This is a genomic window from Xenorhabdus littoralis (genome assembly GCF_033949345.1).
In the GTDB taxonomy this organism is placed as follows: domain Bacteria; phylum Pseudomonadota; class Gammaproteobacteria; order Enterobacterales; family Enterobacteriaceae; genus Xenorhabdus; species Xenorhabdus littoralis.
Genome location: NZ_VCDP01000025.1, coordinates 1 through 115,343 on the forward strand (window position 1 = coordinate 1; position 115,343 = coordinate 115,343).

The following is a 115,343-nucleotide window of genomic DNA, read 5'->3' on the forward strand; positions in this document are numbered from 1 at the left end:
TGCGGGTGGTTCTGATTTATAAATCGTATATTAATCTTACCTATTTTATTAAGAATAGTTTTCATCTATCCATTTAATAGGTATTTTCTATTGTGTTAATTTGATTGAAAAATGAATGGGAGCAATTAATTTAATAAATTTAAAATTACCTCCCGCAAGTAATAAGTATGATTGATAATTAGCGTAATAATTGTATGGATTGGATAAAAATTTTGTTTTTATTTTGTGGAAACCTATATTGTTGATAATAAAATCTAAATATTATGATTATGACAAAATAATAAATTAATGATTTCTTTTGAAAAAATAAAAAATTAATGATTTCTTTTGAAAAAATAAAATAGAACAATAAAGCAACGCCAATTAAGATGCTAAATTACTAAACATTGCTCGATATAATTAAGTGGAATAATCTAAAATTAAAAAATTATTAGTAAAACATACTACTCATTACGCGTACTTTTTTACAAAAACTCATATTTCATATGATGTTAAAGCACATGGGCAGTTTTATCGGCTGAAATTTGACTTAGGTTCTATTATGTAGAATGATATTTGCAGTTTGGTCCATTTTGACAACTTATGAATTCCGTCAAAAAAACTAAATAACCTCTAGCTTGAGTGTCAGGAATTAATTCCTGAGCTTAGGCTCCCTTTTGGCTATTAGTATCTATTCTATAATTAAAGGCATAAGTTAAATTATGAAACTTAACAAATTGGCGATGGTTTTGGGTTTTGGTGTGGCTTTAACTGCTGGCGCAGCAAGTGCTGCTAACCAAGGTAGTGGCACAGTTAAATTCACTGGTTCTATTATTGATGCAGCTTGCTCAATTAAAAACACCAATGTTGAAGTTGATATGGGCGCTGTTTCTAGCCATGTTCTGAAAGATGGCGGTCGTTCAGAATCTAAGCCTTTCAAAATTGAATTAGAAGGTTGTACAGCTGAGACTCAAAAAGGTGTGAAAACCACCTTTACTGGCGAAAGCAAAAATGAGAAAGGTTTGCTGGATATCGAAGGTACAGCGCAAGGTGCTGTAATCGCAATCACTAACCATGGCAATACTGTCATTCCTCTGGGCACAGAATCAGAGAGCATGTCTTTGCATGAAGGCAGCAATGATTTGAACTTTGCAGCTCATCTGAAAGGTCTGAAAGGCACAGAGGGTAGCGATATTGTGAAACCAGGTACCTTTACTGCTATCGCAAACTTTACTTTAAACTACCTGTAATATTGCAAGTTAGCGAATAACTTTTAGTGGCTGAGTATCAGGAAGCTCACCTTAAATCATTTGTTTTGAGTTTCCTGATAGCATACCTAGGGTATTTCCGGGATATAACGCGCTAGCAGAACTTGGATACAATATTCTGTAACGAGATCTGTTTTATTGATGTAGGTCAATATTATTGGCAATTGAATCAGAAGAGTTTGCCATTAATAGAATTATCCCTATAGAGGCAGATTGAAATACCCTCTTTTGTTTCTTTAGTTTACGGTGTTCTCTATTGACTGTATTCGGAAAATAAATATTTTTTGCCATTCAAAGATGATTTTTAATGGCATTACTGATGGTGACATGTTTCCTCCACTTCTCGCAGTACGGTAAAACCAGTAAAGCATAAACAGAGAACGTAACATATTACGGATAAGTAGGACATGTGGCTATCTCTGCACCCCAGTATCGGTCAGGGTCCTCAATTTAGATCGATGAACTTTAATGATGCCATGTATTAGGTAAGAAGCCCTATATGCTTACAGGCTTGGCAGTGTCAGACAGCGGCTAAATTCAAATTGGATTATTAACGATTCATTGTTCAGAGGATGCTATGGCTTTGTTTTCAGATTCTATTAATCATGATTTTTCATCTACTAATAGAAAAGCAAACAGTAATAGAAAAAACATCTTTAATAAAAAGAAAGTGGTTAATAAAAAAAAGATAGCTAATAAAATAAAAACAGGACGCGTAATAGCCGGAATTAAACCGCTTTCAGCCTTAATACTGTTTGCATTATCCGGCATTCAGGCCGCTCATTCTAAGCCCCCGATGGAATTCAATATTGGTGCACTGGATGTCAGTGAACGTTCCAATATTGATTTGGATAAGTTTGCACGTGCAGGCTATATCATGCCGGGTAACTATGTGATGGGCGTCAGGATGAATAAGACTGAATTTTCGGATACCTATTCCATCGATTTCATTGCACCACCTGATGATCCAAAAGGCAGTGACGCCTGTATATCTCCCGAATTAGTGAAGCAAATAGCACTGAAATCGGAATGGGTAGAAAAATTAGGTTGGCAGAATGATGGAAAATGTCTTGATCCCAATACCCTGCCTGGCATGTCAGCCAGAGGCGATCTGGCCACTTACACACTGTATTTAATCGTCCCTAAAATCTATCTGGAATATGACTTACCGGACTGGGATCCCCCTTCTCGCTGGGATAATGGGATACCCGGATTGTTGTTTGACTATAACCTTAATGCACAAACATCCAAGCCTGCTCATGGCAGCAACAACCAGCAGCTCAGTGCTAATGGAACGGCGGGCATGAATGCTGGAGCGTGGCGTTTTCGAGCTGATTGGCAGGCCAGATATAATCGTTCCAAAACCAAGGATGATGAGTTGGGGCATTCTGGTGAAAGAGAACGTGATTGGGATTGGAGCCGTTACTACATGTATCGTGCCATCCCTCGTTTAGAAGCAAAATTGACATTGGGAGAGGATTACCTTAACTCCAGTATTTTCGATAGCTTCCGCTATACGGGCGTCAGTTTGGTGACTGAGGAAAATATGTTGCCGCCGAACTTACGTGGTTATGCGCCTGAAGTTACAGGTGTCGCGAGAACGAATGCCAAGGTAACGGTCAGTCAGCAGGGACGAGTATTGTATGAAACCCAAGTCGCTTCTGGTCCATTCCGAATTCAGGATCTCAGCGATGCCGTGGCGGGAACACTGGATGTCAGAGTTGAAGAGCAGGACGGGGGAGTACAGACATTTCAGGTCAATACCGCCACTATTCCTTATCTGACACGCCCCGGACGTGTGCAGTATAAACTTATTGGTGGTCAATCCACCAATGACAAGCATCGTCGTGAAGGGCCGGCGTTTGGTATGGGAGAATTCTCTTGGGGGATTAACAACGGCTGGTCATTGTACGGCGGTTTTTTGGGAGCTGGGGACTACAACGCTTTATCTCTGGGAATCGGTCGTGACTTGATGATGTTTGGTGCGCTGTCATTTGACGTGACGGAATCAAGGGCAAGATTGCCGAAAGAGAACAAAACGTTGACGGGCGGTTCTTATCGTCTCAGTTATTCGAAACGTTTTGATCAATATAACAGCCAAGTGACATTTGCCGGATACCGCTTCTCCGAGCGTGATTTTATGAATATGGGGCAATATATCGATCGCCGTTATCGCAGTGTTTCTTCTGATAGCGGAAAAGAGCTGTATACCATTATTTTTAGTAAACAATTTATCGATATTGGTCTTAATGCCCATCTCAACTATAGCCATCAGACCTATTGGAACCGGCCAACAAACGATCGCTATAACGTTTCTCTGTCCAAGTACCTGGATATTGGACGTTATAAAAATATGAACGTCAGCTTATCAGCCTACCGCAACAATTTTGACAATAAAAAAGATGATGGCATGTATCTGAACCTTTCCGTTCCGTGGGGGGAAAGTGGCACTCTCAGTTATAACGGAATGGTTAATCGCCAGGGGAATGCTCATACAGTGGGCTATTTTGACCGCATTGATGATCGCAATAACTATCGTATTTCAGCGGGTACAAATATGGCTGGCAAGGCGTCAGCCAATGGTTATTACACCCATTATGGTGACAAAGCATTGCTGACTGCCAGCGCCAGTTATCAGGATGGCGGTAATACCACCGCGGCACTTGGCCTACAGGGCGGGATAACCGTGACAGCAAAAGGAGCGGCATTGCACCGTACCAATATGACTGGGGCGGCTCGCCTGATGGTCGATACGGAAGGTGTCAGTAATGTCCCCATCCGGGGATTCGGTTCGGCGGTGCATACCAACTACTTTGGTAAAGCCGTGCTGGCAGATGTGAACAGCTATTATCGCAACAAGGCAAATATTGATTTAGATAACTTACCGGATAATGTGGAGGCCCTGCGTTCCGTACAGCAGGCAACATTGACGGAAGGAGCAATTGGCTATCGTAAATTTCAGGTTATGTCAGGATTCAAAGCAATGACCATTATCCGTTTGCCTGATGGTTCATTCCCACCCTTTGGTGCCTCTGTTGTGAACGCAGCTCAACGAGAAATCGGAATTTTGGGAGATGATGGATATACCTACCTGAGCGGGATGAACAAAGGTGAAAAACTGAATGTGCATTGGGATGGAAATGCCCAATGTGAAATTACAGTATCAGATGAAGTTACAGAAGAATCTTTAACTTCGCTTTTGCTTCCTTGCCAGTTTTTAGAAGGCGGGTTAGGTAAATTGTAATGAAACGATCCAAAAAGTTGTTTTTAAATAGCGTATTATGTCTATTTGTTTGACATGAAAAGTACAGCTGTTAGCGAGTACAGCAATATAAACATAAGTCTCTTTTGAGCATGAGCAAATGACACTATGAAACTGAAAAAAATTCTAATGATAACTGCCATAACGGTAACTGGCTTGATGACAGCCCATCAGGCAATGGCGGCGATAGCGTTGGATCGTACCCGGGTGATTTTTAACGGAAACACAAAATCCGTCAGCTTGAATATTGAGAATCAGCATCTTGATTTGCCTTATTTGGCACAATCATGGATTGAAGATGACAAGGGAAATAAGATCAATGGCCCACTTGTGGTTGTTCCTCCGGTACAGCGTGTTGAAGCCGGAGCGAAAAGTCAGGTCAAAATTCAAACACTACCAGCGATAGCTCAATTACCACAAGATCAAGAAAGCCTGTTCTATTTCAACATTCGCGAAATTCCACCTCGCAGTGAGAAACCGAATGTCATGCAAATTGCCTTACAGACACGCGTCAAACTGTTCTACCGTCCAGAAGCTGTGATTGCTCGTCGTGTCGATCTTGATAACCCGTGGCAGGAAAAGCTCACCTTAGCCCGTCAGGGAAATCAATATGTAGTGAATAACCCGACACCTTATTACGTCACTATTTCAGAAGCATCGAACAAGGTGAATGGTAAGAGTGTAGAGGGTTTTAAGCCTTTGATGTTGGCACCGAAAAGCAGTGAAAAGCTGGAAGGATCAACCAATTCATTGGGTAATACACCAGTACTGACCTACGTCAATGACTATGGTGGACGACCACAGTTAACATTTAACTGTAGTGGCAATACTTGCACCGTGGCAAAAGTCGTGACTGAAGGAAGTTAATTGAGTCGTATCGATGGTATCCCATCAATAATTATTTTGGAGGGATATCAACGCCGAACCAGTCAATTCATAACGACTTTCTTTGGATAAATAGTTAGGTAAATGGTTGGGTAAATGATAATGAATCCGTTAAGCATCAAACTATCCAAATATGTATTGTCGACACTGTTTCTTTTTGGCATTGGCAGCCAGCAAGGCGCATATGCAACAGATAATCTGCGTCAAAATGTCAGGATTACGCTCACTGTACTTGCACCAACTTGCTCTATTAAGACAGAAGATCAAAGGATGGAAGTGGATTTCGGGAATATTCTGAACAGTGATCTTTACCTGAGACATCGCACGGCAGGCCAGCCATTTTATCTTCATTTAGAGAACTGTGATCCTCGGATCACAAAAAATTTAAAAATTAAATTCTTAGGGGATGAAAGTAGAGAGTTGCCGGGATTATTGGCATTCAGTTCTGGTAGCCAAGCTTATGGCGCTGCTATTGGCATGGAAAAGGCTGATGGTACGCCGATACCGTTTAATAAAACCAGTGAGTTCCCGTTATTAGCTAATAGCAGAAATAATGTAATTCCGTTTCAGGCTTATGTGCAGGCCGAACCTCGCGCTCTTCAGCAAAAGAAGATTGGTTCCGGTCAATTCAGTGCGATTGCGACTTTTGAAGTTAATTACGACTAGTCATGCTGACTGGTTTTTCATCTACGATATTTAGCAGAATTTGATGCTATTTGGAAAATAAGTTATGCGCCATATTAAGAAATCGTTGTTGAAACTAGCGGCCTTGTTGTTTTTATTCAGTGCTACGCAGGTCTATGGTGGCGCTTATGTTATGCCGGTGAATACGATCCCAAAAGGTGATCAAGCTACCACGACCATGGAAATTATTGAATGGACAGAGGAAGAGGGGATCCCAAATCCTTGTTATGGAACAGATCAATGCTATGTTGGTCCCGATGTTCAATATCGTGAATTTCAGCCGGGTATGTATGGCTCTTGTATGGTTGCAGGGGTATGCCTGACAGATGCACATAGATATCCGACAACGGCTGGTGTAATGCGAGCTTATAAAAAGAGGTTTGGAATTCCTAAACGGGTTACGTTTGATATTATCACCGCAGATTCGGAATGTGTGGGTTTGTTTTATACATATAGTCAACATATAAGGACAGGGGCGGGTTCAGCTCAAAGATTCCCGAATTCCACTTGCAATAAAATGCCGCCCCCGAATCAATATTGTGAAATCTATGTGCCTTCTGAAATTGCATATGGTGAGCTGATTGCTTCAGAAGTGAATAATACCAGCCAAACAGTTAATGGTTATTTTAAATGTGCTCTTGCCAGCGGCGAAATACAGTTGCACGCTAAATCAATCGATGGTGAGTCTAAAGTCTATTTTGATGCTAATAGACAAATGTATGCGACATTGCAAATTAATGACAAAGACGCAACAGGTGGCGTTAATGTCATTGCTAACGGAAAGAATGAGAGCACGTCTTTCACCTTAAAATCAACATTGCACACACTAACACCACCGAAAGCCGGCAAATATGAAGGCACTGCAATAGTTTATTTAACTTATCTATAAACTGAGAGTAAAAACATCATGCAAGTCAGTATGCTGGTAGGAAAAAGAATCCAAATGAAAAGAAGAGAAATTGGAGTGACAGCAGCAGAGCTGGCGGACAGAATTGGAGTAAGCCACCAGCAGTTATCACGCTATGAACGTGGAACCAATAGAATTAGTCTGGAGCATTTGGTTTCTATTTCTATTGCCTTGAAGACCCCCGCAGACTGGTTTTTGGCGGATTGTTTTAACTCCCCTAAGGCTCCTATGAATAATCAATATGCCTGTGTAGCGGAAACAGTTTTAGGTTTATAAAATCGGATATATTGATTTGATTTCAGAAAGAAATAACTCAGATATAAAATTTCTAAGCCATTCCTTTTCAGGAATGGCTTTTTTTAATCCAATCTCCATTGGATAACATAAGATAACAGCATCCGAATGGTTAACATTTAGTACCAAACTGTTAACCCAAGATGATCAGTCTTAGATTAATTATTATTTTGGTTTATTACTCCGACATGATAGATAGTTTTAATTTATATGGCTTTCGATATCGAACAATCTAAATTTTTATTCAACGAGATAGTAAAAGAGGAAAATTCTGATGAGGAAAATACAAGGTATGCCATTTAGGTAGGTGGAATTTTTTTTACAAATGAATCAAGTAGTTGATTTGATTTCTAACAGCAAAAGGAAGGTAAACGGAGCGGAAAATTCGGGATGATTTACTGGTTAACAGTTTGGTACTAATTGTTGACAATTTTCGTTTCCCTTTTTCTTGCCATATCGTTTCGAAGCGACCCGCATTACTCGCGGTGTAACGGACGGTATGACGAATATTCCTATGGCCTAAATAGTCTTGAATCAAGCGGGTATCCACACCATTGTCCGCCAGTGCATAGCCACAAGAATGCCGTAACATGTGCGGATTCGCGCAAACCGCTAAATTTGCCTTTAAACTGGTCTGTCGAATGATTTTATAAAACTGTTGGCGCGACATTCGTGTACCGGTTCGCGACAAGAATAACCAATCATTCTGATCACTGTTTTTGTAGCGTTGGCGCAGGGAAAGCCATTTCCGTATGAGTTGAATTTCTCGTGCTACCATGGGATGAATTGTGGAAAAACCATTTTTCAGGCGTTGCACCCGTAGTTTTTTATCCTCCAAATCGACATCAGACAGCTTCAACCCAAGCAATTCAGACACTCGGAAACCATGAATGAATCCCATAAATATCATGCAGATATTGCGGTCAGAATGCGGGTGCTTCTCCAATTCTTTCAGTAAGACTTCAATTTCAGAATGGGTTAAATATTTACGCTTTAACATGATGTTTGACACAGTATTCGACTCCCTATGATTATCAAAAATGCCTACTATGATTGTTGCTGATTATTCACAGACTGCAATATTAAGCATCATTAATAAACAAAATACTCAATAAAACGGCTTCCTTAACGTTGGAAATCCAACAAGTAAGGAAGCCGTTTTTCGGGAGAATACGGTCAAACAAGACCGTATCTTATTGTGTCGATTTATTTGGTAATTCTGGCATGCATTTCTTGTACAGAAATAACCTGCTCAGTAGGATCTGCACTGAGTGCCATGGTGGTTGCAAAACCGCCGTTCAGGGTTGTGTCATAGTGCACTTTGTATTGCAGTGCACTGCGACGCAGCAGTTTTGAATCTTCAATTGCCTGACGACCAGCGGTAGTATTGACAATATAGTCATACTCACCGTTTTTGATTCTGTCCTGAATGTGAGGACGGCCTTCGTGAACTTTATTGACCAAACGTGGGTTGATCCCCGCTTCACCCAGTACAATCGCTGTACCGTGAGTCGCATCCAGTTCAAAGCCGTGTTTAAGCAATTTGGCTGCCAAATCGACAACGCGTTCTTTATCTTCCTCGCGTACAGAAAGCAGTGCCCGGCCTTGCTTGCGCATGGTGGAGTTGCTGCCCAGCATTGCTTTTGAGAACGCTTCGGCAAAGGTTCGGCCAACGCCCATAACTTCACCGGTAGAGCGCATTTCAGGCCCCAGAATCGGGTCAACCCCCGGGAACTTGTTGAACGGCAAGACCACTTCTTTCACGGAATAGTAAGGTGGAATGATCTCTTCAATGGTGCCTTGCTCCAGCAGAGATTGACCCGCCATCACGCGAGCAGCGACTTTTGCCAGTGGCAGGCCGGTTGCTTTGGAAACAAATGGTACGGTACGCGCTGCACGAGGGTTTACTTCAATCAGGTAAACTTCGTTATTTTTCACCGCAAACTGGACGTTCATCAGACCACGGACTCGCAGTTCAAAGGCCAGTTTTTCAACTTGCTGGCGCATAACATCCTGAATTTCTTTGCTCAAGGTATAAGCTGGCAGAGAACAGGCAGAATCACCGGAGTGAACGCCGGCTTGTTCGATATGCTCCATGATGCCGCCGATCAAGACACGCTCACCATCACAGATAGCGTCGACGTCAACTTCTACCGCATCATCAAGGAAGCGATCCAGAAGGACTGGAGCATCGTTGGATACGCTGGCCGCAGTCTGGAAGTAACGGCGCAGGTCAGATTCGTCATATACGATCTCCATTGCGCGTCCACCCAGTACGTAGGATGGGCGGACTACCAGCGGATAGCCAATCAGGTTACCTTTTTCAACCGCCTGTTCGATAGTAGTAACAGTGGCGTTTGCCGGCTGTTTCAGTCCAAGGCGATTAACGGCTTGTTGGAAACGCTCACGGTCTTCTGCGCGGTCAATGGCATCAGGACTGGTGCCGATAATGGGTACACCCGCAGCTTCCAGCTCACGAGCCAGTTTCAGGGGCGTCTGGCCGCCATATTGCACGATAACGCCTTTTGGCTGTTCAACACGCACGATTTCCAGTACGTCTTCCAGTGTGACAGGTTCAAAATAAAGACGGTCGGAAGTGTCGTAATCGGTTGAAACCGTTTCTGGATTACAGTTCACCATGATGGTTTCAAAACCATCTTCACGCAGAGCCAGTGAAGCATGTACACAGCAGTAATCGAACTCAATGCCTTGCCCGATACGATTCGGGCCACCGCCCAATACCATGATTTTCGGTTTGTTATTGTTCGGATTGGCTTCACATTCGTCTTCGTATGTGGAGTACATATAAGCCGTGTCGGTGGAAAATTCTGCTGCACAGGTATCAACGCGCTTATATACCGGATACAGCTTGTAATCATGACGCAGTTTACGGATCTCTTTATCCGAGATACCCACGAGTTTAGCCAAACTCGCATCGGCAAAACCTTTACGCTTGAGATGACGCAGAAAATCAAAGGTCAGACTGTTAACGCCTTGTTCTGCAACTTGCTCTTCCAAACGAACCAATTCTTCAATCTGTACTAAGAACCAGCGGTCGATGTTGGTCAGGTTAAAGATACCGTCAACAGACATACCCGCACGGAAAGCATCGGCGACATACCAGATACGCTCTGCACCTGCACTCTTCAGTTCACTGCGGATTTTGGTCAGAGATTGTGGGTCATCAAGACTGACTTTAGGATCGAATCCGGTTACGCCGACTTCCAGACCACGCAGCGCTTTCTGCAAGGATTCCTGGAAGGTACGGCCAATCGCCATCACTTCACCGACAGATTTCATCTGAGTTGTCAGGCGATCATTGCTGCCCGCAAATTTCTCGAAGTTGAAGCGAGGAATTTTCGTCACAACATAGTCGATGGAAGGCTCGAAAGAAGCAGGAGTACGTCCGCCCGTGATGTCATTCATCAATTCATCAAGGGTATAGCCGACAGCCAGTTTTGCCGCGATTTTTGCGATTGGGAAGCCAGTTGCTTTGGAAGCCAGTGCCGATGAACGGGATACACGTGGATTCATCTCAATAACAATCAGACGGCCATTTTTCGGATTCACCGCAAACTGAACGTTCGAACCTCCGGTTTCTACGCCGATTTCACGCAATACCGCCATCGAGGCGTTACGCATGATTTGGTATTCTTTGTCGGTCAGTGTTTGTGCAGGCGCTACGGTGATGGAGTCACCAGTGTGAATGCCCATAGGATCGAAATTTTCAATGGAGCAGACGATGATGCAGTTATCGTTTTTATCCCGCACCACTTCCATTTCATACTCTTTCCAGCCAATCAGGGATTCATCGATCAGCAGTTCATTAGTCGGGGAAAGGTCTAAACCGCGCTCACAAATTTCTTCAAATTCTTCACGGTTGTAGGCAATGCCGCCACCTGTTCCGCCCATGGTGAAAGAAGGGCGGATAATACAAGGGAAGCCAACGTCTTCAGCGACAGCCAGTGCTTCTTCCATCGTGTGGGCGATGCCTGAACGTGCTGTATCCAAACCGATTTTTTTCATCGCCTTGTCAAAACGCTGGCGATCTTCTGCTTTATCAATTGCATCAGCAGTTGCACCGATCATGGTCACACCAAACTCGGCCAGTACGCCCTGATGTTCCAGTTCCAATGCGCAGTTAAGAGCAGTTTGTCCGCCCATAGTTGGCAAGACGGCATCCGGGCGCTCTTTTTCAATGATTTTGCGTACAACTTCCCAGTGTATCGGCTCGATATAAGTCGCGTCCGCCATTTCTGGATCGGTCATGATGGTTGCCGGATTCGAGTTCACCAGAATGACACGATAGCCTTCTTCTCGCAGGGCTTTACAAGCCTGCGCACCGGAGTAGTCGAATTCACAAGCCTGACCGATAACAATCGGGCCAGCACCTAAGATCAGGATACTTTTAATATCAGTACGTTTTGCCATTTTTCTTCTTCTCCTGATTATTTGGTGTTCTGGGCGTTGGTCTGGCGATACTGCTCAATTAACTCGATGAAATGATCAAACAGTGAAGCGGCTTCATGCGGGCCAGGGCTGGCTTCAGGGTGTCCCTGAAAACTGAATGCCGGTTTATCTGTGCGATGAATGCCTTGTAATGTGCCATCAAACAGTGACTTATGCGTGATGCGCAGGTTAGCTGGCAGTGAGCTTTCATCAACCGCGAAACCGTGGTTCTGTGCGGTGATCATGACAACATCGTGATCCAGATCTTTTACCGGATGGTTGCCACCGTGATGACCAAATTTCATTTTCACGGTTTTCGCCCCACTGGCCAGAGCCAGCAATTGGTGTCCCAGACAGATACCGAATACAGGGATTTCAGTCGTCAGGAATGTTTTGATTGCTTCGATAGCATAATCACATGGCTCTGGATCGCCGGGACCATTGGACAGGAAGATGCCATCCGGTGCCATTTTCAGCACTTCATCTGCGGAGGTTTTTGCAGGTACAACAGTAACACGGCAGCCGCGATCTACCAGCATACGCAGGATATTGCGTTTAACACCAAAATCATAGGCAACAATGTGGTAAGGTAATTCTTGTTCTTTCTGCGCTTCTGGCAACTCGTCTGCTAATGTCCAGCTTCCCTGTACCCATTGATAAGACTGCGCAGTAGTCACTTCTTTTGCCAGATCCATACCTTTCAAGCCGGGAAATGCTTTGGCTTTTTCCAGTGCAACTTGGGCATCTGCCTCATTACCCGCGATGATACAACCATTCTGAGCCCCTTTTTCTCTTAATAGGCGGGTCAGTTTACGTGTATCGATATCAGCGATAGCAACAATATTGTGACGTTTCAGGTAATCAGACAGATTTTCTTCACTGCGGAAGTTGCTGGTCACTAAGGGTAAATCGCGAATGACCAGGCCTTGGGCTTGAATGGTTGGGGATTCTTCATCAGCGGCATTGATGCCGACATTACCAATATGGGGATAAGTAAGAGTAACGATTTGGCGGGAATAGGAAGGGTCAGTAAGTATTTCTTGATATCCGGTCATTGAGGTATTGAAGACGACTTCTCCAATAGCCACACCTTCTGCACCGATGGCGCGACCATGAAATTGGGTTCCGTCTTCCAGAACCAATATAGCTGATTTAATCAAAACGCCCTCCAAAATGAATAATCAGTCGAATCTTATGCATATTAATTCATGATTAGTGCTTAAAATCAATGTTAATCATGATTTTTGTCGAAATTTTGGCAAATTGCGCGCATTCTAATGATGAGAGGGAGTCTTGTCTACAAAAAATGGCATTTTTATTGGCTTTTTTACACTCTCAGCCTTGCATGGGGCGAATATGGCTGGAAAACATAAAGAAAGTAGGGAAGATAATCGATTACTGTGAGAGAAAACTTTAAAACAGAAAAAAAATGTGTGTTTTTTCACGCTTATAGAAAAAAGGTGATAAAAAGAACATGTTTTATTGTTAAAACAAGAAGTAATCTGCTTAATTATTATTATTTTTTCATAATGCGTGTAATTACGCAATTACCTATAAAAAATCACGTAATTACAGCATAGTGTGTTTGTTGATAATTAAATATTATCCAGATTTAATACATCTTTCATGTTATAAAGCCCGCTGTTTTTATCTGTTAACCAGATTGCAGCCTTAATCGCGCCATTAGCAAAAGTCATTCGGCTTGAAGCCTTGTGGCTTATCTCTACACGCTCCCCAATATCTGCAAAAATTGCCGTGTGCTCTCCAACGATATCGCCGGCTCGTAGAGAGGCAAATCCGATGCTTTTTGGATCGCGTTCTCCGGTATGGCCTTCACGGGCATACACCGCACAGGTTTTTAGATCACGGCCTAAAGTATTGGCGATTGACTCCCCCATTGCGAGGGCAGTGCCTGATGGGGCATCGACTTTATGGCGATGGTGAGCCTCAATAATTTCAATGTCGGTATATTCCCCCATGACTGCGGCCGCTTTTTCCAGTAATTTCAGGACCAGATTGACACCGACACTAAAATTCGCTGCAAAAACAATAGGGATTTCACGGGAGGCTTCTTCAATGGCTTGTTTACCTGAATCGTCAAAGCCTGTTGTACCAATGACCATCGATTTTCGATATTGCCGACAAATGGCGAGATACGTCAAAGTACCTTCTGGACGGGTAAAATCGACCAGTACATCAAAGTGGTCAATAACATGGTGCAGATCATCACTAATGATCACTCCATTCTTCCCGCTACCGGCCAATTCTCCGGCATCTGCCCCTACCAATGAAGAACCGGAACGTTCTAAAGCTGCGCCAAGTGTAACGCCATCCAACTGCTGGACAGCCTGAATAAGATTGCGTCCCATGCGCCCACTCGCGCCTACGATAGCAATGCGGATATCTGTATCGGCCATAAGATTCTCTCTGTAGATCATTTTTAGTTGAGGTAACCGTTGAGGTAACAAAGGAAATTGTTTTACAGCTTAACTGTCAGGGGATGGCTGTACCAGACTTATAGTCTGACAATTAGAAAAACAGGGATTTGGCAGACAATTATAAAAATAGCTAAACAGCTAAGTCTCAACAAGGTGAACTGTACTCATTGGATTTCGGGTCGAGATCTATAAAACTACAGTTTGAAATCCATTGAGTATCTCTATTTATAAGATGCGGAGCGTTATAAGATACGGAGCGCTACTCTCCCGCCTCCGGCAATTCGTAGTGATTGGCGGAATGGTCTTTAGCCATTATTTTATTCGAGGCGACTTCTTTACGGAGGCATTTGGCCAGGTACTCAATGAACACCCTGAGTTTTGGCGGTAGATGCCGTGTTGGAGGATAGAGTATCCAAAGCTCACCTGTGTAGTTGGCTTTAAAGTTCCAATCGGGCAGAACTTGAACCAGCTGTCCCTGCTGCAAAGCGTGCTTAGCGGTAAAATAAGGTAAACTGCCAATGCCGATATGTTGCAGCACCGCATCAAGTCTTACTCCTGTATGATTGGCAGCATAACGTCCATGAATATTGACGGTGGCAATTTTGTTGCCCTGACTAAATTTCCAACGCGAATCACTGGGTTCTTCCCCAAGATAAATGCAACTGTGATTTTTTAGATCATGGGGATGTTGTGGAGTGCCGTGTTCTGCAAGATATTCAGGTGTTGCACATAACATATGCCAAATATTCAATAAGCGTCGTCCCATAAGACCCGGGGGAGGCTGATCGGTAATTCGTATAGCGAGATCAATCTGGTCGTCGATCAAATCAACATACCGATCATCAAGCCGTAAATTCACATCTATTTTGGGATACTGAGCAAGGAAAGCCGGAATATTGGGGTGAACGACAAAACGTCCTACCGCTTTAGGAACACTGACTCTTATTGTTCCTTGCGGTTCATGGCTAAAATTCCCTGATACAGACATAACTTCCTGAGCCGCGTTTACCATGTTCAAACAATGCTCGTACACTTCTTGACCACTTTCGCTCAAGCGCAGTTTACGAGTTGTTCTTTGTAAGAGGCGAGTGCCGAGTTCTTTTTCCAGTCTGGCTACTGAGCGACTAATGGCGGAAGGAGTGGCAGCAAGCTGACGAGCTGCTTCAGAGAAGCTGCCCGCCTCAACCACTTTCGCGAAAATAGCCATCTCCCGCATTAAATTTATCGTGTTATTTGTGCTCATGAATCAAAAGTTATTTGAGTTTTCGATGGATTATCGCAATTGAGTTTATTTAATACAATCAGGGGAAATTTGCGAATGCCTGAGAATATTAATTATGTCTGAACGTCTTTATTTATCCAACTCTGCACTGACAACGGAAGTTGAAATTCTGGATTGTACTTTCTGTGATGATGAAAGCTGTGATGATGAAAGTTATGCGATCCAATTAAAAGCAACACCATTTCATCCCCAAGGAGGCGGGCAGCCCAGTGATACTGGTTGGCTGAATGATGTGGAAGTAACCCATGTCACGTTAGAAAATGACAGAATAATCCATTACACAACACATCCAGTAAATGCAGGAATTGCTTTTGCCCGTGTTGATGAGAAACGCCGACAATTACATTCACAATTGCATTCTGCGGGACACCTTATCGGTCACATTGTTGAATCTTTTGGTTGGAAACCGATTAAGGCACACCATTGGCCCGGAGAAAGCAAGATTACCTTTAAAGCAGAATCTTATGCACAAGCCTTTTCAATTGAAGAGCTGCAAGAAAAATGTGATCAACTTATCGGTGAAGACTTACCTTGCCAAATTATTATGCATAATGATGGGTATAGGGAAATCGGATTTGGCGAATTCAGGTCTTATCCCTGCGGTGGAACACATGTGTCGTCATTAGGGCAAATTAACGGGCTTGGAATACAGGCTGTACAAGAAAAGAAAGGCAAGTTATCGGTGAAATATGATTTAGTGTTTTCATCGTAATCTGATTATGATCATAAATCTATTTTTATCTTTTTTAAGCTTAGATTTTAATAAATGAATTAAATTTTATTTTATATGTGCTTTTTGTAATGTTTATGAATATTAACCTATATTAAATAATGCCGATCCCGAGGATTAATAAAACCATTCCTATGGCTTAGCAAAATAAAAACAGTATTGAGATTATATTAGATTCCGTTTCATCCTTTCTGCTTTTGGTAGAGTAATCAACCTGAGCGAAAATGAGATCGAAAAAATACCGGAGTTGCTGAATGTGAATAGAATTCTGAATGCATGCGCGGTGCTGTGTCTTACGGTCATTCCAGTTGCCGCAGTTAAGGCTGATATTACCGTGCCGATTGTTTACCTTAAGTATGTAACTCCTTCGGTTTCACTCAATATCAATGGCAAAGAGGTCAAGAGGCTTGGCATTGATACAGGGGCATCTAATGCCTTTTATCTCCCTCAGCCTGTTTTTGATTCAATTTTTCCGCAACGGGATCGTCGTGCAACTGAAAGTTCCGTTGATGTTTTTGGTGTTGAGAAATTTACGTTAGAGGCAAGAGCAGACCATATTACTGTTAACGGTGAACGCTTTTCTGATGTTGATGTTGAACTCTTTAAACCGTGGGGTAATGGTATGTTCGATGAAAATGGACAACTTATCATAGATGGGATATTAGGGTTGGGCGTTGCCAAAAATAAAACACTGATTATCGACTATGCATCAAAGATGCTGACGATATCTGATAACCCTAAAGCACTTCCCGATGGTTACCGTTGGCAATCTCTCCCGTTTACCCGCACACGTAATGGAATAGAAATCAGTGTGTCATCTGGTAATGAGAAGATACGCCGTATGGTTATTGATACTGGTGCAAGCCACACAATGCTTTTCACCCGATCAAAGGAGGGATGTGCTAAGTTATCACAGCACTGCCCGAAGAAAACCATTGTGACACCTGACGGCGTTAAGCTCTCTGCGATGGTCTTCCGGCTTTCTGATGACAAGATAACTCCCGATAAACGGATAGATTTTGATGGTCTATTGGGTGATGATTTTCTTTCAAACAGGGTTCTCGTTATATCGAATGATCGATTACTGATTAGTTTACCTCATAACAGTTAAAAATTAGAGGCTAAATATCGGGTACGCCGAATCGCGGTTATCCCTGGAAGGTCGGCTCGGCACAAACCGCTGACGAGGAACGAAGTGTACGCAGTCCCAAAAGCACGATCACCACCATGACCAACCCGGAGGCAATGGCTACACCGAACCCTGCCCGCGCGCCATAGACGTCGATGACCAGGCCCGCAAGTACGGCACCGAGTGCTACGCCGATGCTGATGCCAGTAGTCATCCACGTGAGTCCTTCGGTGATCCTGGACGGTGGAACAATGAACGTACCTAGATTCATGACGACGACCATCGTTGGGGCAAATGACATACCTGCTATAAAAAGCATTCCAGAAAGAATGTAGACATCCGGTGAGAAAATGGGCAATACGGCTGTGACTGCCGTTACCAGTACCCCAACGAAAAACTGTTTTTCAATCGGTAAGGAAATCTTTAACGCCCCAAACGTTAGACCCGCGACCATTGAGCCGAGCGCATAAGCTGCCAGGATGAAGCTGGCAGACGCTGGCCAGCCCTGTGCATTAGCGAAGGCAACCACAGCCACATCGATTGATCCACCAATTACACCCATCGCCAGGAGCGCCAGAACGATGGTACGAACGCCGGGGATAAGTAAGGTCGAGCTTGCGTTCCTCCTAATGCCCACGACGACCTTCGGTTCTGTTTGCCGCTGCAGAAGAAATGCCGTCACGCCGATGACCAGCAGCAAAACGGCAACAAGAGGTCCGGCTTCGGCGAAGAAACTGGTGCTCAGACCGATGGCGAGTGGTGGGCCGATAATAAAAACGAGTTCAGTTAGAACAGTGTCTAGGGAGAAGGCCGTGTGTAATTGCGACTTGCCACGGAAAAGTTGCGTCCAGCGTGCTCTTATCATGGCGGGCATGCTTGGCATCGTGCCCGCCAATGACGCAAGAATAAAAAGCAACAGGGTCGGAGCCCTCATATAGACAGCAATTATCAGCGCCAGCAACATACCAATACTGAAGGTGGTTACAAAGGGTAGAACCCGACTCTGGCCCCGCTGATCAACGAGTTTCGATACTTGTGGGCTGATAAGTGCATTCGCCAAGGTAAATGTGCCGGCGACAGAGCCAGCCAGCCAATAAAGACCTGTCTGCTGTACCAACATGGTAATGATGCCGATGCCGATCATTGCCTGTGGCAGACGGGCAATGGAACTCGCGATCACTAATCCCATGACGCCGGGGGTTGTGAGAAGTTCGCGGTAGGGATTAGCCATGGTTTCTCCGGTTTATAATTTGACGCTGATGAGTACCCGCTGCACGCGATACAAACTTTTGGGGGTGGTTTACCAGCGACTGAATGGTGCATTTAAGCGAGCAAGTGAGGTAGTTACAGCATTTGTAACAACCCCACTTGCATGTAGATGAGCGTAACACTCAATCATCGCCTCTTACAAAAGCGCTTGATTGAATGCTTCAGCCAAGTGCTTTCGGTTACTAACGTCCTCCATCATAGATACATGCCTGCTTGGAATAGAAACAGAACTAATCACCAAATCAGGTAATATATCCAATTAACTTGAAGATGCAGGTTTTAAAATTTGAAAATTATCATTTAACCGGTGAACAAGTTTGCCCGTTGTTTATCCGTATTGAATTTATGAGGAAAGCCTTTGGCCTTCTTGTAACTGAACCCTTGCCGATGAAGCCATTTAGTTATCCCGAGAAGCGTGAACATTATCTGCCAACTCGCCCGGACATAATCTACAATCTGGCGCGAAGTGTGCAACAAATTCTCCGTCAGATAATCAATGAGTTCGGTGGATTGTTCGGCAGACAAATGACTTTCAGAGCCGCCATTTTTAGGTGCCAGATTTTTCTGACTAAAATAATCCGCGAGATGACTATTCACCGTGGTTTCGTGAATACGCAGCGCTTGAGCAATCATCTGAGCAGTCCAGCCTTCAGAGGCCAAAAGGACAGCTTTGATGCGATCACGAACTCGTCCGTCACGAGTGGTATCATGCAACAATTCAAGGGATTCTTTTTGGGTTGAAGTCAGATGAATTTTCATGTTCGTTAGCATGATGAGATTTAACCGATAAATCAAGCATCTTCAATGACGAGAGGTATATACCCAATGAATTCCAAAATGTTGGGTATATCAGATTTGATTGTTCAATATTATTATATGTATCGTTAAATTCCAGAACTTGACAATAAATTATAAAATACGTTTACTTAAATCGGACGAGCAATTTTATACAAAAATAGGGAACTGTTTTACCAAGGGCCACTCAAGATAAGAAATAAATTTCAATTTATAATTAGGTGGTTATTTATGGCTCAGCAGGAAAATATAAAAGAAAGTACTCACTTTTTTCATCTGAAAGAATTTAATGGGCTGGAGATGCTCAAGGCAAGATACTGTAATCAAGTATTTTCCCGTCATGTTCATGAAGCCTTTTGCATCGGTGTGATAGAAGAAGGAGCCCAGCGTTTTCATCGGACAGGAACAGAGCATATCGCTCCTAAAGGCGATATTATTCTAGTCAATGCAGATGAAATTCATACAGGCTCTTCAGCCGTACAAACGGGGTGGTCGTATCAGGCAATATACCCATCACCTGAATTACTGCGCTCGTTGTCACGAGATTTTCAATATGCAAACGGCTCAATCCCTTGGTTTCCCTCTGCTGTTGTGCATGATCCGGGGTTATCCGAGCAACTGCGCATGACGTTTAATCTCTTGGCTCAGAATGGCAATGCCTTGTTTAAAGAAACTATGCTGTTCTCTTCACTTGCTTGGCTGATAAGGCGATATGGTCAAACCTATATTCCTGAGCAAGAGCTGTCTAATGCTGAAAAACAGATATTTCTGACTAAAGAATATATTGATTCCTATCCTGAAAATGATATATCCCTCAATCAGTTAGCTGACATGGTACAATTGAGTCCATGGCACTTTTTGCGACAATTCAAAAAAACTGTAGGTGTGACTCCTCATGTTTATTTGATTTTAGCTCGTTTACGTATGGCTCGAAGGTTATTAACTGAGGGAAATTCCATATTGAATGTTGCCATTCGTTGCGGTTTCTCCGATCAGAGTAACTTCAATCGCCATTTTAAAAATGCTTTAGGTATTACACCTGGTGTGTTTGTACGCTCCTTACGAAAATCTTATTAACTCCTTTAAAACATTTCTCTACTAAATATTTTTATTAGGAAATCAATAAACTATTTCACCGCAATTTTATTCAATACTCTGACATAACCTATCCGTAAGCTAATTCCACAATGATTATCTTTCACCTTATTGATGTAGATTGAGTTATGGAAAAATCGTTCTCCGATTCGAATGCTGATATTCAACCAATGGCTTCTCCTTGGAAAGGGTTTTGGTCTGGTGTGTATAATATGTTGCCACTCTGCTTATCAGTTATCCCTTGGGGAATATTAGCGGGTTCTGTAGCGGTGCAATCAGGACTGACTATAGGCCAGAGTATTGGTATGTCTGCCATCCTATTTGCAGGAGCAGCACAATTAGTCATACTGGGATTATTGGCATCTGGAGCGAGTGTATTTACCATTATTATTTCGGTTTTTTTTATCACTGTGCAACATTTTCTATATGGGTTAACTTTGCGTGAATATGTGTCTGTATTAAAAGTTCGTTATCGATTGCCAATCGGATTTTTACTAACAGATGAATTATTTGCTCTCAGTTGTGCTAAGGAAAAAAAACAGACTTTAACGCCCGGTTATTTGATTGGGGCTGGGTTATATTTTTATATATGCTGGAATTTTTTTAGTTTGTTGGGAATTTTTATGGCTTCTTCTATTCCCGATCTTGCAAAATATCATCTGGATTTTTCTATTGTAGCGACTTTCATAACTATTGTTGTGCCTATGATTAAGAAGCTTAGCGTGCTTTTGGGAGTCTGTTTTTCATTAGCTTTATCTATGTTGTTATCTTATTTTCATGTTGAAGGGGCTGTTATTATTGCAGGGGTTAGTGGAATGTTCTTCTCTGTATTTATTGCCAGATTAGCCAAGGAGTCAACATGAGTTGGACATTGATTTTTATTTTAGCCGGTATTGTGTTTTTTAATAGATATGTTTTTTTGGAACCTAGAATGCCGGTAAAATTACCAAATGTATTAAATGAATCACTTAACTATTCCGCACCTTGCTTACTTATCGCAATATGCGGACCTATTATATTAATGGAGCAAGGAGAATTAAGAGAGCTATCCAATAATCCATATTTATGGGGAGCATTACTCACTACTGTATTTGCTTTTTTTATTCGTAATATTGTTGTTTGCGTTATTGTTAGTCTAATGGGTTTTTATATCTTATCTATTTATTTATAGATAGAGATAAAGGTTGATTTAATGAAGTAATTTAATAACAAATTATATTTTATTTATTTGGAGTTAAATATGAAAGTAAAAATAGAAATGACTAGATACGAAATTGAAAAATATATCCAACCTATAAAAAATACATCTGATGAAATGATAGCATGTTGGGTCACTGACGGTATGGTAACCATTTTAGAAGAAGCAAAATTCCCAGAGTCAGAAATAGAAATTTTTATCATAAATTGAATTTTCATAGATATTGACTAAAGGCGGGTGAATTACTCTCCCGCCTCCGGCAATTCATAATGATTGGAGGAATGGTCTTTAGCCATTATTTTATTCGAGGCGGCTTCTTTACGGAGGCATTTGGCCAGGTACTCAATGAACACCCTGAGTTTTGGTGGTAGATGCCGTGTTGGAGGATAGAGTATCTAAAGCTCACCTGTGTAGTTGGCTTTAAAGTTCCAATCGATGAATATTGACGGTGGCAATTTTGCTGCCCTGACTAAATTTCCAACGTGAATCACTGGGTTCTTCCCCAAGGTAAATGCAACTGTGATTTTTTAGAGCATGGGGATGTTGCGGAGTAACGTGTTCTGCAAGGTATTCATGAATCAAAAGTTATTTGAGTTTTCGATGGGTTATCGCAATTGAGTTTATTTAATACAATCAGGGGGAATTTTCGAATACCTGAGAATATTAATTCAACTAAATTGGAATAATAGATATGATTCCTCATCTAATATTTTTAAATGTACATTGAATTACGCGAAATTCTATAATGAACAAAACTCAGAAGAAAAGTGTCTGTTTTTAGTTGCTTATTTCCGAGGTGTTCCTGTAGGAGCTTTACAGCTTCATTCTAAAAAGAAATCTTATCCTCAATGACCTTACGTCGATTCTGTGGTAACTCATAGTGGTATTCGAAGTTGTTGTGTTTTATTAATAGAATGTGCGATAAATAAATTATATCGTAGTGTACTCGGCTTTTTGGTGTGACTCGTGTCAGGATTGAAGACTTACACCTGTCAATCTGAAAAAGCCGAGCGTGAATCTAGATTATTTGAAAACTGCTGCTTTAAGTTTTTCTGAAGTTAATTAATCTCTTTCACTTCAACCCGCAACTCTTTCGGTACTTCGAAAACAATATTTTCTTCGCGACCATGCAGTTCGTTAACTGTTTTTGCACCAAACGTTTTCAGGCGCTCAATCACTTGCTGTACCAAAATATCCGGTGCTGATGCACCCGCCGTTACACCGATGGCACTCATATCTTTAATCCACTCTTCTTGGATATCATCCGCAGAATCAATTAAATAAGCAGGTTTCCCTACGCGCTGTGCCAGTTCAGCCAAGCGATTTGAGTTTGATGAATTTTTAGAACCAACGACTAAAACCACGTCAGCTCCTGCAGCTAAATCACGAACGGCTTCCTGACGGTTGGTGGTGGCATAGCAAATATCATCTTTACGCGGACCGACAATTTTTGGAAAACGGGCATTGAGCGCATCGATCACTGCTGATGTGTCATCAACAGAAAGTGTTGTCTGAGTCATGAAGCAGAGATTGCTTTCATCTTTTACTTGCAGTTTCCACACATCTTCTGGTGATTCCACCAAATACATGCCGCCTTCAGGGTTATTGTATTGCCCCATTGTACCTTCCACTTCGGGATGACCAGCGTGACCAATCAGAATGGCTTCTTTACCTTTTCGGCTTGCCCTTGCTACTTCCATATGGACTTTAGTCACCAGCGGGCAGGTAGCATCAAACAGCATGGTTAAATCACGGCTGCGGGCTTCCGCACGAATGGCTTGGGAAACACCGTGCGCAGAAAAAATCAGAATAGCACCATCAGGGACTTCAGCGATTTCTTCAATGAAAATAGCGCCACGTTCTCTCAGATTATCGACTACATAGCGGTTATGCACGACTTCATGACGAACATAGATGGGAGCACCGTACAATTCTAATGCACGTTCTACAATACTGATGGCACGATCGACACCAGCACAGAAACCACGAGGGTTAGCCAGCAATATTTGCATGGATTTCCTCCAACTGAGGGTCAATTTCCAACACTTCAATATCAAAAGTGATGTTTTGTTCAGCCAGTGGATGGTTAAAATCAACAGTGATGGAGCCTTCGGCGACTTCTTTGACCAATCCGGGCATTTCACTGCCGTTTATGGCTGTAAATAACATGATAGTTCCTACTTCCGGAGTCCCGGCATCGGCGAAATCACGTGGAGTAAAGTACTGCACTAAATCAGGATTGTGTTTGCCGAAAATAGTTTCTCCAGCCAGCGTGAATTGATGTTTATCTCCGACTTTCAATCCAAGAAGTTGCTGTTCCAGTGGGGTTGAGAGACTACCATCACCAAGGCGGAATAATGCCGGTTTGCCTTGACTGTAAGTCGAGTCCGCTGTTGAGCCATCATCCAGCTTTAATGTGAAGTGTAATAAAACAGCACTATGCGCTTGCACCTGCATCGACATGTTGCTCAGACCTTTTGCTTAAAAATGATTGCACGTATACCCGTTATCTTGAAATCTATTGGGCATAGATGAAATTATCAGCCCCGGCAGGTTCAGTAGGTTATGACTAACCGGGGCTGGTTTATTATCATTCTTTGAATGACTGTTTTTTTGGCACAGTTATGTTTTCAGTACGTCTTTTTTATCATTCGGGCTGATGAAACTCTCTATGATAATAAGAGCTGCCCCGATGCAGATCGCTGAATCTGCGATATTAAAGATTGGCCAGTGCCATTCCCCGACGTAAAAATCGATGAAATCGACAACAAAACCATGTACCAGCCGATCGAACAAGTTTCCCAATGCCCCACCAATCACTAAAGCGTAGGCGATATTACTCAGTTTTTGCTTGGCGCTGGAGCGATACATCATCACCAGAAGTACAACGGTGATAATAGTTGCAACCAGTGCAAAGAACCAACGCTGCCAGCCACCTTTATCTGCCAGAAAGCTGAAAGCAGCCCCCAGGTTCTGGGCATAAGTCAGATTGAAATAAGGTATCAACGGGATGGATTCGTACAGCGAGAAGTTCTGCAATACTAAGTACTTGCTGCCTAAATCCAATATTAATACCACGACAACCAGCCAAAGCCAGCGAAGTCCGGTGGAACAAATGGGTTTATTCATCAGGCAAATTTACGCTCTTCACCGTTACCGGCAACGTTAATCACACAGCGGCCGCAAAGTTCTGCATGTTCCGCCACCAGACCCACATTTTTAGCATAGTGCCAGCAACGCGGACATTTCTCTCCGTCTGCTTTGCGGAAGGAAATTTTCAGGCCAGCAATCTCGCTTTGTTGCGCATCGTCACCCGCAGTTGCATACGCAGCTACGTCGGCCTGAGAGGTCAACAGGACAAACCGCAATTCGTCAGACAGTTTGTTGAGTTTTTCTGCCAGTGCTTCATCTGTATAGAGTGTGACAGCGGCTTCCAGTGAACTACGGATATGTTTATCAGTACGGGCCTGTTCCAGAACTTTGTTGACTTCACCACGTACTGCCAGCAGATCAGCCCAGAAAGTATCGTTCATATCTTCGCCATCTGCCAGACCAAACAGTCCTTCATACCACTCTTCGGTAAAGACATATTTAGCACGTTCACCCGGCAGTTCATTCCAGATTTCGTCCGCAGTGAACGACAGGATTGGAGCCATCCAACGAACTAGCGCTTCTGCGATATGGAATAACGCAGTCTGGCAGCTACGGCGGGCAAGACTGTCACCTTTTGCGGTGTACTGGCGATCTTTGATGATATCCAGATAGAAAGAACCCATCTCCACGGAACAGAATTGCATTAAACGCTGAACCACAGAGTGGAAATCATATTCGTCATAGAATTTGAGGATATCCGCTTGTGCCGCCTGAGCACGACCCACTGCCCAGCGATCCAGAGTCACCATGTCTTCTGCTTTTACCCTATGCTGTTCTGGGTTGAAACCATTCAGGTTTGCCAGCAGGAAGCGAGCAGTGTTACGGATACGGCGGTAAGCATCAGCGGAGCGTTTCAGGATCTCGTCAGAAACCGCGATTTCACCACTATAATCAGTGGAAGCGACCCATAAACGCAGAATATCCGCACCCAGCTTGTTCATGACATCCTGTGGGCTGACGGTGTTGCCGATGGACTTGGACATTTTACGACCTTGTTCATCAACGGTGAAACCATGAGTCAGCACTTGGCGATAAGGTGCTTTACCTTTGATTGCGGTAGACAGCATCAGTGAGGACATGAACCAACCACGATGCTGGTCAGAACCTTCCATATAGATATCGGCAGAATTGCCGTGGAATTCCGGGCGGGCGTCGACAACGGAAGAATGGGTACTTCCTGAATCAAACCAGACGTCCAGTGTATCTGGTGCTTTAACGTAATCGGCTGCTTCATCGCCCAGCAGTTCGGTTGCGTCCAGATCCCACCATGCCTGAATGCCATCGGCTTCAACTCGCTTAGCGACTTCTTCGATCAATTCGACAGTGCGTGGATGTGGCTCTTGTGTCTCTTTATGAATAAACAGAGACATCGGTACGCCCCATGTACGCTGGCGGGAAATACACCAGTCAGGACGGTTTTCTACCATTGATTCAATACGGGCTTGTCCCCAACCCGGTATCCACTGAACATCTTTGATCTCTTTCAGGGACTGTTCACGCAGACCATTTTTATCCATGCTGATGAACCACTGAGGTGTTGCACGGAAAATGATTGGTTTTTTGTGGCGCCAGCAGCAAGGATAGCTGTGCTGGATCTTGTGCAGACTCAGCAGTGCACTTTTTTCTTTCAACAGCTCAACAATGATATCGTTCGCTTTGAAAACAAACTGACCATCCAGTGAAGGATATGTACCAGAGATGAAGCAGCCATTCGGGCCAACTGGATTAGCGATTTCAAGGCCGTATTTCAGACTGATGGAGTAATCGTCCGGGCCATGACCGCCAGCGGTATGCACTGCGCCTGTACCTGCTTCAAGTGTAACGTGATCACCGAGGATGGCAGGAATGTCGTAGCCCATAAATGGATGGTTGAAACGCATCAGTTCCAGATCGGCACCGGTACAATCACTCACGACTGCCCATGACGTGATACCTGCACGTTGCATCACCTGCTCGACCAGTTCAGCCGCCAGAATCAGGCATTCATTGTCAATTTTAACCAATTGGTAGGTGATTTCTGCCCCTAACGCAATTGCACGGTTGGCAGGCAATGTCCACGGGGTGGTTGTCCAGATAACCAGAGAAACCGGCAGTCCTTGTGGCTGTACATCAAATTTAGCGTACACGGCGTCTGCATCAACGGCAGCGAAGCTCACGTCAATGGAAGGGGAGGCCTTGTCGTAATATTCCACCTCCGCTTCTGCGAGGGAGGAGCCACAGTCAGTACACCAGTGAACGGGTTTCACGCCTTTCAGTAAATGACCATTATTGATAATGCGGCCCAGAGCACGAATGATGTCTGCTTCTGTTTTGAAATCCATCGTCAGATAAGGTTTGTCCCAATCGCCCAGTACACCCAGACGTTTGAAACCCGCTTTCTGTGTTTCGACTTGAGTCATCGCATATTTGCGACACTCAGCACGGAATTCAGCGGCGGAAAATTTTTCCCCCGGCTTACCGATAATCTGCTCAACTTTGAGCTCAATTGGCAAACCGTGGCAGTCCCAACCGGGAATATAAGGCGAATCGTAGCCTGATAACCCTTTGGACTTAACAACAATATCTTTGAGAATTTTATTAACTGAGTGACCAATATGAATATCGCCGTTCGCATAAGGGGGGCCATCATGCAAAATAAACGTTTTCTTGCCAGATTTTGCTTTTCTAATTGCCTGATACAAACCTTCCTTGTACCAACGTTTCAACATATCTGGTTCGCGCTTGGCTAAATCCCCGCGCATGGGGAACCCTGTTTCCGGTAAATTCAGGGTGTCTTTGTAGTCACTCATTATAGATTCTCAGTTCCAATTTTCCGCTATATCCTTCATCTTTCAAGTTGCAGCTTTGTTGGCTGCGCTGCAATTTAAAATTTGTTGGATATCAGATATATGACTCGGATCGCAGCAAGAGATAATTTCTTGCGGCAACCACATCATTTGCGATTTGCTGTTTAAGCGCATCAAGCGAAGCAAATCGCTGCTCATCACGCAATTTTTTGCGTAACACCACATCAATATGACGCCCATACAGATCCATTTGGGCATCAATCAAATGCACTTCAAGTTGCTGGCCTTGACCAGCAACAGTAGGGCGGTTGCCTATATTCGCAACCCCCGGCAAGGGTTTATCGCCCAATCCGTGGACTTCAACAGCATAAACACCCTTAACAGGTGTAACCAGACGTTTCAACGGTAAGTTGGCTGTGGGAAACCCGATGGTGCGTCCCAATTGATTCCCGTGAACGACTCTGCCGCTTATGCTGTAGGGATGCCCCAGTAATATTTCTGCCAGAGCCAGATCATCACTTTGCAATGCCTGACGAATGGCTGTACTGCTGATCCGAAGACCACTGTCACAAAAGCTGTCTGTGCTGGCGACATCAAAATTGTATTGCTTACCTGCTTGTTGCAAATAGTGGAAATCTCCGAGGCGATTTTTGCCAAAACGGAAATCATCCCCTATTGCCAGAAACTTAACACCCAGTTTTTCAACGAGCAACTGTGAAACAAAGGCTTCAGGTGAGTTGGCTGAAAAATACTTATCAAATTTCACACACAACAGATAATCAACGTCATTTCGGGCCAGATATTTTATTTTATCTCTTAGCCGTGTCAGGCGGGCTGGCGCTTTATCGGCAACAAATACTTCCAGAGGCTGCGGTTCGAAAATCATGACCATCGTCGGTAATCCGAGACGCAGCCCTTCTTGCTTCAAATGTTTTAATAAAGCCTGATGCCCGCGATGGACACCATCAAAATTACCAATCGTCAGCACGCAACCATGGTGACGCGCCCGGATATTGTGTATACCGCGAATTAGCTCCATAGCTGGCTCAATACCGTGAAAATTGCCGGATTATACCTTGTACAACGCACAAGGTTAACCCACGATCACAAAGGGTTTTAATTAATAACCTGATTCATACAATAAAAATAGGCTATATGCCCGAAAAATATTTAATTTATCGCATTTCTCTGTGATTCATTCAGTTTTTTATTGCGAAAGACTGTATTCCCTTTCAGTAAGCTGATAAAATCCTGCCCCATCACAACGTAAACAGCGTCGTCGTACAGCGGCGCTTATTTGCACAAATCCATTGACAAAAGAAGGCTGAACAGGCATATTTCTCGGCCTTTGAATTGTCCTCGATAGAATATATTTGGGAGTTGGACCTTGGCTAATATCAAATCAGCTAAGAAACGCGCCGTACAGTCTGAGAAACGTCGTCAGCACAACGCAAGCCGTCGTTCTATGGTGCGTACTTTTATCAAGAAAGTATACATGGCTATCGCTTCTGGCGATAAAGAAGCAGCACAGAAAGCATTCAATGACCTGCAACCAATTGTTGATCGTCAAGCCTGCAAGGGTCTGATCCACAAGAATAAAGCAGCACGTCATAAATCTGCTCTGGCAGCACAAATCAAAGCAATGTAATTATTTGTTTTGGTTATGCTGAAAAAAACCGGCTTTAAGCCGGTTTTTTTGTATCTGAATCTTTTATAAGCCGACGAGCTTAACCTCATTGTTTTAACTCGAGTTTTAACACGAGTTTTAACGTGATTTTTCAGGGCTGCTTTTGGACGGTGCGCTGAATAAAGCAGAAAAATCCTTGTTGCACACTCTTTGAACCGCCGGATGTTGGATCATTCGCTCTGCAAAGATGACGTAATATTCTTCCTGTACGGCATCTAATCGGCCTATTTCAACAATATCGGTATCAGCAAAAATGTCATTGGCATAGAAAGAAGGCGCGATGAAAATGGCATTGTGATACATACCAAAGGCTTTCATCAAAGCGGCATCATCAAACTCCCCAAGCACTTCAACCTGAAGATTTTTATTGTGTATCCATGTCAGCAGTTTTCTGCCCAGCATTGAACGGCGACCCGGGATCAGCAAACGGCGTTCTTCTAAACATTCAGGAAACGGCTTTTCGGGGATAGGCTGGCGACAGTAAAAACTGATGTTGCATTCGCCCAGTTTCACTGAGAACAACCCTTCTTGTTGTGAAGAATCGACCGGACAATCGGACAGGATCATATCCAGTTTATGCTGGCTGAGTTGCTCAAGCAGCATTTCATGCGTTGATTCAAAACAGCGCAAATGGATTTTTTCATGTTCCACAACAGTCGTTTCCAGCACTTTGCTGACTAAACTTTTGGACAGGGCATCAGCGACGCCTACATCAAACAACAGGTTTGATTCCCGGCTATAGGTGACGATATCCAACATTTCCTGACTGAGGGTAAACATTTTATCTGCATAACGAAAAATAAGTTGTCCCAACTCAGAGGGCACTAAGCCCCTGCCTTTCCGCTTGAATAATTTTCCATCCAGACGTTCTTCCAGTGCCTTAATTTGTCCGGTAATAGTCTGTGGCGTCAGGTATAGCGCTTCTGCTGCACCTACAACAGAGCCTTCTTTGCAAACATGCCAAAAATAATAAAGGTGGTTAAAGTTTAAATGTGAAACCCGCATATTTTAATCCTTGTCTTGCCACATAACATATCGGTATAAAAATAGCTGTGACCATATATTTCAGGCCGCCAGATTGTGGCGTTCTCCTAATTTTTTATTGATATAAAATTTCGTGGCACAACCGTTATAGATGTTGTACCACAAATACTAAGGGGGTGAATTAATTCGGAAATTACTTATGATTCTGTGCTTAAATTAATCTATTCATTTGCGTTTGGCTACGTTTTTTCTTCGGTAATAGTATGCTTAATAATCCATAACCGACGATAGCGGCAGTTGTAGAGCCAATTAATATGCCCAAGCGGGAATAAGTACCGAAAGCGTCATCCAGACCTTCAAATGCCAGACCAGAGATAAAGATAGACATGGTAAAACCGATCCCACAGAGTACGGAAACGGCGAAGATTTGTTTCATGCTAATTTTTTCCGGTAACTTAGCGATTCCCAGTTTCACCGAAATCCAGCTAAACAAGAAAATACCCAGAGGCTTGCCAATAAACAGGCCAAGTGCAATGCCTACAGGCAATAAACCTGTTAAGCCATCCAATGTGACACCTTGCAATGAGACACCCGCATTGGCGAAAGCAAATAATGGCAGAATCAAATATGCTACCCACGGATGAAGTTCATGTTCCAACGCTTCTGAAGGTGAATTCCCCTTTTTGTCGCGTAAAGGGATCAAAAACCCGACGATCACGCCCGCCAGTGTGGCATGAACACCAGATTTTAAGATACAAATCCACAAAACAGCACCAACAGCCAGATAAGCGGATGTTTTGGCTATCCCTTTCCAGTTCATCCAAACCAGAAGTGCGATCATGGCTGCGGCGAGGCCAAGTGCTCCCAAAGAAACTGTTTTGGTGTAGAACAAGGCGATAATGACAATTACACCTAAGTCATCAATGATTGCCAACGCAAGCAAAAATACTTTTAATGCGGTGGGAACGCGTTTTCCCAATAAAGCCATAATCCCAAGCGCAAAGGCGATATCCGTTGCTGCGGGAATTGCCCAGCCTTGCCGCGTGATATCATCACTGCCATTAAACAGCAAATAGACCAGTGCAGGAGCCAGCATTCCTCCAAGCGCAGCAATGGCAGGAAAAACTGCTTTGTCACGACCTGCAAGTGAGCCTTCCATGAGTTCACGTTTCACTTCCAGCCCGACAATCAGGAAAAACACGGCCATTAATCCGTCATTTATCCATAGCAATAATGGTTTATTGATTTCCAGTGCTGCGAATTGCACTGCAACAGGAAGATTGAGAAATTGATGATAAATACCTTGTAATGGTGTGTTCGCCATAATCAGCGCAGTAATGGCTGCAATGATGAGAAGAATTCCACCTGCTGCCTCTAATTTCAAAAATTGGCGAATGATTGCAGTCATGAATAGATAACCTATGATATTGATCGAAGTACTGATGTTATGACAATTATGATATCGGAAAAATCAGGTTATATGTGCTGTTTTTGTCGTTATTTTCGAATTATTTCATTTTGAAAGCAATATGTTGAGATATTGATAAATTGCATTGCGTAACAGAAGATGATTTTATAACCAACTCCCTAACGATGTGAGTAGAATATCTTGTGACGACCTTAATTTTCTTGTCCGTTCTTGGTGCAGCTATATTGCATGCGAGTTGGAATGCTTTAGTAAAAATTAGTGCTGATCGGTTCTTGGGTATTTCGATTATCGTCTTTTTTGCCGGAGTGATTGCAACTTCAGGATTATTCTGGGTTGGGTTGCCAACTTTTTCCTCTCTGCCGTGGTTAATATTATCTGCTATTTTGCATACAGGTTATTGTCTGTTTTTAAGCCGCTCATATGCTACGGGAGACTTAAGTCAGGTGTATCCGATTGCCAGAGGATGTGCGCCATTAATCACTGCTTTATTGAGTTGGTTAATCTTGCAGGAAATGTTGCCGCCTTTCGCAATTCTGGGAGTGGGATTAATTATTGCAGGGATTATTCTGATTGCTTTTCCATATGGAAAAAAATCCATTCGGCTGGATCGCAAAACATTGATTGCGGCAATCACAACATCGGTATTTACTGCCTGTTATACCTTGTCTGATGGTGCAGGCTCCCGTATCAGTGATAATGCGTTAACTTATATTTTTTGGCTGTTTGCGATTAATGGCTGGGTAATGGGTGTGATCATGTATTTTAAGTATCGAAATACTGCCGGAAAAAGCATTCGCCAATATTGGAAACAAGGGTTTTTAGGCGGGCTAATGCAATTTTTAAGTTATGGCATTGTTATTTGGGCAATGAGCCATGCGCCCATCGTGCTGGTGGCGACATTGCGTGAAACCAGCGTGTTATTTGCGATGTTATTATCAGTTGTTATTTTGCGAGAGCCTTTTAGTAAAATGCGATTATTAGCGTGTGTTGTGATTGTGTTAGGGGTCATTGGTACGAAATTAGGGTAATATTCTGTTGGAGAAATAATGTATGATACTTCAATATTACTGTATTATCTGCATTATTCCATTAGGTTGTATCACAGCCATATAATTCACTCTTTTTTTGCTGCGGGTTATAGCGTGAAGGTTACGTGGTCTTAATGGAGATGGATAATCAAGAGTCTGTTCCGGTTGATATATGGAAGTTGTTTTTTCTACTAAATCCCATCTCAACATCTTAATTTTCCATCGGGTAATATACTCTTCAGATGCGCAAGCTATGTTGGCCCATGAGTCACATACCCAAGAATTATCGGGTAATGTATTATATACCTTATTTATATCGGGAATATGATGCATTTGTTCAGGTTGAGTGATAACAGCAATACAATGATCATAAGGATCATCGAACATAAGAAAAAGTATATAAACGGGTCTCGTTATATTACTTTCATCCCGTTTACCATTCTGATTAAACCATCTTAAAATATCATGGGATCGAGTGTTAGCTAAGTAATTGAATACTGCTATTGTTAATTCACCACAATTTCCCACTAATTCTTTACCAGAATTAAATCTAGATAAGGCATATTGGTATCTATCAGTAATATGTTCTATATTTGATAATCCCTCTGAAAATTCATCCTGCCTATCCTCCCTGTTTCTGATACTTTCTGGTGTATACCTTTCCTTTTTATGTTGATGCAATTTCGTAATATCACGATACATTTTATTTGATGATTTTCCTCGAAAAATAGTCCGAGAATGTTTAATTGCATCTTGTAAAATACTTTCAATCATAATTCTAACCTCATAATAGTTTATAATTAGGACTGTGAACTTTATGTAATGTTAGTATGGGGTGTGAAAGGAGTCATAATGTCATTATTACCATGCAAGACAGTCTGCTCCATTTTTAGCAAGACTTCAATCAGAGAATTGGGGATGCTAGTGTTACCTGAAAGAACACAAGGTTGAGGGTAAAGTTAATAAATTAATTTATTAATAAATCCCTCCTTATTATCCTTCTAATTTATTGATAATAAGTAGGGATTATTAAAAAAAATTTCACTAACGTATTAAATTACTTAGTCAAATCATCAAAAAACTTTTTCACGCCATCAAGGAAGCTTTTGGAGCGAGGGCTATTGGTTTCACCACTTTTTCCGCCAAAGGATTCACCTAATTTACGCATCAGCTCTTTCTGCTCTTCGTTCAGCTTAACGGGTGTTTCCACAACAACACGGCACAGTAAGTCACCTTGAACACCACCGCGGACGGATTTAACACCTTTGCTTTTCATGCGGAACAGCTTGGCAGTCTGAGTTTCAGCAGGAATTTTCAGGCTGACACGGCCATCAAGGGTAGGGACTTCAATTTCGCCGCCCAATGCCGCAGTTGCGAAGTTGATCGGTACTTCACAATAGAGATTGCTACCATCGCGTTCGAAGATATGGTGAGCCTTGACCTGAACCTGTACGTACAAATCACCTGCTGGTGCACCATGTTCACCTGCTTCACCTTCACCACCCAAGCGAATGCGATCACCGGTATCAACGCCTGCCGGAATTTTAACAGACAGGGTTTTGTATTTTTCAACCCGGCCATGTCCATGACATTTACCGCAAGGATTTTTGATGATTTTTCCACGTCCATGACACTGAGGACAAGGTTGCTGAACTGCGAAGAAACCCTGGCGCATTTGTACCTGGCCTGCACCGTGACAGGTTGGGCAGGTTTCCGGGCTAGTGCCTGACTTCGCTCCGCTGCCATGACAGCTATCACAGGATTCCAGTGTTGGAATGCGGATCTCTTTGGTCACACCACGGACAGCTTCTTCCAGTGTCAGTTCCATGTTGTAACGCAGATCTGAGCCACGGCTAGCGCGCTGTTGCTGACGGCGGCCACCGAAAATATCTCCGAAAACGTCACCAAAGATATCGCTAAATTCAGCTCCACCACCGAAGCCACCACCGCCACCGCCCATACCACCTTGTTCAAAGGCAGCATGACCATATTGGTCATAAGCAGCACGTTTCTGAGAATCCGTCAGGATCTCATAGGCTTCTTTAATTTCTTTGAATTTACTTTCTGCTTCTTTATCGCCCTGATTACGGTCAGGGTGATATTTCATTGCCAGCCGTTTATAGGCTTTTTTTATCTCTTTTTCGTCTGCGGTTTTGGAGACTCCCAAAACTTCGTAATAGTCTTTTTTTGCCATTGTATTGTTTACCCTTAACACGCACACACGGGCGTAGAGTTACCTCAACGCCCGTGCCAGTTAACAAGTAACAGGCGCCCTGTTACTTTCTGTTACTTTGCCCGCTAAGGGCTATTATTTTTTGTCTTTAACTTCTTCGAATTCAGCGTCTACAGCGTCGTCTTCTTTCTTCGCGCTGCCTGCACCTGCGTCAGCAGCACCAGCCTGAGCTTGTTGCTGTGCGATTTCCAGAAGTTTCTGGGATGCTTCAACCAGAGCCTGAATTTTCGCTTCGATTTCAGCTTTATCTTCGCTTTTCGCAGCAGTTTCCAGCTCAGAAGAGGCTTTCTCGATTGCCGCTTTTTCGTCAGCAGTCAGTTTGTCACCAGCTTCTTCAACTTGTTTACGAGTACCGTGAATCAATTGGTCAGCTTGGTTACGGACCTGAACCAGCTCTTCAAACTTACGGTCAGCTTCTGCGTTTGCTTCAGCATCGCGTACCATCTGCTGGATTTCTTCTTCGTTCAGACCAGAAGAAGCCTTGATGGTGATGTTCTGCTCACGACCCGAGTTTTTGTCTTTCGCAGAAACGTGCAGGATACCATCAGCATCGATGTCGAAAATCACTTCGATCTGTGGAGTACCGCGCATTGCTGGCTGAATGCCGTCAAGGTTGAACTGACCCAGAGATTTGTTATCGCTGGAGCGTTTACGCTCACCTTGCAGTACGTGGATGGTTACCGCAGACTGGTTGTCTTCTGCTGTAGAGAACACTTGGCTATGCTTGGTTGGAATAGTCGTGTTCTTGGAAATCAGAGCAGTCATTACGCCACCCATGGTTTCGATACCCAGAGACAGAGGTGTTACGTCCAACAGCAGAACGTCTTTCACGTCACCTGCCAGTACACCGCCCTGAACCGCTGCACCCATCGCAACTGCTTCGTCCGGGTTCACGTCTTTACGTGGCTCTTTACCGAAGAAGTCTGCTACTGCTTTCTGCACCATTGGCATACGAGTCTGACCACCAACCAGAATCACGTCCTGTACGTCAGATACAGACAAGCCAGCGTCATTCAGTGCAACTTTCAGAGGCTCGATCGAGCGTTTTACCAGATCTTCAACCAGAGATTCCAGTTTCGCACGGGTAACTTTAACGTTCATGTGCTTAGGACCGGTCGCATCTGCGGTGATGTATGGCAGGTTCACGTCAGTCTGCTGTGCAGAAGAAAGCTCGATTTTCGCTTTTTCTGCCGCTTCTTTCAGACGTTGCATTGCCAGTGGGTCGTTACGCAGGTCGATGCCTTGTTCTTTTTTGAACTCGTCAACCAGATAGTTGATCATGCGGCTGTCGAAGTCTTCACCACCCAAGTGAGTATCACCATTGGTTGCCAGAACTTCATAAGTTTTTTCGCCATCAACTTCGTCGATTTCGATGATCGAGATATCGAAAGTACCGCCACCCAAGTCATAAACTGCGATGGTACGGTTGCCGATTTCTTTGTCCAGACCATAAGCCAGAGCGGCTGCGGTTGGTTCGTTGATGATACGCTTAACTTCCAGACCTGCGATACGGCCTGCATCTTTAGTCGCCTGACGCTGCGCATCGTTGAAGTATGCAGGAACGGTGATAACCGCTTCGGTAACTGGCTCACCCAGATAATCTTCTGCTGTTTTCTTCATTTTTTTCAGAACTTCAGCAGAAATCTGAGGTGGTGCCATTTTCTGGCCTTTCACTTCCAGCCATGCATCGCCGTTATCCGCAGCCATGATTTTGTATGGCATGATGGCTTCGTCACGCTGAACTTCTTCGTCCTGAAAACGACGGCCGATCAAACGCTTGATTGCGAACAGAGTATTTTGCGGGTTAGTAACAGCCTGACGTTTAGCTGGTTGACCAACCAGAGTTTCACCGTCCTGAGTATATGCGATGATGGAAGGTGTGGTACGGTCACCTTCGCTGTTTTCAAGCACACGAGCAGTAGTGCCGTCCATAATTGCTACACAAGAGTTGGTAGTTCCCAAGTCGATACCAATAATTTTACCCATCTAAACGCCTCCACAAAGAATTCATAATATTCGGTAAGTTACTAAGCTATATGAGGACGAATGTTTTCTTTTCAATGGCACTGATTGCCAGAAATTCCTCATTTTATGTTTTCGGTTAATGCCGAAATAATTAGCAGTAACTGTAATTGAGACTTAGATGGGGTCATTCATCTCATCATCAAGGGGCTGACTGAAAAAAAATGGGGTTTAGTCAAAAAAATTTTTCGGGGGCCATTGTGAAGTTGATGCCATCACATTATGATTCGCCGCCTTTTATGGCTTCTCGGTGCGGAAACGTGCCACGAAAACTTTTTTATTCTTTGTTTTATTTTCTAGGGGAAGTATGCATTCTAATCAGTTGGCGAACCCAGGCCCATTGGGTTTAATGGGTTTTGGCATGACAACCATTTTGTTGAATCTGCACAATGCAGGTTTTTTCCCATTGACGTCTGTTATCTTGAGTATGGGAATTTTTTACGGTGGTTTGGCTCAGGTGCTCGCAGGCATTTTTGAGTACAAAAAAGGGAATACTTTTGCTGCAACCGCATTTACCTCCTACGGTATGTTCTGGTTGAGCCTGATTGGTGTGCTTTTCCTGCCGACAATGGGTCTGGCTGAAGCTACCAGCCATGAATTCCTCGGTGTTTACCTCGCTCTGTGGGGCGTTTTCACCCTGTTCATGTTCTTTGGTACGTTGAAGGCTAACCGTGCCCTGCAATTTGTGTTTGGCAGTCTGACTTTGCTGTTCGCCTTGCTGGCGGTTGGCAATATCACAGGCAATGCCGGCATCCTGACCTTTGCGGGTTTTGAGGGTGTTATCTGTGGAGCGAGTGCTTTCTATCTGGCAATGGCTGAAGTTCTGAATGAACAATATGGCCGTACTATTTTGCCGATTGGTGAAGTGAAACACGCTTAACTTTTAAGGACAGGGTGAGCATAAACACTCATCCTGTTCTTAAATCACCATTCCTGACTGTGCCAATTACTCTGCTTTATTCCCTATCTGTTTTTCCCACACCGTACCTTTCCTCAGATACAGTCCCAATAAAATACCGACAGCCGATAAGGCCAAAATATAGTAGGCGGGAGCCAGAGAGGTATATCTCAGTAGCAGGGTAATGAGGATCGGAGTCAGCCCACCAAAAATGGCGTAGGCCACATTATATGAAAATGAAATGCCACTGAATCTGACTTCTGCTGGATAGCTGTTAACCATCACGAACGGAGTTGTACTGATCACGCCGACAGACAGTCCAACGATGGCGTATGTGCTGAACAATTTAATCGGTTCATGGCTGATATTGTGATAGAAAAACCATGTTGTGGCGGCCAATAGAAGACAACCCGTGATCAATACGATACTCGCTCCCCATTTATCACATAGATATCCTACAGATATACAGCCAATCGCCAGTGAGATAATCGCCAGACTGTTTGCTTTCAGGGTAAGTGATTGTTCCAGATGGAATACTGTCTGCATATAGGTTGGTGCCATCAGAATGATGACTACGATGCCAGCGGACAGTAACCATGTCAGTAGCATGGAAACAGCAATGGCACGTTTGTGATTGAACACCACGGATTTCAGCGGCAATCCCTCAGACAACGCTTTGCGTTCCTGCATTTCCTTAAAGATAGGGGTTTCGTGTAACCAGCGACGCAGATACATGGCACACAGTCCGAAGATCCCACCGAGAAAGAATGGCAGACGCCATGCCCAGCTCAACACTTCTTGCTTGGTATAAATGGAAGTAATAATGGTTGCCACGAGAGAGCCAAACAAAATACCAATAGTCAGTCCTGCGGTCAGAATACCACAGGCAAAGCCGATGCGTTTGCGGGGAACATGCTCTGCCACGAAGACCCATGCCCCGGGCACTTCGCCACCAATTGCCGCGCCCTGCATGATCCTCATCAGTAAGAGAAGGACAGGCGCAGTAATGCCAATAGCATCATAGGTCGGTAGCATCCCGATAGTGAGTGTCGGTAAGGCCATCAGTAATATACTGAGCGAGAACATTTTTTTGCGGCCGACCAAATCACCAAAGTGGGCCATGATGATCCCACCTAAAGGCCGGGCCAGATAACCCGCAGCAAAAATGCCGAATGTTTGCAGTTGTCTAAGCCATTCGGGTATATCCGCAGGGAAAAACAGCTCTCCAAGCGTAACGGCAAAAAACACAAAGATAATAAAATCGTAAAACTCCAGAGCGCCACCTAAAGCAGCTAAGGACAGAGTTTTATAGTCTTGTTTGTTTAATGAACGATTGTGATGTTGTGACATAAGTTACCGATTTATAGTTATAAAATGAGATTTTTATGATTATTTTCGATGACTCGATCTAGAGTAGGGTCAGGTGAAAATAAGACTTATGCTATATTAAAAGGTATTTATTCTGCAATTTTTTGAATGAAACTATTGTGATGATATATAGGTTGGATTTGGACAAAGAGAAGGATTATTGCTGTATATCAACGAGATTGAAGGGAAGAGTACACGGCTATATTTTGATTAACAATTTTGTTCTGTTAAGCAAGAAGGCTGAATTCTCTTCCTTAATATACCTAAAAAAATATACCTAAAAAATTATTCGGGCATATGCTGCTTTAGCAATGAAATGACTGTCTCAATGTCTGGTAATGAAGGGTGTCCAACCATTCGTTGCAGTGATGCATCAAAATTTTCGTGCCACACAGGCTCAATGACGTGATAGCCATCATCGCGCAATTGGTTGATATTGCGGTGTGTCGCATTTTTTTCCCACATTACACTACCCATCACGGGGAAAAACAGTACCGGAAACGTAGAAGCCAGAATGACCGTCGTTAATCGGTTGGGAGCGCTGCCGTGGGCAACACTTGCAAGTGTGTTTGCTGTTGCAGGCAAAACAGCCATGATGTCATGATCTGCAACAATCCGTGAAGGTTTGTCTGTCGGCCAATCCTGTGGCATTTCACCACTGATGACTCGATCCGCATAGAGTGCCACGGTTGCCGCAGGCAGGAAGGTCGTCGAACTGTTCGTCATCAACACTGTCAATGTGCAGTCGATCGTGGCTTTAATGGCCGAAAGATATCTGGGGAGAAGGGTGATATCTACCGATCCTGTTGCCCCAATTAAAATTCGGGGTTTTACTTGTTGAGTCATTTCATCATTTTTCATGGATGAGTCAGCCTTATTTTTTATTATCGAAATGTCTTATCTGAATGTCTTATCGGAATGACCTATTAGCGAAAATGGTTTGTTATCGAAAATAGTTTGTTATTGATATTCAGTGGTATATTCCAGTAACTCATCGAGTTTCACCAAGTAAGAATGCCTGTTATGTTCCCGCCATTCCCGTGGATATCCCAACGAGGCTTCAATATGAGCAATACCTTGAATATATTCGATATTGGGAATATGCAGGTGACCGTATACCACCATGCGCACTCCTTTCCTTGATGCCCATTTATGTGTTTTCTCACTGCCACACCAAATAGAAAATTCGGTATTGCGTAAAGATTCGAGCGGTTTTCGGATAATGGGGAAGTGGCTCATTAGTACGATGTTTTCTCCATCTGGAATGGTATTCAAGCGTTTTTCGGTGTATCGGATACGCTCCCGACACCAATCGATAATATTTTTATGGGGATAGGTTTTCAGGAAGAATTCGTCGGAACTCATGACGCCGCAACGACGGGCACGTTCTATCGCCTGATCCTCGGTATAATCACCGGAATTTCTGAATGAATAATCGTATAGCGTAAAGATAGGGGCAATGGTGATTGCTGTACCATCCCCCATGCGGTAACGATAAAACTCATCTTCAGGTGTCAGCACTTTATGCTGTCGACAGATGTTGACCAAATGTTCATAACGCAGTACACCGGGCAGCTTCAATGGATCTTTGGGAGTGCACCAAAGTTCATGATTACCCGGTGTCCAGACGACTTGGGCAAACCGTTGGGAAAGTGTACTTATGACCCATGTAAAATCTGCCTCCTGCTCTGCAATATCGCCTGCCAGCAGAAGACAATCGTCGGGTGTTAATGGCCAGAAAGACTCGACTATTTCCCGATTTGCTGCATGAGATACATGTAAGTCACTGACAGCCAACAGCATGGTTTTACCTCACTTTCGTCAATTTTTATCAAAAATCAGGGCGTTCCCGGAGGTGCTTCTCCCCAGCCCCATTTCGGTACGGTTTCACGGCGTGATGGTGCGGCATTGGGCTGGGAGTTGGCTTCAGCCCTGCGGGATCCCCATTCGATATAACCCGCAAAGGCGGAACGAAATTCCGGGTCTGACGGTAAGCCGATTTCATCAGCAGACAGCATCAGTAAATCTACCCATCTTTTCCGCTGCTCAGGCTGAATGCTTCTGCCTCTGTGACGGCTTATCATGACTTTGAATCCGCCACGTTCGTTGGTATAGCGCTCTTCTCCGCCGAGGACTTCTTCCAACCACATGGCGACATGGCCGGGATGGTCGGTTTTCATGTGTTGAAACAGTGGGGCAAGCAGCTCATCTTTTTCAACCTTGGCATAAAAGGTGTCCATCAATTTCATGAGCACCTCACGGCCACCCATCCATTCAAGTAAGGTTGGTGCTTCATTTGCCATAACATAACCTCTCATATAAATACGTTAATGATGCTCTGATCCGTGCAATAACCGCGTTTTGATATCTTTATCCCAACTCCAAGGACATGGTCGCTTTGACTTTATCCTGCCGTCCCTTTGGCACATCGTTGCCTTTGTACATTCTGTACGTGTGAAAGAGCTTCCGTAGCCCATATTCATGGGCCAGCAGGAGAAAATCGTTGTTATCGGTTTCAGGAACATCCGCTGATACACTTGTGCCAGCAGGAATTTGTGCCAGTGCTGTAAGAAAGAGTGTTTCAACAGCCTCCGCGTTATCGGCATAGAAAGGCCCTATCCGGTAACCATTCTGGGATTTTCGGATACCAATGATGCCGGAAATTCCCGTTCTGGTGCCTGTTCTGGTGACTGTTCTGGTGTAGGTGCAAAATCCAAAACGCTGTTCTCCCCAGAACCAATCAGCCAGTAGCTTGTTTCGATAAAAGCCGAGGCATTCGGCATCATACTGAATGACTTCAGCGATATTGGCTTGGGTGATAACAGTCGCGCCTGCTGGCGGGACAACTTTTTGCTGGATGGCACCAGAAAGCCTGACATTACGATGATGGATAACAAACCCTCTTTTTTCATAGAGTCCGGATATATCCTCGTTACCCTCACAGCCAATAGTGCGATGTTCTGCATAGGCAATAGTGGGCTTCCATATTCTTCCTGAACAAACATGATTGCGGAATTCTGGCGGAATGATGAGATTGCCACCAAAGGCATAGGTATCTGAATAATTCACCATCGACATGGTTGCGATGGGCTGCTCACCACGATAGGTGATAAAAAAACCGTTTGGTTCGACATTAAAGAAATTGGTTGTATCATCGGCATTCATGTCCCAGTTTTCTTTTTTTGCCCAACCGAGAATAATAGAATTCCATTGACTGGCATTCACTGATTTGATCAGACATGCTTTGTTACTCTTCTGATTCATCGTCAATATACCTCCTCAAATATAAATCCTTTCAAATACGCATCCCCTCGGATGCGAATCCTCTGAAATACTAAAGCCCCATTGATTTACTGATGACTTCTTGCAGTATTTCGCTGGTTCCGCCGTAAATGGTTTGAGCACGGCTATTCAGCCAGTTTTTGCCGGCAACAGAATCACGCATATACCCCATCCCTCCATGCAATTGCAGACAGCGATCCGCCACTTTCATTTGAAGTTCGGTTGTCCACCATTTGATGCGAGCGGCATCGACCAAACTGAAAAGACCCTGGTTAAACAGATCAACGGCATTATCGAGATAAACCCGTGCAATTTTTACTTCGGTATCTAATTGAGCGAGCATAAAACGGTTGTATTGAAAAGAGCCGATGGACTGGTTGAAGGCTTTTCTTTCTTTCACATATTCCAATGTGTGCTGCAAAATAGATTCTGCGCTGGCAACGGCTACCGTTGAAATACTCAGGCGCTCACGGGGCATCGCTGACATGAAGTAATAATTACCGAGGTTTTCGCGGCCTATCAGGTTTGTGGCAGGGACTTTACAGTTATGGAAAAAAAGTTCAGCCGTATCACTGCCATTCCAGCCGATTTTCTTCAATGGCTCCCCTCTGGAAAATCCCGGCATATCCCGTTCGATGGCCAGCAGGCTGATGCCTTGACCTTGTTTTCCTTCTTCCGTTCTGACAGCGACAACGATTAAATCCGCATTGATGCCATTGGTGATATAAGCTTTGCTGCCATTGACCAGATAATCATCGCCTTGTCGCGTAGCTACGGTTTTGATGTCAGCAGTATTGGAACCGCCACCGGGTTCTGTCATGGCAATGGCGGCAACCCGTTTTCCGCTGCATAGCTCTGGCAGCCATCTCTTCTTCTGCTCTCCATTACCGAGGGCAAAGATGTAGCTGGCAACGATATCATTATGGGCAACGATCCCGGGCACGGTTACACCTGCGTTGATCAGTTCTTCTGTCAGGATCACCGCAAATCGATAATCATGTTTGCCTTGCCCGCCGAATTCAGGGTTGACGCTCATACCCAACAATCCTGATTTGCCTAATTTCTCCCAAAAAGAGCGCTCAACCAGCCCGTTCTCTTCCCACGCCTGATGTTCAGGCACAATTTCACGTTCAAGGAATTCACGGCAAGATTTACGGTAATTATCAAAGTTATCAGTCTCAACACGCATATTTACTCCAGATTCTTTGTCAGCAGTATTTGCTTGATAGCATCCCAATGGCGATACACAGCGAAGTGATCCCCTTCAATACGTGTGTGTGAAGTATTGTGAGAGGTATTTTTAGAGGTATAAAGTTTCCACGCGTTCATGTCTGCCAAAGTGACATAAATGTCTTGGGTGGCTGAAATGAGCGCCAATGGATAGTCCACTTGTATCTCGTTAAGTTGAGGAAATTGGCTCCGGATCAGGTAATCACTGCGTAGTTGCCTGATGATTGGCTTTATCAGCGCAGGTTCGTTCAGAATGGCTTCAGGTGTTCCTTGATCTTCTTTGACCTTCTGAATCAGTTGTTCATCTGTCCATTGATGCCGTTCATCTTTCTGTTGAATATGAGGCGGAACAGAGCTGGATATCACGCCAAAGAGGGGGGATGTGCCATAGTTTTTCACGATTGCCTGACCAACCGCGATACTCAGCACCCCACCAAAGCTGTGACCAAAGGTGATCCATTCGGTGCTCCCCTGCGTTTGTTTCTGTTGGAGATCGTCCCAGATATCTGATGCCAGTCGTTCAATCAGTAAATCGAGATCGTGAATTTCCGGCTCTTTTGCCAGATGACCACGACCGGGAATGGCGACGGGCTGCAAGATTGCCGCTTTGGTTGCCATCAGATCATTCAGCCAGGGGCGATAAATCGTCGTTGTTGCTCCTGCATGAGGAAAGGCATAAATAACACGCCTGCAATTAATCTCCATTTGCCCTCCGTTCGCTGGTGGTTTCCTGTTTAATCGTTTTCTGTTTAATCGTTTCCTTTTTAATCAAAAAACTGGCAATGCGTTCAGCGACCATAATGGTTGTCAGATTGGTTGGCATGGAGGGAATAGTGGGGAACAAAGACGCATCAGCGACCGTCACACCAGTGATGCCATGCACTTGTCCATCTTCCTGAGTGGCACTATCCGGATCGTCACTGGCACCCATTCTGAGCGTTCCAGACGCATGCCAACCCGGATTAACCAGATTTTTAATGGCACTCGTCATGATTTCGTCGTTATAAATCATGGAATGTGACCAAAATTGAATGCCATCAAGGAAGGTATCCACTTCTGGATGTCGCAGCACTTCCCAGATCTTGCGAACACCACCGACAAGGCGAGCGATATCGGCTGGGTTGCGGATCAATGGCAAATCGATTTGAGGCAGTACCGAAGGGTCGGCTGAACTGATGAAAACGCGGCCCTGTATTTCAGGACGCATCAGCATCACGGAAGCCCCAACCAACATGGGATAAGCAACGCGATCTCTGAATCCCGGCACGGTGTCACTGGCAACGTTATTCAGTAAACCAATTTGTACATCGACTTTTTCGTCATAGCCGCTGCTGATACGGGCAGCAATTTGTCGCCACGGTAGTCCGGTTGTACAGACACCCGCTTTGGGCAATGCCCAGAGTACGACGGAAGCATGGTCAGTCAGATTTCTGCCAACGGCCGGGACTTCGGCAACAACGGAGATCCCCAGTGCTTTCAAATGGCTTGGGTCACCCACGCCTGATCGTTGCAATAAAGCAGCCGAACCAATCGCACCCGCACAGAGGACAATCTGTTCTGCCTGATAAATCAGCTCTTTTCCTGCCTGAATAACTTTTATTCCAGAGGCCGCTGTGCCATCAAAGATTACCTGTGCAACCAGCGCCTCAGTCATGACATGCAGATTTTCTCTGTTCAGGTTGGGTTCAAGATAAGAACGATATACGTCAACTCGTTCCGCACCATGAATGACATTGGCGGGTACTGGGCCAACTGCGGGTTCTTCTCCGATGTTGAGATCATCAACATAGGGAACACCTGATTGCTCACAGGCATGGGCAAAAGCCATATCGAGGGGATGGATTTCTCCATCCGCCGGCCTGCGTAGGCACATTGGCCCTTGTGAGCCGTGATTATCATCGTTAACACGATCGACATCATTTTCCAGATGCTTAAACCACGGCAACACTTTTTCCCAAGACCAATTGGGGCAGCCCATTGTTGCCCACTCATTGAAATCGCTCGGAAACCCTCTTAGCGCAATAGCACCATTGACTGCGGAAGATCCGCCGAGCACTTTCCCTACCCGATAATTGAATGGCTTGCGTTCCTTATGTTTGCGGGAAGAAGGCTTGTCATCCTGCGATTTAACGGAAGGAGGAATGAGATCGGCGAACCGATCTTCATTGCGCACGTTGGCCTCGTAATCCCAGTTATATCCTTCCAATACCAGTCTTGACGCATCGTTGAGCGGACTGGTCGGATTATGGACATCGGATGCGTGGCCTGCTTCAATCAGCAGTACGGATTTCATCCCATTTTCAGACAGGCGTGATGCAGCAACACATCCCGCCGAGCCGCCGCCGACGACAATATAATCGTATTTATTGGTCATAGCTCATTCACCGTTTGAGACTGAATGATTGTTTCGATGATGCGGGAGAAGGACTGTATGTTGGAGTTCATGAATAGCCCTTCGATGATATCCTGCTCACCCACTGGTGTGATCTTAAACTCCTGTCGCAGCGAACTGAGTAAGCCAACGGCATGCAGCGAGTCACCACCGATATCAAAAAAGCCATCAGTGACATCAAAATCATCATGTTGAAGTTGTGCCTGCCAGAGTTTCAGGATTTTCGCTTCTATTTCATTCGCGGGTTCAGTGACGGAATCGGTATGTTCCTCAGTATCAGACCAGGGAAGAGGCAGAGCCTTGCGGTCAATTTTACCGTTACTGGTCAATGGCATATGGGGCAGCAAAATGTAATAGCTGGGCACCATATAGGAAGGCAGTGTTTTTCGGGCTATCTCCCTCAATTGTTCCTGGAAATGTTGTTCCTGGAAATGTTGTTCCTGAAAATCCTGATCCTGAAGATGGCGTGGATCATCTGACGACTTCGTTGCCGTCGGTACAGCAGTCGGTACAACAGTCGGTACAATATAGGAGACGATATGCCGTTGCCCGGTCTTTGCATGGACAGGCGCATCAATGACGACGTGACCGGCATTTTCATGGCTCAGGAGACAGGCTTCAATTTCGCCTAATTCAATGCGATATCCATTGATTTTCACCTGATTATCTTCGCGCCCCAGAATTTCTATCAGGCCACCCGCGATATAACGTCCCAGATCCCCTGTTCTGTACAACCGTTCACCTGTGGCGGGATGAGTGATGAAACGCAGAGCCGTTTTTTCGGTATCACCTAAATAGCCTTGGGTTACGCCGTCTCCGCCGATATAGAGTTCACCTGTCACCCATTTGGGGCAGGGGAGGAGCCAGTTATTTAAAACATGGAAAGTCTGGTTTGCCAGCGGTTTGCCATACGGGATGCTCTTCCAGTTTTTATCAATTTTTTCAATCGGGTAATGTATTGACCAGATAGAGCCTTCAGTGGCTCCGCCAAGACTGATGATCGCGGTATCTGGCAGATTTTCCCGAATGCGTTCCGGCAGATCGACGGGTATCCAGTCACCGCTCATCAGGATCAGCCTTAGCTTGGTTTCTCCCAGTGCAGAGCCATTTCTGTCTACCAGTATTTTAACGGGAGCGGGAACGCTATCCCAGATAGTGATTTGGTGTTTAACCAGCGTTTCCAGCCAAATTACCGGATCATTGGCGGTTTCAGGCATCGAGAAGATGACTTTGCCCCCTACGCCCAATAGTCCGAAATAGTCATAGACAGATAAATCAAATCCGGCAGGTGCGACAGATAGTACGGTGTCTTTTTCCGTCACACGGAATTTGTGATTAATATCAAACACGGTATTTGCGGCATTACGATGGGAAGCCATGACGCCTTTGGGTTCCCCGGTTGAGCCGGAGGTAAAGATGACATAAGCCAGATCATCTAAGCCTTGTATTGATGTCATTTGCCCCATATCCATACTTTCGGGTATGGAACATTCATCCAGATTGATCCGGAGTAAATTGCCGAACTCATCGTGTTTAAATACATTGCTGTCAGTGATGATCCCTTTGGCTGAACACCGTTTCAGTAAACTCATGCGGCGTTCGGCAGGAAGTTGGGGATCGATTGCTACGTAGGCAGCCCCTGACATCAGAATGCCTAATAATCCGATCACTAACTCCGGGCTTTGTGGCAGGGAGACGGCAACAATATCATTGGGTTCAATTGAGACAGAAGCACGGAGCTTCTGCGTAACTACGCTGGCTCTGTTCACCATTTCAGCATAGGTGATTTGCTTTTCTCCCTGAACCATTGCAATGGTATCGGGGAATTTTGTTGCCGCCTGCAAAACCATTTCATGCAGCAACTTGAGATCAAAATCGATACCTGTTGCATTGGCTTCTGCTCGCTCGGCCAGATCTGATGCGGGTAATGTCACTAATGATGCCGTTTTATCCCAAACTGAATGGTCTTCTGCACAAGTCGTAATCAGCGCCAGATAAGCATCCAACATGGCTTCCACTGTGCCATCAGGAAATAATTCACTGACGGTATTCCAGTTAATCTGGACAACGCCATCAACACGGACAATTTGGTTTTCCAGCCAGACCTGCGGAGTTTGGTTGCTGCTATAAACTTGTGTGGCGTCCGTCCAGCCCGGATCTGTGACAACATCGTCTAAATCAGAGGTTAGTGTATTACTGAATACCACTGGTGCTGCTGCCCGGCGGCCATGATTACGACGAGTCAGCTCTCTCAGGACTTGCACACCATTGTAAGAGGAGTGCCAACGATTCATCATTAAATCAGTCTGGATCTGTACCAAACGATCATTGAGATTTTCTTCCCCGGTCCCTTTTATTGCCAATAACATAGGTTGCAGGAAATTGCCGACCACATTTTCAATTCCTGCAAAATACGGACGTCGGCCAAATTGGGTGATAGTCAGGGTAAAAGTCTGGCGTTTCGACCACTGGCGAAGAACTTCGGCATACAGACCCAAAAGCACGGCTTCCAGTGTCAGCTTATGCAATTCAGCTTTTTCTCTGAGAGCCAGTAACGTCTCCGCAGCGATTTTTCGGCTGTAGCGTTTGAACACAGGGGGGGAAATCAGCTCAGGAACATTTTTTAACGGCAACTCAGGAGAAGGGGGTAAATTCTCGAGTTGCTGCTCCCAATAAGCTTTGTCACTCAGCCCCTGAGATTGTCCCTGTAGATAGCGTTCCAACCTGATGTAATTGCGAAAATTCATGTGGGTAGGCAAAACGGGCAATTCATGTCCCTGATAGAGCTGCCACCAGTCACGCATTATCAAATGGACACTATGCATATCGACAAACATCAAATCGAAATAGATGTGCAATCGGGTAATATCATCACTCAATCTTGTTGCCCGGATATTGAATGTGGGCGCTTTATCCACGGGCAATAATTGAGTTTCCATTTCCTGACGAATTATTGCCAGTTGTTTATCTTTTTCTGAAACCGACCATTTCCTGCCATCCAGAATAGAAATGATATAGGAGAATGGAATGGATGAAATACATTGTTGACCATCCAAAGACATAGTGGCCCGTAACATAGGGTGATAATCAATTATTTTATTCAGGGAGTTATTTAATGCCGTAATATTTAACGCCTTGACATCTTGCTCCATATATAAACAACTGGTTAATCCGCCTAGTTCTAATCCCGGATTACGCCCAATCAAATAAGCATATTGAATATCCGTTAATGGAAAGTCTTCAATATCAGACACATCTGCTTGTGAAGTTATTGGAATAGACAAATTTAATGGCAGGACGTTTCTAAGCATCGCATTAATCTGTTTTTTCAGTTGAGAAGTTTCTATATCTGTATTTTTATTTTCTAGTTCAGATAAATTTGGAGAAACAGAAACTTGCAATCCAAACTCTTGCAATGCTTTGAGAAAATGTTGCATGCATTATCTCCTACATGTAACCGAGAAATGGTTATTTCTCTATGTGATATTTCTATTTATACCTGTCGTCTTTTAAGTTGCGGCTTTGTTGGTTACGCTCACTCACCTCAGTTACATAGTTTGCTATGCTCCCGGGGATTAATGAGAGGCTCCTGCCTCTCACCGGAGGTCAGCCTTTGGCTGGTCAAATTCGTTCCCGACGAATTTGTCGTTCCTTTGCCGTCGCGCTGCAAATTAAAATCCATTGGGTATAGTTGTTTGCAATGATTTTTTAGGACTAAAATGAAACAATCCCAAAAATAAAGATATAGCTGGAATGTTTACTTATGGGTTTGTATTTTTGTTTGATGGTATTTATTGGTCTATATAAATGCAACATTTTTATAACCATAAATCATATCTAATAACGATATCGAATGAATAATATTTATTATAATAACGACAGTCTATGTATTTATAAGTTTTGTTTTCTTGTTTTTCATTTTTTGTTGCGTGAGAAACTTTTATATTAATGAAGGTGTTGGTTTTGGTTTCGAAATGAAAATAAATAATGGATAAGTAAAGTAAAGTAAAGAGAAAGAAAATAAAGCGAGGGATATTAAGAAATAATGACCGCCGATAAATAGATGAAATTTATCGGCGGTCATTTAGGTAGGTAATTAAGAAAATAATGTAAAGAAGATAGCCGCTAAATACAGGCCAACACCAAAAGAGGTATGAGCCATCAGACTTCTTAATCTGGCTGTATTAGGGGCGGGGGTTTTGGCAGCGGCAATGCCCATCCCCATTCCGGGTTGCATAATGAAAAAAGGAGCAATTAAAGTGGCAATACCGATAATTAAAGCGGGCTGGAACGTGGGATCTTTTGCCCAATCCAGTCCCCAAATTGATAAAAGGAGTCCCGCGAAAATGATACCAATCAAGTAGTGGGCGAACCAGCCAATACCAGTTTCACCTTTTACCGGCTCAGCCTGTAGAATGCTTGTATGGGTCAGTTTCCCTTTTGGGATATGCCCAATCCAGCGTCCCACCATGCTGTAGTTCAACGAGGGGATACCGAAACAACGTTTCACGAAAACAGCCCATAGATCCATTACAACCGTTGCTCCGGCTCCAATCAATACAGAGCGAACAATAAATTCCAATCCTTCATTCATTTGTTGCTATCCTCCGAATTTTGGCTATCTAAAACAGTTAGTCACCGATACCCTTCACCATTGGGCGTCGTCAGCACTCGAAATGCCTGAAAAACTCTGATATTATCACACTCAATGAATTTATTGAATGTAATAATATTGGAAGCTTGAAGTCAATGTTTGATAAACAAATTCTTGTTGAGATTGCAGAAATTGCCAAAGTACTGGGAAATGCCCATCGACTGACACTGATTGAGTGCCTGACTGATACAGAGCAATCTGTTGAACGTTTGTCGGAGCTTTCCGGCTTGTCCATTGCCAATACTTCCCAGCATCTTCAACACCTCAAGCGAGTCGGAGTACTTCAATCCCGAAAATCGGGTAAACATGTGCTTTATCGTCGGGGAGAAGGCCCTGTTCTGGAAATTATTTCTGCGCTCCAGCAATATGCTGAATTTAACCGGATAGAAATGCGCAGGTTGATCGATGATACGAGCAATCAGGAAGCGATTTCTTGGGAAGAGTTGCTGGACAGGATCAAAGAAAAGAGCATGACTTTACTTGATGTCAGGCCAAAAGAGGAATTTGAGCAAGGTCATTTGCCCGAAGCCATCAATATTCCGGTCGATGAACTGGAAAACAGGCTGGACGAATTGACTTCCCATCAGGATCTAATCGCCTATTGTCGTGGTCCTTATTGCGTACTTTCTGCCAATGCCCTTGAATTGCTCCGTGCCAGAGGCATTCAGGCCCGCCGATTTAAAAAAGGATTCTCGGGTTGGAAAGACGCGGGAATGCGAATTGAAGTGAAGTGAAGTGAAGTCTTAAAAACCAATTTTAATTTGTGTTATCAGATTAAAAGCTTATCCACAGAGGTTCTGAATTTGATCAGAACCTTCAACGGTTGATAGCAAAAAGAGAGATAGCAAAAAGATAGATGGCAAAAAGCAGGATACGGTATCTTAACGACGGGCACTTTTTGGCCTGAATGCGGCTACAACGGATTCATCTGTTTCCACATAAGGGCCATCCAGCAATTGAATGCAATAAGGAACACTGGCAAAAATGCCAGAGACTATCACTTTACCATTCTCGTCTTTTAAGCCTTCAAGTGTCTCTGCGATGGCTTTAGGTTGTCCGGGCAGGTTCAGGATCAACGCCTGATTACGGATCACGCCTGCCTGACGGGACAAGATTGCTGTTGGCACAAACTGAAGGCTGATTTGACGCATCTGTTCACCAAAACCGGGCATTTCACGATCAGCGATTGCCAGCGTTGCATCCGGTGTTACATCCCGACGTGCCGGCCCTGTTCCTCCGGTGGTCAGTACCAGATGGCATCCCAATTCATCGACCAACTCGCACAGGGTTTGTTCAATGAGAACTTGTTCGTCAGGAATAAGACGGGTTTCTACGCTAAAAGGAGTGGTAATCGTTTTTTCCAGCCACTCTTCCAGAGCAGGCAGTCCTTTGTCCTGATAGACACCGTTTGAAGCCCGATCAGAAACAGATACGAGGCCAATGCGCAATACATTCATATAAACCTCAATTAACGACAAAAAGTAGATAAAAAAACAAAAGGCGACTTATTATGCCGCCTTTATGCAAAAATAGCGTGTCGCTTGAGATTACAGCAGATCAGCGATCATGCTTTCAAGTTTGCTTTGGTCTACTGCAAACTTACGGATACCTTCCGCCAGTTTTTCAGTTGCCATTGCATCCTGATGGTGATCCCAGTAGAACTCAGCTTCAGTCATTGGTGCCGGATGCGCTTTGATTTCGCCTTCATAGCCCAGTTTACGCTCTATTTCCCCTTCTGCTTCCGACAGCTCTTTCAGCAGTGCAGGAGAAATTGTCAGGCGGTCACAGCCAGCCAGTTCCAGAATTTCACCAGAGTTACGGAAACTTGCACCCATTACGACGGTGTTGTAACCGTGTTCTTTGTAGTATTGATAAATTTCAGACACAGAAATCACACCCGGATCTTCCTGTGGTGCGAATTCTTTCTTGTCGCCATTCGCTTTGTGCCAGTCAAGAATACGGCCAACGAATGGAGAAATCAGGTAAGCCCCTGCTTCTGCACAAGCACGTGCTTGGGCAAAGGAGAACAGCAGAGTCAGGTTACAGTTGATGCCTTCTTTTTCCAGCTGTTCAGCGGCACGGATACCCTGCCATGTGGAAGCCAGTTTGATCAGGATGCGGTCATTGCTGATACCCGCTTCGTTGTACAGTTTGATCAGGTGTTTTGCTTTCGCGACGCTCGCTTCGGTGTCATAAGATAAACGTGCATCAACTTCAGTAGAAATACGGCCGGGGATCAGTTTCAGGATTTCCAGACCAATATTGACAGCCAATTTGTCGCCAGCATCAATAATTTGCTGCTCGCGGGAATCGCTCTGACCACGGGCCCATTCAACGGCTTCGTCAATCAGTTGGCGGTATTCTGGGATTTGAGCTGCATTCAAAATCAGGGAAGGATTAGTGGTCGCATCTTGCGGCTGGTACAGTTTCATCGCCGCGATATCCCCGGTATCTGCTACGACTGTTGTCAGTTTACGCAGGGAAGTCAGTTTATCGGTCATGTTTAATATCTCATCGTTATACGTAAAATCTTTGGCAACGTTGCCTCGCCATCCGGTGATAATAACATGGTCAGGCGCGGCTGTAAGGTAGGAAAATCCTATCGCTGAGATTCTCCCCTTTTAGGTTTTTTTTGCTAAAGTGGAGAAAGTCTGAGTTCTTGGAAAGAATAGTTAGGAAAAAAATAATGCTTATTACCATTTCACCTGCAAAAACCCTTGATTATGAAAGCCCACTCGCGACAGAAAAATACAGTCAGCCAGAATTGCTGGCAGAGTCTCAGCAGTTGATCGATGTCTGCCGAACGTTAACACCTGCGCAAATCGGCAGTTTAATGAGTATTAGTGATAAGTTGGCTGGTTTAAATGCTGCTCGTTTTGGTGAATGGCAGCCCAATTTTACGCCGGAAAATGCTCGTCAGGCGATTTTGGCATTTAAAGGCGATGTTTATACGGGAATGGAGGCAGCAACTTTCTCCGCCAGCGATTTTGATTTCGCCCAGACACATTTAAGAATGCTGTCTGGCCTGTATGGTGTTCTGCGTCCTCTTGATTTGATGCAGCCTTACCGTTTGGAAATGGAGACTAAACTGGAAACCCCCCGTGGTAAAGATCTGTATAAGTTTTGGGGTGATCGCATTACTGAAAAATTGAATGCAGCGCTGGAGCAACAAGGCGATGATATTCTGGTTAATCTGGCGTCGGATGAGTATTTCAAGTCGGTAAATACTCAAAAACTGGCGGCTAAAATTATCAAACCTGTTTTTCTGGATGAAAAAAATGGCAAGTACAAAGTCATCAGTTTTTATGCCAAAAAAGCCCGTGGATTGATGAGCCGTTTTATTATTCAGAATAAACTGACCGATCCGGCACGTTTGGCCGAGTTCAATCTGGAAGGGTATGTTTTTGATGAATCCCTTTCTAAAGGGAACGAGTTAGTATTTAAACGCTCTGAGCAGGGCTAAGCCCCCATCGCTTATCTACCCGTCTGTACCCGTATGAACAGCATGAATATCACTCCACCTGAATGGGCGGAGTGATGAATGCACATTATTTATTTCGGCGCTCTTTCCATCAGGAATTCACGCAGGGTTGAGAACTCAGCAGACAGGAAATGAGATAGCAGCGCCAAATCCGCCCTTTCTGCCAATTCTGTTGGCAATGGGAAAGTCTGACCGAGGATAGCTTCAACACTTTCTTTGAATTTGGCCGGATGGGCCGTGCCCAAGAACAAGCCATATTCCCCGTCCTGCAATTGGTCACGCAGGACACGATAAGCGATGGCAGCATGTGGCTCGGAGATATAACCTTTTGCAGCCAGCTCCTGCAGGGTGTTTTGCGTGGTATCGTCACTAACAACACCCTTTGCCAGTTCACTCAGCGCCCAACCTTTGCGTCTGAACAGCTCTTCAATACGCGGCCAGTTATTGGGCTGGCTGACATCCATTGCGTTAGACAGTGTTGCAACGGTCTTGTTGGGCTGCCATTCACCTTCCGCCAAATAGCGGGGAACGGTATCATTGGCATTAGTTGCTGCGATAAAACGTTTTACCGGCAATCCCAATGATTTCGCCAGTAGCCCCGCCGTTAAGTTACCGAAATTGCCACTTGGCACGGAAATGACCAACTGTTCACGTTTTTCTGCCGGGATTTGTGCAACCGCTTCAAAGTAATAACAGATTTGTGCCAATAAGCGGCTGATATTAATTGAGTTAGCTGAATTGAGATGCAGGGCGCGTTTCAGTTCCTCATCATCAAAAGCCTGTTTGACCAAAGCCTGACAAGCATCGAAATCGCCGTTGATGGCAACCGTGTGGATATTATTACCCAGCGTACAGAAGAGCTTTTCTTGCAATGGGCTGATCTTGCCTTCGGGATACAGGATCACGACTTGTACGTTATTCAGGCCATAGAAAGCATGGGCAACCGCCGCGCCGGTGTCACCGGATGTCGCAGTCAGAATAGTGACAGGCTGTTCTCCCGCAATTTGCGCAAGGACTTGTGCCATGAAACGACCGCCGAAGTCTTTGAAAGCCAATGTAGGGCCGTGGTATAGCTCCAGTGAGGCGATATCGTCTTCGACATGTGTTACGGGAGCAGGGAAGGCAAATGCGTTTTTAACGCGGGCAGCCAATTGCTCTGCGGGAATTTCATCGCCAATAAAAGCGGAGAGAATTTTCTGGCTGCGGCTGACAAAATCCAGTTTCAGTAATTCGTCAATTTCATCACGGCTGAATTCAGGCAAATCTTGTGGAAAAAAAAGCCCTTGCTGTTTGCCTAATCCCTGTTTTACCGCCTGAGAAAAACTGACCTGCTCGCTGCTGTCTTTTAAGTTATAGAGTTTCATGGTTACTTTACCTGTCGTGCGCCTGCGAGATCCAGACGGCAAATATGTACGAAGCCTTCATCATTCTGTACGTAATGTTGTTGCAGCCATTGGGCGACTTCTTCTGCGACGGCCATTTCATTACAAATCGCAAAGAGAGTCGGGCCTGAGCCGGAAATACTGCATGCCAGTGCGCCTAATTTTTTGACCGCATCACGTGCGTTGGCAAATCCGGGTAAGAGTTGTGTGCGGTAAGGTTCCGCAACAACATCTTTCATCAATCTGGCCGCCAGTTCTGATTGCTGGGTATGGCAGGCGTGAATGAAACCCGCAAAATGACGTCCATGCTCGATGATGTCTTGGCGGGTATAGTGTTTCGGCAGGATCGCGCGGGCTTCTGATGTTGACACTTTGATGCCGGGATAAGCCATGACCCATAACCAATCATCAAAGGTGGGGACTGACTGACAAAGAGGCGCTTCCTGAGACAAAAGTAACTGTAACCCGCCCAAATAGCAGGGAGCTACGTTATCATAGTGCACGCCGCCGGAAAGACGTCCTTCTAATTCTCCCATCATGTCCAGCAATTGGTCGCGGTTAAATGGACGGCCTGTATATTCATTCAATGCCACTAAACCCGCCACCACAGAACAGGCACTGGAACCTAACCCGGAACCAATCGGCATGTTTTTTTCCAATGTCATGGCAACAGGCAGTTCTTTCCCCAGTCGTTGACAAAAAAGCTGCCAACATTGGTAGACAATATTGTGTTTGGGATCAGCAGGTAATTTGCCGACAAATCGTCCTTTATTATTTAGACTGAAATTTTCAGCTTCACTGACGGAGACACAGTCCCCAAGCAACGAACCATCAACGGGAGAAACCGCTGCGCCGAGCACATCAAATCCGACACCAACGTTCCCGATCGAGGCAGGCGCATAAACCCTGACTACCATTAAACCCCCAATTTCCATGACAGAGTGCGTAATATATCAGCAAAAACGCCGGCTGCCGTTACATCATTCCCAGCGCCATAACCACGCAGTACCAACGGGATAGGTTGATAGTAACGGGTATAGAAAGCCAGAGCATTTTCGCCATTTTTGACTTTATACAGTGGATCGTTACCATCGACAGCGACCATTTTCACTGTACAACGGCCTTGTTCAATCAGACCAACATAACGCAAAACTTCCCCTTGTTCTGCGGCATCCGCAGCACGTCGGCTGAATTCCTGATCTAATTGCGGCAGACGTTGCAGGAAATTCCCGACATCGCCATTGGCATCGAACGAAGCAGGCAATACTGGCTCAACGCGGATATCTTCCAGTTCCAGTTCATAACCCGCTTCACGGGCCAGAATCAGCAGCTTACGGGCAACATCCATACCAGAGAGATCATCTCGTGGATCGGGTTCAGTAAAGCCTTTTTCTTTCGCCAGCAGAGTCGCCTGTGAAAGCGTCATGCCTTCATCAAGCATACCGAAGATATAGGAGAGAGAACCAGACAAAATACCGCTGAATTGCACTAATTCATCTCCCGCATTGAGCAGATTTTGTAAGTTTTCGATCACGGGTAATCCAGCGCCGACGTTCGTGTCATACAAGAACTTGCGCTTGGATTTTTCAGCCGCCTGCCGGATTTGGCGGTAATAAGCCATTGATAAAGTGTTGGCTTTTTTATTCGGCGTGACAATGTTAAAACCGTCACTGAGGAAGCTGGCGTATTGTTCCGCAATCGACTGATTAGACGTACAGTCAACAATGACCGGATTCAGCAGATGGTACTCTTTTTCCAGGCGGATCAGACGACTCAGGCTAAACGGCTCAGTCGCTTCTGAAAGCGCCTGTTGCCAGTTATCCAGATTGATGCCCTGCATATCGGTCAACAGGGCGCGGGAGTTGGCGATGCCACAAACCCGCAATTCGATGTGTTTTTGTTTGAGCCATGCCTGCTGGCGACGGATTTGTTCAATAAGAGCACTTCCTACGCCGCCTACACCCACCACGAAGACTTCAACGACCTGAGCCGTGTTGAATAGCATCTGGTGGCAGAGCCGAACCGCTGTGGTCGCCGCTTCATTTTCAATGACGGCGGAAATGGAACGTTCAGAAGAACCCTGTGCAATCGCAATGATGTTGATATTAGCGCGTGTCAATGCAGAGAAGAAACGAGCCGAAATCCCTCGCTGGGTACGCATACCATCCCCGACGACAGAGATAATGGCAAGGTTATCTATCACGTCAATGGGATCAAGCACACCATCTTTCAATTCCAGATAAAACGCTTCAGTCAGGGCTTTCTGCGCTTTCGCCAACTCTTTTTGTGGTACACAGAAACTGATGCTGTATTCAGATGAAGACTGTGTGATCAAGACCACCGAAATCCCTTTGCTGGACATAACGGAGAATACGCGTGCTGCCATCCCGATCATGCCTTTCATTCCGGGGCCGGAGACGTTGATCATCGCCATGTGATTCAGGTTGGTAATGCCCTTGATAGGCATCTCCTCGTCTTTTTGTCCATTGCCAATCAGTCCATTGCTAATCAGTCCATTGCTAATTAAAGTGCCGGGAGCGTCAGGGTTAGCGGTGTTCTTAATCAGACAAGGAATTTGAAATTGGGCGATAGGAGCGATAGTGCGGGGATGGAGAACTTTCGCACCGAAGTAAGACAATTCCATCGCTTCTTGGTATGACATGTTTTTCAGTAAGCGGGCATCTGCAACTGCTCTCGGATCACAAGTATAAACGCCATCTACATCAGTCCAGATTTCGCAGCAATCAGCACGCAGACATGCTGCCAGCACGGCGGCTGAATAATCAGAGCCGTTGCGCCCCAGAACAACTAACTCTCCGTTTTCATTGCCCGCAGTAAAGCCTGCCATCAGGATGATATGGTCAGCAGGAATGTTAAGTTCTGCTATTCGTTTGGAAGACTCATGGATATCGATAGTGGATTCGAGATAATGCCCATGGGCCAACAGGTTTTTGACGGGATCAATGACTGTTACTTTATGACCTCGTGCCTGTAATACCGCTTCTATGATGGCAATCGACAATTTCTCGCCACAACAAATCAAGGATGCGTTAATGCTGTCCGGACACTGTTTCAACAAGGAAATGCCATGCAAGGTCTGTTTCAGGTAGGCGAATTCCCGCTCGACCATGACTTTCAGACGGTCATAATCGAACCCTGTTTGTTGTTCTTTCAGCCCTGATAGTAAGTCAGAAAAAATTTGGGTTGCATCGTTGATATTGGAAACAATATCCTGCCCAACAACCGTTTTTTCAATCATTGCTACCAAATGGTTGGTGATCTTTGCTGGAGCAGAGAGTACCAAGGCAACTTGCCCAAGGGATAACTCATTCTCGGCGATATCTGCAACGCTCAGCACCCGTTGGTCATTTGCGACCGAAGTGCCCCCAAATTTCAGTACTCTCATTACCGTTCCTCTTCTGATTTTTGTCCAAAAAAAAGCCCGTATCTTGTGGGATACGGGCTCATGGTTATTTTATTTTTACGCGTCAGCCCGCACCGTAACTTGTGGTTCCGGTGGTAATCGTAGTGGTGGTTTTTGTAGTAACCATTTTTTTCAGGCTGATGTGGCGCATAGTTTCCTGTCTGTCTTTTTATTTAGTTGACCCCCTATTGGTTAAATTAAACAGGGGGCAATGTCAAATATTTTTTAGGGAGGAAGCAGAAAAAAACGGCATATTATGTATTGTGATTATCCAAAATATAATAAAAGGTTCACATCATTATCTGGGTGACTGGCTTATTTACTAGCATTTAATTTCATAGAAAACATATTTTGTAATTATTTTGTCTTTATGATAAAAACATGTCCGTTTGGATATTTGCGTACAGAGTGTGGCTTTCTAGTCGTTAAGATTACACATGTTTATTAACATATTTTATTCAATTTAATAACAAATACTCTAAACTAAAATTAACAATTACAATTAATGTTAACGTGCTACAATTGATTTTGATATGTATCAACAAAAGTTAGTTTTTTTGGAAGGCAAATGCATTACTAGCTGTTATATTGCTGTTAATAGACTAATATAGTGCCTTGTTTAAATCGGGTTTTTCGGGTATGTACCTTCCAAAAAAGCGGAGCCAGCTTTTAGCGTAAAACATATCAAAACGTTTATTTTGGACATAAGCTGCTTTTCTGTGATTCAGAACGATATCAGTATATTTTACTTTAATAATCAACGGCTTATGTCATACGGATTCTGTTTTTTAGCGATTTTAGGTAGCAACCATGCAAACCCCGCACATTTTGATTGTTGAAGACGAAATTGTCACACGCAATACTCTGAAAAGCATTTTTGAAGCTGAAGGGTATGTTGTTTATGAAGCCACTGACGGTTCAGAAATGCACAACATTCTGTCAGATAACGATATCAATTTAGTGATTATGGATATCAATTTGCCAGGTAAAAACGGGTTACTTCTTGCCCGTGAATTACGTGAGCAGGCAAATGTCGCTCTGATGTTCCTGACCGGCCGTGACAATGAGGTGGATAAAATCCTTGGTCTTGAAATCGGTGCTGATGACTACATCACTAAGCCATTTAATCCGCGTGAGTTAACTATCCGTGCCCGGAACCTACTTTCGCGAACAATGAATCTGAGTCATTCAGGTGAAGAACGTCGTCAGGTTGAAAGTTATAAATTCAATGGATGGGAGCTGGATATCAATAGCCGCTCTCTGGTTAGCCCAATGGGAGATCAGTATAAGCTACCACGTAGTGAATTTCGTGCGATGCTTCATTTCTGTGAGAATCCCGGAAAAATCCAGACACGTGCAGAACTGTTGAAAAAAATGACAGGGCGCGAGCTGAAACCTCACGATCGTACTGTCGATGTGACTATTCGTCGCATTCGTAAACATTTCGAATCGATACCAGATACCCCTGAAATCATTGCGACCATCCACGGCGAAGGTTATCGTTTTTGTGGTGATTTAGAAGACTAATCGATATCGGTTATAGATACCGCACTGTCTCTGTCAAAAAGCCCGAATGCCTTAAGGCATTCGGGCTTTTCTTTTTTACAGTCTTTATAGTCGATTGATTGAGTGAGTTATTCACTCTTACCACGGCATAATGGGTACGGCGCTGAGTGCGTTTTTAGGAGAGCCATCAATCACTTTGTCAGAATAAGTCAAATAAATCAGAGAATTACGATTAGGATCGTAGAAACGGACAACCTGAAGTTTTTTAAACACCAAAGAGGTGCGCTTCTGGAAGACAACCTGTCCTTTCTTGGAGGATTTTTTGATCTTATCCGCCAACTCTATCGGGCCAACCTGCTGACAGGATATGGCTGCATCTGACGTATCTTCTGCCAATCCCAATCCTCCCTTAATTCCCCCTGTTTTGGCCCTACTCAAATAACAGGTGACATTTTTAACATCAGGGTCATCAAAGGCTTCTATCACGATTTTGTTATCAGGGCCAAAAAGTTTGAACACTGTATCGACAGAACCGATCTCTTCAGCATGCAGAATTGCAGGAGAAAAGAGTAAAGTAGCTGCTATCACTATTTTCTTTATGGTTACCATATTTAGTCCACTTGAATTAAATAAATGCAGTGAAAATATCCATCATTCACATATAATGCAAATCAATAGTTACAGATAAAACATTTTCATATTAAATGTATCTGTGATGAAAAATCATGGCATTATAGCCGAGTATGTGTCCAAAACGCGTATATCTCCAAACGAGTAAGTAGCGGTCTTTAAATCCATCCCCACTGGCGATTTTACTTTCTCAACTATGCTTAATGTGTGTGCAATTTTTGGAAAGCCGTCATAATCTGGAGCTAAAGTAAGATATATCATATCTACTCATAAATTTTTTCCTTTAAATTCAAGTTATTAATCTTCTTGTCCAAGACAATGCTTGACATATTAGCAGATCTGCTATTAATTTATTCCAAGCTAAATCTTGTTTAATTAGTTAGTGATTTGTTTATAACAGGTAATATTTGTTTTCTTTTTGTCTTGATGACTTAGGGAGATGTATGGATCAAACCAACATCATTCGGGATTTGCTGCATTGGTTGGATAATAATCTGGATCGTCCACTATCCCTCGATCATGTTGCAGCAAAAGCAGGTTACTCCAAATGGCATTTGCAGCGTATGTTCAAAGAGGTAACTGGTCAGGCAATTGGCTCTTATATTCGTGCGAGAAGATTATCCAGAGCCGCTGTTGCATTGCGTTTAACCAGTCGGCCTATTCTGGATATTGCTTTGCAATATCGTTTTGATTCTCAGCAAACATTCACGAGAGCCTTTAAAAAACAATTCGACCGAACACCGGCATCTTATCGCCGAAGTGAAGAGTGGTGTGCTACGGGGATATGTCCTCCAATCTTACTGGATAATAAGCCTCTGCCCGTACACAAATATGTCAAGTTGGAAGATAAATCGCTTATTGGCACTGAACATACTTGCAGCTATATGTTGGAAGAGTGGTCGACAGCCTGTCAGGGGATGCGGCATGATTTCTGGATTAACTATCTCCAACACGCAGAGGTACTGCCACCCAGACTTTACGGATTACACCACACGACGCTCAGTACGGAACATGAAGATGAACACACCGTATTCTATACCACCGCAATAGAACCAGAATATGCAACTTTTGATACTAAAGGTAACAATCCGGTTGTGCTGCCCGGTGGAGATTATATCTCGTTCAGTTATTTTGGTGAAAAAGAACAGTTGCAAGAGTTCCTCTTTACAATTTATGGCTTCTGCCTGCCTAAATTAAACATCACTCGCAGAAAGGGTTATGATGTCGAGCGATACTATCTCACTAACCCTGAGCGGAGAAATATTGAGGATGAGTCCCAAAGCCCCGTAGTGGAATTTGAGTATCTCATCCCAATTGAGCGTTAACCCTGCAATTCATCTAAAGCGGGCATATCCAGATGCGTGATGTCGCCCGCTGTTTCAACAATCCAGCCTGAAGCCAGCCATGGGCTATCCTGATAATCCACTCGTGACAGGGAGCAATTTCTCAATCTCAGGCGACGTTCTGAATTGGCGGGAAGTCCCAGAATAGAGCAAACCAAACTCACCAGTGCTATTCCATGACTAACCAGTAATGGACGGCTGCCTGCGGGTAGATTGAGACAGTTTTCTAATGCAGCCCGCATTCGGGTAGACAATTCAGTCATCGATTCACCTTCTGGGATCCGCCCGTTTGGTGTACCATCGACAAGACTTTTACGCCAGGACTCTTCTTCCTGTGTGAGAGAACTGAGTTCACGATTTTCGAGGATCCCCATATGTAGCTCTCGCAATCGCGGTTCCAGTATGACTTCGCATCTACAGGCTTTGGCAATGATCTCTGCTGTGTGGCGTGTTCGACCAAGGTCACTGGTGATAACATGGGTAATGTTTTCTGATTTAACTCTTTGCGCGACTAAGTGAGCCTGACGCTTGCCTGTTTCCGTCAAAGGGCTGTCAGACTGCCCCTGAATACGACGAGCTAAGTTCCATTCAGTTTCTCCATGACGAACAAGATAGACCTGTAACATATTTATTTTCCGTTATACTGCATCGTGAAATAGTTCAAAGGATAATTTATTTATTATGTACCATGTTATTGCAGCAACAACTAACCCTGCGAAAATAAAAGCGATTAGCCTTGCATTCGATGATGTTTTTGGCCCTGGCACTTACCATGTAGAAGATGTCAATGTAGACAGCAGCGTACCACAACAACCCATTGGCAATACTGAAACTCGCACAGGTGCCCGTCATAGAGTTATGGCCGCCCGCCAAGTCCGGCCTGAAGCTGATTTCTGGGTTGGGGTTGAAGCTGGAATTGAAGATGACATGACGTTTGCCTGGATGGTCGTTGAGCACAAGCAAATTCGGGGTGAATCGCGTTCTGCCAGTCTGATGCTGCCTGAAAAAGTATTGGAAGGTATTCGTGAAGGGCGCGAGCTTGGCCATGAAATGGCTGATGTGGCTGGTATTGATAATATTAAACAAAAAGGTGGCGCAATTGGTTTTTTTACCAATGGAATACTGACACGCACCAGTGTTTATCATCAAGCTCTGATATTGGCTCTCGTACCTATCCATCATGAAGTTTACAAAGAATTGAATGAACAGCCTTAATTAGCTATACCACTAACTATACCCAATCACTTTCAAGTTGCAGAGTCATCAATAAAGCTGCAACTTGAAAGAATGAAGGGCATGCATACTTACGGCATCGCCGCACAGTTTATTTTAATAACTGTTCTTCCAGCCATGCCTTAACATGCGGAGGCGCAGTTTTTAAACTGTTTGAACCCCGTGTGATTGTTGCAATACCAACACTTAGCTCGTTTTTCAGTTCACGCTGGCTCATTTCTCCGCGCATCAATTCCTGAATAATCCGAACCCGGGTTGATAAAGCTGTACGCTCATCGGGAGTCAATAATATCTGCAAAATAGAATGTTGCAAATCTTGTTTAAATGCTGTTTTTAATAACTCGACAAAAGCTCGCCAGTCATCCCCATTTTCCGACGAAAGTGCCGGATCAACTAAATGATTTTGTGTCATAATAGACTACCATACTATTAAACTAGTACGGCAGCATACCATATTTTACGCTCAGATTAATAACGTCTTTGCCATTCAGTATCCGTCAATACGTTTGGCCTTTTCCCCATAAAATTATTGTAGAACATATCGTAGGCAAGGACATTTTTGACATAAGAGCGTGTTTCAGAAAAGGGAATACTCTCAATAAATGCGATTGCGTCGACACGTCCAGACGTATTAGCCAGCCAACGATCAACATTGGTAGGGCCAGCATTGTAAGCAGCACTGGCAAGAATACGGTTATTGTCAAAACGTTGATAAACCGAATCCAGATACGCAGTACCAATTTTAATATTCATGATAGGGTTCATTAATTGACGGCTGTTGACATAACCCTGAATTTTCTTGATTTTTACCGTATGTTCGGCTGTTTTAGGCATGATTTGCATTAACCCGCTGGCACCTTTAGAAGAGCGGGCCAGAGGATTCCATGCGCTCTCCTGACGGGCAATCGCCATTGCATAACTTGGTGAAATATCTTTATCTGACGTAAAGTTTGCGAATTCATTTTTCCATGCCAGCGGGAAACGTTCTTCAAGGTGATCCCACATCTTGCCCGTGATGGTAGCTTGTACACTAAATGCCGGCCAGTGTTGCTCAAAGGCATAACGCGCAAGCTGCTCTTGCTTCAACGGACGTTGTGAGGAGACTAATCGCACCCATTCTGAACGTGCCAAATCATCCATATTCCAATACAGCAACTCTCGGATACGCTTAATTTCCGGCATATTTGCCATTGAGTTATCCGGTCTTTCTGACTTATTAATGATCAGGGGATAGGGCATATGCATTTTTTGTGCTGCCACCATGGGATAAAAACCACGATGTTCGGTCAGCTTGCGTAATATTGCATTCCCTTCTGCGGTTTGCCCTTTATTGAGCAGAATGATGGCACTCCAATATTGCCATTCATCTTGTTGCAAAGCGGTTTTTGACAGTCGATTCAGCCATTGTTCAAGCTCAGCGTAATTTTCATCTCTTAATGCTAAACGGGCACGTCGTTCAAGCAATTTAACGGATTGTGAATCACGGATAGCATCATCCCGCCATTTTTCCTGTTCTGGCGTGATATTTCCCATCAATTGCCATGCAACGATATCTTTTAACTGTTGCTGCTCTGTGTTGTTCATTTTTTGTGCGCGAACAAATGTGGGAATACTGACTCTGGCAAGTTCAGTATTTTCGCGGGCAAAACGAGGAAAAACGGTCATCACAACCAGACGGGTGAAATCCGTTGGTGCCGTCGTTGAGGCAAATTGTTCAACCAATGCAGGGTTCTGTTGAAGTTTGATCAAACGTGAACCCAAATCCTGATAATTCAATGGCAGTCGCTTGGCAAGATAGGTAACAAGTGAGGCATTATTTTCTTTCATTGCCAGCTCAATACGCTGCAAAATTAAAGTTGCAGATAAATGTCCGTCTCGCTCCCAGGCATCAAATAGCTTATTACAACTGTCAGGCAATGAATTTCCGCTAAGCCAAATGGTTTTGGCTCCTGTCCATGCAACTTGTTGATGGCCTGTGGCCCATTGGGCAAAGTAATAATCACAGCGTTCCGCAACCGTATTGGGAGGCGTGGTGTTGAATGCCAAAACGCCAGACCAGTCGCCATTACTTGCCAGTATATTGGTAAACCGGGCTTTCAGGGAACGTGCTGGTGGCAGGGTTGGATGAGTATCAATAAAGTTTTGGACTTGCTGGGGAGGAGTAATCGCCAAATCCTGAGTTAATTGGCGATATTCAAGATAGGGATATAAAGGATAATCTTTTAGTGTTGGCATCAGACGTGCGACTTCCGTCATATTTTTTGCATCCCATGCCTGTTTTATCTCTTGATACCGCTGACGTTGCGCCTCTAGAGAATCAGCATGTGCCACTCCGACAACAATCGAAACTATACTTACAGCCATTACAACATGCTGCCACTTACTCATTGCCACATACCCCTCAAGAAGACTACTATCAATGCCTGAATGCATTGCCTGATACCCAAAATATTTATGTAATTATAATCATATTATTGAAGTGATTTATTACAACTTATGAATACACCTGTCGTCTTTCAAGTTGCATTTTGAAAACCATCGGGTATAAGGCGTTAGGATGTTGGAATTTAACCCTAATCAGGTAGCAATACGATACATAAAATTTAGGGTAAAATGCCCCATCCAAGCCTTATAAGCGCAAACGGATTTCAAAATTTTTGATTAATCAAAAGGTAAAATACATTGGCTCAATATGTTTATAGTATGCATCGGGTTGGGAAAATCGTTCCCCCTAAAAGGCATATTCTGAAAAATATTTCTCTAAGTTTTTTCCCTGGAGCAAAAATTGGTGTTCTCGGCCTTAATGGTGCAGGTAAATCAACTTTACTGCGCATTATGGCGGGCATTGATAAAGACATTGAGGGAGAAGCTCGTCCACAACCCGGTATTAAAATCGGTTATCTGCCACAGGAACCTAAACTCAATCTTGAGCATACCGTTCGTGAAGCCGTGGAAGAAGCTGTCAGCGAAGTTAAAAATGCCCTGACACGCCTTGACGAAGTTTATGCAGCTTACGCTGAGGCGGATGCGGATTTCGACAAGCTGGCAAAAGAGCAAGGTGAACTGGAAGCCATTATCCAGTTTCATGATGGTCATAATCTGGATAACCAGCTTGAGAGAGCGGCTGATGCGCTGCGTCTGCCTGTCTGGGATGCCAAAATTGAACATTTGTCCGGTGGTGAGCGCCGCCGTGTAGCGATTTGTCGCCTGTTACTGGAAAAACCAGACATGCTGCTACTCGACGAACCAACCAACCATCTTGATGCTGAATCTGTCGCATGGCTGGAACGCTTCCTGCACGATTATGAAGGCACCGTCGTGGCGATTACCCACGACCGTTACTTCCTTGATAACGTCGCTGGTTGGATCCTGGAGCTTGACCGTGGTGAAGGTATTCCATGGGAAGGTAACTATTCTTCCTGGCTGGAGCAAAAAGACGCACGTCTGGCACAGGAAGCAACTTCAGAAGCGGCTCGTCGTAAATCCATTGAGAAAGAACTTGAATGGGTTCGCCAAAATCCGAAAGGCCGTCAGGCAAAAGGCAAGGCGCGTTTGGCTCGCTTTGAAGAGCTCAATAACGTTGAATATCAGAAACGTAATGAAACCAGCGAGTTGTTCATCCCACCTGGGCCACGTTTAGGTGACAAGGTGCTGGAAGTTGCCAATCTGACCAAATCTTATGGTGACCGCGTTCTGATCGACGATTTGAGCTTCTCTCTGCCGAAAGGGGCGATCGTTGGGATCATCGGCCCGAATGGTGCGGGTAAATCAACGTTGTTCCGTATGTTATCCGGTCAGGAGCAGCCTGATTCTGGTTCAATTACTTTGGGTGATACCGTTAAACTGGCTTCTGTTGATCAGTTCCGCGATAGCATGGATGACAGCAAAACCGTTTGGGAAGAAGTTTCTGGTGGCCAAGACATCATGCGTATCGGCAATTTTGAAATTCCAAGCCGTGCCTACGTTGGACGCTTTAACTTCAAAGGAATAGATCAGGGTAAGCGCGTTGGCGAGCTGTCTGGTGGTGAGCGTGGTCGTTTGCATTTATCCAAACTACTGCAAGTTGGCGGCAACATGCTGCTGCTTGACGAACCAACCAACGATTTGGATATTGAAACACTGCGCGCATTAGAAAACGCCTTGTTGGAATTCCCGGGTTGTGCGATGGTTATTTCCCATGACCGTTGGTTCCTTGACCGTATCGCGACACATATCATTGATTACCAAGATGAAGGTAAAGTTTCTTTCTTTGAGGGGAACTTCAGCGAATACGAAGATTATAAAAAGCGGACAATGGGGGCTGAAGCACTGGAGCCACACCGCATTAAATATAAAAAGATGAGCAAATAAGTCTGATAAAAAACGGCCTGATATCAGGCCGTTTTTCTTACGCAATAACAGGTTTTGATAAAAACTACACTAAAACCCGCTGCTCCAGAAAAGACTCATAAGTTTTAACTGCCTTACCACTTGCTAAGGTAATGACGCTATCTGCATATTGCGTTAAGCGGCTATCTTGGGAAGCAATGACAACTGTGCCTTTCTGTTCATGTGCAATAAATTTAAAGATATTCATAACCGTCTGAAATGCCTGATGATCTAAGTTACGTGTTGGATCTTCTGCAAATAAATATTCAGGTCTTCTGACTATAGCTTTTGCCATTGCAGCCAGTTGTTTCTCATTTTCAGACAGCTCACCTGGGTAATAACGGCTTTTATGGCCTAATTTCACAATATCCAGCGATTTTTGCGCAACTATTTCCGCTTGCTCACGGGAAAGTGATAATTCATAAGAGTTTGATAATAACAAGTTATCTAACAGTGTGAGTTCACTAAATAAATTGAAATTTTTAAAGATGAACCCGCTATTTTCAGCGTGAAACTTTCCTAATTCTATATCATTCATTAGTTTCAACTTGTTATTATTAATTAATACATCTCCTTGATCTGGTTGTAACATACCCGATGCAATCGACATTACTGTACGGTTAGTCGATGCCTTCGGCCCTGTTATCAAAGTAATTTCACCTGGTATAATAGTAAATGTGATATCTGAAATCATTTCATGATTAACTGTAGTATCAGTAAAACCATATGAAATATTGATAACTTCTATCGATTTAAATTGATTTAAGTTCATATTCTCAACACAATTAGGTTAAAAGATTAAAGCTTTTTCCTTAACATATGCTGTCTAAGTTCATTCACAGCAACACTAATATCCATAAGGTACTGTGCGAATAAAAATAGTTTATATATGAAACATACTCATCGAGGATATACTCATCTTATGTCAATTATTATTTACAATGTCTATATAGTAAATGAGATGTTTCTTAGTCTTAGAATAAAAATCAGTGATATTAATTAATTATGCCAAGTAAATTGTTGTTTAAATAAGAATGGCATAAATCATTCTATTTTTATTCCATCTGGATAATAAGGAAAAAATCATAATAACTTTATTAATATTTTAATGTTATCTTTGCATTACCTCCATTATTGATAAAAAACACCCATTATATTTGTGGGATTATTAAAGACTAATAAATTTTATATAAATCAATCAATAGGTCTGTTCATTAAATGACTTATTTCTCAGTAATTCAAGTCAAAATGATAAAATTTAAGTATCAAAAAATATTATTATCACAATTTATTTTATTACCAGTGTAAAAATAACAATGTGAAACATTTAATTAATCGCCAATATGTAATTAAACACAAGAACAATAAAAGTCACATAGGATAATAAATCGCTATAAATTAATTATGATAATAATATAAGTGTAATCTATTTTAGAGATAAAGGTTAGTTACTCCATCAACATTTTTTGAACGAGCTCAACACAGTGCAGAAAACGTTGATCATAATCTGGCGAATCGACACAAACATAATCAATGTTATTTTTCTTCAACATATTTTCAAGTAAATGTTGAAACTCTTTGCGGTCACGCTCACTGCCCAGACTTCTCAAACCATCAGCTACCCAAGGGGTGTTGTTTTCCAAAAGAATAACTAAATCAAAACGATACTCATCAATCATCGCTTGAACAAAAGGATGCTCTTTTCCTTCATAACGTTTGCAAAAGGCTTGTGTTGTCACGAAATCAGTGTCAATAAAGACAACTTTATTAGCATATTTAACTGAAAAATCAATATACTGAGCATGACCCAATGCTATTTTATCGTAATCTGAGTATTGCAGGGCCATTTCATCGCCCCCCAGATGGGAAAAGACATATTCGCGTCCATATTCCCATGCGCTGGTGGTATTAAACATATTGGCCAGTTTATTCACCAACGTAGATTTTCCGCTCGATTCACCGCCAAGAATGGCGACTGTACGTACAAAAAATGGCTTAACTTCTGTAGGGATATATTCCCAATAGCGGAAAGGAGCCTGACGAATCTGGCTGCCGCTGATATTCATGAATGAACGCTGTGGGTCGATGAGAACGGTTTCAATACCGAAGTAGTCTTTATAACGGGGAACATCCTGCGCTTCGCTCGAATAGATATATTCAGGATTGATATTTTTTGTTGCCATGAATGCTTTCACACCCTGACTCCACGTTTCCCAGCCATCGGGATAGGGTTCCATTCCATGCTCATCAAATGCGTGAATGTGAATGTTTTTTTGATACTTAAACGTTTGTAGTAACCATCTCAGGCGGTCACTCACAGTCGGCTGCTGGGACATCGAACTATTAATGAACAACTCCCGATCCCGCACCTCGTCATAACAGAGAACAACATGCAATTCATCAACTTGGCTGGATGCCCGTTGAATCAAATAAATATGTCCAGTATGTAACGGGTAAAATTTACCAAACACAACACCGATAGTTTTCTTTTCCATGGGATACGGCAATCCTAGATATTGATGAAGAGAAGCCAGTTTTTGTGCGCTGGGACTCTTTATTTTGTCGTTAATGAGTTGGCTTAAATAGCCTTTTGTCATGCCACTGGCATCAGCTACTTGCTGTAATGTATAACCCGCTTGTTTGATAGCGTCTTTCAAATAATCAAATTGTCCCATACATCCACCTTTTGTTTAATATACTAAACAAAATAACATGCTTGCCGTAAAAGTAAAACAGAATTGGTTACTTATTGATTATTTGAGATCAAATACTGTCATATTAATCATCATAAGGATTTAAGGTTAGATAACCTAATATAGATAAAAAATAAAATAATCAAATGCTAAATTAATAGTCTGGTTGGAAATTAGCCATAATGTTGTCCATTGAATCTTTATTATTGTTATATGTAGTTAGATCGATTTTTTATTCATTATATAAACCATTATATAACCACTAAGCAGTTAAATCTCATCCGGATTTTATAATCAATAAATAACAATACTCAATGCAATCAGAAGAGATTTAAATAAAATGATGATTAATACGCTGATTTTTTTATTTAAATCAGTAAATATTAAAAGAAGATTTTATTACCTGCCATTTTATCTTCTTTCATATAGGGTGCATGATAATGGCTAGCTAGTCATTTCTATACCCTACAACTCGAAATCCATAGAATATACCCATCGTACTTCAAGATGCATTTATTCCTCCTCGCTACGCGAGGAGGAATAAAGCGGCTTCTGTTTTGCGCGATGCAACTTGACGTTAATTGGGCATAGATCATTAATAAAGAATAGTCACAGCTCTATGTGATAAAAAACGGCTCAGTCATCCAGATCTTCCAGAACAGACAAGGCATCAGCCAGTTTTTTGACACCAAATACTTTCATATCAGGTGATATCTTCTTCGGCATATTGGCGTGAGGCACAATCGCTCGTTTAAAGCCGTGCTTGGCAGCTTCTGATATGCGTTCCTGACCACTGGGTACAGGGCGAATCTCACCAGCCAATCCCACTTCACCAAATACCACCAGATCACGGGGCAAAGGGCGGTTGCGGAAACTGGAAACCAAAGAGAGCAGTAACGCAAGGTCAGCACTGGTTTCTGTGACTTTCACCCCTCCTACGACGTTCACGAAAACATCTTGGTCAGCCATTTGCAAACCGCCATGCCGATGTAAAACAGCCAATAGAATAGCCAGCCTGTTTTGTTCAAGCCCGACGGCAACCCGGCGCGGATTTGACATCATGGAGTGATCCACCAGAGCCTGAATTTCAACCAGTAAAGGACGGGTACCTTCCCATACAATCATAACGGAGCTGCCTGATGTAATCTCGTCTCCGCGACTCAGAAAAATGGCAGAAGGGTTATTCACTTCCCGTAACCCTTGCTCTGTCATCGCGAATACACCCAGTTCATTCACGGCCCCAAAGCGGTTTTTATGACTGCGCAGGGTGCGAAAACGGGAATCGGCTTCTCCGTCCAGCATGACGGAACAGTCTATGCAGTGTTCGAGCACTTTCGGACCAGCCAAAGAACCATCCTTTGTTACATGACCCACCATGATAATGGCAACGCCGCGAGTTTTGGCAAAGCGAGTCAGGTAGGCTGCGGTTTCCCTGACTTGTGCAACGCTGCCCGGCGAGGATTGAATATCAGCCATGTGCATGACCTGAATGGAGTCAATGACCATCAGTTTCGGCTGTTCTTGCTCTGCAATCAGGCAAATCTGCTCAATGCTGGTTTCTGACAGCATGTTCAATTGATCTGTCGGCAAGCCCAGACGGTGCGCCCGCATCGCGACTTGCTGCAATGACTCTTCCCCTGTTACATACAGGGTTTTCATCTGTGTCGACAATTGGCACATGGTTTGTAAAAGCAGGGTACTTTTCCCTGCGCCGGGATTACCGCCAATCAAAATTGCACTACCGGGAACCACGCCGCCGCCGAGAACCCGGTCGAACTCTTTAAATCCGGTTGAAAAACGAGGCAATTCTTCCAGATTGATATCTGAGAGTTTTTGCACCTTACTGACATTCGCATCCCCGGCATAGCCGCTGAAACGTTCATTGCGGGAGGATGAAGCTGCCGCCAGGCGCACTTCAGTAATGGTATTCCATGCGTGGCATGCGGTACATTGCCCTTGCCAGCGGGGATAATCCGCGCCACATTCGTTACAGACAAATGCCCGTTTTGCTGCTTTTGCCACTCTGTACTTCCTCAATATGATGACTTTTGTCTGCTTGCTTTAACGCTCTTCGTGTTTCAGGCCACCGCTTAAAACACATAAAACGCCCATCAAATCTGCATGACGAATAGAAACTTTCGCCTGTGCATACACTTTTGGCTTGGCATGATAGGCAATTCCTAATCCGGCCTTGCGGATCATTTTCAAATCATTGGCCCCATCTCCGATGGCGATGGTTTGGCTCAGTGGGATATTCAGTTCTCTGGCCAGTCTTATCAGCGTAGTTGCCTTGTATTTAGCATCGACAATCGGCCCTTTGACCTTACCAGTCAGTTTGCCATTTTTTATTTCAAGTTGATTGGCAACGGCAGCAAACAGGCGTAACTGTTGGCGAAGATTATCGGCAAAGAAAGTGAAACCACCGGAAGCAATCGCGATACGCCAATCCAATGATTGTAATTTTCGGACAAGGCTGGTTAATCCCGGCATCAAAGGAAGAGTTTCCATCACCTGCTGCAAGATTGAAGCATCAGCCCCTTTCAGCTGTGCGACCCGTTCACGCAGGCTTTCTGAAAAATCGAGTTCTCCCTGCATTGCCCGCTCTGTGATTTCGGCTACTTTATCGCCAACTCCCGCCAGACGGGCGATCTCATCAATGCACTCGATCTGGATAGCGGTTGAATCCATATCCATCACTAACAGACCGGGTGAGCGCAGGCGTGGGATCTGCCCCAATGGAACAACATCCAGACGACATTCGTCAGCCAGTTTTTTAACGCGGGGAGAAAGGCTGCCGGCGATACGGACAACCTGATAATCATCAATGCGCCATGAAGACACCACCACAATAGCAGCTCCAAGTCGATGCTGAAAACCGCTGATGCGTTGTTTATCCAAGCCACGTCCGTAAAGTAACCAGCCACTGTCTCCAGCGCGGTAATCCAGTGGCATGACTTCATCACCACTGAGAGATAACGGTAATCCCGGCCATTTATGGATTTCATCCGGTAAGTAACGATACGCCAGATTATTGGACATGAACCTTGACTCCTGTAATTTCATGTAATTTTGGCAGGCAAAAAATGCTTTCCAAACTATCCTATCAATACCGCATCTGGCAACATGTGCTTTCAAAGCATGGGATGGGATAACGATGATAAAAGCAAAGCTAAAATTTCGACTGCATAAGACGGCAATTATTTTAATATGTATCGCATTATTGGTACTGCTGATGCAGGGTGTTTCCTATTTCAGCCGTTCTCAACAACAAGCCCATACGGATCAGTTTGAGGATCTGGCGAAAACATTGGCAAAACAGGTTGCATTCAGTTTGTCTGATTATATGGAGAATGGTAGCAAAGATCTTAATAATAAAAAGATTGTCGCCAACTTGGATTATCTGACCAGCAAGAGCCGGATTCTGGATGCCAGTGTTTATCTGGCTAACGGAACACAAATCGCACGGAGCGGAGAGCCTATCCCTGTTCGTGAACGGCTGGCATTAGAGGGCAAAAAATCCGGTAGTTACTTCAACCAACAAATTGTTGTCCCCATACCGGGGGAAAATTCCCCAAAAGGTTTTCTGCGTCTGACACTGGATACTCACAGATTGGCAACAGAAGCCAAGCAGGTTGATAATACTACGAATCTACTCAGGATCATGCTCCTGCTGTCTTTGGCAATCGGCTTTGTTCTGGCCCATAACTTATTACAACTGACCCCGAGCCGCTGGCAACAATCCCCTTATCTTTTGACGGCAAATACCAAATCTTCTGATGAAGCTGAAAATAAAGGTAATGACGCTTAGATCTCTTCATCAATTGTTTTTCTATAATATCGTTTGAAGCAAACGGAATAGATTACGCTGTGCAGAAGTGCGATCACAATTGCTCCATAAAACACAATGGGTTTATGGGGCATAGCGATATGCACAACCGGGATCTGGTCGAAGCGGAAGATATACATATGAAAGGCAATAGCTATTATTGCGAATATAATACCTGCCGCATTGTGATGGATCAGGTGTGATAACAAAAGCCACTTTAAGACAAAGAAAAAAGGGATAAGCATCAATAAAGAAATAACTATATAAATCATTATAAATTCCTTAATTTTAGTTTGAGTTTTGAATAAAGATAGATATATCTATTTTCGGTCTAATGATTCATTTATCCGGTTATCTATTTAATATACCTATTCTTTAGCATAGTGAAATAAGTCTATACCATAAATAATACATAAATGATAAACATGGTTATTATTAAATTTCTCGATTTAATTAATGAATTATAGTGTTTTATTGAAGTGATTATCGAACCGAAAATCATGACCTGAACCCCGTTAAAAACACAGAATTCAGGTCTGCCGTAGAGTGGATTGTAAATTCAAATATTTTTCAAAATTGATGATGCAAATTTACATTAAATTTTATTGCGTTAAAGCTGATTGTAAGTGTCAGGGTTTGGCCCTATCCGCTTACCAATATCCAGTCCGGACATGGCGGTGAGATCTTCTTTTTCCAATCTGAAATCGAATACATCAAAATTTTCTTTAATCCGGGAAGGGGTAACGGATTTAGGAATGGCAATCATGCCACATTCAAGGTGCCAGCGAATTACAATTTGCGCCGGAGTTTTTCCGTGTTTAATTGCGAGTTGTTCAACTAATGGGGAGTTAAACACGCCTTTTCCACCCCGCGATAACGGACTCCAGGATTCAGTCGTAATATGATGCGTTGCATTCCATGAGTGAAGTTGTCGCTGTTGCAGCAGGGGATGCAGTTCAATCTGGTTGATAGCGGGAACTACGCCGGTTTCCAGCATCACTTTCTGTAAGTGCTCGATGTGAAAATTACAAACACCAATACTGCGGATCAGTCCGGCATCTTTCAGTTCAATAAGCTGTCTCCATGCCTCAACGTAATGATCCTGCTCAGGAACAGGCCACTGAATAAGATAGAGATCAACATAATCCAGCTGTAGTTTGTCCAAACTTTCCTGTAATGCAGCACTGGCATCCAAATGGCGATCATTCCAAAGTTTGGTGGTAACGAAAATTTCTTCGCGTGGAATATCACTTTCTTTTAAGGCCTTTCCTACACCTTCCTCGTTATGGAAGACAGCTGCCGTATCAATGGAACGATAACCGACCTCTAATGCAGTGTGAACAGCCTCAACAACCTGCTCATTACTCGCCTTCCAAACCCCAAGCCCCAATTGCGGCATGTGATTCTCATCAACGAGTTTAATAATTGTTTGCTGACCCATTCTTACCTCCTTCAGGTTTGGAATTTCAAATGGACGCCTCATAAATTCGCTTACTGATATCAAGCGTAATACTTTGGTGTTCACCGATAGCAACCAAACCTTGCTGTTCTAATTTCTTGATCATGGCGGGAATAGAACTGCCATCAAGCTGATAGTCAGAAAGACGGGTTTTCACACCCAGACTTTCAAAAAACTGGCGGGTGGCGTGGATAGCTTTGCTAATCCGTTCTTCTTCGGAATGCTCCGTGAAATTCCAAACACGTTCAGCATATTGCAGGAGCTTATCGCGTTTCTCCTCGCGTTTTTCCTGCAAAAGATTAGGCAAAATAATCGCGATTGTCTGGGCATGATCTAAACCGTGAAAGGCTGTTAATTGATGTCCCAGTATATGCGTTGCCCAATCCTGAGGTACGCCCGCACCTAAAATCCCGTTCAGTGCCTGAGTGGCTGTCCATATGATATATCGGTAGGGATTTCATTACTCAATCGGGCAATTTGTCCTTTACCAAAAATAATTTTTGTCGGTGTATGTAGAGTAAAGTTTTGCATAAGAATAACTGACCTTTTACTAACAGAATTATGTAAGTTTTTATCTCTGTAATCTTTAGCGAGTATTATATGTAAAAATTTATTAATCAGGCAGTCCATTCCATTCAGAAGAAGTTATTCAGCATATTACATTTGGCTGTGCTCAAACGATTGGTGGTAACGGCGTCTGTTGGAATGGACTCTTATTATTTAAAACGGCAAGTATATTTATTCACTTGCTTTTCTTTGAAGATATTTTCTTGTGACGCCAGTACATCAGTAAAGAAGCGGATAGCCCACTGATTAACAGAATAACGGGCAGGATAACCAAAATATCCATGACCAAATCTTGATGAGCCTTGACGAAAGGGATCTGATTCAAGATATAGCCAAAACCTACGACAATAATGACCCATAAAAAGCCACTTAACCAGTTAAAAAATTGAAAGCGTTTAGTATTTAGGCCAGAAATACCGGCAAATGTTGGCAGGAGAGTACGGACAAATGCTAAAAATCGTCCGATAAGCAGGGCAGATAGGCCATGCTTGGCGAATAATAGATTGGCACGTTGGCGGTATTGCAGGGGAAGCTGGGCTAGCCAGTTTTTGACAATGTGGGTGTGGCCCAGCCAGCGTCCCTGCGAATATCCCAGCCAAGATCCCAGACTGGCTGCGATAGTCAGTAGGAGTACCGTAGGAATGAAACTCATGACACCTTTGGCAATCAAGGCACCAGAAAGCACGAGTAGAGTATCTCCGGGTAAAAAGGCTGCTGGCAATAATCCATTTTCCAGCACGATGGTGGCAAAGAGGACACCATAAATAATCCAGATGATATCGGGATTGGCGAGTTGGTTAAAATCATGATGCCAAAGCGCATACATGATCTCGCTTAACGTTTCCATTGTTTATCCTGTGATTTTTGCGAGTAAACTAATTAGCAACCAGAGTGTACCGCAAAATGAGAGGATAGGGATTTGATTTGATCCCACATGGAGGTTTGATTGGGGTTAACGCATCGCAAGGCGCGCAAAGCCGTTAGCCAGATCATCAATCAAATCCTGCGGGTTTTCCAATCCAATATGGAGCCGGAACAAAGTACCGGTTTTCTGCGTTGCATCATATTGACGTATCAGTTTGAGTATTTCTGGCTGAATACCCAAAATCAAAGATTCAAATCCTCCCCATGAAAACGCCATTTTAAAATGGCTAAGATTATCAAGATAATCAGCTAATTGTTCGGCAGTAAGCCGGGTGTTCAGGAGAAACGAAAACAGCCCGCTAGAGCCAGTGAAGTCGCGCTGAAAATAATCATGACCGGGACAAGAAGGTAAAGCCGGATGATAAACTTCGGCCACTTCGGGTTGTTCTGCGAGCCACTTGGCGATCCTGATACTGCTTTCTTCATGATGCTTTAAGCGGACAGACAGTGTGCGCAGACCTCTATTTGCCATATACACCGTATCAGGATCGGCTATCTGTCCCAGCAGATACGAACGCTCCCTGAGTTGATTCCAACAGCGCGCATTGGCAACTGCCGTTCCCAGCATTCCATCCGAGTGACCGATGATATATTTCGTGGCAGACTGAACGGAAACATCGATACCAAATTCCAGTGCCTTAAACAGAATGCCCGCCGCCCATGTATTATCGATAATAATCACAATGTCAGGATTAACCTGACGGACAGCGCGCACAATGGCGGGTACATCTTGTACTTCCATTGTCAGGGAACCGGGTGATTCGAGAAAGACAACTTTGGTATTTGGCTGAATCAGAGCAGCAATGCCGTCACCGATCATCGGGTCAAAATAATCGGCGGAAACCCCCATTTTTTTCAGGAACTTATTGCAAAAATCTTGTGTTGGTTCGTAAGCCGCTCCTGCCAGCAGAATATGATCGCCAGTTTCCACAAAGGCGAGAATCGAATGGGTGATCGCTGCTGCACCGGAAGGATACAGTGAACAGCCTGCCCCGCCTTCAAGTTCGGTCATCGCTTCCTGAAAGGCGAAATGCGTTAATGTGCCACGTCGCCCATAAAATAATTCGCCGTTGGCACAATTTTTCAAGGCATGTTGCAGATCTTCAACCGTATCGAAAATGATAGATGATGTGCGTTGAATAAGAGGATTAACAGAACCTTGCGTATATTTTTTTTGCCTTCCTGTACTGACTAATAAAGTTTCTACTTTTTTTTCTGTCATGGCACCACACCCTCAATGTAATTTTTAGCTTACTGACTAATGTCCAAGTAAATTTGTTCTAATAATGATTAGAAAGTTAAAAGATTTGGGTTAGCTTTGCCAAAAGGATTTGAACAACTTGACGAAAATTCAAGATGGGCCGTTGATAACCGTACAGGATATGTTAACGGAAGTGCAGAATTACCCTGCATCTTTTTATTGGCACTTTTTTATCAAATAGTAATGATAATTACTATCAAATCGCGCAATGTCTGATATCATTTGCAGCGGACTTTTTCCTCTTGCGTTTTTGAGGTAAGAAAACAAGAGGTAAGAAGCAAGAAGCATGACTTTGGTCATATTAGGATTAGCAAGATGAGTAAACACGATTCACTGCTAAGTAACAGAATCTATAAGAAAGAGAGTAAGGCTAACTGATGCGTAATTTGACAGCTTCTATTCTATTGGCACTCGGATTAACAAGTTCAGCGTGGGCTGATACAGTGCCAGCACCAACGGCTGCGGCGCCAGAAAATCAGGCTGCTGCTCAGGTAGCCGCTCCGGCCACACCAGAATCTTCCACAGCTCCACAAGTGTCTGAGCAAAAAACTGATACCCAGGCAATTGATGCCCAGAAAACGGATGCACCAGCAACCACTGAAACGCAAGCCACAGCCCCTGATAGTGCAGAAACTGTGGTCACAGAAAACGTGACAACCGAAATGGTTGTTGAAGATTCTGAAAACGCGTCCGGTGGTTTTGCCACAGATCTGTCCGTTTGGGGCATGTATCAGAATGCGGATGTGGTAGTAAAAACCGTCATGGTGGGATTAGTAATAGCTTCAGTTATCACATGGTCGCTGTTTTTCTCCAAAGGCATTGAATTGTTCGCAGCTCGCCGCCGCCTACGTAAAGAACAATTGGCGTTAGTGGGTGTAGCCAATCTGGATGCAGCGACAAAAATTGCTGCTGATTTTGGTAAGAAGAGTATCAGTCGCTCTCTGTTGAGCGAAGCACTGTCAGAACGTGCCCTGTCTGCTGAAAGCACGGACAAGGCTGGCACCAAAGAGCGTACTTCATTCCGTATGGAACGCGCGGTGGCTGGAATCAGTCGTCATATGGGACGCGGAAACGGCTATCTGGCGACGATTGGTGCAATTTCCCCATTTGTGGGTCTGTTCGGGACAGTCTGGGGGATCATGAACAGCTTCATCGGTATCGCCCATTCGCAAACCACCAATCTGGCGGTTGTTGCTCCGGGTATCGCAGAAGCATTGTTGGCAACAGCATTGGGTCTGGTGGCTGCGATCCCTGCGGTAGTGATTTATAACGTCTTCGCTCGTGTCATTTCCTCATACCGTGGGCAAGTTGGAGATATGGCGGCTCAGGCAATTTTGTTGCTGGGGCGTGATCTTGATCTGGCTGACAGCACAGCAGAAAAAGCAGAAGCAAGGTAATAAATTATGGCAATACGTCTTAATGAAGATTTGGACGATAGCGGTGAGTTGCATGAAATCAACGTCACGCCATTTATCGACGTGATGTTGGTGCTGCTGATTATTTTCATGGTAGCAGCGCCATTGGCAACGGTGGATATCAAAGTTGATCTGCCAGCATCAACCGCTAAACCGCAACCACGGCCAGAAAAACCTGTATTCCTGACCGTGAAAGCGGATCATCAGCTCTATGTGGGTGATGAATTGGTTGATCGTAATATCTTATCCTCGGTATTGGATCAAACAACACAATCCAACAAAGACACCACGATTTTCTTCCAGGCAGATAAAACTGTGGATTATGAAACGTTGATGAGTGTGATGGATTCTCTGCGTAAAGCGGGATACCTCAAAGTTGGTCTGGTGGGAATGGAATCTGTTGCCGCTCAATAAACGCCTACTGAGACTATAAGTCTCATGGGTGTCTGAGGATCTAAACTGCCCGAAAGGCTAAATCGGGCAGTTTAATATCCTGATAATAGATATTTTTATATAACTTGGATTCTTATATAAACTTGGATTCTTATATAAATAGTCGTGTTAATCCTTCCAGTCAAAAGGCAGTAATACACTAAGTGGTAAAATCTTTTCTTTTGTTACTTTCACCTCTGCATGAGTATTTTCTGGATTTATCTGGCTGATCAACTCCCGACAGCGGCCACAAGGAGGAATAATATTGCCATGCCGATTAACGGCAATGATTCTGGCTACCCGTGTTTCACCTTGCTTGATCATCTCGGCAATTGCACCATGTTCTGCACAGAATCCCATAGAACAGGCTGTATCAATGTTAATACCTGTATAAATATGGCCGGATTCACTCAGAATAACCGCACCAACATGACCATATTTAATGTACTTATTGAGTTGTGTCGGGGATATTAATTGATGTGCAATATGCTCCATTTCGTCGAAAGAAATCACAAAATACTCCTTATTAATAACAAGGCAGAGCATCGGGTATATAGAGTCGCTGCATCTTAAAATCCATTAGGTATACCATTCAGTCCCTTATATTACGGATAAGTTCGGCGACTGATTGTGCGATCTCCTTTTCATTTTCCCCTTCGACCCGAATAGTGACTTCCATACCATTTTTGATTCCCATCGACATTAACTTAAACATACTTTTCAAGTTGGCACTTTTATCACCTCTGGCCATTTCAATCTGACCGCTATAATTTTTGGCAAAATGACAAAGTTGAGCGCAAGGTCTTGTATGTAGTCCTGAAGGTGCAGTAACAATCATCGAATATTCAATCATCAATTTTACCTGCCAATAAAAAATAAGATTATGGTTTCGTTAATGAACCGCCTCGTGTCTGAATCACATTTTGATACCAATAAAACGAATCTTTTTTATAACGGGCGAGGTCTTTTATCTCGTCATCGGTACGATTGACATAGACAAAACCATATCTTTTCTTGTAGCCATTGCTGGTGGAAAGCACATCAATAAAACTCCACGGATTATAAGAAAGAACTTCAACGCCATAATTCATGGCTCTCTTAATGGCATTTAGGTGCTGCTCAATATAGCTAATGCGATACTCATCATGAATAGCCTTATCTGACTCTAAATAATCATCGGCACCAAAACCATTTTCCGTGATCATCAGTGGTTTCTGATAACGGGTATGTAAATCACGTAAGAGATATTCCAACCCAATAGGATCTATCGTCCAATCCCAGTCAGTCGTATCAAGGTGTGGGTTTTTATGGATCTGATAAAAATCCGGTTGAATTTCATGTCCGTCTATCTGCCCTTTAACACCGGTTGGATTAAATCCGTCCATCCTTCGTGGTACATTTTTCGGTACTGCTGCTGCGGCATGACTGCAATAATAATTAATTGCCAGAAAATCAGAATAGCCTTCCTTGATTAAGTCCATATCACCCGCTTCAATACTCGGTGCCAGACCATGATTTTGAAGGTAGATTAATGCGGATTGGTTATAGTGCCCTTTTAAATAGATGTCCGTAAAATAATAATTGCGCAGATCATTGGCATTCTGAGCCGCTAAATTATCTTCTGGTTTACTGGTAAGCGGATAAATAGCGGAATACCCCAGTGCGGCACCCACCAAACCATTGGGAACCCACTGATGAACCAGCTTACAGGCAATGGCATGAGCAAGGTTCATATGATGATTAATCTGATATTTGATCTGTTCATCATGAAGATACTGTTCTGGAATAAAACATTTTTTCGTCCAGAATTGCACAATAATACTTTGCTCATTGATGGTTAGCCAATATCTGACTTTCTTACCATATTCTTTAATCACAAATTTCGCATAATAGGCAAAATCTGCCACGCTTTGTCGATTGATCCAGCCTTGATACTTTTCAATCAGCGCCATTGGCATATCATAATGATAAAGTGTAGGGATAGGCGTTATTCCATTTTTCAATAATTCATCGATAAGATTATGGTAAAACTGCACTCCCTTATCGTTGGCTATCCCGGCACCTTCTGGAAAAATACGCGACCACGCAATGGAGAAACGATAAGATTTCAATCCAAGTTCTTTCATTAACGCAATATCTTCTTTATAGCGATGATAATGATCGCTGGTAACATGAGTATCAGCGAAGCCCGGATTATTATTCAGAATATCTTGTTGTGATAGCTTTTTTCCATCTTCTTCCGCAGCGCCTTCAACCTGATAAGCACTGGTTGATGCTCCCCACAGAAAATCATCAGGGAATAAATTGTCATTTCTCATTATGATATGTTCCTTTATTTGTTTCTATTAATGACCCGGCTGTGAATAAACTCATATAGAAAAATCATTTCTCTCCTGAGATTAAGTTCACTGCGTATAGTCATTAATGTATCTTGGGCATGAATAAACAATAGATTTAAATTAAACCTCTCCGGTTTCGTCTCTTTTTGAATAACCTCGGTTTGGGCGTGATGGGCGGATAACATCATTTCTCTGGCTTTATCCAGATATAAATGCGCATTTTTAAAATCGCCGGATTGGGCATATTTAATAGCCTCCTCGCTTTTTTCTCTGGCATTACCAGCATTGAGAATAATCTCCAGAGCAACAGGTATTAAAATATCTTCCTCATGATTCATCTAAAATTACCTTATGAAGTTAATAAATTATCTCATTGATAAATATCTGATGAGATAGGCGCTCATTGATCGAATTAGGCGTTTAAATTAAGCGATTGAATTTGATTCTGTTCGTGGGATATTGTTGTTTTCTTCCTCAATACGTCTTTTTTCGTAGACTTTAAAGAAGGGATACCAGGTGATGAGGAAAATAGCCATAAGTAACAAATAGCAAATGATGGCTCGCCAGTCTTCAGTAATGATGACACTGGAGAACGGAGCGGGTATCTGACCAACCTGGATCATTTTTGCAGGGATATTCAGCCAATCTGAACGCATGAAGATCCATACGATAATTGGACTGGTAATTGCGTTGATCCACATTGGCAACATCAGCAGCGGATTGAGGACAATTGGCGTACCAAACACCAGCGGTTCGTTGATATTGAAAAAAGACGGGCCGATGCAGATATAGCCTGTTGTTTTCAGTTCTTTGGATCTTGAAAACAACATTAAAAGATTCAGGGCAAGTGTCGCGCCGGTGCCTCCCATCGTGATTAAAGCGGCGGTGTACATGGTTTCGTAAGTCACAATATTCGTCGGGAGCTGTCCGGCAGCAACCTGAGTAATATTGGCAGAGATCCCAAGCATAAAGATCGGCATTTGCAAGCCGGTAAACGTCCAGACAGAAATACCCATAGACATTGCTATAGCAGGAATTAGCGCCATAAGGATAAAACCCGGCAAAGTTTGCCCGAATGCGGCTATGGGAGAAAATAATGACAACAATCTGGAAAAAACATCGATATCAAAGGTGAAAACCAATAATGTTCCGGCCCCAATTGAAATAAGAATAGGGATAATCGAATGTATCCAGCCAACAACAAAGTCAGGCAGGGAACTTTCTTTCAGAAACCCTGTTTTTGTATATAGATGAAAGAGATAAGAAACAAATAAACCTGTGACAATACCTAATAAAATTCCGGCTGGGCCAAAACGATCAAAGCTAACTATCATATTGCCATCAATAAACTCCGGCTTGATGAACATCATGTAGATACAAATCGAAGTTAGTCCGGCGATTAACGTATACCGAAAATGGTGAAGTTTCTCCATCATCTGATTGGCAATCATAAAGGCGGTAATCAGGCCGAGCATGCCGAACGAATAATTGGCGATTTTTCCCAGATCAGGCAAGAATGAAAAATAAGAACGAAATACATTATAAAAAAAGATAAGTGAACCGGCTAAAATAAAAGGAATGTTTTTTTGCATAGCACCAGAAATAGCCGCAACCCACGGCCGTCTGGTAAAATTTTGCATAGCAGGTGCAAACGAATCAGCTAACCACGACATAAATGCTTTCATTTCGCATCTCTCTTTATTATTTTTCTTGAAAATTCCCTGGTGAGGTTAATTTTTATGGTTAAGTTAGTTTTTTAAAGTATTTATGGCTAATTTCAATAATGCTGCTCCATCCAACCTGCCGTAGATATCTTGTGGTACGACAACGACAGGAATATGATAACGATCCGCATTTCTCTGGAATTCTTTTTGTTGGGAAGCATAGTGAGGTCCAAGAAAGAGAATATCAATAACGGAAAAATATTCGGCAACTTCGCTTTCACTTCTGGCCTCAACAGTGATAGGAATTGACTGATCTTTCGCTGCACTCCGGGTTCTGGTTGCCAGCATTCCACTGGAAATACCGGCACCACAACATAACATAATAAATATTTCTCTCATGTGATTACCTTGTTATTTAATTATTTTTTACTCAATTGGTAATTTTTTGTTTTTGAATATTGAGATTACTCTCTGTTATTTTTTTGTTATATTCAAATAAATATTTGCACTCACTGGGGGCAATTTTTAATTTTTTAAATCTAAGTATGATGAATAACATGAACCAGTTATTTTAAACTTGATGGGTATTGTTATGCTAAGTCCTAAGAAAAAAGAATTATTAGATTACTTACTTACTCAGAACACGCCAATTTCAGCGTTAAGATTATCTCAGATTTTAAAAGTCTCAATCAGGTCTATAAAGAACTATGTTATAGAAATTAATAGTATTTATGAGAGTAAAATTATTACTTCCAGTCGTAAAGGATACTTTTTATCGCGTAACATAGATAAAAAAATAAATGATCAATTAAATATGCATCCTCAAACCTATCAAGAGAGAGCGAATTTTGTTATCAAGACCATCTTATTATTTAAGAGAAGCAGTAATATTTATGATCTCAGCAATGATTTATGCATCAGTGATTCTACCTTAAGGGCATTGATATATAAAATGAACTCGTCATTCCAAAGATTCAATGTGAGATTTTTATGTAAAAATAGTCACATTGAAATATTGGGTTCTGAACATGACTTAAGAAAATTGCTTTATTATGCTATTTTTGAACAATCTGAATATCATTTCATTGATTTAAAATCATTAGAAAAAATATTTGATATAAAACAGATTAAAGAAATATCAAAAATAATAAAAAATGTATTTGGTAAATGGGATCTTTATCTTAATGATTTTTCATATACCAATCTTATTTTACATTTTATGATACTGATTGAGCGGTTAAAAAAAGGCAGACATCTGGAAAATCAGACATTTCATATCAAAAATAATGATCTGAAATCGATTTCAGATGAGCTATGTCACAAGGTTGAGCATAGTTTGGGAATGATTATTCCTGAAAATGAAAGAAATTCTTGCTATCTCTTCCTGAAAACCAATGCGAATTTTAATCAAGTAGATCGTGAATTCATTGATGTAGTCGGAACTGAACTTTATCAATTTACTCGGCGTATTGCAGAGTCCGTGAAAGAACATTATGTAATAAATTTAACTTCCGATGATTTTATCTCTTTTCTGGCCTTGCATCTATTGGGATTACAAAAAAGATTGGCACATAATATCTATACTAAAAATCCAATGTTGGAGACGATTAAAAATGAATGTCGGATTATTTTTGATATTGCCATCTTTATTTCTTTGAAATTGAATAAGTTTTTTCACAAAAAATTGAATGAAGATGAAATTTCGTTTATTGCATTGCATGTTGGTGCTGAGTTTGAACGACAAAAAAGGAATGACAGTAAAGTCCGGGCGGTGCTTTTATGTCCCGGTTATCGTGGAATTGAAAATAAGATCCATCACGAGTTATTACGTGATTTTGGTAATGAAATCAATATCATTAAGGTCATATCCCAGCCTTCTGAATTGAAGAGCATGATATTCGATTTATTGATTACAACAATCAAATTCTCTCCAGAACGATATTATGAAACGGTTTATATTTCTCCTTTTCACTTGCGGGATAAATATTCTGAATTGATCAACCAAATTGATTTGGCTAACGCAAATAGAAAACGGGAAACGTTGAAACTAAATTTTGATTTATTCTTTGAACCGGAGCTTTTTCTATTTAATCCTGAGTTTCGTAACAGAGATGACGTGATTGAACTACTTTGCCAGAAAATGTTTGCTAAGGGGTATATTGAGTCTGATTTTATCAACTATGTGCATGAGCGTGAGAGTGCATCATCGACGGCATTCGGTGCTTTGGCGTTACCGCATTCGGTACGGATGGATGCAGTGAAAACCTGTATTGCTGTCGCTATCAGCCCAAAAGGTATACGCTGGGGAAAAGATGAACGTGTCCACGTCGTATTTTTAATCGCAATAAATCGGATAGACAGAACGTGTTTTGCGGAGAGCTATGATGCATTATTAAATGTTTTCAACCACGATAATTTTATTAGTATGTTGGATAAAATAACTAATTTTGATAAGTTTCGTGATGTACTGATTGAATGCAAATATTATTAGCCCAATCCCTCAGATAGCAGTGATTATAGCCTCAGTGGATTTTAAGTTTTGGTGAGGCGGCAAGGGCATCAATTCCCAGAAACATAGTGAAATCATAGTATAGTAGACATTGTTAGAGCCTATCTCATTAGGCTCTGTTTAATGGGTATCTAATAAATATTAATACTCAAACTCAATCCAGATATCTCTCCTGATAAACTAACTAATAATAAGTTGGTTTAATTTTACTTGTGTCAATATGCTCTGATAATAAAATCAAAATAAATAATATAATTAATTATAAATGTTTTTATGGATAAAATATTTTCCTCTTATATAAAAATAACGTAATTATTAGTATTTGCAGCGTATTAAAATAAAAGTGTTTTCAGAAGGGAAAAGGCAAAGTTATATTGTTTTAAAACTAAGACATCAACATTAATGGAGAACAATATGTCATCAAATCAATCTTTGACAGAAAACAATATACCTGTATCAGAAGTTCCCGCTGTGACCTTAAAGATATTAACCAGTCAAGTTGAAGGCGCTGCTCGTCCGGGTGGGATCTTTACTAAAGATGACCTCATTAATATCAAATTATATGTTAAACATAGCTTAGAGCTTCCTTCTACTTTGGAAGGCGTAAAAGGATATATTGGTTACAAGGATATTGATATTGAGGGTTTAAAACCCGAAAATATTACTACCTTATTTAAAGATGTTCATGACCATGCACTCAGTTGGAGTGGTGTGGAAAGTAAGGTTCAACAGCAGAGTATTGATCTGGAAAATGCCGGAAGGCAAATTAATTTAACGGGAAATGAAATAATCAGTGTCATTGATCAAATGCCGATTATTGAACGTGTAAAGACAAAATTAGGTGAATTGACAGATAAACAACTGGCTCAAATAACTTATACCAATGATGATAAAGAGATAGCGGTCGAGTTGGGAAACATTATCGAAAGCATGAAGAGCGATATTAAAAAACAGCAGGAGAATACTTTACAGGTAAGAACTGCGGTATCTGACTTTAAGCTGAAATTGATTGGTGGTGAATTATCGGATGGCAAGATTGCTCAGGGATTGCAGCCACAAGTTAATAGTAAGAAAAAACTGATGGATGAGAATAATCTTTCTCGCACCATCAACGATTTGCAAGACAAAATTGATAAGAAAAATGAAGAGATTGAGCAACTCAAAAAAGATTACGATAAATACGTCGGACTGGCATTTTCGGGTATGGCCGGTGGAATTATCGGCTGGGCGATTACCGGCGGTATTTTTGGTGACAAAGCAGAAAAAGCACGTAAACAGAAAAATAACCTGATTGATGAAGTGAAAGAATTGCAAGCTCAGGTTAAAGATAAAAGTGCATTGCAGACTGCGATTCAAAATCTGTCCTTAAATTTTTATGGTATCCATACTTCTATGCTGGATGCGGAAGTTGCCCTCAGCCACTTGGATTTCATGTGGAGTACTATGCTAACGCAAATTACCACTTCTAAAGATAAATTTGCCGAAATTAATGATGCATTAAAATTGACCTCTTTCGTGGCAACATTTAGGCAAGTTATTAGTCCCTGGAAAGATGTTCAAGGCTCTGCCGCCCAATTAGTTAAAACTTTTGATGAAGCACTGGCTGAATATAGAAAACTCTATAGCTAATTAAATTTTAAAATAATTTATAAGATAAAAAAGGATATTAAAATGTCTGGGAATATCATCTCAAAAATAGAAACTCTGTATCCGGAAGTTAATATAAAATCGCTGAATCAGGCAGTAAACACTATTTGGATTTTGGTTGAACGACAAACATCCGGCATTGCAATTATCGGGGAAAAAGTAGAAAGAGTCAGACTCTATAGCCGTGAGCTCAATGAATTGGTACGTGATTCTGTCTCACAATTAAAACCAATACTCAGCCAATTTGCTGCGGGAGATATCTTCAAAACGATTCTGCAAATTGATGAGGGTTTGGCTGATCCTACTTTGGATGAAGATGATCGCAATGCTTTTCTGGAAGAGCGTGATCAACTGATCCAGAAATTATCAAAAGATATTGATCAGGTGATTATTAATTTCAGTAGCAGAACCAGTCAGGTGAGCGGAAAAATTAGTGATATCAGAAAGATGGTGATTGCAGAGCGTTTACAAGATCTTCTGACGCAAATTGAATCGCAGAAAACTGAATTGCAAAGTGATATCGAACAGAAAACAGAAAAGAGAAATAAACTTGTTGCCGATCGGGATAAGATCATCGAAAGTCAGGATGTTATTCGCGCAAATAATATTGCAGATATGTTTAAGGATTTTATTCCTAGCGCCAGTGATATTGATAGTTTAGATTTAACTCAACCTAAGAAAGAAGCGATCAAACAGGCTATTAAGCAATGTGCTGAGATAGCCAGAAAAATATTGGACAAAATTTCTGAAGGATTGAAATATATTGATTTAGCTGATGCCAGAATGAAACTGAGCGATGAAATTGATCAGGTAATCAATGAGACTGATTTGATAAAAAACAAATTGCGGGAAACGGAGCTGCGGTTTTCTGGCTTAAAAGATGTGGTGCAAATCGACTCAGAACGTACCATTATGCTGTCAGAGGCAGTCAAACTGGAACAGGCGTGGGGTTCATTCGCCAGTCAATTATACCAATTATCCGGCAACGAAGTTAACCAGAAAGGTTTAACCAGCCTGATAAATGGACAGTTAGATTTTCTGGATAATTTAGCATTGCAATACAATGAGCTGAAATAACATATTGTTATCTTTTAAGTCGCTGTATTGTTGGCTGTATATTGAAAAATATTGAATATATAATTTTTGATAGTAAAGCTGGGAACACATCTGCCCAGCTTAGTACTACATTAGTACTACATTAGTATTATATTAATATTTCATCCGAAACCCATCATGTATTTTGACTAACAGTTGATGGGCTTCGCTTAAGTGATTACGCGATGGAAAGATGCCAATTATAGCAACTGACCACCTTTCTGAAAAATTCGAATTATTAGTCGGATTCGCCATATATAATTATATTAAATTAAAAAACATTATTGACAAAACAATAAGTTATTTTGTATTTTTTGTTTCCCCAACAATATATTCAGGATAAAAATAATGGCTAATATTATTTATATAACTGTAAATGGTAAAAAACAAGGTCTCATATCCGCAGGATGCTCAACATATGATTCAATAGGTAATAAATATCAAGAGGAGCATAAAGATAAGATATTAGTTTATTCTGTAGATCATGATGTAAGTAGAGATCAAAATGTAAATCATCATCCAATAACAATAACAAAACCAATTGATAAGTCATCCCCGCTATTAGGAGTGGCTATATCAGATAATGAAAACTTACATTGTGAAATTGATATATACAGGAACAGTTCGTCAGGTGGACTAGAAAAGTTTTATTCTATAAAATTAACAAACGCAACCATAAAAAATATATCTGTACACTATCCCAATTCACTAAATCATAATGATATGCAACCATATGAAAGTATAACTATTTCATATGATAGCATAACTTGGACGCACCATACTGCAGGAACGTCAGGTTACAGTATAAGAGAAGATAATGTATTTTAATTTATCTCAACCAAAAACAAAATGATACGTTTGGTATCATTTTGTTTTATACTTATTCGCACATTATCTTTTCCCCAGCGCTCTTCGTTCCAATATTTATCAAAATATTTTTTAAAGCCCATACTTTCAACATACTCTATTAACTCTTTTTTACGACTTAAGTTTACATTTGAAAAAACAATTTCGTTAGTCATTGTCTGTGAACCATCAGGAGAGTCATAATATATGATGTAATCATCTGAAATTAATGGTATACCTTTAATTTCATCAAAGGTAAGCGCATGATAATAGATGAAATTTCTTTTTGTATATGACAGATTGACATTTGCTAATGAAGCAATAAAAAAAAGAACACAGACAATTAAAACAGATATGACGATACATATACGTATAAAGTTATTCAACCGAAATCCCAGCATATTCTTTACCTATATTAATCCAGCTTGCATCTTCAATAAGTATTACATCTTGTCTGGTTTTTATGTCACTTATAGGCGTTATAGTGTTTAAAAAACCAGGAAGTGAAGTATGATAAGGTCTTGCATTGTTTGGGTGTTTTTCAGGGTCAGGAAATAAGAGTGGTCTAAAAGTTTTATTTTTATATTTCCCTATAGGCCCATAGTAATCCCACCGTTTAAATGCTTCTTCCTTACTTAAAACCCCCGCTTGAGGCAAATAATTAATATCATTAATGGCCTGATAAAAACCAAATAAATTAGAAATTAAATCCTCACCGCTATAACCACTATCCGAAAACAAAGTAAAAGGAAAGGAATCTTGGTACGATTCAAATGAATGGGTTGTATACATCATAATAGTAAGAGCAACTCTCTTCATATCATGCAAAGATAAACCTTTCCTAACTATCCATCTTGTTTTTATAGATGTCCCATACTTACGCCCTCTCCCCATATATTGGACGTATCTAACAATAAAATACGATTCCTTAGTGGTATTATCTCCCAAATAAAGAGAAAGCATTAATTTTCTGGCATCATCACCGTTAGCATGTCCTAGGTCTAACCATCCTAGTTTCTCTGTATAAACCAATCTTCCATTTTGAATGTCAGCTCGTTTTGTCATTATAACTCCTGTAACTTAATTCGGCTTACGTACTGTTCTGTTCTACCAGTTAAATTATAGCTTCCTGTAGAATATGATTATCCACCCTATTCGTAAAGTCCATCTATTTAGGTGATAAAACCCTATCTTCTGCTTATCATACTTTATTTCATAAGCGTAAATTTTCGTTTCACAGCGCGTAAGATTTTTACTAACTCAATATGACAATACGACTGATTTAAAAAGTGAAATTGTATTTTGACTGTTGAAAGACTGAATTAACTATACTATAAAATATCTATTGGGATAGGCTCTTAGAAAAGGCGCTGATTTGATTGTCTTCTCAGCGCCGGTATATATTGCTTATTGTTTTATAATACCACGTTCAAGCAATGTGGCTGCTGCGGCAATACGGGGCTTGATATCCGTTTCTGGTAATGGCTTGAGAAGACCCAGCGACATTTGTCTAAGTGGCTCTGCAATAACCATCGAAATGACCAATTCACTGATTATATAAAAATCCATTTTTTTCAGTAATCCTTGCTTATATTGATACTCAAGCCAATTAGCCAGAATATTTCGGCTTCTTTCGATACCACTTTGTTGATATTTACCCAGCAGAATTTCTCGATAAGGGAAATCGGATTGTAATAATTTAAATAAACCTACAGCATCAGGAGATAATGATTTTTCTGCTATTTCATATAAATATATTTTCAATAATTTTATAACTTGCTGTGAATTATTCGCCTCTTTTTTAAAAGCCGGTATAAAATTGTCAGCCCATTGTGTAACAATTTGTTCTATCAGTTCTTCTCGGTTTTTAACAAAACGGTAGAGTGTTTTTTTTGCAATACCAGCTTTTTGGGCAACAGCATCCATTGTTGTTTTGTTATAACCTTGATTAATAAGAAGTAAAAAAGTAACGTCGTGAATTCTTCGGCGCATTTCTGTTTCTGGAATGGAAGGGCGGCCTCGTGGACGGGGATGATTTTCTGCCATTTTAGCACCTTATCAGTTGTTAATATCTGTACTGTATTGGCGTGACTCCATTTAAGAAGAATATGACTGAAGAATTTAAATGGAAGAACTAAATCACGCTTCACCAAATACAGAATTTAAAAGGGATTGTCAATTATATTAATAAGTTATTATTGTGTAATTCCTTATAATTTAAGTTAAAAAATCAGTCCCGTCATGATGTCGTTCATTTTTATTATTTTATATAATATCTATAACTAACTGTTTTAAATAACTTATTGCCATATTTAATTCTATATGGTTATCGAGTTAGTAGGCATAATGTGATTTTCTTCACAGGATCGCATTTTCTGCTAATTATTGTTAGCAAAAGGTTGCATTAAATCTTAGTATCGTTATTGCTTGTTACAAATTTAACAATTAAGTAACGGGCTCATGTAAAAAAACATTCTGCTCACCTGATTATTTATTCCAGAAAAATGTTTCTTGGAATCTGAATTTCTTGGCTGTGGCGAATAATAACAAGACCAATGAGGATCATGATAATGATAAAACGCAACGCAATAGCAATGGCACTTCCGGTACTTTTCATGACTGGGGCAGTAAATGCTGCTGAGATTTATAATAAGGATGGTAATAAAATTGATTTATATGGAAAAGCGGATGTTCAAAGAACCTTTGCCAAAGGCAAAAGTAAACAAGCTGGCGATAGTTCTGTCGGTCGTATAGGTATTAAAGGTTCAACCCAAATTACGGACAAGCTGATCGGTTACGGCCGCTGGGAATTCAATATGGGAGCCAATGGCATTGAGGTAGATAGCGGTAAAAATACCAGAACACGTTATGCGTTCGCGGGCCTGAAATTTGGTGAATACGGTTCACTTGATTATGGTCGTAATATGGGTGTGGCCTATGATGCCAACTCATGGACGGATAATTTGCCGGTCTTTGGCGGCGATTCCATAGCAGCGACTGATAACTTCATGATGGGACGTTCGACAGGGTTATTAACATACCGTAATACCGATTTTTTCGGATTGGTGAATGGCCTTAATTTTGCCTTGCAGTATCAAGCTAAAAATGACGGCGATACTAAAAATAGTCGTAGTGATGTTGCAAGACAGAATGGAGATGGTTTTGGCCTTTCCAGTACCTATGATTTTGGCAATGGTTTCAATATCGCCGCGTCATACGGTAACTCTAATCGTACTTCAGCACAAAAAGTAGGTACAGCAGATGCTAACGTGCTTGCCAAAGGGAATAAAGCTGAAGCATGGCTCATGGGTGTCAAGTATGACAAAAATAACGTTTATCTGGCTGCCATGTATGGTGAATCCCATAACTTAACCAGATTTGGTAGCTCTGTAAACAATTACACCATGTTTGCCAACAAGACCCAAAATATTGAGTTAACTGCTCAGTACCTGTTTGATTTTGGTCTGCGTCCATCCATTGGTTTTGTTTATTCCAAAGGTAAAGATCTGGGTAAAGATCTGGCTGATAAGAGCATACTGACAACCAATGGTTCTGAAGATTTGGTGAAGTATGTTTCCGTCGGTGCTTTTTATGATTTCAACAAAAATATGGGCACTTATGCTGAGTATCAATTCAATTTGCTGAAAGATAATGATTTCACCAGAAACGCTAAGATCATCACTGATGACGTCTTTGGGGTTGGTTTAGTTTACCGTTTCTAATTGAGATGGTGATTTAGCTGGGAATGGACTGAAAACAGTATGTACTGTTTTGTTGAACTGCCTCAATGGATGAGGCAGTTCTTTTTCTGTTATCTTTTTGCTGTTACCTGTTACCTTTCTGCTTCTCCGCCCAGAGCTTCAATACTGTTTTTGATCAACGCACTTAATTCACCTGTCATTAAGATAAAATCGGCATCGAATCGTTGGGCGACATCTTCACGATCGATATCATCGTTTTGATCCCGCAGGGTTTCGCTGAATTTGATGCGTTTGAGGGAGCCATCGTCGGACAGCATAAACTGGATGCGTTCTTCCCAATCTAATGCCAATTTGGTGACGTATTTGCCGGACTCAATGTGTGTCGCAATTTCGTCTGATACCAACTCCTGCTTCTTACAGCGGATCACGCCGCCTTCTTCCAGAACTGCTTTCAGTTCGGCTTCATCCATCAGGGCATAACCTGCTGGCAGATTTCCTGAACGTACCCATTTCGTTAAAGTCAGCTCGATTGGATCGGTAAATGTCAGAGGAACGACTGGCAATGATCCCAGCGTTTTTCTCAGCAGTGCCAGATTGTCTTCGGCGCGTTTTGCGCTGGCAGCATCAACGATGATCAGGTTGTTGACGGTATCGATCCAAATATATGTCTGACTGAAACGGCTGAATGCCCTTGGTAGCAGCGTATGGATTACTTCATCTTTCAGAGAATCTTTTTCTGTTTTTTTCAGCTTACGGTGCTGTTCACCTTCTAAACGAGCTATTTTGGATTGCAATTCCTGCTTAATAACAGGAGAAGGCAGCATTTTTTCTTCCTTGCGCGCGCAGATCAGGATCTGATTGCCAGAAGCATGGGTCAATGCTTCGCTGTGAGAACCCATCGGGGAAACCCAGCCGGTTTTCATCATATCCTGACTGCCGCACGGGGTGAATGCCAATGGGCTTAATTGTTTTTCCAGTTCATCCGCAGAAAGAGAGATCTCTCGGTTTAAACGGTAAATCATTAAATTTTTGAACCATAACATGCAGTTACCCCATATTGTTGCGCATGGTGACAAAGGTCATCTTAAAACATAAGGGGGCATAATAACGAATCATGTGACGAAGCCCTAGAACTTCATCAGTTTCATATAATTCCTCCCTTCTTTTTATATAATAAAAAAACGTCATCGTAATAAGTCATCGCAATAAATCGCAATAACGCAATAAATAGAAAGGTAAGCTATGCGCATAGGAATTGATCTCGGCGGGACTAAGATTGAAGTGATTGCATTAGACGATCAGGGTGAAGAGCGATTTCGCAAACGTGTAGACACTCCCCGTAATGACTACCAGAAAACATTGGCAGCTATTGTCGGCCTGATTGCGGATGCGGAGCAGGCAACCGGACAGCAAGGAACAGTGGGAATTGGAATCCCCGGTGCTATTTCACCTTTTACCGGAAAAGTGAAAAATGCCAATTCTGTTTGGATGAATGGTCAAATATTGGATAAGGATATTGCCGCTTTGTTGGGACGTGAAGTGCGTATCGCCAACGATGCAAATTGTCTGGCTGTATCAGAAGCGACTGATGGGGCAGGAGCAGGGATGCCGATGGTATTTGCGGTGATTATCGGGACGGGATGTGGTTCCGGGATTTCATTTAATGCCAGAGTTCACGCCGGTGGTAATGGGCTGGCAGGAGAATGGGGGCATAACCCGTTACCGTGGATGGATCAAGAAGATTTGGCGTATCAGTCTGATGTTCGCTGTTTCTGCGGTAAGCCGGGATGTACTGAAATATTTGTGTCTGGTACGGGATTTATGACCGATTACTTCCGCTTGAGCGGAGTGAAGAAAAAAGGTCATGAAATCATGGAAGCTTTGACACAAGGAGATAAGCTTGCTGAATTAGCAATGCAACGTTATGAAAAACGTCTGGCACGGGCGTTGGCACAAGTGATTAATTTTCTTGATCCGGATGTGATTGTACTGGGCGGCGGAATGAGTAATGTTGAACGCCTCTATCAAACTTTGCCGGATTTAGTTAAAGAGTGGGTTTTTGGTGGAGAGTGTGTCACGCCGATTAGAAAAGCCGTACATGGTGATTCCAGTGGTGTGCGTGGAGCAGCCTGGTTGTGGCCTCAGCAATAACACAAAATTCCTGTTGTTTTTTCCAATAGATTACAGGTTGCGGATAATAATGGTGATTAAACATTACCAATAAAGCCGCAACTTGAAAGATGAATAATCATGATAAGTAAATGCTATTTAGTCTGACTTAAGTTAAATTCCCAACCTTATCCGTTAATCTGCTTTCCATGTTACGCGTAATGATGAAAATAATAATTCAATTGATTCGTTATATTTATGATGGATGCATTATAGATAATGAAAGGTATATTTATTTGTTGATGAATAAAATATTGTATCTGACTTTAATTTTATTAATTCTTTCGGCTATAAAAAATACAAATTATGAATTAAATAAAAGTAGGTGTGAAAAATAACGGATAAAATTAAATTATTTTTAATAGCATGGAAAATAATTTTTTTGGGTGTATCCGCTGACGAATTTGCATGATAATAATACTAAGGAGCGAAATTTCGTGATTCTTATCACGCAAACCTGCAATAATTCATCTATATATTTATGTTAATGTGGGTTTCTTCACGAAAAATAAGATTTTTTTAGGTTATTATTATCATTGTATGCAATAGACTGAGTTTAGGGTAACAGAAGGATTAAATTTAATCTTTCAGGTGCTTTTTTTTCTTAAAATAAAACAAAATATTGTTAAATATAATTTTGATTACTTACTCCATATTGATGTTGATAACATTCTCAACGGGAAGCTGTAATAGAAAAAGATAATTTTAAATAACATTCAAAATTTGTCATTTTTTTGAGCGATTTTCTTTTGGCGAAAAATCGTGACGGATATCTATTGTCCTGAATATATTTCAGACAAATCTGCGATATAGAGATATTTTGCCTGAAAGAAAATCAAATTATTAAATTTAATATTTGATGGTGTACTTATTATGGTGAGAAGCATGAAGCCGTTGGCTGCTTTAATTGGATTATTGGTAATGTCTGGCAGTGCCAATGCGATTACAGTATACAACGACAATGGTGGCAAGGTGGATCTGACGGGTCAGTTTCGTATGAAAACGACGGTGAGCAGCGATGATCGTGATATTCGGATTAAAGATGATGGCAGCCGTATTGGTGTCGGAGCCAGTTATGTACTGACTCAAGACGTTAAAGTCTTCGGCAAAATGGAATGGGGTTCTGACACTCAAAAAACCAACAGCGAAAATAACACAACGAATTTTGAGATGTATAACCGGGTCGGTTATATCGGAGCTTCTCATCGTGATATTGGCGAAGTACGGGTAGGCCGCACTTATATCCCTATCGACTGGGTGAAAAAATCCAGTTACGGCTATGGCAATACAGGCGTATTTTATTTCAGTGATGTGCTGGGACGTGCAACAGGTTATGACAGCAAAGGTGTTGGTAAAAACAACTTCCTTACCCGTTTGCCTCAGACTATTTTCGTCCAGACCAATAGCTATCAAGGCTTCAAACTTGCGGCAACTTACAGCGGCAAATCCGGTTCTGATAACGAACGCAATCATGGTGATATTCGCAACGCTTACTCAGTTGTCGGCTTTTATAAATCGGACTTTGGTCTGGAAGTGAATGCGGGTTATTCCCAGGCGACGGGAGAGAAGAAAAAACCGATCACGATAGAAGATGGAAATAAAGAAAAAAGTGTTGTAGATGCTGGACTGGCTTCTCCACAAGATAGCCTGATGGCTATTGGTATGGAATATTATTTCCCCGGCAATGAATTTTCCATTGTTTTGGATTATGGGATAGCCCGCTCAAAAAATTCAGGATTAGTGTACAGGGAAGGCAGTGGTGACAGGTTGCAGGGCAAATCGGTCAAAGGTGACTGGAAAGCAAACTTGTATGGCTTGGGTGGAAAATGGCATTGGGACAAGGTGGGCAGCGGCATATATGCGGGATATTACCTGCGTGATGGGGATGCCAATACATTTAACTATAAAAAACAAACTTACACGGTTGGTTTAGATAAACGTTTTGCGGTTTCTAAGTACAATACGCTGATCCTGTTTGTTGAAACGGCATATGATGACGCCCGTAGCGATAATCCGGCTTATAAAGATAAAAAACAAACCATTCTGGGAACAGGAGCACGTTTGTCTTTTTAAGAAAAATTCATCGGGGGAGTCTGATCCGGCTCTCCCATAATTGTTCTATAACCCAGTAGATTTTGAGTTGCAACTTGAAAGATAACGGGTATATCAAGGGGAATAGCATGGTGAAGAATGCGTTGAAAGTGTCAACATTGGCAATGCTGGTGGCATTCAATGTGAACGCGGCGACTGTTGATTTACGTGTGATGGAAACATCGGATATCCACAGCAATTTGATTGATTTCGATTACTTTAAAGATAAATCCACTGAGCAATTTGGTTTGGTTCGTACCGCGAACTTAATTAAGGCAACCAAAGCGGAAGTGGCCAATGCGATTTTGGTTGACAATGGTGACTTGATTCAAGGCAGCCCGCTTGCGGATTATATGGCAGCAAAGGGACTGAAAAAAGGTGATGTTCATCCTGCCCACCAATTGATGAACACCATGGGTTATACCGTAGGCAACTTTGGTAACCATGAATTCAACTTTGGACTGGATTACCTGAAACAGGCTATCGCCGGTGCTAAATTCCCCTATATCAACGCCAATATCATTGATGCCAAAACCGGCAAAAACTATTTCACTCCGTATATTATCGTTGATACCCCGGTAAAAGACCGGGATGGTAAAGAACACACCATCAAGATTGGTTATATCGGTTTTGTTCCGCCACAAATCAGTATTTGGGACAAAGCAAATCTGGATGGCAAAGTCGTTGTTAATGACATTACGGAAACGGCAAAAAAATTCGTTCCCCAGATGAAAAAAGCGGGTGCTGATCTGATTATTGCCATTCCGCACTCTGGTTTTTCTCAAGATCCGTATAAAGCGATGGCAGAAAACTCGGTTTACTATCTGAGTGAAGTTCCGGGCATTAATGCCATCATGTTTGGTCATGCTCATGGTGTGTTCCCGAGCAAAGAGTACGCAGGGGTCAAGGGCGTTGATGTGGCCAATGGCACAGTCAATGGTATTCCTGCCGTCATGCCGGGACAGTGGGGCGATCATCTTGGCGTCGTTGATATCGTGATTAATAACGACAAGGGTGAATGGAAAGTCGAATCGGCTAAAGCGGAAGCGCGCCCTATCTACGATAAAGTCCATAAAAAATCACTGGTTGAGCGTGATAGCAAACTGGCCTCCATTATCGAAAAAGATCATCAGGGAACCCGTGATTTTGTGGGTAAATTCATTGGCAAAGCCTCTGCCAACATGTACAGCTATCTGGCCCTGATCCAAAGCGATCCAACCGTGCAGATCGTCAATGATGCGCAGGCGGATTACACCAAGCGCTTCATTCAGGGCGATCCGAATCTGGAGGGGATTCCTGTTCTGGCGGCGGCGGCCCCTTTCAAAGCGGGCGGACGTAAAAATGCGCCGGCTGACTTTGTGGAAGTGGAAAAAGGTGATCTGACTTTCCGTAACGCGGCTGATCTGTATCTCTATCCAAATACGCTGGTAGTCGTGAAAGCAACGGGGGCGGATGTCGTTGAATGGCTGGAATGCTCTGCGGGCATGTTTAACCAGATCGATCCAAACTCGACCCAGCCACAAGAATTGCTGAATTGGGATGGATTCCGTACTTACAATTTTGACACTATCACGGGTGTAAACTATAAAGTCGATCTGACCCAGCCCGCTAAATATGACACTGATTGTCAGCTTATCCATAAGGGCGCGAATCGTATCAAAGACGTGACCTATCAGGGCAAGCCGATTGATCCGAAAGCAACTTTCCTGATTGCTACCAATAACTATCGTGGTTATGGCGGCAAATTTGCAGGAACAGGCGATGATCATATTGCGTTTGCTTCACCAGATGAAAACCGCACCATTCTGGCCTCTTACATTTCCAGAGTCACTAAAGAGAAGGGTGTGGTATCAACACAGGCTGAAAACAACTGGTCATTCCTGCCAATCAAGACAGATAAACAACTGGATGTGCGCTTTGAAACTTCACCATCTGAAAAAGCGGCGAAATTCATCAAAGAGTACGCGCAATATCCGGTGAAATATCTGAAAAATGATGATATCGGTTTTGCTATCTATCAGATTGATCTGACAGAAAAAAATAAATAAAACTTCGCTGTACTGATGCCTGCTCCCTGAATTATCGGGGAGCAGGATAATTGTTGACACCCAATAGATTTTAAGTTGCTGCCAACGTTGTTATCAAGATCACTATCAATAAAGTAGCGGCCTGAAAGATCAGGGGGATACATGAAAATGGAGCTACCGATATGCCTTTTCTGAAAATGCGTTTTCTGAAGTCGTTACCCTTTCTAGAATCGTTATCCTTTCTAAAAATAGTGCCTCTCGTTCTGGCATTCATGGCATCGGGATGCGTAACTCCGCCCGAACCGACTGAACCACCAAAAGAGCAAATTGCATTGATGGCAGGGACTTCCTGCACAGTGCCGGAAAAGCCGACAGCCCATTATGATTATGATGCTGAAACCGACCATTACGGTCAGAACGACAAGGCTTCAACCGATTACTTTAAGCTGGCAGTTAACTACTCACCTGCATTTTGTGCTTACAAAAAGAAAGAAATAAAACAGCTTGAGCATGAGGGGAAAAAAGAACAAGCCCAACGCGAACATGAAAAGTTAGCATTTCAATGTTTCTCCGATAATAAATTTGGCTGGATACTGCATGGCCTGTGGGCGGAAACCTGCGATGGGAAATCCATGAAAGAGTGTCGTGACTGGTCAGAGATTCGTAAACATCCTCGTTTGTGTAAGGGCGATTTGCCCGCGTTAGATTATCAAACCATCAAACCTTACCTGTGTACTTCTCCCGGTATAGATTTATTGCAGGCGGAATGGGAAAAACACGGCGCTTGTGCCTTCGATACAGCAGAAAACTTTTTCGGCAAACAGCAGGAACTCTTCAACCGTTTAGTGTTACCAGCAGATCGCCCATCGAATAAGAAACTGATTCAATTCCTGCAAGAACATAATCCGGTGCTGAAAGGCAAACATATTCAGATTGTTCATGACGAATTTTATATCTGTTACAGCAAGAACTTTGAAGTCATTGATTGTCCGAAACCTGAACATTAAGAGATAACAAAATGAATGATAAATATAAGGCACTTCATAAAGATAAGTTACTTCCGATTGCGATTGGTGCGGTATTGCTGGCAGGATGTGCAACTAAGCCAGCTTATGATACAGCAAATGTGGTAGATGTCCGGATACTGGGCCTGAATGACTTTCATGGTGCGTTGAAAGCCCCCGGTCCTAACCAGCCGGGGGGAATTGAGCACATGGCAACTTTGATTAAAGAGCTGAAGCAAGAGAACCCGAATAACGTCGTCGTTGCCGCAGGGGATCTGATCGGTGCCAGCCCGCTGCTTTCTTCCATGTTCCACGATGAGCCGAGTATTGAAGCGCTATCCCTTGCTGGATTGGACGCAACATCTGTCGGTAACCATGAGTTTGATAAAGGTAAGGAAGAGTTACTGCGTAAGCAAAATGGCGGCTGTCATCCGGTGACTGGCTGTCAGGGACCAAAACCGTTCACGGGGGCTGATTTCCAATATCTGTCTGCTAACGTCACCGTTAATAAAACCGGTAAAACACTTTTCCCTGAATATGTCATCAAAGAGTTTGATGGAATTCCGGTTGCCTTTATCGGACTGACGCTGGAGGGAACACCCGCCATTGTGACACCGCAAGGTACTGAAGGACTGACTTTCTCCAATGAAGTTAAAACCATCAATGCGTTAGTGCCGGAATTGCAGAAAAAAGGCGTGAAAGCGATAGGAATTTTGATCCATGAAGGTGCTGCACAGAAGCCTGATGGTGGAAAGATTGACGTCAACGCCTGTAATGACGTGACCGGTAAGATATTGGATATCGTTAATCATCTGGATAAAGAAGTGGATTTTGTTATCAGTGGCCACACCCATCAGGCTTATAACTGTGTGATTAATGGTAAATCCGTCACTTCTGCTCAATCCAATGGCGCATTGCTGACTCAGTTGGATCTGAAACTGGATAAAACCACGAAAGATGTGGTGGACTTCAAGGCTAAAAATATCTGGGTTGATAACCGTAAATATGGCAAAGATCCCAAAATTACCGAATTACTCTCATCCTACGAAAAAATAGCCACACCGCTGGCAAACCGCGTGATCGGCAAACTGGAAAGTAATCTGACGAAAGAAACCAATGCAGCGGGCGAATCTGCATTGGGTAAAGTTATCGCGGATGCCCATTTATATGCAACAACGGCTAAAGCAGATGGCGGAGCACAGATTGCGTTTGTTAACAGCGGAGGGATCCGGGCACCGATGGACGCAGGAGATGTCACCTATAACGCGATTTACACTGTCCAGCCATTCTCCAATATGATGGTGACTAAAACATTGACCGGAGAGCAGATCAAACGACTGCTGGAACAGCAATGGGATCGTACTCGTCCGCAAGTTCTGCTGGTATCACATAGCTTCCAATATTCATGGGATAGCACCAAACCTGTGGGTGATCGCGTGATTGCCGGTTCGATGAAAATCAACGGGAAGCCTGTAGATATGAAAGCGAAATACCGCGTGGCAGCCAATGAATATCTGGCGACGGGAGGAAGTAATTTCTCGGTATTTAAAGAGGGAACTGATCCGGTATATAGTGTGCCGGATGTGGATGCAGTCGTGAAATACTTCAAGGAAAAATCCCCCATTCATTACCCGAAACAAGATCGGATTATTGATCTCGGAGCAAAATAATGTGACAGCGGTAAAAGATAACGCAGACCGCAGTAGCTAAAACAAATAGATTAAAGATACTGTAACAGGTGTTTAATCCAGATCATCTGAATACAAAGAATTAAGTGCAACGCTAATTATGATGCGTTGCACTTATTCATTCGGCTGATTTACAAATTTAAATATAGTTTTAATTAATCAAAGACTTTACTCGTAATAGTAGTATTTATGTTAGTAATGCTGATAAGGTGACGATTATAAGGTGATAGTGATATATGTAATTATTATTAATAATGAAAACAGTTATGGAGGCTATTCATATGCAGAAAATGATGGCAAGGCTAATAAAAAATAAAATTGCCAAAGCATTAACCTGTTCCGTCAGTCTGATACTGGGAAGTACGACATTATCTTATGCCGCAGTTATTCCCCCCAATGTTCAATTAGCCGATAAGCAAGAAATCACCCGCAATAACTTTGCTGAACCTGGTTCTATTATTACTCAATAAAGTTAATTAAAGCAGCAGATTAATAAATATGGTAGCGTAATGTAATAATAAAAATAGTCATTAATGGAGATTAAAAATATGAAGAAAATCATGGCGAGTTTGCTTAAAAACAAACTCACCCAAATCCTTACCTACTCGATGGGAATACTATTAACAAATATTGCACCCTCTTATGCTGCCGTCGTTCCACCGGGCACACAATTAGCGGAGAAACAGGAAATTGTGCGTAATAACGGGACTTTTCCTGCCTCTTTGGATGTACATAAAGTAGAAAGTAACATTGAACTGAATATTATCCATGATTTTTTTGATGGTTTAGTCTACACCGATAACAAAGGCAAAATTATTCCCCGTCTGGCGGAACGTTGGGAAACCAGCGATAACCAAACGTGGATTTTTCATATAAGAGAAGGCGCGAAATGGTCTGATGGCACACCGATTACTGCCCATGATGTCGTATTTAGCTGGCGGCGCCTGCTTGATCCGGAAATAGGATCGCCTTATGGCAGTTATCTTGGAACTGCTCATGTCGTGAATGCAAACGACATAATGTCAGGCAAGAAGAAACTGGAAGAACTCGGCGTTAAAGCACTGGATAATTCCACTCTTGAAGTAAAACTCGATAAACCCGTAGCTTATTTCTTGCAGATATTAACCCATCCGGTTTTAGTGCCAGTCAGTGAAAAAATTGTCCGAAAATACGGCGATAAATGGACGCATCCTGACACTTTTGTGGGCAGCGGGGCATTCAAACTGTCTGAATGGAAAGTAAATGAACACGTGGTAGGCATCCGGAATACTCACTATTGGGATAATGAAAATACAGTGATTAATAAAGTCACTTATCTTGCTCTCGTATCGGAAAAATCAGATTTAAACCGTTACCTCGCAGGGGAAATCGACATTACTCATACTATTCCTCTGGATTCCTTTGCATCATTAAAGAAAACTTTGGGCGATCAGGTTCATATCGATCCGATGTTAAGTACCTATTATTACGCCTTCAATACCAAAAAACCGCCATTTAATGATGTCAGAGTCAGGAAGGCATTAAGTTTAGCCATAGACAGAGAAGTCATTGCCGAAAAGGTCTTTGGAATGGGGCAACTGCCCGCTTACCATGTCCTTCCTCCCAATATCGGCGGGATTATATTAACCCAGCCAGAGTATGCCTTATGGACACAGGCACAGCGGATTCAAAAAGCCAAAGAACTCCTGAATGAAGCGGGTTTTAACGAGAACAATCCGCTTAAATTTGACTTGCTTTACAACACGAAGGAATCACATAAAAAACTGGCGATTGCTGTGACTTCCATGTGGAAACAGAACCTCGGTATTCAGGCCAACTTGCAAAACCAAGAATGGAAAGTAATGTTGGATAATATGCACCAGAACAAATTCGATGTTGTCAGATACGCATGGACAGCGGATTACAATAGCCCGATGTCTTTTCTGGATACTTTCCTAACTGGCAGCAGCCATAACATACCGCAATATTCTAATAGTGATTTCGACCAGATGGTGATTAAAGCCGGTGAAACCAATGACACGGCTTATTACCAAAAAGCACTGGATATCTTAAATAATGATATGCCGGTAATTCCTGTTTATTATTATGTCATTAATCACATGATAAAACCGCATGTCGGTGGAGTGTATGTAAGTCCAATGGATTATATATCTTCCAAAGATCTCTATATTATTAAGCATTAAAAAATAATCGGAGCCTGTCTTATCAGACTCTGATTACAGAATTCATTAAATTAATGAGGATGTAACTAGTGAAAATAAGAGTAAATACAACTTTGGAGAAGTAAAATATGCCAAAAATAATTAACACAAAAAAAATAAAACTATTATCTTGTGTCATTGCATTAATGTGGGGAAATATCTCACTATCTTATGCGGCGGTTGTGCCAGAAGGAATAAAATTATCTGAAAAACAAGAGATTGTAAGAAATAATGGTTCAGAACCAGCTTCTTTGGATGTGCATAAAGTTGAAAGTGATACTGAATTTAACATCATCAGTGATTTTTTTGATGGCTTGATTTATATCGATCAGAAAAGTGAAATTAAACCAAAGTTAGCAACAAGCTGGGAAACGAATGACAATAAAAATTGGATCTTTCATCTGAGAAAAGATGCGAAATGGTCTGATGGTTCGCCGATCACTGCGCATGATGTGGTATTTAGCTGGCGGCGTTTAATTGATCCACTAACCGGCTCTCCTTATGGAAATTACCTTGTGAATGCTTCAGTGGTTAATGCCACTGACGTTCTGCAAGGTAAAAGTAAAGTGGAAGCATTGGGTATAAAAGCACTTGATGATTTTACGGTAGAAGTAAAATTAGATAAGCCTGTCGGAGACTTTTTACAGATGCTGGCACATCCCAGTATGATTCCGATAAATGAAAAAATGGTCAAAAGATATGGCGATAAATGGACAAAGCCTGAGTACTTTGTTGGCAGCGGTGCATTTAAATTATCTGAATGGGTTGTTAATGAAAGAGTCGTCGGTATCAGAAATCCTCAGTATTGGGATGATAAAAATACCGTTATTAATAAAGTGACTTATCTTGCGTTGGCATCTGATAAAGCCGATCTAAATCGTTATCTGGCAGGTGAAATTGATATTACTCTGACCATTCCACTAGAATCATTTGCTTCATTAAAGAAAAAATATCCCGAACAAGTCAATATATCACCCCGAATAGGTACTTATTTTTATGAATTTAACACGAAAAAACCACCTTTTAATGATATCAGGGTAAGACAAGCACTGAATTTAGCGGTAGATAGGAATGTTATTGCCGATAAGGTATTAGGGCAGGGACAGAAAGCAGCTTATACCCTTCTCCCGCCTGATACCGGAGGTTTTTCTTTCCAACAACCTGATTATGTTTCCTGGACACAAGAGCAACGTATCGCAAAAGCCAGAGAATTATTAAATGAGGCAGGATTTAATCAAAGTAATCGGCTTAAATTTAATTTATTGTATAACACCTCGGAAGCGCACAAAAAAATTGCCATTGCAGTGAGTTCTATGTGGAAAAAGAATCTTGGTGCTGATGTCATTTTGCAAAATCAAGAATGGAAAGTGGTGCTGGATAACAAATACCAAGGAAAGTTTGATATTGCCAGATATGGTTGGATTGCCGATTATAATAGCCCGATGACATTTTTCAATATTTTCACGACAGGCCATACGCAGAATTCATCATCTTATTCAAATAAAAAGTTTGATGAGCTGGTGTCTGAATCCGGAAGAACCAATTATAAATCCAGTTACCAACAAGCGTTAGATATCGTGACTCACGATGCGCCAATTATTCCTGTTTATTATTATGTTAATGCCAAGATGGTCAAACCTTATATTGGTGGTTTTTATGTGGATTCAAGAGGATATGTTTTCACAAAGGATCTTTATGTCATTAAGCACTGAATATAAATGAATGTATTTTAAATACTAAAAAAATTATGGAGCGCATTAAAATGCAGAAAATAATGGGAACATTAATTATGAGCAAGAAGATCAAACTACTCTCTTGTGCTATTGCATTGATATCAGGGAATATCGCAGTGTCCCATGCCGCCGTTGTTCCTCCTGGTACAAAACTTGCCGCGAAGCAGGAGATTGTGCGTAATAATGGCGCTGAACCCGCTTCATTGGATACTCATAAAGTTTCGAGTGATGTTGAGTTCAATATTATCAGCGACTTTTTTGAAGGTTTAATTAATGTTAATAAACAGGGCAAAGTTGAGCCAAGATTAGCTGAACGCTGGGAAACCAGAGATAATAAGACATGGATATTTCATTTAAAAAAAGATATCAAATGGTCAGATGGTTCACCCATTACGGCTCATGATGTGATATTCAGTTGGAGGCGATTGATTGAGCCAGACACTGTTTCACCTTATGGCAGTTATCTTGAAAATGCGTCTGTAGTGAATGCGAGTGATGTACTGACTGGTAAGAAAAAACCGGAAGAGCTTGGGGTAAAGGCGCTGGATGATTTTACTCTGGAAGTTAAATTAGATAAACCCGTCGGGGATTTCCTGCAAATGCTGGGCCATCCGGTTACGTTTCCTATCAGTGAAAAAGCCGTAAAAAAATATGGTGATAAGTGGACCAGAGTGGGAGCATTTGTGGGAAGCGGACCCTATAAACTCTCTGAATGGGTTGTAAATGAAAAACTGGTCGGAGTCAGAAATCCTCAATATTGGGATGATAAGAATACCGTCATTAATAAAGTCACTTACCTTCCTCTGTCTTCAGAAAAAGCGGATTTAAACCGTTATCTGGCGGGTGAAATCGATATTACTAATACTATTTCAACAGAAGATTTTCCGTCATTGAGGAAATCATTGCCTGATGAGGTGAAAATTTCTCCCAAGTCAACGGTATATTTTTATGAGTTTAATAATAAAAAACCGCCATTTAATGATGTCAGAGTCAGGAAAGCACTGAGTCTAGCCGTAGATCGGGATATTATTGTTGATAAAATATTGGGGCAGGGGCAATTACCGGCTTATTCGATGCTGACGCCAAATATTGGTGGATTCAATTTTGAGCAACCTGATTATGCGTCATGGACTCAGGAGCAGCGTATTGCTAAAGCAAAAGAGTTATTGAATGAAGCTGGATTTAATAAAGATAACCCCCTTGCTTTTAGTATTCTTTATAATACACAGGAATCACATAAGAAAATTGCTATTGCAGTGAGTTCAATGTGGAAGAAAAATCTTGGTGTAAGTGCCGCGTTGCAGAATCAAGAATGGAAAGTCATGCTGGATAATATGCATCAAGGTAAATTTGATGTTATCCGGCGGGCATGGGTGGCTGATTATGATAGTCCAATGACATTCTTAGCTATGTTTTCATCTGGACAAATTAAAAATACATCCATGTATGAAAACAAAGAGTTTGATGAAATTTTGGAAAAAGCAAGTGCAACTAACTCTAAAGATTATTATCAGAAAGCCTCTGACATATTAACAAAAGACCTCCCGGCTATTCCTATTTATTTTTACGTTAACCATCATATGGTTAAGCCTTATGTCGGCGGTTTTGATATTAACTCAAGGGGTGAGTATTTCACAAAAGACCTTTATATTATTGAACATTAAAAAGAATAATATTTAATAATTTTCAAGCTGCAACTTTATCAGATGCAGCTTGAAAAAGTATAAAATATAGTTTTTAAATTGGTTAAGACCAATTACCATGACCAGAAGCTACACCTATCATTGGTCCTCCGATACCTTCAAAAGACCCCAAAGGACTCAACGATGTATTGAGAAATAATATAGAAATTCCCACCGCAGTATCGGCCATAGTATAAAGAGTACCTTCTGTGGTAAGCCTATCAATATCACTTGTTAATAAAGTTCCAGTAAAATTAAGATAGCCTATTGATTCAAATCCCCAGGCTCCTCCTTTAAATTTTTTTCCAATATCAAGACTTAAGTCAAGTGATGTGTAAAAAACAGTACTCTCTACATGTACTGTACCTGAGTAGCTATTTATACCTAAATTTAATACTTTTTCTTTAATATTATTAATAGTGTCATTGTCAAGTTTTCCATCCATGATTTTGACTAGGTAATTTACGGGTTTTAACCTGTTTTCTATAGAAAAGATATTTTTCATATAATGATTCCTGTATGTTTTTTATTAATGAATTTAATGAAAATAAATTAATAACATTCCAATCTCTATTGGTGAATTATAATTTATCTATATAATAATGTTGTATGTATATTCGCCTTAATAGTGTTTTTCTTTTGTGAAAAATATGGAGTAACCTGTGGGTTAACATAATAAGTACTACATTCTGATACATGAGGAATCCTTGCTCCCCGTGTCTAGAGGAGTAAGGAGGTAATTCATGATTTTGAAATGTCATTTATTTTTAAAAAAATAAGCATAGCGAATTAATACCAATTTCCAGTACCAGTACTGGCACCTCCTACTGATCCGAATCCTATTCCGTCAAAGCGTCCATAAATGTCAGTTATGAATGTTGAAGTGGAAAAGCCTACCATTAATGTAACTGTAGTTGCAGCTGATAAGAAATGAGTGCATTCATTAAAAACTTTTTCAATATTATTGGTATGAAGTCTTCCTACATATTTTCCATAGCCAGGTGCGTGAAATCCATAAGCATCACCTTCAAAATGTTTGCTACCATCAATATAGATTTTATAAGATGAATAGAAACCAAAACTAACCACAGTTGCTGACGCAGCATAAACGTACTCGTAATTTTGAGATAAATTTTTTTCTGTGTTATTAATGGTTTCTTCGTCTATTTTTCCTCTCATACTTTCAGTCAATAAATTTCTGAGTTTAAATTTTTCTTCAGCAAGTAATACTGAGTCTTTTTCAACTGATGATTTTTCTGTCATAATACTCTCCTGATTTTAATGTTAAAATAACCAAATGCGGATAGTTATTTTAGTTTTTTCACTGTTTACACTTTAATTTTATAAGATACCTTGTTTACTTTTTAATATTAACTTCCATCTTATTGTTTATAAAATATATAAAAAATATTTTTTATAAATAGGCAGGGTTAATATAAATTAAATAATAATTTTAAAATTAAATATGAATATTTAATGTTTATCCAGTTAGATTATTTACCGAACTTCATCTCTATTTAAATCATAGTGCATGTTTAAATGTTTTCAAGGTGAAATGATATTGTTTTTTAGGATGGCGTTGTATTTGGAAGAAGGTTATGGATATTGATAATTTTTTATTATTGCTAGTGTAATAACATCTGGGTTTGATAAGTATAACAGTATATTTATAAGTTCATGTTTATACAGTTAGCATAATGAAATTATTATTATGTTTCCTTGTTTGTTATGTTTCAGAAAATATCACTTTTGAGTGATTTTTTAGGTGAGTAAATCAAGCTATCTTTATTATTTTAAAGATAAAATGTTAAATGTTCTCATAGTAATTAACTAAAGTGTACAATTGCTTTTTATTTAGTTAAATTCTTCAATAAATATGATTGTTATATGAATAAAATCTGACAATAATTTGTATTGAAATAAATTATAGACAGCCTGTTTTACTTGAAGATATCTTATTAATTAGGGTCTATTATGCGGATAAATCTTTACAGATGACTGTAGCAATTTCGGCAACTGTCGGCGCTTGGAGTAGCTGCCGCATTGTGAAATTGCCCGCAATATTCTCTCTGATCGCCACGGTCATCTGTACTGCCAGTAGTGAATGTCCCCGAGGGAGAAAAAGCTATCATGTATTCCCCCCTGACGAATTTTCAGTAAGTTTTGCCATATCTGACAGAACCTCTGTTCTAAAGGATTACGGGGGGGCAACATAATACTGTCGGCGAAAATCATCGTCATTGGGGATAAGGATAATGTTTTTTTGTCAGGTAATGTAAAATAACTGTATGTTTTTTTGAATGCTTGAATAAATAATTAACTAGAATAATATGTTAGCTGTCATAGTCCTAGTAATAGGATAGTGCACGACAATACATCCTCAATATTAGGCTAATATTATATTAGCTTTCAGGATTAGGGGGGATGGGAAATTTTTCATACTTACATTGTTAACAGCATAATACTAATCACTCCAATCACGTAGTTATAAACATAGAATTATCTTTGCGCCCGAGGATTGATTCTCTTTCCATCATCCTTCATTTTTGAATCCATATTTCAAACATAAATTAATTTTTATAAAAACTGAGGTTAAATAATAAATGCGATAGCATGATTTTTTGGGGAATATAGTATGTTAAATAAAATTGGAATTAATACGTTAAAAATATTATCTTACTCTATCAGTATTATGTTGGCTGGTATCACATTATCTTATGCGGCAGTAATCCCACCCGGAACACAATTAGCCGAAAAACAAGAAATTGTGCGCAATAATGGTTCAGAGCCTGCTTCACTGGATGTCGGTAAAGTTGAAGGTAATATAGCAATTAATATTATAAATGATTTTTTTGATACATTAGTGAGCATCGATAAGGAAGGACAGATTATACCTAAACTGGCAGAAAGCTGGGAAACGAAAGATAACAAAACATGGATTTTTCATTTAAGGAAGGGAATCAAATGGTCTGATGGTACACCGATTACCGCTCATGATGTGGTGTTTAGCTGGCGGCGCTTAACAGATCCTAAAATGCTTTCTCCTTATGGCAGCTATTTTGCGGATGCCTCTGTAGTGAATGCGAAAGAGATTTTAGCCGGAAAGAAAAAAGCTGAGGATCTTGGTGTCAAAGCGTTGGATAACGCTACATTAGAAGTTACGTTAGAAAAGCCCGTTGGATATTTCTTACAGATGCTGGCTTTCGCTATTACGTCTCCGATGAGTGAGAAAGTCGTCGAAAAATACGGTGATAGATGGACTCAACCTGAATTTTTTGTTTCTAGTGGGGCATTTAAATTATCTGAATGGAAAGTAAATGAAAAAATTGTCGGCGTCAGAAACCCTCAATATTGGGATAATAAGAATACGGTAATTAATAAAGTAACTTATCTCCCTCTTTCATCAGATATTTCAGATTTAAATCGTTATCTGGCCGGAGAGATAGATATGACATTTACTATTCCGTTGGAACATTTTGCATCATTAAAGAAACAAATTGGTTCACAAGTTCATATTACACCCATTCTTAGTACATATTACTATGCGTTTAATACTAAAAAAGCACCATTTAACGATGCCAGAGTCAGGCAGGCATTAGGCCTTGCTCTGGACAGAGACATTATTGCCAATAAGGTTGTAGCTCAAGGTCAGATACCTGCTTATACAATTCTTCCACCAGGAATTGGTGGTTTTAAATTTAACAAACCTGATTATGAATTCTTGACGCAAGCACAGAGAATTAAAAAAGCGAGGCAATTATTGAATGAAGCCGGTTTTAATAAGACGCATCCTCTTACATTTAATTTGGTTTATAACTCATCAGATATGCATAAGAAAATTGCTATTGCGGCAACGTCAATGTGGAAAGAAAACCTTGGTGTTATTGTTAAGACACAAACTGAAGAATGGAAAGTTTTGTTAGATAATGAGCATCAGGGAAAATTTGACGTTGTCAGAGGCGGATGGATTAGCGATTATAACAATCCGATATCTTTTTTAAATATTTTCACAACAAATCAGACGAATAATATATCATTCTATGCAAATAAAGATTTTGATAGTTTGGTAAGTGAAGCCGGAGAAACCAATAAGCAAGAGGATTTTCAAAAGGCAGTTGATATCCTAACTAAAGATACACCAATTACACCTGTTTATTATTATGTTAATGCGATATTGGTGAAGCCTTATATTGGGGGGTATTCCTCTAATTCCCTGGGCGAAACATCAACGAAAGACCTTTATGTTATTAAACATTAAATTAATTATGTTTGGTGATTGATTAAAACTATTGGGTATAGATCAACCTATTCTATTGAGAGCCTGCGAATGCAGGCTCTGTCTGAAAAATTATTGTAATGCTTTACGGGCTGCTAAGGCTAAAAAACCACTGCGGCTGCCAAATTCAGGATGTTGTTTAACTTTTGTATCAATGCGATTAATTAAACGTAGTGGCAATGTAATATTAATACGCTCGATTTTGCCTTCGAACTGATTCATATCCATATTGATATCTGATTTTCCGTGATTAAATCCGAAACTCTGGTGCTAATTGACTGAATCCCAACCCATTATTCTTTTCTACTTTGATTTGAACAGGAATGCGTTCTTTTAATGCTTCTACATGACTGATTATGCCGATAGTTTTTCCTGATGCATTGAGGTGATCCAGTGCATCCAAGGCGATTTCAAGGGTTTCTGGATCAAGCGTACCAAAGCCTTCATCAAGGAACAGGGATTCTATCTGTGTCTTATTACTCACCAGATCCGATAAGGCAAGTGCAAGTGCAAGGCTGACCAGAAAACTTTCCCCGCCTGAAAGGGTTCTGGTATCGCGCATGGCATCCGCTTGCCAGGTATCAACAACTTGTAATTCCAGACCGCCATTGTCTTTACGCTGCAAGTAATAGCGACCATGTAACTTTTCCAGCCGGATATTCGCCAGATGTACGAGATGATCCAGTGTTAAGCCTTGGGCAAAACGGCGGAATTTAGCACCATCAGCAGACCCAATGAGATTATTGAGATAACTCCAGTCATCATAGTTTTGTTGTGAAAGGGCAATTTGTGTCAGTAATGTTTGTTGTTGTTGGCGGCGGTTTGTATCGCTGCTCAGTATGGTTCTGACTTCGCCTTGTTGCTGGTTATTGTGTTTCAGTTTAGCTGTAACGTCAGTTAACACGGCTGATAATTGCTGAGGATCATGTGATTCAAGTAGTTGTGGCTGCGTTTCTGTATGTCGCTGTAATGCCACTTCTGATTCATGATATTTTGTTTGAGCCTGCAATTTTTGTTGTCCGAGTTTTTCTTGTAATTGTTGTAATTTTTCCCGTTGCTCAGGCTCTAATAAGGCTTGTTCGAAAGACGATTGATCAGAAAAATTTTGCTGTTCCAATCCGGCTTGGAAGTGGCTGGCAGCAAGTTTGTAGTTTGCTTCGGCCGCGATACAACTTTTTTCAATTTCACTGGCAGCGCCGGTTAATTGATTCATTTTATTTTGCAGTTCTTGCTGATGGATAACGGCCTGCTTGTAAGCGGTTTCCAACTCATTGGCTTTTTGTTGTACGCCTTGACGAACATCAGTAACAGATTGCTCCCCAAATAAGTTGCGGCGTTCCTGACATGTTGTTTCCAATAACTGCTTTTGTTGCTGCTGTTGCCCATTCAAGCTATGAATATGGATGGCTAGTTTATTTTTTTGCTTTTCCAGTTCATTTAACTTGCTTTGCAGGGCGGCCTGTTCTTTCTGTAGCTCCTGCCATCTTTCACGTGATTCACGGTAATTTTTTAATTCTTGTTCACGTTGCTGTAGCCAATTTTCTGCCTCTTGATAGGCGGGCAGGACAAAAGGTGTCGTGGTTAACCCGGTATTTAATTGTTGTTCCGTCTCTGCGTACTCGCTTTCTATCTGTCGGATTTCTGTTGTTTTTTCTGCTAGTTGTTTCTGGGCTGCACTCTGCTTGAATTTTTCCAGCTCAATACTTTTTTCACATGCACTGTGTTGTTCACGGTTAGCAGCCAGTGATTTTTCTGCTGCTTGGCAGGCTTTTTCTGCCTGTAAAAGTGCTTCCTGTTGTGTCAGGTGCTGTTGATAATCAGATTGCCGTTGATTGATAAAACGGCTGACTAATTCTGTATCCATCGGCAATTCTGTGGCCTGTAGTTGTTGGCAATGATAAGCCCATTGTTTAACCA

95 protein-coding genes, 3 pseudogenes and 1 other annotated feature (1 of these 99 running past the window's edge) are annotated in these 115,343 nt (G+C 42.1%); of the genes and pseudogenes, 39 read left to right on the forward strand and 59 right to left on the reverse strand.

Annotated elements, in window-relative coordinates; genetic code table 11:
• Positions 1 to 701 precede the first annotated feature (701 nt).
• The 6 genes from FE394_RS07105 to FE394_RS07130 all read left to right on the forward strand — a co-directional run bounded on the left by FE394_RS07105 (position 702) and on the right by FE394_RS07130 (position 7,261).
• The gene (locus tag FE394_RS07105) at positions 702 to 1,229 is read left to right on the forward strand and encodes a fimbrial protein (protein ID WP_319925703.1); all 528 of its coding nucleotides are present in this window, start codon (positions 702 to 704) and stop codon (positions 1,227 to 1,229) included.
• A gap of 553 nt (positions 1,230 to 1,782) precedes the next feature.
• Positions 1,783 to 4,491, forward strand: coding sequence for an outer membrane usher protein (locus FE394_RS07110; protein ID WP_319925886.1), 2,709 nt, complete (start codon positions 1,783 to 1,785; stop codon positions 4,489 to 4,491).
• Positions 4,492 to 4,617: 126 nt separating this feature from the next.
• On the forward strand, positions 4,618 to 5,376 hold the full coding sequence (locus FE394_RS07115) for a fimbria/pilus periplasmic chaperone (RefSeq protein WP_319925704.1): 759 nt from the start codon (positions 4,618 to 4,620) through the stop codon (positions 5,374 to 5,376).
• A gap of 120 nt (positions 5,377 to 5,496) precedes the next feature.
• Positions 5,497 to 6,060, forward strand: a complete 564-nt coding sequence (locus FE394_RS07120) for a fimbrial protein (RefSeq protein WP_319925705.1) — start codon at positions 5,497 to 5,499, stop codon at positions 6,058 to 6,060.
• A 64-nt stretch (positions 6,061 to 6,124) separates the two neighbouring features.
• Positions 6,125 to 6,967 carry an MrpH family fimbial adhesin gene (locus FE394_RS07125; RefSeq protein WP_319925706.1) on the forward strand — a complete coding sequence of 281 codons (843 nt, stop codon included), beginning with the start codon at positions 6,125 to 6,127 and terminating at the stop codon, positions 6,965 to 6,967.
• Positions 6,968 to 6,997: 30 nt separating this feature from the next.
• A complete protein-coding gene (locus FE394_RS07130; RefSeq protein WP_319925887.1) occupies positions 6,998 to 7,261 on the forward strand; it encodes a helix-turn-helix domain-containing protein in 264 nt (87 codons plus the stop codon).
• Positions 7,262 to 7,598: 337 nt separating this feature from the next.
• Here FE394_RS07130 and FE394_RS07135 read toward each other — a convergent pair whose 3' ends face one another.
• The 5 genes from FE394_RS07135 to FE394_RS07155 form a co-directional block, all read right to left on the reverse strand.
• On the reverse strand, positions 7,599 to 8,279 hold the full coding sequence (locus FE394_RS07135; protein ID WP_319925888.1) for a tyrosine-type DNA invertase: 681 nt from the start codon (positions 8,277 to 8,279) through the stop codon (positions 7,599 to 7,601).
• Between the two features lie 206 nt (positions 8,280 to 8,485).
• Positions 8,486 to 11,710 carry a carbamoyl-phosphate synthase large subunit gene (gene carB, locus FE394_RS07140; protein WP_319925707.1) on the reverse strand — a complete coding sequence of 1,075 codons (3,225 nt, stop codon included), beginning with the start codon at positions 11,708 to 11,710 and terminating at the stop codon, positions 8,486 to 8,488.
• Positions 11,711 to 11,727: 17 nt separating this feature from the next.
• The gene (gene carA, locus FE394_RS07145; protein ID WP_319925708.1) at positions 11,728 to 12,888 is read right to left on the reverse strand and encodes a glutamine-hydrolyzing carbamoyl-phosphate synthase small subunit; all 1,161 of its coding nucleotides are present in this window, start codon (positions 12,886 to 12,888) and stop codon (positions 11,728 to 11,730) included.
• A 435-nt stretch (positions 12,889 to 13,323) separates the two neighbouring features.
• Entirely contained in the window at positions 13,324 to 14,145 is an 822-nt protein-coding gene (gene dapB / locus FE394_RS07150; RefSeq protein ID WP_319925709.1) for a 4-hydroxy-tetrahydrodipicolinate reductase, read from the reverse strand.
• Positions 14,146 to 14,425: 280 nt separating this feature from the next.
• Positions 14,426 to 15,409, reverse strand: a complete 984-nt coding sequence (locus FE394_RS07155) for a LysR family transcriptional regulator (protein ID WP_319925710.1) — start codon at positions 15,407 to 15,409, stop codon at positions 14,426 to 14,428.
• A gap of 94 nt (positions 15,410 to 15,503) precedes the next feature.
• Here FE394_RS07155 and FE394_RS07160 point away from each other — a divergent pair, with 94 nt between their 5' ends.
• Positions 15,504 to 16,160: an alanyl-tRNA editing protein gene (locus FE394_RS07160; protein ID WP_319925711.1), complete on the forward strand. Its 657-nt coding sequence runs from the start codon at positions 15,504 to 15,506 to the stop codon at positions 16,158 to 16,160.
• Positions 16,161 to 16,434: 274 nt separating this feature from the next.
• Complete coding sequence (locus FE394_RS07165; RefSeq protein ID WP_319925712.1) at positions 16,435 to 17,289, forward strand: aspartyl protease family protein; 855 nt, start codon at positions 16,435 to 16,437, stop codon at positions 17,287 to 17,289.
• A gap of 37 nt (positions 17,290 to 17,326) precedes the next feature.
• Here FE394_RS07165 and FE394_RS07170 read toward each other — a convergent pair whose 3' ends face one another.
• Both FE394_RS07170 and FE394_RS07175 read right to left on the reverse strand, forming a co-directional pair.
• Entirely contained in the window at positions 17,327 to 18,538 is a 1,212-nt protein-coding gene (locus FE394_RS07170) for an MFS transporter (protein WP_319925713.1), read from the reverse strand.
• 359 nt (positions 18,539 to 18,897) lie between these two features.
• Positions 18,898 to 19,335: pseudogene (locus tag FE394_RS07175) on the reverse strand (helix-turn-helix domain-containing protein); the annotation flags it as partial.
• Between the two features lie 267 nt (positions 19,336 to 19,602).
• Here FE394_RS07175 and FE394_RS07180 point away from each other — a divergent pair.
• From FE394_RS07180 to FE394_RS07195, 4 genes are all read left to right on the forward strand, one after another.
• Positions 19,603 to 20,448: an AraC family transcriptional regulator gene (locus FE394_RS07180; RefSeq protein ID WP_319925714.1), complete on the forward strand. Its 846-nt coding sequence runs from the start codon at positions 19,603 to 19,605 to the stop codon at positions 20,446 to 20,448.
• 188 nt (positions 20,449 to 20,636) lie between these two features.
• Positions 20,637 to 21,329, forward strand: coding sequence for an AzlC family ABC transporter permease (locus tag FE394_RS07185; protein WP_319925889.1), 693 nt, complete (start codon positions 20,637 to 20,639; stop codon positions 21,327 to 21,329).
• Positions 21,326 to 21,637, forward strand: a complete 312-nt coding sequence (locus tag FE394_RS07190; protein WP_319925715.1) for an AzlD domain-containing protein — start codon at positions 21,326 to 21,328, stop codon at positions 21,635 to 21,637. The genes FE394_RS07185 and FE394_RS07190 overlap by 4 nt, the downstream gene beginning before the upstream one ends.
• A 69-nt stretch (positions 21,638 to 21,706) precedes the next feature.
• The gene (locus tag FE394_RS07195) at positions 21,707 to 21,874 is read left to right on the forward strand and encodes a hypothetical protein (protein WP_319925716.1); all 168 of its coding nucleotides are present in this window, start codon (positions 21,707 to 21,709) and stop codon (positions 21,872 to 21,874) included.
• An 848-nt stretch (positions 21,875 to 22,722) separates the two neighbouring features.
• On the opposite strand, the gene ispH is transcribed toward FE394_RS07195, so the two are convergent.
• The 5 genes from ispH to ribF all read right to left on the reverse strand — a co-directional run bounded on the left by ispH (position 22,723) and on the right by ribF (position 28,642).
• Positions 22,723 to 23,676, reverse strand: coding sequence for a 4-hydroxy-3-methylbut-2-enyl diphosphate reductase (gene ispH / locus FE394_RS07200; protein WP_319925717.1), 954 nt, complete (start codon positions 23,674 to 23,676; stop codon positions 22,723 to 22,725).
• A complete protein-coding gene (gene fkpB, locus FE394_RS07205; RefSeq protein WP_319925718.1) occupies positions 23,657 to 24,127 on the reverse strand; it encodes an FKBP-type peptidyl-prolyl cis-trans isomerase in 471 nt (156 codons plus the stop codon). The genes ispH and fkpB overlap by 20 nt, the downstream gene beginning before the upstream one ends.
• 159 nt (positions 24,128 to 24,286) lie before the next feature.
• Positions 24,287 to 24,793: a signal peptidase II gene (lspA, locus tag FE394_RS07210; RefSeq protein WP_319925719.1), complete on the reverse strand. Its 507-nt coding sequence runs from the start codon at positions 24,791 to 24,793 to the stop codon at positions 24,287 to 24,289.
• Positions 24,793 to 27,606 (reverse strand): isoleucine--tRNA ligase, encoded by a 2,814-nt coding sequence (gene ileS / locus FE394_RS07215; RefSeq protein ID WP_319925720.1) that lies wholly within the window; start codon positions 27,604 to 27,606, stop codon positions 24,793 to 24,795. The genes lspA and ileS overlap by 1 nt, the downstream gene beginning before the upstream one ends.
• A 91-nt stretch (positions 27,607 to 27,697) precedes the next feature.
• Positions 27,698 to 28,642 carry a bifunctional riboflavin kinase/FAD synthetase gene (gene ribF / locus FE394_RS07220; protein ID WP_319925721.1) on the reverse strand — a complete coding sequence of 315 codons (945 nt, stop codon included), beginning with the start codon at positions 28,640 to 28,642 and terminating at the stop codon, positions 27,698 to 27,700.
• Positions 28,643 to 28,990: 348 nt separating this feature from the next.
• On the opposite strand from ribF, the gene rpsT reads away from it, so the two are divergent.
• Positions 28,991 to 29,251 (forward strand): 30S ribosomal protein S20, encoded by a 261-nt coding sequence (gene rpsT / locus FE394_RS07225; RefSeq protein ID WP_319925722.1) that lies wholly within the window; start codon positions 28,991 to 28,993, stop codon positions 29,249 to 29,251.
• Between the two features lie 117 nt (positions 29,252 to 29,368).
• Here the strand turns inward: rpsT and nhaR are convergent, their stop codons facing one another.
• Together nhaR and nhaA are read right to left on the reverse strand one after the other, a co-directional pair.
• Positions 29,369 to 30,295: a transcriptional activator NhaR gene (gene nhaR / locus FE394_RS07230; protein WP_319925723.1), complete on the reverse strand. Its 927-nt coding sequence runs from the start codon at positions 30,293 to 30,295 to the stop codon at positions 29,369 to 29,371.
• A 190-nt stretch (positions 30,296 to 30,485) separates the two neighbouring features.
• On the reverse strand, positions 30,486 to 31,682 hold the full coding sequence (gene nhaA, locus FE394_RS07235) for a Na+/H+ antiporter NhaA (RefSeq protein WP_319925724.1): 1,197 nt from the start codon (positions 31,680 to 31,682) through the stop codon (positions 30,486 to 30,488).
• Positions 31,683 to 31,885: 203 nt separating this feature from the next.
• Between nhaA and FE394_RS07240 the strand changes: the two genes are divergently transcribed.
• Positions 31,886 to 32,731, forward strand: coding sequence for a DMT family transporter (locus tag FE394_RS07240; protein ID WP_319925725.1), 846 nt, complete (start codon positions 31,886 to 31,888; stop codon positions 32,729 to 32,731).
• A 36-nt stretch (positions 32,732 to 32,767) separates the two neighbouring features.
• Here FE394_RS07240 and FE394_RS07245 read toward each other — a convergent pair whose 3' ends face one another.
• The 3 genes from FE394_RS07245 to dnaK all read right to left on the reverse strand — a co-directional run bounded on the left by FE394_RS07245 (position 32,768) and on the right by dnaK (position 36,950).
• Positions 32,768 to 33,505 (reverse strand): hypothetical protein, encoded by a 738-nt coding sequence (locus FE394_RS07245; RefSeq protein WP_319925726.1) that lies wholly within the window; start codon positions 33,503 to 33,505, stop codon positions 32,768 to 32,770.
• 283 nt (positions 33,506 to 33,788) lie between these two features.
• Complete coding sequence (gene dnaJ, locus FE394_RS07250) at positions 33,789 to 34,925, reverse strand: molecular chaperone DnaJ (RefSeq protein ID WP_319925727.1); 1,137 nt, start codon at positions 34,923 to 34,925, stop codon at positions 33,789 to 33,791.
• 114 nt (positions 34,926 to 35,039) lie between these two features.
• The gene (dnaK, locus tag FE394_RS07255; protein WP_319925728.1) at positions 35,040 to 36,950 is read right to left on the reverse strand and encodes a molecular chaperone DnaK; all 1,911 of its coding nucleotides are present in this window, start codon (positions 36,948 to 36,950) and stop codon (positions 35,040 to 35,042) included.
• A gap of 343 nt (positions 36,951 to 37,293) precedes the next feature.
• Between dnaK and satP the strand changes: the two genes are divergently transcribed.
• Positions 37,294 to 37,866 carry an acetate uptake transporter gene (gene satP / locus FE394_RS07260; protein WP_319925729.1) on the forward strand — a complete coding sequence of 191 codons (573 nt, stop codon included), beginning with the start codon at positions 37,294 to 37,296 and terminating at the stop codon, positions 37,864 to 37,866.
• Positions 37,867 to 37,932: 66 nt separating this feature from the next.
• Here satP and FE394_RS07265 read toward each other — a convergent pair whose 3' ends face one another.
• The 10 genes from FE394_RS07265 to FE394_RS07310 all read right to left on the reverse strand — a co-directional run bounded on the left by FE394_RS07265 (position 37,933) and on the right by FE394_RS07310 (position 50,750).
• On the reverse strand, positions 37,933 to 39,234 hold the full coding sequence (locus FE394_RS07265) for an MFS transporter (protein ID WP_319925730.1): 1,302 nt from the start codon (positions 39,232 to 39,234) through the stop codon (positions 37,933 to 37,935).
• 303 nt (positions 39,235 to 39,537) lie between these two features.
• On the reverse strand, positions 39,538 to 40,113 hold the full coding sequence (locus FE394_RS07270; RefSeq protein ID WP_319925731.1) for a flavoprotein: 576 nt from the start codon (positions 40,111 to 40,113) through the stop codon (positions 39,538 to 39,540).
• A gap of 99 nt (positions 40,114 to 40,212) precedes the next feature.
• Complete coding sequence (locus FE394_RS07275; RefSeq protein WP_319925732.1) at positions 40,213 to 41,055, reverse strand: metallophosphoesterase family protein; 843 nt, start codon at positions 41,053 to 41,055, stop codon at positions 40,213 to 40,215.
• 35 nt (positions 41,056 to 41,090) lie between these two features.
• A complete protein-coding gene (locus FE394_RS07280) occupies positions 41,091 to 41,555 on the reverse strand; it encodes a group II truncated hemoglobin (RefSeq protein WP_319925733.1) in 465 nt (154 codons plus the stop codon).
• 67 nt (positions 41,556 to 41,622) lie between these two features.
• Entirely contained in the window at positions 41,623 to 42,516 is an 894-nt protein-coding gene (locus tag FE394_RS07285; RefSeq protein ID WP_319925734.1) for a GNAT family N-acetyltransferase, read from the reverse strand.
• A 70-nt stretch (positions 42,517 to 42,586) separates the two neighbouring features.
• Entirely contained in the window at positions 42,587 to 43,723 is a 1,137-nt protein-coding gene (locus FE394_RS07290; RefSeq protein ID WP_319925735.1) for an acyl-CoA dehydrogenase family protein, read from the reverse strand.
• Between the two features lie 2 nt (positions 43,724 to 43,725).
• On the reverse strand, positions 43,726 to 44,469 hold the full coding sequence (locus tag FE394_RS07295) for a thioesterase II family protein (RefSeq protein WP_319925736.1): 744 nt from the start codon (positions 44,467 to 44,469) through the stop codon (positions 43,726 to 43,728).
• Positions 44,459 to 46,138 carry a GMC family oxidoreductase gene (locus tag FE394_RS07300; protein WP_319925737.1) on the reverse strand — a complete coding sequence of 560 codons (1,680 nt, stop codon included), beginning with the start codon at positions 46,136 to 46,138 and terminating at the stop codon, positions 44,459 to 44,461. Before FE394_RS07300 ends, FE394_RS07295 begins: the two co-directional genes overlap by 11 nt.
• On the reverse strand, positions 46,135 to 49,593 hold the full coding sequence (locus FE394_RS07305; protein ID WP_319925738.1) for a non-ribosomal peptide synthetase: 3,459 nt from the start codon (positions 49,591 to 49,593) through the stop codon (positions 46,135 to 46,137). The genes FE394_RS07300 and FE394_RS07305 overlap by 4 nt, the downstream gene beginning before the upstream one ends.
• A 659-nt stretch (positions 49,594 to 50,252) precedes the next feature.
• Complete coding sequence (locus tag FE394_RS07310) at positions 50,253 to 50,750, reverse strand: DUF2938 domain-containing protein (protein WP_319925739.1); 498 nt, start codon at positions 50,748 to 50,750, stop codon at positions 50,253 to 50,255.
• A gap of 155 nt (positions 50,751 to 50,905) precedes the next feature.
• Here FE394_RS07310 and FE394_RS07315 point away from each other — a divergent pair, with 155 nt between their 5' ends.
• Positions 50,906 to 51,544, forward strand: coding sequence for an ArsR/SmtB family transcription factor (locus FE394_RS07315; protein ID WP_319925740.1), 639 nt, complete (start codon positions 50,906 to 50,908; stop codon positions 51,542 to 51,544).
• 147 nt (positions 51,545 to 51,691) lie between these two features.
• Here FE394_RS07315 and mog read toward each other — a convergent pair whose 3' ends face one another.
• Together mog and tal are read right to left on the reverse strand one after the other, a co-directional pair.
• The gene (gene mog / locus FE394_RS07320; protein WP_319925741.1) at positions 51,692 to 52,267 is read right to left on the reverse strand and encodes a molybdopterin adenylyltransferase; all 576 of its coding nucleotides are present in this window, start codon (positions 52,265 to 52,267) and stop codon (positions 51,692 to 51,694) included.
• A gap of 90 nt (positions 52,268 to 52,357) precedes the next feature.
• Positions 52,358 to 53,311 (reverse strand): transaldolase, encoded by a 954-nt coding sequence (gene tal, locus FE394_RS07325; RefSeq protein WP_319925742.1) that lies wholly within the window; start codon positions 53,309 to 53,311, stop codon positions 52,358 to 52,360.
• A 185-nt stretch (positions 53,312 to 53,496) separates the two neighbouring features.
• On the opposite strand from tal, the gene yaaA reads away from it, so the two are divergent.
• Positions 53,497 to 54,273: a peroxide stress protein YaaA gene (gene yaaA, locus FE394_RS07330; RefSeq protein ID WP_319925743.1), complete on the forward strand. Its 777-nt coding sequence runs from the start codon at positions 53,497 to 53,499 to the stop codon at positions 54,271 to 54,273.
• An 89-nt stretch (positions 54,274 to 54,362) separates the two neighbouring features.
• Here yaaA and thrC read toward each other — a convergent pair whose 3' ends face one another.
• From thrC to thrA, 3 genes are read right to left on the reverse strand one after another with little or no spacing between them, the layout of a single operon-like run.
• Complete coding sequence (thrC, locus tag FE394_RS07335) at positions 54,363 to 55,655, reverse strand: threonine synthase (RefSeq protein WP_319925744.1); 1,293 nt, start codon at positions 55,653 to 55,655, stop codon at positions 54,363 to 54,365.
• Between the two features lie 2 nt (positions 55,656 to 55,657).
• On the reverse strand, positions 55,658 to 56,608 hold the full coding sequence (thrB, locus tag FE394_RS07340; RefSeq protein ID WP_319925745.1) for a homoserine kinase: 951 nt from the start codon (positions 56,606 to 56,608) through the stop codon (positions 55,658 to 55,660).
• Positions 56,590 to 59,079, reverse strand: coding sequence for a bifunctional aspartate kinase/homoserine dehydrogenase I (gene thrA / locus FE394_RS07345; RefSeq protein ID WP_319925746.1), 2,490 nt, complete (start codon positions 59,077 to 59,079; stop codon positions 56,590 to 56,592). Before thrA ends, thrB begins: the two co-directional genes overlap by 19 nt.
• Positions 59,080 to 59,104: 25 nt before the next feature.
• Positions 59,105 to 59,223, reverse strand: a sequence feature (Thr leader region).
• Between the two features lie 684 nt (positions 59,224 to 59,907).
• Here thrA and arcA point away from each other — a divergent pair.
• Entirely contained in the window at positions 59,908 to 60,624 is a 717-nt protein-coding gene (gene arcA / locus FE394_RS07350) for a two-component system response regulator ArcA (RefSeq protein ID WP_198689839.1), read from the forward strand.
• 117 nt (positions 60,625 to 60,741) lie between these two features.
• Here the strand turns inward: arcA and creA are convergent, their stop codons facing one another.
• Positions 60,742 to 61,212, reverse strand: a complete 471-nt coding sequence (gene creA / locus FE394_RS07355) for a protein CreA (RefSeq protein ID WP_319925747.1) — start codon at positions 61,210 to 61,212, stop codon at positions 60,742 to 60,744.
• A 464-nt stretch (positions 61,213 to 61,676) separates the two neighbouring features.
• On the opposite strand from creA, the gene robA reads away from it, so the two are divergent.
• Positions 61,677 to 62,558 (forward strand): MDR efflux pump AcrAB transcriptional activator RobA, encoded by an 882-nt coding sequence (gene robA, locus FE394_RS07360; protein ID WP_319925748.1) that lies wholly within the window; start codon positions 61,677 to 61,679, stop codon positions 62,556 to 62,558.
• Here robA and gpmB read toward each other — a convergent pair.
• On the reverse strand, positions 62,555 to 63,202 hold the full coding sequence (gene gpmB, locus FE394_RS07365; RefSeq protein WP_319925749.1) for a 2,3-diphosphoglycerate-dependent phosphoglycerate mutase GpmB: 648 nt from the start codon (positions 63,200 to 63,202) through the stop codon (positions 62,555 to 62,557). The genes robA and gpmB overlap by 4 nt on opposite strands.
• A 55-nt stretch (positions 63,203 to 63,257) precedes the next feature.
• On the opposite strand from gpmB, the gene yjjX reads away from it, so the two are divergent.
• The gene (gene yjjX, locus FE394_RS07370) at positions 63,258 to 63,791 is read left to right on the forward strand and encodes an inosine/xanthosine triphosphatase (RefSeq protein WP_319925750.1); all 534 of its coding nucleotides are present in this window, start codon (positions 63,258 to 63,260) and stop codon (positions 63,789 to 63,791) included.
• 109 nt (positions 63,792 to 63,900) lie between these two features.
• Here yjjX and trpR read toward each other — a convergent pair whose 3' ends face one another.
• Positions 63,901 to 64,221: a trp operon repressor gene (gene trpR / locus FE394_RS07375; protein WP_319925751.1), complete on the reverse strand. Its 321-nt coding sequence runs from the start codon at positions 64,219 to 64,221 to the stop codon at positions 63,901 to 63,903.
• Positions 64,222 to 64,277: 56 nt separating this feature from the next.
• Positions 64,278 to 66,197 (reverse strand): murein transglycosylase, encoded by a 1,920-nt coding sequence (sltY, locus tag FE394_RS07380; RefSeq protein ID WP_319925752.1) that lies wholly within the window; start codon positions 66,195 to 66,197, stop codon positions 64,278 to 64,280.
• A gap of 294 nt (positions 66,198 to 66,491) precedes the next feature.
• Here sltY and ettA point away from each other — a divergent pair, with 294 nt between their 5' ends.
• Positions 66,492 to 68,159: an energy-dependent translational throttle protein EttA gene (ettA, locus tag FE394_RS07385; protein WP_319925753.1), complete on the forward strand. Its 1,668-nt coding sequence runs from the start codon at positions 66,492 to 66,494 to the stop codon at positions 68,157 to 68,159.
• Positions 68,160 to 68,223: 64 nt separating this feature from the next.
• Here ettA and FE394_RS07390 read toward each other — a convergent pair whose 3' ends face one another.
• From FE394_RS07390 to serB, 4 genes are all read right to left on the reverse strand, one after another.
• Complete coding sequence (locus FE394_RS07390; protein ID WP_319925754.1) at positions 68,224 to 68,949, reverse strand: ATP-binding cassette domain-containing protein; 726 nt, start codon at positions 68,947 to 68,949, stop codon at positions 68,224 to 68,226.
• Between the two features lie 676 nt (positions 68,950 to 69,625).
• Positions 69,626 to 70,852, reverse strand: a complete 1,227-nt coding sequence (gene nadR, locus FE394_RS07395) for a multifunctional transcriptional regulator/nicotinamide-nucleotide adenylyltransferase/ribosylnicotinamide kinase NadR (protein WP_319925755.1) — start codon at positions 70,850 to 70,852, stop codon at positions 69,626 to 69,628.
• A gap of 654 nt (positions 70,853 to 71,506) precedes the next feature.
• On the reverse strand, positions 71,507 to 72,892 hold the full coding sequence (gene radA, locus FE394_RS07400) for a DNA repair protein RadA (RefSeq protein WP_319925756.1): 1,386 nt from the start codon (positions 72,890 to 72,892) through the stop codon (positions 71,507 to 71,509).
• 39 nt (positions 72,893 to 72,931) lie between these two features.
• Entirely contained in the window at positions 72,932 to 73,909 is a 978-nt protein-coding gene (gene serB / locus FE394_RS07405; protein ID WP_319925757.1) for a phosphoserine phosphatase, read from the reverse strand.
• Positions 73,910 to 74,024: 115 nt separating this feature from the next.
• Here serB and FE394_RS07410 point away from each other — a divergent pair, with 115 nt between their 5' ends.
• Positions 74,025 to 74,678 carry a YtjB family periplasmic protein gene (locus FE394_RS07410; RefSeq protein WP_319925758.1) on the forward strand — a complete coding sequence of 218 codons (654 nt, stop codon included), beginning with the start codon at positions 74,025 to 74,027 and terminating at the stop codon, positions 74,676 to 74,678.
• A 628-nt stretch (positions 74,679 to 75,306) separates the two neighbouring features.
• On the opposite strand, the gene dkgA is transcribed toward FE394_RS07410, so the two are convergent.
• From dkgA to metC, 4 genes and pseudogenes are all read right to left on the reverse strand, one after another.
• On the reverse strand, positions 75,307 to 76,137 hold the full coding sequence (dkgA, locus tag FE394_RS07415; RefSeq protein WP_319925759.1) for a 2,5-didehydrogluconate reductase DkgA: 831 nt from the start codon (positions 76,135 to 76,137) through the stop codon (positions 75,307 to 75,309).
• A 25-nt stretch (positions 76,138 to 76,162) separates the two neighbouring features.
• Positions 76,163 to 76,597 (reverse strand): annotated as a pseudogene (locus FE394_RS07420) (dehydroquinate synthase/iron-containing alcohol dehydrogenase family protein); the annotation flags it as partial.
• Positions 76,598 to 76,897: 300 nt separating this feature from the next.
• The gene (locus FE394_RS07425; protein WP_319925760.1) at positions 76,898 to 77,569 is read right to left on the reverse strand and encodes a DedA family protein; all 672 of its coding nucleotides are present in this window, start codon (positions 77,567 to 77,569) and stop codon (positions 76,898 to 76,900) included.
• Positions 77,570 to 77,674: 105 nt separating this feature from the next.
• Entirely contained in the window at positions 77,675 to 78,868 is a 1,194-nt protein-coding gene (gene metC, locus FE394_RS07430) for a cystathionine beta-lyase (protein ID WP_319925761.1), read from the reverse strand.
• Between the two features lie 416 nt (positions 78,869 to 79,284).
• Here metC and exbB point away from each other — a divergent pair, with 416 nt between their 5' ends.
• Positions 79,285 to 80,304, forward strand: coding sequence for a tonB-system energizer ExbB (exbB, locus tag FE394_RS07435; protein WP_319925762.1), 1,020 nt, complete (start codon positions 79,285 to 79,287; stop codon positions 80,302 to 80,304).
• Between the two features lie 6 nt (positions 80,305 to 80,310).
• Positions 80,311 to 80,736, forward strand: a complete 426-nt coding sequence (gene exbD, locus FE394_RS07440) for a TonB system transport protein ExbD (RefSeq protein WP_319925763.1) — start codon at positions 80,311 to 80,313, stop codon at positions 80,734 to 80,736.
• A gap of 147 nt (positions 80,737 to 80,883) precedes the next feature.
• On the opposite strand, the gene FE394_RS07445 is transcribed toward exbD, so the two are convergent.
• From FE394_RS07445 to FE394_RS07470, 6 genes are all read right to left on the reverse strand, one after another.
• Positions 80,884 to 81,267 (reverse strand): cytidine deaminase family protein, encoded by a 384-nt coding sequence (locus FE394_RS07445; protein ID WP_319925764.1) that lies wholly within the window; start codon positions 81,265 to 81,267, stop codon positions 80,884 to 80,886.
• A gap of 79 nt (positions 81,268 to 81,346) precedes the next feature.
• A complete protein-coding gene (locus tag FE394_RS07450; protein ID WP_319925765.1) occupies positions 81,347 to 81,607 on the reverse strand; it encodes an HPr family phosphocarrier protein in 261 nt (86 codons plus the stop codon).
• 28 nt (positions 81,608 to 81,635) lie between these two features.
• Complete coding sequence (locus FE394_RS07455) at positions 81,636 to 83,072, reverse strand: glycoside hydrolase family 1 protein (RefSeq protein WP_319925766.1); 1,437 nt, start codon at positions 83,070 to 83,072, stop codon at positions 81,636 to 81,638.
• 14 nt (positions 83,073 to 83,086) lie between these two features.
• Entirely contained in the window at positions 83,087 to 83,431 is a 345-nt protein-coding gene (locus tag FE394_RS07460) for a PTS sugar transporter subunit IIA (protein WP_319925767.1), read from the reverse strand.
• An 87-nt stretch (positions 83,432 to 83,518) separates the two neighbouring features.
• The gene (locus FE394_RS07465) at positions 83,519 to 84,778 is read right to left on the reverse strand and encodes a PTS transporter subunit EIIC (protein ID WP_319925768.1); all 1,260 of its coding nucleotides are present in this window, start codon (positions 84,776 to 84,778) and stop codon (positions 83,519 to 83,521) included.
• 63 nt (positions 84,779 to 84,841) lie between these two features.
• Positions 84,842 to 85,156: a PTS sugar transporter subunit IIB gene (locus tag FE394_RS07470; RefSeq protein WP_319925769.1), complete on the reverse strand. Its 315-nt coding sequence runs from the start codon at positions 85,154 to 85,156 to the stop codon at positions 84,842 to 84,844.
• A gap of 193 nt (positions 85,157 to 85,349) precedes the next feature.
• On the opposite strand from FE394_RS07470, the gene FE394_RS07475 reads away from it, so the two are divergent.
• The 4 genes from FE394_RS07475 (at position 85,350) to FE394_RS07490 (ending at position 90,836) form a co-directional block, all read left to right on the forward strand.
• Positions 85,350 to 87,248 carry a BglG family transcription antiterminator gene (locus FE394_RS07475; protein WP_319925770.1) on the forward strand — a complete coding sequence of 633 codons (1,899 nt, stop codon included), beginning with the start codon at positions 85,350 to 85,352 and terminating at the stop codon, positions 87,246 to 87,248.
• A 432-nt stretch (positions 87,249 to 87,680) separates the two neighbouring features.
• On the forward strand, positions 87,681 to 88,895 hold the full coding sequence (locus tag FE394_RS07480; RefSeq protein ID WP_319925771.1) for an alpha-xenorhabdolysin family binary toxin subunit A: 1,215 nt from the start codon (positions 87,681 to 87,683) through the stop codon (positions 88,893 to 88,895).
• A gap of 42 nt (positions 88,896 to 88,937) precedes the next feature.
• Complete coding sequence (locus FE394_RS07485) at positions 88,938 to 89,990, forward strand: alpha-xenorhabdolysin family binary toxin subunit B (protein ID WP_319925772.1); 1,053 nt, start codon at positions 88,938 to 88,940, stop codon at positions 89,988 to 89,990.
• A gap of 366 nt (positions 89,991 to 90,356) precedes the next feature.
• The gene (locus FE394_RS07490; RefSeq protein WP_319925773.1) at positions 90,357 to 90,836 is read left to right on the forward strand and encodes an Hcp family type VI secretion system effector; all 480 of its coding nucleotides are present in this window, start codon (positions 90,357 to 90,359) and stop codon (positions 90,834 to 90,836) included.
• Here the strand turns inward: FE394_RS07490 and FE394_RS07495 are convergent.
• The 3 genes from FE394_RS07495 to FE394_RS07505 all read right to left on the reverse strand — a co-directional run bounded on the left by FE394_RS07495 (position 90,833) and on the right by FE394_RS07505 (position 92,900).
• A complete protein-coding gene (locus FE394_RS07495; RefSeq protein WP_319925774.1) occupies positions 90,833 to 91,255 on the reverse strand; it encodes a hypothetical protein in 423 nt (140 codons plus the stop codon). The genes FE394_RS07490 and FE394_RS07495 overlap by 4 nt on opposite strands.
• Positions 91,233 to 91,919, reverse strand: coding sequence for a hypothetical protein (locus FE394_RS07500; RefSeq protein ID WP_319925775.1), 687 nt, complete (start codon positions 91,917 to 91,919; stop codon positions 91,233 to 91,235). Before FE394_RS07500 ends, FE394_RS07495 begins: the two co-directional genes overlap by 23 nt.
• 342 nt (positions 91,920 to 92,261) lie before the next feature.
• The gene (locus tag FE394_RS07505) at positions 92,262 to 92,900 is read right to left on the reverse strand and encodes a TetR/AcrR family transcriptional regulator (RefSeq protein ID WP_319925776.1); all 639 of its coding nucleotides are present in this window, start codon (positions 92,898 to 92,900) and stop codon (positions 92,262 to 92,264) included.
• A gap of 524 nt (positions 92,901 to 93,424) precedes the next feature.
• Between FE394_RS07505 and FE394_RS07510 the strand changes: the two genes are divergently transcribed.
• A complete protein-coding gene (locus FE394_RS07510; protein ID WP_319925777.1) occupies positions 93,425 to 94,576 on the forward strand; it encodes a porin in 1,152 nt (383 codons plus the stop codon).
• A gap of 110 nt (positions 94,577 to 94,686) precedes the next feature.
• On the opposite strand, the gene rdgC is transcribed toward FE394_RS07510, so the two are convergent.
• A complete protein-coding gene (gene rdgC, locus FE394_RS07515) occupies positions 94,687 to 95,598 on the reverse strand; it encodes a recombination-associated protein RdgC (protein ID WP_319925778.1) in 912 nt (303 codons plus the stop codon).
• A 199-nt stretch (positions 95,599 to 95,797) separates the two neighbouring features.
• Between rdgC and mak the strand changes: the two genes are divergently transcribed.
• From mak to FE394_RS07560, 9 genes are all read left to right on the forward strand, one after another.
• Positions 95,798 to 96,706, forward strand: coding sequence for a fructokinase (gene mak / locus FE394_RS07520; protein ID WP_319925779.1), 909 nt, complete (start codon positions 95,798 to 95,800; stop codon positions 96,704 to 96,706).
• A gap of 903 nt (positions 96,707 to 97,609) precedes the next feature.
• Positions 97,610 to 98,797, forward strand: coding sequence for a porin (locus tag FE394_RS07525; RefSeq protein ID WP_319925780.1), 1,188 nt, complete (start codon positions 97,610 to 97,612; stop codon positions 98,795 to 98,797).
• Between the two features lie 107 nt (positions 98,798 to 98,904).
• Complete coding sequence (locus FE394_RS07530; RefSeq protein WP_319925781.1) at positions 98,905 to 100,863, forward strand: bifunctional 2',3'-cyclic-nucleotide 2'-phosphodiesterase/3'-nucleotidase; 1,959 nt, start codon at positions 98,905 to 98,907, stop codon at positions 100,861 to 100,863.
• A gap of 161 nt (positions 100,864 to 101,024) precedes the next feature.
• Positions 101,025 to 101,849, forward strand: coding sequence for a ribonuclease T2 family protein (locus FE394_RS07535; RefSeq protein ID WP_319925782.1), 825 nt, complete (start codon positions 101,025 to 101,027; stop codon positions 101,847 to 101,849).
• 11 nt (positions 101,850 to 101,860) lie between these two features.
• On the forward strand, positions 101,861 to 103,516 hold the full coding sequence (locus FE394_RS07540; RefSeq protein ID WP_319925783.1) for a bifunctional metallophosphatase/5'-nucleotidase: 1,656 nt from the start codon (positions 101,861 to 101,863) through the stop codon (positions 103,514 to 103,516).
• A 299-nt stretch (positions 103,517 to 103,815) separates the two neighbouring features.
• Positions 103,816 to 104,004: a hypothetical protein gene (locus tag FE394_RS07545; protein ID WP_319925784.1), complete on the forward strand. Its 189-nt coding sequence runs from the start codon at positions 103,816 to 103,818 to the stop codon at positions 104,002 to 104,004.
• A gap of 78 nt (positions 104,005 to 104,082) precedes the next feature.
• On the forward strand, positions 104,083 to 105,717 hold the full coding sequence (locus FE394_RS07550) for a peptide ABC transporter substrate-binding protein (protein WP_319925785.1): 1,635 nt from the start codon (positions 104,083 to 104,085) through the stop codon (positions 105,715 to 105,717).
• 107 nt (positions 105,718 to 105,824) lie between these two features.
• Positions 105,825 to 107,447: an ABC transporter substrate-binding protein gene (locus tag FE394_RS07555; RefSeq protein WP_319925786.1), complete on the forward strand. Its 1,623-nt coding sequence runs from the start codon at positions 105,825 to 105,827 to the stop codon at positions 107,445 to 107,447.
• A 77-nt stretch (positions 107,448 to 107,524) separates the two neighbouring features.
• Entirely contained in the window at positions 107,525 to 109,132 is a 1,608-nt protein-coding gene (locus FE394_RS07560; RefSeq protein WP_319925787.1) for a peptide ABC transporter substrate-binding protein, read from the forward strand.
• Positions 109,133 to 109,214: 82 nt separating this feature from the next.
• Here FE394_RS07560 and FE394_RS07565 read toward each other — a convergent pair whose 3' ends face one another.
• The 3 genes from FE394_RS07565 to FE394_RS07575 form a co-directional block, all read right to left on the reverse strand.
• Entirely contained in the window at positions 109,215 to 109,655 is a 441-nt protein-coding gene (locus tag FE394_RS07565) for a VapA/VapB family virulence-associated protein (protein ID WP_319925788.1), read from the reverse strand.
• A 284-nt stretch (positions 109,656 to 109,939) separates the two neighbouring features.
• The gene (locus FE394_RS07570; protein WP_319925789.1) at positions 109,940 to 110,413 is read right to left on the reverse strand and encodes a VapA/VapB family virulence-associated protein; all 474 of its coding nucleotides are present in this window, start codon (positions 110,411 to 110,413) and stop codon (positions 109,940 to 109,942) included.
• Between the two features lie 709 nt (positions 110,414 to 111,122).
• Complete coding sequence (locus tag FE394_RS07575) at positions 111,123 to 111,236, reverse strand: hypothetical protein (protein ID WP_419836316.1); 114 nt, start codon at positions 111,234 to 111,236, stop codon at positions 111,123 to 111,125.
• Between the two features lie 549 nt (positions 111,237 to 111,785).
• Between FE394_RS07575 and FE394_RS07580 the strand changes: the two genes are divergently transcribed.
• A complete protein-coding gene (locus FE394_RS07580) occupies positions 111,786 to 113,408 on the forward strand; it encodes an ABC transporter substrate-binding protein (protein ID WP_319925791.1) in 1,623 nt (540 codons plus the stop codon).
• A 90-nt stretch (positions 113,409 to 113,498) separates the two neighbouring features.
• Here the strand turns inward: FE394_RS07580 and FE394_RS07585 are convergent.
• Both FE394_RS07585 and FE394_RS07590 read right to left on the reverse strand, forming a co-directional pair.
• Positions 113,499 to 113,663, reverse strand: a pseudogene (locus FE394_RS07585) (type II toxin-antitoxin system HicB family antitoxin); the annotation flags it as partial.
• 13 nt (positions 113,664 to 113,676) lie between these two features.
• On the reverse strand, positions 113,677 to 115,343 hold the 3' portion of the coding sequence (locus FE394_RS07590) for an SbcC/MukB-like Walker B domain-containing protein (RefSeq protein WP_319925792.1). It continues 2,014 nt past the right edge of the window; only the last 1,667 of its 3,681 coding nucleotides appear in the window; the start codon falls outside the window, past its right edge; its stop codon occupies positions 113,677 to 113,679.

Excerpts from the sequence above, each read along its gene's own strand:
- FE394_RS07535 (WP_319925782.1), top strand. The coding sequence starts at position 101,025 with ATGCCTTTTCTGAAAATGCGTTTTCTGAAGTCGTTACCCTTTCTAGAA.
- FE394_RS07575 (WP_419836316.1), bottom strand. The coding sequence starts at position 111,236 with ATGACCGTGGCGATCAGAGAGAATATTGCGGGCAATTTCACAATGCGG.
- serB (WP_319925757.1), bottom strand. The coding sequence starts at position 73,909 with ATGTCCAATAATCTGGCGTATCGTTACTTACCGGATGAAATCCATAAA.
- FE394_RS07245 (WP_319925726.1), bottom strand. The coding sequence starts at position 33,505 with ATGATTGAAAGTATTTTACAAGATGCAATTAAACATTCTCGGACTATT.
- FE394_RS07570 (WP_319925789.1), bottom strand. The coding sequence starts at position 110,413 with ATGACAGAAAAATCATCAGTTGAAAAAGACTCAGTATTACTTGCTGAA.
- ribF (WP_319925721.1), bottom strand. The coding sequence starts at position 28,642 with ATGGAGCTAATTCGCGGTATACACAATATCCGGGCGCGTCACCATGGT.
- FE394_RS07470 (WP_319925769.1), bottom strand. The coding sequence starts at position 85,156 with ATGAGAGAAATATTTATTATGTTATGTTGTGGTGCCGGTATTTCCAGT.
- FE394_RS07290 (WP_319925735.1), bottom strand. The coding sequence starts at position 43,723 with ATGCGTGTTGAGACTGATAACTTTGATAATTACCGTAAATCTTGCCGT.
- gpmB (WP_319925749.1), bottom strand. The coding sequence starts at position 63,202 with ATGTTACAGGTCTATCTTGTTCGTCATGGAGAAACTGAATGGAACTTA.
- FE394_RS07295 (WP_319925736.1), bottom strand. The coding sequence starts at position 44,469 with ATGGAGATTAATTGCAGGCGTGTTATTTATGCCTTTCCTCATGCAGGA.
- FE394_RS07425 (WP_319925760.1), bottom strand. The coding sequence starts at position 77,569 with ATGGAAACGTTAAGCGAGATCATGTATGCGCTTTGGCATCATGATTTT.
- FE394_RS07545 (WP_319925784.1), top strand. The coding sequence starts at position 103,816 with ATGCAGAAAATGATGGCAAGGCTAATAAAAAATAAAATTGCCAAAGCA.
- exbB (WP_319925762.1), top strand. The coding sequence starts at position 79,285 with ATGCGTAATTTGACAGCTTCTATTCTATTGGCACTCGGATTAACAAGT.
- FE394_RS07390 (WP_319925754.1), bottom strand. The coding sequence starts at position 68,949 with ATGAACTTAAATCAATTTAAATCGATAGAAGTTATCAATATTTCATAT.
- yjjX (WP_319925750.1), top strand. The coding sequence starts at position 63,258 with ATGTACCATGTTATTGCAGCAACAACTAACCCTGCGAAAATAAAAGCG.
- nhaR (WP_319925723.1), bottom strand. The coding sequence starts at position 30,295 with ATGCGGGTTTCACATTTAAACTTTAACCACCTTTATTATTTTTGGCAT.
- satP (WP_319925729.1), top strand. The coding sequence starts at position 37,294 with ATGCATTCTAATCAGTTGGCGAACCCAGGCCCATTGGGTTTAATGGGT.
- dnaJ (WP_319925727.1), bottom strand. The coding sequence starts at position 34,925 with ATGGCAAAAAAAGACTATTACGAAGTTTTGGGAGTCTCCAAAACCGCA.
- FE394_RS07450 (WP_319925765.1), bottom strand. The coding sequence starts at position 81,607 with ATGATTGAATATTCGATGATTGTTACTGCACCTTCAGGACTACATACA.
- FE394_RS07155 (WP_319925710.1), bottom strand. The coding sequence starts at position 15,409 with ATGAGCACAAATAACACGATAAATTTAATGCGGGAGATGGCTATTTTC.
- FE394_RS07530 (WP_319925781.1), top strand. The coding sequence starts at position 98,905 with ATGGTGAAGAATGCGTTGAAAGTGTCAACATTGGCAATGCTGGTGGCA.
- FE394_RS07510 (WP_319925777.1), top strand. The coding sequence starts at position 93,425 with ATGATAAAACGCAACGCAATAGCAATGGCACTTCCGGTACTTTTCATG.
- robA (WP_319925748.1), top strand. The coding sequence starts at position 61,677 with ATGGATCAAACCAACATCATTCGGGATTTGCTGCATTGGTTGGATAAT.
- dkgA (WP_319925759.1), bottom strand. The coding sequence starts at position 76,137 with ATGGGTCAGCAAACAATTATTAAACTCGTTGATGAGAATCACATGCCG.
- rdgC (WP_319925778.1), bottom strand. The coding sequence starts at position 95,598 with ATGTTATGGTTCAAAAATTTAATGATTTACCGTTTAAACCGAGAGATC.
- ileS (WP_319925720.1), bottom strand. The coding sequence starts at position 27,606 with ATGAGTGACTACAAAGACACCCTGAATTTACCGGAAACAGGGTTCCCC.
- FE394_RS07580 (WP_319925791.1), top strand. The coding sequence starts at position 111,786 with ATGTTAAATAAAATTGGAATTAATACGTTAAAAATATTATCTTACTCT.
- FE394_RS07280 (WP_319925733.1), bottom strand. The coding sequence starts at position 41,555 with ATGGCAAATGAAGCACCAACCTTACTTGAATGGATGGGTGGCCGTGAG.
- thrB (WP_319925745.1), bottom strand. The coding sequence starts at position 56,608 with ATGGAAATTGGGGGTTTAATGGTAGTCAGGGTTTATGCGCCTGCCTCG.
- FE394_RS07490 (WP_319925773.1), top strand. The coding sequence starts at position 90,357 with ATGGCTAATATTATTTATATAACTGTAAATGGTAAAAAACAAGGTCTC.
- FE394_RS07555 (WP_319925786.1), top strand. The coding sequence starts at position 105,825 with ATGCCAAAAATAATTAACACAAAAAAAATAAAACTATTATCTTGTGTC.
- FE394_RS07135 (WP_319925888.1), bottom strand. The coding sequence starts at position 8,279 with ATGTTAAAGCGTAAATATTTAACCCATTCTGAAATTGAAGTCTTACTG.
- FE394_RS07550 (WP_319925785.1), top strand. The coding sequence starts at position 104,083 with ATGAAGAAAATCATGGCGAGTTTGCTTAAAAACAAACTCACCCAAATC.
- metC (WP_319925761.1), bottom strand. The coding sequence starts at position 78,868 with ATGACAGAAAAAAAAGTAGAAACTTTATTAGTCAGTACAGGAAGGCAA.
- FE394_RS07455 (WP_319925766.1), bottom strand. The coding sequence starts at position 83,072 with ATGAGAAATGACAATTTATTCCCTGATGATTTTCTGTGGGGAGCATCA.
- FE394_RS07170 (WP_319925713.1), bottom strand. The coding sequence starts at position 18,538 with ATGGCTAATCCCTACCGCGAACTTCTCACAACCCCCGGCGTCATGGGA.
- FE394_RS07115 (WP_319925704.1), top strand. The coding sequence starts at position 4,618 with ATGAAACTGAAAAAAATTCTAATGATAACTGCCATAACGGTAACTGGC.
- FE394_RS07565 (WP_319925788.1), bottom strand. The coding sequence starts at position 109,655 with ATGAAAAATATCTTTTCTATAGAAAACAGGTTAAAACCCGTAAATTAC.
- tal (WP_319925742.1), bottom strand. The coding sequence starts at position 53,311 with ATGACCGATAAACTGACTTCCCTGCGTAAACTGACAACAGTCGTAGCA.
- FE394_RS07180 (WP_319925714.1), top strand. The coding sequence starts at position 19,603 with ATGGCTCAGCAGGAAAATATAAAAGAAAGTACTCACTTTTTTCATCTG.
- FE394_RS07190 (WP_319925715.1), top strand. The coding sequence starts at position 21,326 with ATGAGTTGGACATTGATTTTTATTTTAGCCGGTATTGTGTTTTTTAAT.
- FE394_RS07505 (WP_319925776.1), bottom strand. The coding sequence starts at position 92,900 with ATGGCAGAAAATCATCCCCGTCCACGAGGCCGCCCTTCCATTCCAGAA.
- arcA (WP_198689839.1), top strand. The coding sequence starts at position 59,908 with ATGCAAACCCCGCACATTTTGATTGTTGAAGACGAAATTGTCACACGC.
- carB (WP_319925707.1), bottom strand. The coding sequence starts at position 11,710 with ATGGCAAAACGTACTGATATTAAAAGTATCCTGATCTTAGGTGCTGGC.
- FE394_RS07120 (WP_319925705.1), top strand. The coding sequence starts at position 5,497 with ATGAATCCGTTAAGCATCAAACTATCCAAATATGTATTGTCGACACTG.
- yaaA (WP_319925743.1), top strand. The coding sequence starts at position 53,497 with ATGCTTATTACCATTTCACCTGCAAAAACCCTTGATTATGAAAGCCCA.
- lspA (WP_319925719.1), bottom strand. The coding sequence starts at position 24,793 with ATGAATAAACCCATTTGTTCCACCGGACTTCGCTGGCTTTGGCTGGTT.
- dnaK (WP_319925728.1), bottom strand. The coding sequence starts at position 36,950 with ATGGGTAAAATTATTGGTATCGACTTGGGAACTACCAACTCTTGTGTA.
- exbD (WP_319925763.1), top strand. The coding sequence starts at position 80,311 with ATGGCAATACGTCTTAATGAAGATTTGGACGATAGCGGTGAGTTGCAT.
- nadR (WP_319925755.1), bottom strand. The coding sequence starts at position 70,852 with ATGGGACAATTTGATTATTTGAAAGACGCTATCAAACAAGCGGGTTAT.
- FE394_RS07500 (WP_319925775.1), bottom strand. The coding sequence starts at position 91,919 with ATGACAAAACGAGCTGACATTCAAAATGGAAGATTGGTTTATACAGAG.
- mak (WP_319925779.1), top strand. The coding sequence starts at position 95,798 with ATGCGCATAGGAATTGATCTCGGCGGGACTAAGATTGAAGTGATTGCA.
- sltY (WP_319925752.1), bottom strand. The coding sequence starts at position 66,197 with ATGAGTAAGTGGCAGCATGTTGTAATGGCTGTAAGTATAGTTTCGATT.
- FE394_RS07270 (WP_319925731.1), bottom strand. The coding sequence starts at position 40,113 with ATGAAAAATGATGAAATGACTCAACAAGTAAAACCCCGAATTTTAATT.
- thrC (WP_319925744.1), bottom strand. The coding sequence starts at position 55,655 with ATGAAACTCTATAACTTAAAAGACAGCAGCGAGCAGGTCAGTTTTTCT.
- FE394_RS07105 (WP_319925703.1), top strand. The coding sequence starts at position 702 with ATGAAACTTAACAAATTGGCGATGGTTTTGGGTTTTGGTGTGGCTTTA.
- FE394_RS07480 (WP_319925771.1), top strand. The coding sequence starts at position 87,681 with ATGTCATCAAATCAATCTTTGACAGAAAACAATATACCTGTATCAGAA.
- FE394_RS07275 (WP_319925732.1), bottom strand. The coding sequence starts at position 41,055 with ATGCTGTTGGCTGTCAGTGACTTACATGTATCTCATGCAGCAAATCGG.
- FE394_RS07125 (WP_319925706.1), top strand. The coding sequence starts at position 6,125 with ATGCGCCATATTAAGAAATCGTTGTTGAAACTAGCGGCCTTGTTGTTT.
- nhaA (WP_319925724.1), bottom strand. The coding sequence starts at position 31,682 with ATGACTGCAATCATTCGCCAATTTTTGAAATTAGAGGCAGCAGGTGGA.
- thrA (WP_319925746.1), bottom strand. The coding sequence starts at position 59,079 with ATGAGAGTACTGAAATTTGGGGGCACTTCGGTCGCAAATGACCAACGG.
- FE394_RS07310 (WP_319925739.1), bottom strand. The coding sequence starts at position 50,750 with ATGAATGAAGGATTGGAATTTATTGTTCGCTCTGTATTGATTGGAGCC.
- FE394_RS07475 (WP_319925770.1), top strand. The coding sequence starts at position 85,350 with ATGCTAAGTCCTAAGAAAAAAGAATTATTAGATTACTTACTTACTCAG.
- fkpB (WP_319925718.1), bottom strand. The coding sequence starts at position 24,127 with ATGTCGATGCAGGTGCAAGCGCATAGTGCTGTTTTATTACACTTCACA.
- mog (WP_319925741.1), bottom strand. The coding sequence starts at position 52,267 with ATGAATGTATTGCGCATTGGCCTCGTATCTGTTTCTGATCGGGCTTCA.
- FE394_RS07285 (WP_319925734.1), bottom strand. The coding sequence starts at position 42,516 with ATGAATCAGAAGAGTAACAAAGCATGTCTGATCAAATCAGTGAATGCC.
- FE394_RS07485 (WP_319925772.1), top strand. The coding sequence starts at position 88,938 with ATGTCTGGGAATATCATCTCAAAAATAGAAACTCTGTATCCGGAAGTT.
- FE394_RS07195 (WP_319925716.1), top strand. The coding sequence starts at position 21,707 with ATGAAAGTAAAAATAGAAATGACTAGATACGAAATTGAAAAATATATC.
- FE394_RS07315 (WP_319925740.1), top strand. The coding sequence starts at position 50,906 with ATGTTTGATAAACAAATTCTTGTTGAGATTGCAGAAATTGCCAAAGTA.
- FE394_RS07160 (WP_319925711.1), top strand. The coding sequence starts at position 15,504 with ATGTCTGAACGTCTTTATTTATCCAACTCTGCACTGACAACGGAAGTT.
- FE394_RS07525 (WP_319925780.1), top strand. The coding sequence starts at position 97,610 with ATGAAGCCGTTGGCTGCTTTAATTGGATTATTGGTAATGTCTGGCAGT.
- creA (WP_319925747.1), bottom strand. The coding sequence starts at position 61,212 with ATGGTAACCATAAAGAAAATAGTGATAGCAGCTACTTTACTCTTTTCT.
- dapB (WP_319925709.1), bottom strand. The coding sequence starts at position 14,145 with ATGGCCGATACAGATATCCGCATTGCTATCGTAGGCGCGAGTGGGCGC.
- FE394_RS07410 (WP_319925758.1), top strand. The coding sequence starts at position 74,025 with ATGATAAAAGCAAAGCTAAAATTTCGACTGCATAAGACGGCAATTATT.
- FE394_RS07540 (WP_319925783.1), top strand. The coding sequence starts at position 101,861 with ATGAATGATAAATATAAGGCACTTCATAAAGATAAGTTACTTCCGATT.
- FE394_RS07185 (WP_319925889.1), top strand. The coding sequence starts at position 20,637 with ATGGCTTCTCCTTGGAAAGGGTTTTGGTCTGGTGTGTATAATATGTTG.
- FE394_RS07130 (WP_319925887.1), top strand. The coding sequence starts at position 6,998 with ATGCTGGTAGGAAAAAGAATCCAAATGAAAAGAAGAGAAATTGGAGTG.
- trpR (WP_319925751.1), bottom strand. The coding sequence starts at position 64,221 with ATGACACAAAATCATTTAGTTGATCCGGCACTTTCGTCGGAAAATGGG.
- ispH (WP_319925717.1), bottom strand. The coding sequence starts at position 23,676 with ATGCAAATATTGCTGGCTAACCCTCGTGGTTTCTGTGCTGGTGTCGAT.
- FE394_RS07465 (WP_319925768.1), bottom strand. The coding sequence starts at position 84,778 with ATGAAAGCATTTATGTCGTGGTTAGCTGATTCGTTTGCACCTGCTATG.
- FE394_RS07495 (WP_319925774.1), bottom strand. The coding sequence starts at position 91,255 with ATGCTGGGATTTCGGTTGAATAACTTTATACGTATATGTATCGTCATA.
- FE394_RS07460 (WP_319925767.1), bottom strand. The coding sequence starts at position 83,431 with ATGAATCATGAGGAAGATATTTTAATACCTGTTGCTCTGGAGATTATT.
- FE394_RS07300 (WP_319925737.1), bottom strand. The coding sequence starts at position 46,138 with ATGACCAATAAATACGATTATATTGTCGTCGGCGGCGGCTCGGCGGGA.
- FE394_RS07305 (WP_319925738.1), bottom strand. The coding sequence starts at position 49,593 with ATGCAACATTTTCTCAAAGCATTGCAAGAGTTTGGATTGCAAGTTTCT.
- FE394_RS07560 (WP_319925787.1), top strand. The coding sequence starts at position 107,525 with ATGAGCAAGAAGATCAAACTACTCTCTTGTGCTATTGCATTGATATCA.
- FE394_RS07265 (WP_319925730.1), bottom strand. The coding sequence starts at position 39,234 with ATGTCACAACATCACAATCGTTCATTAAACAAACAAGACTATAAAACT.